The organism is Pseudomonas aphyarum (assembly GCF_028657055.1).
In the GTDB taxonomy this organism is placed as follows: Bacteria; Pseudomonadota; Gammaproteobacteria; order Pseudomonadales; family Pseudomonadaceae; genus Aquipseudomonas; species Aquipseudomonas aphyarum.
On the sequence record NZ_JAMDGS010000001.1, the window covers coordinates 226,817 to 342,159 of the forward strand.

Below are 115,343 nucleotides of genomic sequence, written 5' to 3' on the forward strand. Positions count from 1 at the left end.
CGCTGTCCGCCCTTGATATCGCGGTGAAAAGAGCCTTTCTCTGGTCGCAGCTGGACGGTCTGAGCCATGCCGAGATCGCCGATCGACTGGGCATCTCGATCGCCACGGTCAAGCGCCACATCATCAAGGCCGGCGCGTGCTGCATGCTGGTGGCGCAGGCCCACTCATGAGCACCGTGCCTGCCCCCTCGCTTCAGGAACCCTCCCTGTCCCTGCAGTTGTGCGAAGAAGCAATGGAATGGTGGCTGGACCTGCACGACGCCAACGCCGATGCCTCTGCACATACGGCGCTTACTGTGTGGCGCAATCAGGACCCGCTGCATGAAGTGGCCTGGCAAAGAGCCGTGGTATTGGGCGGACAGCTCGAAGCCCTGCGCCGTCAAGGTCAACCACGCCTCGCCCGGCAAGCCTTGCTGCTGCCGGCCAGCAACGGGCTGAGCCGGCGCGGAGCAATCAAGGGGCTGGCCCTGTTGCTGGCCAGCGGCGCCAGTGCCTGGGCAGCCCGCGACAGTGGGCTGGTATCGCGTGTCGGCGCCGACTTCGCCACGGGGGTCAATGAACGACAGCAGCAGGTATTGAGCCGCGATCTGTCGTTGCAACTCAACACCCGCAGTGCGCTCGACGCCCGCCTGACTGACCAGCAATGGCAGCTCGACTTGCTTGAGGGCGAAGCCCTGATCGACAGCACATTCAAGACCACGGCGCTGACCCTGCAAACCGCCCAGCTGCAAGCCCGGGCTTCCAATGCACGCTTCACGGTGCGCCGGCTCGACAATGACTCGACGCTGCTGGCGGTCTATCGCGGAACACTTCAAGTTACGCCGCGAACCAGCGGCACCGTCACGGTTCTGCAGTCCGGAAACCTCGCGCGGTTCAGTGCTCGCGCCCTTCTGGATCAAGGCGTCTTGAACGCCTCCGCGGCCGCCTGGACCGAAGGCATGATCGTCGCCGACGGGCAGCCGCTCGGCATTTTTCTCGATGAACTGGCCCGCTATCGCCGTGGGCATCTGGGTTGTGACCCGGCCCTGGCCAATTTGCGCGTTTGGGGCACTTATCCGCTGGCCGACAGTGACCGGGTCATCGACGCCGTCGCCCAGACGCTCAAGCTCGATGTGCAGCGTTTCACCCGGCTATGGGTCAATCTGCGTCCGCCCCCGAACACGGTCTGACATTTTTTTGCGCCGCGATGAGCCGTTTTGATTTCTGGCGAGACTCATAAGCCATCAATCAATCTTCGGGAAGTCGTCCATGCATCGCCGCCGTCTCTCTTCACACCTCGCGCCCTCACCGCTGAGTTCACTGGCTTGTGCCTGTGCCCTGTCCGCCGCTTGCGCATGGCCGTCCTGGGCGGTTGCCGAGAACAACCTGCGTCACTACGAGATCGCTCCGGCTTCGCTGGGCACTGCCCTCAACCAGTTCGGGCAACAGGCCCATTTGCTGTTGTCGTTTCCCGAGGCTCTGGTCGTTGGTCAGCGCAGCCTGGGCCTGAACGGCGATTACACGGTTGAAGGCGGCTTGCAGACGTTGCTCGAAGGCAGTCAGTTGATGGCCGTGCGTCAGCCTGACGGGCGCTACACACTGCAACCGGCACCCGCGTCGTCCAGCCTGGAATTGCAGAGCATTTCCATCTCCGGCAAGGCGCCGGGCTCGACCACGGAAGGCACCGGGCTCTACACCACGTACTCGTCCAGCAGCTCGACACGCCTGAACCTCACACCCAAGGAAACTCCGCAGTCGCTGACCGTCATGACGCGCCAGCGCCTGGACGACCAGCGCCTGACCAACCTCAGCGACACCCTCGACGCCACGCCAGGCATCATCGTGTTGCGTGACGGCCTGGGCGCAGAATCCGATGGTTATTTCTCTCGCGGCTTCGAGATCCAGAACTTCGAAATCGACGGCGTGCCGACCGTCAAGCGCATGGACAATTACACCCAGAGCATGGCGATGTACGACCGCGTGGAAGTGGTGCGCGGCGCCACCGGCCTGATCAGCGGACTGGGGAGTCCCTCGGCGACCATCAACCTGATCCGCAAGCGGCCGACCGCCGAAGCCCAGGCCAGCGTCACCGCCGAGGCCGGCAACTGGGATCGCTACGGCACCGGTTTTGATGTCTCAGGCCCGTTGACCGAAACCGGCAACATTCGCGGCCGGCTGGTGGCTGATTTCAAGACCGAGCAATCCTGGGTCGACCGCTACAAACAGGACTCGCAACTGATTTACGGCATCACCGAGTTCGACCTGAGCGAAGACACCCTGCTGACCATGGGCTTCAGCTATCAACGTACCGACGTCGATTCGCCGATGCGCTCCGGTCTGCCGACCCGCTTCACCGACGGCTCGCGTACCAACCTCAAGCGCTCGCTGAACTCGGCGCAGACCTGGTCCTACAACGATCACGAGCAGACCAGTTTCTTCACCTCGATCGAACAGCAGTTCGCCAACGGCTGGAGCGGCAAGGTCGAACTCACCCACTCCGAGAACAAGTTCGACGAGGTCTTCAACTACGTCAACGGTGGCCTCAACCCGGACGGCAGTGGCACCACGCAGTTGCCAGTGCGTTTCTCCGGCACGCCGCGTCAGAACAACATCGACGCCTACCTCACCGGGCCTTTCGACCTGCTGGGCCGCGAGCATGAATTGATCGCCGGTGTGACGCTGTCCAGCTACTACGAAAACGTACCGAATTACGGTGGCTGGAAGTATGACTACTCCGGCTCCCCGGCCGGCGCCATCGACAACCTGCTGAACTGGAACGGCGACTCGCTCAAACCGGAGTTCAATGCCACCGGCAAGTCCACCACTGAAGAAACCCAGTACGCCGCCTACCTCGCATCGCGCCTGCACGTCACCGATGATTTGAGCGTGCTGCTCGGCAGCCGGGTGGTCGACTGGCATCGCGACATCGAAGACAAGCCCTACGGCGCGGCGCACACCAAGACCAAGGAATCGGAAACCGGCGTCTACATCCCGTATGCGGGCGTGGTCTATGACCTCGACGACACCTGGTCGCTGTACGCCAGCTACACCAAGATCTTTAACCCGCAGTCATCGTGGGTGCGCGACATCAACAACAAACCCCTGGACCCGATGGAAGGCACCGGTTACGAAGTCGGCGTGAAAGGCAGCCACTTCGACGGCAAGCTCAATTCCAGCTTCGCCCTGTTCAAGATCGAGCAGGACAACCTGGCGATCTGGATCGACACCCCGGGCGGCAACACCTACAAGTCCGAACAAGGCACCACCACCAAGGGCGCCGAATTCACCCTCGATGGCGAACTCGCCGACGGCTGGCAAGCGTCCGCCGGCTATGCCTACGCGGTCAGCACCGATGCCGATGACCAGCGCATCGTCACCACGCTGCCCCGTCACAGCCTGAAAACCTTCACCAGCTATCGCCTGCCCGGTATTCTGGACAAGGTCACGATTGGCGGTGGTGTGAACTGGCAGAGCAAGACCGGTGCCGACCTGCACACCTTCCAGCAGGGCAGCTACGCCATCACCAACCTGCTGGCCCGTTACGACATCAGCAAAAACCTCAGTGCATCGGTCAACCTGAACAACGTGTTCGACCGCGAGTACCTGAGCTACGCCGGCGACCACGGCATGTACGGCGCACCGCGCAACATCATGACCGGGTTCAAATACACCTTCTGAGGCCGGATCCACGTGGCAAGGGCCGGGTTCATCGACCCGGCTCTGCAAGCACCCGCCCGGTTGCCGCTAAAAATCTCGAACTCGCGCCAAAGCGCTGCATCCAACGTTTAAGCCAACGGAGGTCAGCGCCATGAACAACGACAGCAAAGCCCCACCCACCGATACGTCCGGCAAACCGGTCAATGTGGTGAAACGCGATCTTGAGGACCCGGACGACGACACCCGCGGCGTGGATGAGGTCATCACGCCCTCGTCGACCCGCACCAAGGAGCAGGACGCTGAAGAGTTGCAACGCAAGGTCGACGAAATCGAACGCAAGGTTGCAGACGGAAACTGATCGGTTCGTCGAGGCAGGTCTTTGCCAGGTTTTCGGGCTACAGCGGTCGCGCCGGCTTTCATGGTGATCGCTGAAAAGCCCGAAAAACCTGACCGGCGATGCCGTCCGGGAAATAAGTAGCTGTTTTCCCTGAAATTTATTGGCTTCAGGGGTTCACAGAACGCAAGAGCGCTGGTAAAGTGCCGCCCACTGTTGCAGAGGTCCTCCCGGGACTGAAACCAATAGCTACAGGGGCGTCGCCAAGCGGTAAGGCAGCAGGTTTTGATCCTGCCATGCGTTGGTTCGAATCCAGCCGCCCCTGCCATTTTCTTCCTCGTTTCATCCTCCTCCGCTTCACTTCTGCCTCAACGGCAAATCATTTCTTTGTATTCAATGTAATCGCCGAACGCACCAGCGCTTTCAGAGCCTTGGCATCGATCTTGTCGTCTTCGTGAACATCAATCGCCCGCCGGGTGTTGCCTTCAAGGCTGGCATTGAACAGTCCTGACGGATCCTCCAGCGCCGCGCCTTTGGCAAAAGTCATTTTCACCACGGCTTTGTAGGTTTCCCCGGTGCAGATGATGCCGTTGTGTGACCAGACCGGAACGCCCCGCCACTTCCACTCCTCGACGACCTCCGGATCCGCCTCATGAATGATCGCGCGGATCTCGGCCAGCGTCTGGCCGCGCCAGTCGTTCAGTTCCTTGATTCTTGCGTCGATCAACGCAGAGGGATTCTCGGTCGCCGCGCCGCTGCTGTCCTTCTTCATATCCTTTTCTCCCGAAAACCTTTTCCGCTATCCAGCGTAGCGCCGACTGCGCCAAACGCCGGGCAAAAAAAGCCCCGCAAGGTGCGGGGCAAAGGAATTGGTTGGTTGCGGCCAACCAAAGGAGCATCGTCAAAAGCGTTAACCGTCAGGCGTTACAGGCACTCCTGGGCAGCCCGTTCAAAACTCGACGGCATGAAACTCGAAGCCAGCAAGTGGCGCTCATATAAAAAGACCTTGCCACCGTCCTGTGCCTTGTAGGCTTCCAGGACGTTGTCCGCCGCCACCTTGCTCGGCACCACGATCCGGTAGCTGCGCTGGGTCTGCGACACGGTCGGGTTCAGCGCGCTGCCCTGCAGTTTCGGCACCACGCATTCGGCGTACTGGGCGGGCGTCTTGTGCGTCTGCAGGGTCAGCGTCGGGTTGTTCGGCGCAGAGGCGCAAGCGGTCAGCAGTAAAGTGGCAGAAACCATGGCAGGGATAAAAAAGGCACGCATGGATAAAATCCTGAAAATAAAAGGTTCGGTTCTTCGGCAACGTTCAGTGTCACGGGCACTGCCGTTGCCGTTTTTGATTAGGGTGTTCAGCCTGCACTCACCAGGGCTTTGAGCGAGTCGTCGAACTGCTTCAAGGCACTCAGTTGCAGGTCGCGCTGCTGTTCGATCCCGGCGGCGATTTCGGGCGCTGCCTTGTTGTGTACCCACACCGACGGCAGTTGCTTCTCCACCGCGCCTTCGGCCTTGCCGATGTATTGCAGGTTGGCGTCGTAGAAGCGTGCGGCGAACCGCGCTTCGACCTGACTGTTGCGTTGGGTCAGCAGCCGGTTGTGGGTGTCGAGCATCACCACCACGTCCGGATGGGCCTGCACCAGTGCATCGAGGCTGTCGTAGACGGTCACCGAGAGAAACTGCTGTTGCAGCGAACTCATCAGCCAGTCGATGGCCAGCTCCGGATCGGAGCTGTCGACGAAGGCGTCACGGATCCGCGCATCGAGCGCATCCTTGGCACCGTTCACCGCCACATCGTGGTAACGCTCGAGGTATTGCAGGTTGTCCAGGGTGTTTTCGCTGTACAGCACACCGACGGTTTGCGAGTGCTGCAGAGCGGCGCTGCTACTGACGACGGGCAGAAAATGGCACGACCTGGCGTCGTCTGCGTAAACCGGGGCTACGGTGGCGGCCACCCCGCCCATCAGCAGGGCGACTACAGCCAGTCGGGTCAAAGTCTTCATCGCGCAATTCCTTCAGCGGCGTGTTCGATGGAGGCGATTTTCCGCCCATCGGCGCCAAAGCAGAACTTGCGTTTCTTGATGGTCACTATTACTTGAACCAATAGTTGCGCGGCGTGCAGACTGCTGCACACTCAATCACAACGAAAACAGATGAGGATTACCGGTGCGAACCTTTGATCTGATCCGCGATGCCGTCCTGCCCGAATTCCGCGACCGGGTGGCCGAATACCTGGTCGAATACGAAACCGTGCTGGGCCAGTCAGCGGACAATTCGGAGTCGGTGCGGGCCGCGGCCAATCAGTTGCGCGGTTATCTGCGCGGCCTCAATACCACGCGAGTGCTGGGCATGGCGGACTGGGAAGAACTCGACCGGCGCGTGCTGAACACCTGGCTAGCGCCCGCTCGATGACACGCTAGACTCTTCAGGCTGCGCCCGCAGCGCCAGACCTGGAGGTGTCCCATGAGCAATAACACCGAACCTACGACATTCACCGGCTGGGCCGCCACTTCGGCCGGCGCGCCGCTGGAGCGCTTCAGTTACGTCCCCGGCCCGCTGGGCGATGAGGAAGTCGAAGTCGCCGTGGAATATTGCGGCGTCTGTCACTCCGACCAGTCGCTGATCGACAACGACTGGGGCATCAGCCAATACCCGTTCATTCCCGGTCACGAAGTGGTCGGCCGCATCGTGCGCACAGGCCCACAGGTACGCGGTCTGGAAGTCGGCCAGCGCGTGGGGATCGGCTGGTACAAGGGCAGCTGCATGCATTGCTCGTCCTGCATCGGTGGCTCCCATCACCTTTGTGCCACCGCCAAACCGACGATCATCGGCAGCCATGGCGGATTCGCCGATCGACTGCGCACTCACTGGGCGTGGGCGCTGAAACTCCCGGACAATCTCGACCCGGCTCTCGCCGGCCCGCTGTTCTGTGCCGGCTCCACGGTCTTCAATCCGCTGGTGGAATTCGACATCAAGCCGACCGACCGGGTCGGCGTGGTGGGCATCGGCGGCCTCGGACACCTAGCGCTGCGGTTTCTCAATGCCTGGGGTTGCGATGTCACGGCGTTCACCTCTTCGTTGAGCAAACAGGAAGAAGCCAAACGCCTCGGCGCCCACAAGGTCGTCGCCTCCACCGACAGCGAAGCGCTGAAAGCGATTGCCGGCACCCTGGACTTTCTACTGATCACCGCCAACGCCAACCTCGACTGGACGGCCATGCTCGCCACCCTGCGCGGCAAGGGCCGGCTGCACTTCGTCGGCATAGTGCCCGACGCGATTCCGGTGCACGTGTTCAACCTCATCCCTCAACAGAAATCCCTGTCAGCCTCGCCGGTCGGCTCGCCCGCCACGGCGGCGACCATGCTGGAGTTCTGCGCGCGGCATCAGATCCTGCCGCAGGTGGAGGAATTTCCGATGAGCAAGGTCAATGATGCTGTCGATCATCTGCGCAGCGGCAAGGCGCGGTACCGGATTGTGTTGAACGCCAGCAAATGAACCCGAAGGCGCGTGAGTCAAAAACTCACGCGCCTTTTTTTGTCTCACTGAAGACATATCAATATTTTTATACCTGCACGCCAAAAACAGAATTTCTTTTATAGATTCGCAACCCCTAGCCTCTCGCCATCTTCCACTTGCGAGAGGCTCCCATGCCATTTGTCATTTACATCTTCACCCTCAGCGCCTTCGCCCTCGGGCTCGCTGAATTCGTCCCGATCGGCCTGACCGAGGTCATGGCGCAAAGTCTCGGCGTCAATGTCGAGGCCACCGGCGCGACCATCACTGCCTATGCCTTGGGCGCTACCGTTGCCGCGCCGATCTTCAGCGCGCTGACCGCCAGTTGGTCACGCAAGAATGTGATGCTGGCGACGGCGCTGGTGTTCAGCGCCGGCAGTCTGGCGGCGGCGTTTTCCAGCACTCTGACGCTGATGCTCATCGCCCGTTTTATCGCCGGTATGGGCCACGGCTTGTTCCTCGCTGTGGCGTCGAGCACCGCTGCTCGATTGGCAGGTCCCGGCCGGGCGGGCAGCGCCGTTGCCGTGGTGTTCGGTGGATTTACGCTGGCGATGGCCGTCGGCGTGCCGATCAGCACCTATCTGGGCGGCGTGATGTCGTGGCGTCTGGTGTTGGCCGCCATTGCGGTGTTCGGTGCGATCGGCTTCTTCGGCTTGCTGTTCGGCATGCGTGATCCATTGCCGACCTCCGCCGACAGCGGTTCGGCCCTCGACAGTCTCAAGGCATTGTTGAATCGCAAGCTGCTGGCCGGCGCGCTGGTCACGGTGCTCGGTTACGCCGGCTCGTTTGTGGCCTACACCTACATCGCCCCGGTGCTGACCGATGTCACCGGCACCACCGCCGCCACCGTCGGCGTGTTCATGTTGCTGTACGGCGTGATGGCTGCCATCGGCAACGTGCTCGGCGGCAAACTCACCGACGCCTGGGGCGTCGACCGCGCCAGTGCCACGCTGATTGCCGGCATCGCGCTGGTCACCGCGGGCATGTGGGCGTTCTCCGGTTCGTCCATGTTGATGGGTGTGCTGGTGGCGTTGCTCGGAATGTTCAGCTTCGCGGCCGTGCCGGCCTTGCAGGCGAGACTGATCGGGATTGCCGAACAGCATGCGCCTCACGCCCACGGCGTCGCCGCCGGCCTGAACATTGCCGGGTTCAACTCCGGGATTGCCCTCGGTTCGGTGGCCGGTGGCGTGACCATCAGCCAGATTGGCCTGAGCTACGTCGGCCTCACCGGCGCCGTGGTTTCGGCACTGGGTCTGCTGCTGATTCTCGGGCAGATGTCCGCGAGCTCCGCGCCGCGTTATCGCCCGGCCGATAACGCCTGACGAGCCTTGCTTCGGGAAACGCTGCAACGGCGTTTTCCCGAGGCGAGCACGCCTGCCGCTCGCCATGGTAAAAACCAGATTCAGCCCCCCGGACGTCGCCAACCCATGAGCCACCTCACTCACCTGCGAACCTTCCTCGAAGCCTACCGCGCCAGGTCGTTTTCCAAAGCCGCCGAGCATCTGGGCATCACCCAGCCGGCGGCTTCAATGCATGTCCAGGCTGTGGAGGCGCTGGTGGGCAAACCGCTGTTCCATCGACTGCCGCGAGGCGTTGAACCGACTGAAGCCGCCGATGAGCTGGCCCGCTCGGTCGCGCCTTACCTGGATGGTCTGGAAAACAAGATCGCTTCGCTGCGCCCCGGCCTGCTCAAAGGCGGCACGATTCATCTGGTCGGTCCTTCGGACTTCATTCACTCGCAAGTCGCCGCCCGCCTCGCACCGTTGATGGAAGAAGGATTCCTGCTGCGTTTTCACACCGGCACGAAAAAGCGCATCTACGAGATGCTCGAATCAAAACAGATCGATTTCGCGATCACTGCTTCCCTGCCCGACGAACAGACCCATGGTTTCGCCCATCTGCTGACCGAACGCATGCTGCTGGTCTACGCGCCGAGCCTGCTGGATCGCTTGGGCCAGCACCCGACTCAGGAGCAACTGACCCAAGTCCCGCTGATAGCCTTCGACGAAGACCTCGCCCTGGTACGCCCGCTGTGGTCGTCGATGTTCCAGATCGCCCCGCAACTGCAAGCGGCGCTGACCATTCCGGATCTGCGGATCATCAAAGACCTCGCCATCGGAGGCCACGGCTGGACGGTTCTGCCGGATTATCAGTGCGCCGATGCGATTGCCGATGGCCGCCTGATTTCCCCGACCGTGCCCGGTGAAGCGCCGGTCAACGTGCTGTATCTGGTATGGCCCAAGAGCGCGTTGCAGAGTCCGAGCCGGGTGTATGTGCGGGATTTTCTGTTGAATGCATTCGCCCCGATGTGACAAACCAGCAAATAACCAGAAGGAATTAATAAATAAACAATCAGTATTTATCGTTATAAAAATCTCGGCGTACTCTCACCTCATCCCGTCATTGAACACAGTGAAGTGCGCCATGAAACCGACTGACAACCTGATCGACTTCGCCGTCTACCGCAAACGCCGCCACGCCCAGCAACAGGCCCGGCTGATGTGGGAAATGTATGCGCGCAATGCCGGTTATCAGGCTTACCAGTGGGTGCAGGCCGCTCGTTCCAGCGAGACGCGTCAAGCGTGAACGCGCGTGAACCCTCGCGCTTTCTGGCGAGCGCCGATGAACCTGTGCTGGACCTGAACAACCTCGACTCCCTGGAAGAAGATCCGATCTGTGAACGCGTCGCGCAGAACCTGCAACGTCTGCGCGGCAAGCGGCATCTGTCGCTCGATGCCCTCGCCCGCCAGTGCGGCGTGAGCCGGGCGATGCTGGCGCAGATCGAATCCGGGCGCAGCGTGCCGTCGATCAAGGTGCTGTGCAAAATCGCCAAGGGTTTGAAGGTGTCGGTGGCCGCGTTTCTCGAACATCGCGCGTTTGAAGGCGTGGCCGTGTTGTCGGCGAGCCAGAGCAAGCGGCTGGTCAGCGCCAGTGGTGCCTTTGTCAGCCGTGCGTTGTTTCCCTTTGATGTAGCGCGCCAGTCGGAATTCTATGAGTTGCGCCTGAGCCCGCTGGGCGAGGATCAATCCGAGGGCCACGGCCCGGGCGTGCAGGAAAACCTGGTGGTAGCCCAGGGCGTGCTGGAGATCAGCGTCAACGACGAGCGCTATCTGCTGTCGACGGGCGATTCGATCCTGTTCTACGCCGACCAGCCCCATCGCTATCGCAACCCTGCCGACAGTGAAGCGGTGGCGTACCTGGTGGTGACCTACCCCGAACGCCTGGACTGACGAACAGACAACAAAAAGCCCGACCGGGAATTTCCCGGTCGGGCTTTTTCATGCCTGAAAGACTTAGCAGGTGCAGCACATCATCGGCATACCGTTGCAGCTCATCATCATCGGCATGCTGCAGTCGTTCATCATTTTCATCATCAGGGCGCAGCAGTTTTTCATCATGTCCATGTTCATGCCCGGCATCGGCATGATTTTGCACATCATGCAGTCGGCCATCATGGTGCATTCCATCACGCACTTCATCGATGGCATCGGCATGCCCATCATCGGCATTGGCATCATCATGTTCATCATCGGCATGGCCATGGCCGCCGGGGACATGCACATCATGCTCATGTTGCCGCAATGCATCATCATCGGCATGCCGCAGTCCATCATCATCTGCATCATTTCAGCGCTGTTCTTGAACATGGCCATGTCCATGCCAGCGGCCGGCATCATCTTGCACATCATGCCGTCGTCCATCATGTCGCAGCTCATGGTCGCCATCATCATCGGCATGCCCGTCATCGGCATCATCGGCATGTTGGCGTTCATCGGCATTTGCATCTGCATGGCGTTCATCATGGTGTAGCTCCCTGAGGATTAAGAACTGGATGAGAAGTTGATGGAGCGGATTCTAAGGATTGGGAAATACGCAACAAGCTGTCCATCGAGCAGCAAAAACTGCTGTTCAAACGCTTCAAGTGCAGCGTTCCGTGCGACTTGAACCGTTGCAGCAGCAGAGTAGACGCCATGACAGATCCGGCAAATGCGGGAGCAGGTTTTTGAATGTCATGGATATGCGATCCAACACCAAGCAAATAACTTAAAGAAATAATCGTTCTAACCAGCGGGCATTATTTTCAATGTATTTGCTTATTCCATTAGTTCAGCGACGATCCACTTTTTAATCTTTTATTGCTATTAACCGTCCCCTTTATAATTCGGGACCGTTCTTAACAATAAGGAAGTTCCATGCCGCAACGTTTACTACTGGCTGCTCTGTTCCTGGCGGTCGCCGGGTGTGCCAGCCCTCCTCCGGTTTCCGTGCATACCAAGGATCCCGCCAGTTCAACCCTGCAGGGCGATGCCACACGACCGGCGCAGGCGCAGTGGGTGCGGACCGAGTTGTATTTCTCGGTGGGGCCGCTGGAAGGCAAGGAAGGTGTGGTGAGCCCGGCGCGCTGGCGCGAGTTTCTCGATCAGGAAGTGACGACGCGGTTCCCGGACGGGTTCAGCGTGTTCGATGCGTATGGGCAGTGGAAGGACCACGACGCGAAAGTGCCCGAGCGGCTGGCGACCAAGGTGATTGTGATCCTGCACGAAAGCGGGCCGAAACGTGAGAGTGACATCGAGGCGATTCGCTTGGCTTATAAGCGGATTACGGGGGATTTGTCGGTGCTTCGTTTGTCTCAGCCGGCCGCAGTGTCCTTTTGATCGCCTGCCCTCACCCTAGCCCTCTCCCGGAGGGAGAGGGAACTGACCGCGGGATGCTTCAGAACTACGCCGACCTGAACCTGCCCTTCTGAATCCATAATCGACTCAGTGTTTCAGATCGATGGATAGCGTCAGACACCTCGGTCGGCCCCCTCTCCCTTTGGGAGAGGGCTGGGGTGAGGGCCCGGCGTCAGTCGCCCCACCACCGCCAAAAGCACAGCCCCCACCAGCAACACCCCAATCCCCAGAAAAGCGCCGAAACCAACCACCGTCACGCTGGAATCAAGCATGTAAACGCACAACCCAAAAAACAGCAGCGGCAACAGCGGATAAAGCGGCACCTTCACCGGCCGTGCCACCTCGGGGAAACGCCTGCGCAGGATAATCAACGCCACGCTGCTCAAGCTCAAAAACAACCAATACACCGGCGTCAGATACTCAACCATAGTGTTGAAGCCACTCTGGGTAAAACTGCCAAACAACACCAACACCAACGCCACCGCCCCCTCCGCCAACAACGCCTTGCGCGGCACGCCATCGCGCTCATCCCACTCACCGAAGCGACGCAATTGCGGCACATCGCGGGCGGCGGCGTAGGTGGTGCGGGCGCCGACCAGCAAGGTCGAGTTGATGGTGGCGATGGCCGCGATACCAACCATCAGCAGGATCAGCAATACGCCCGGGGCACCGAAGGCTCGGTTCAACAATTCCACCGCCGGCGCGTTGCTCGCGGCCAGGCCTTCGAATCCCAACCCTTGGACGAACGCCCAGTTCAACGCCAGATAGATCGTCATCAGCACCGTCAGTGCGCCGAGCATGGCGATGAAGATCCCGCGTCGACCATCGCGCACTTCGGCGGACAATGTCGCCGCATCGCTCCAGCCGCCGAAGGCCAGAAACACAAAGATCATCGCCGCAGAAAACCCTGCCGCGCCAGTGTGTTCGGGCACGACCGGATCGCTGGGCAGCGTCGGTTCGATCCCTTGCCACGCCAACCAGACCCCGGCGCTGGCAATGCTCAGGAACCCGAGAGCAAGCAACCCCACCAGCACCGTCTGAGTAATGAAACCAATGTGCTTGCCCGTCAGATTCAGCAGCACCAAAGCGGCAATGATCGCACCGGCAAACACTCCCGATCCGTAATGCCCCAACGGCACGACCGCATTGAAGTAGTCGGCAAACATGAACGCCGACAACGCGATCCACCCGGTGTGCATCACCGAGAATCGCGACCAGGCAAACAGGAAACCCATGCGCTCGCCATAAGCGGTGCGCAGGAAATGATAGTCACCGCCCGGATGCGGAAACGCGGTGGCCATCTCGGCAAAGCACAAGGCCCCGGCCATCGACGCCAGTCCGCCGAGCACCCAGACCCAATAGAAATGTTCCGGCCCGACGTTCAAGGCAACGGTCGGCGCGGTTTTGAGAATGTCGGTGGTGATGACCATGCCCAGCGTGATCAGCAACGCCTGAAACACCGGCAGGTGCCGCTTGGGGCCATTGGTTTGAGTCATGAAGGTTTCCGCTGATGATCCGCCGTCCATGGCGGAAAAGACTCAGAAGCCGTAAGTGGCGGTGGCGTAGTAATAAGCGCCGTTGGTGCCGATCGGCGAGAGCACGTCGTACGGCAGGTTACCGCCGTAGTTGATGGCCGAGCCGGAGCGTTCCGGGTAGTTGTCGGTCAGGTTGTTGCCTCCCAGGGCGATGCTGAATTTCGGGGTGAATTTGTAGGCCACCTCGGCGTCCAGCTGCCACACCGCGCCATAGGTTTGCTCAGGCTGCGAGTCGCCGAAATCGAACACCCGGGTGGTTTCGCCCTGACGGGTCAGACGCCCGAGCAAGCCCCAGTGTTCGCTGGTCCAGTTGGCGGAAAACACGAAGCGATCCTTGGGCGCGGCGTCGGTCAGGGTGTTGCGTTCCTCGACGCCGACCAGCGCGTCATTGCCGATCCCTAAGGCAGTCAGCTGCGACGGCGTGCCCTTGGTGCTGGTGACCTTGGTGTGGTTGTAGGTGTACGCGGTGGTCAGGCCCAGTTGCCCGTCGTAGAACGGCTGATGGTAGTTGAGCACCAGTTCGGCGCCGTCGGTGCTGGTGTCGGCGGCGTTGGTGAAGAAGTTGACGTCATGCACGCCCGCCACGCCGAAGTTGTCGTTGATGTAGCTTTCCAGCGCGTCGCTGCCGATTCGCTGCGACAGGGTGATGCGGTCTTTGACGTCGATGCGGAACACGTCGAGCGACGCATCGAAGCGTTCGTTCAACTGGAACGTCAGGCCGAGGCTGAAGTTCTTCGAGGTTTCCGGATCGAGTTTTTCCGCGCCCAGGGCACGGGCAATCGGGTCGTTGACCGACAGCACGCGGATGTCGGTGAGCGTGCCGCCGTCGCCGAAGTTGCTGGTGGTGTTCTGGAAGCCACTCTGGGCCAGCGATGGCGCGCGGAAGTTGTTCGACACCGCACCGCGCAACGCCCATTGATCGGTCAGCTTGTAGCGACCGCTGAGCTTGCCGGTGAGTTTGCTGCCGGCGTCGTCGTAATGTTCCCAGCGCGTGGCGGCGTCGACGAAGAAACGGTCGGTGAGATCACCGGACAATTCGGCGTAGGTGCCGAACACATTGCGATCCAGATCCGACTCTTCACTCGGGCGCAGACCGTTGGCGCCGTCGGCCCCGGAACCGATGTAGGAAGCCTCGTCTCCGGCAAAGGTCAGGTAGTTTTCGTAGCGATATTCACCGCCCACCGCCAGCACGAACGAGCGGCCGCCGAGGCGCAATTCGCGGCTGAAATCCAGGTTGGTGGTGGTCTGGCGCAACTCATAATCGCCGGTGTCGAAGCGGGTCGGCGAGTCTGCGCCGAGGCTGACGTTGAGGGTGCGACGGGTCGCCGATTCGAAGCGGTTGCGACCGTGGGTGACGCTGCTGTCGAAATCCCAGTCGTCGTCGATCAGGCCTTTGTAGCCGGCGGTGGCGGAGATGTCGGTGTTGTCGCCCAGCGATTGCGGCAGGTAGCCGTTGGGGTAAAACTGCGGCTGCTCGGACGGGTAGCGATAGAACTCGGCGCCGGTGGTGTGGCGTTCGTTGTAGGTGCCGAAGCTGTAGGCCTTGCCGCCGGCCAACGGCAATTCGCCGTTGAACCAGGCGTTGACGTCCCGCGCCACCCCGTCGCCCATAACGTAATTGCGCTGGCCCGGGGTGTCGGCGAAACCGTCGTAGCCGGCGCGGTTGGTCGGGTTGCGATCCTTGTACTCGGTACCGCCGCGAATGAACCCGCCCTCCTCGCCCAGCCGCGTGCCGATCTTGGCGGTGGTCACGCTGTTCTGGCCGTCGGTGGTGGTTTTGCCGATGGCGTCCTGGTGGGTGTGGTAGGCACCGTAGCTGGTGGAGACTTCGCCGCCTTCGGGGGCGTCGTCGAGGATGATGTTGATGACCCCGGCAATCGCGTCGGAGCCGTACTGCGCACCGGCGCCGTCACGCAGCACTTCGATGCGTTTGATCGCGCTGATCGGGATCGAGTTGAAGTCCACCGGCGCCGTACCTCGACCGATTTTCGACGAGTCATTGACCACTGCCGACGTGTGGCGACGCTTACCGTTGACCAGCACCAGCACCTGATCCGGGCTCATGCCGCGCAATTGTGCGGCGCGCACGTGGTCGGCGCCGCCGGAGTTGGACTGGCGCGGAAAACTGAACGACGGCAACAGCGTCTGCAACGCCTGGCCCAGCTCGCCGCCACTGGCGCCGGCGGTCTTCAGGTCCTCGGCGGTCAGCACATCCACCGGCACCGGCGAATCCAGCACCGTGCGTGCGGTGCCCCGGGTGCCGGTGACCAGCACGGTACCCAGCCGTGTGTCATCGTCGACGCGCGCGGAAGTCTCTTCGGCTTGCGCAGGAAGTTGCCAGATTGCACTGACAACAGCGATGGCGAGTAATGAACGCGAACGGTGAATCATGCGACAGCTCCTTGAATCGCAGTTAATAACCGGCCACTGCCGAATCATGAAGTGTCGGCAATCGGTGCACGGCAATTTCTGCTGTAGTTTTGATATTCAGAAAGGCAGCCAAGTGTGTTGAACAACTATCGGCTGTTAGAGCGCAAGAACCCCAAAGTTAGTAGAACCCCCTGATTACCGATGCTAGACGAGCGGTCGTCTGCCGCAAAAGAACCAATAACGCTTAGGTTATGCTCGACGAACGGAGTGTTGCCTGAGCAACACTTGTGTTGACCAAACAACATGAACAGCCAACTAACCAACAACTAATCACGCACAAAAACGCACTCCACGTTGTTGTAGAGAGCGCTATTAATCTGAGTTTTTTTCGGCGCGAAGTTAGATGCCGTCAGTCGAAGTCCTTTTCCCGCCAGGCATCTTCGGCAATGTCCAGCGCATCGCCGCTGAAACGCTGCTCAATGAACGGATCGGCGTGCAAGTGAAAGCCGTTGCGCTCCCAGAAGCCCGGTTGTTCCTGATCGGTGAACTCGAGCCCGCGCAGCCATTTCGCGCTCTTCCAGAAGTACCGCCCCGCCACCACCAGACGCAGTGGCCAGCCATGTTGCGCGGTCAGCGGCTGACCGTCGTAATGGGTGGCCAGCAGACTGTCCGGGTGCAGCAGGTCATCGAGATGCAGGTTGGTCTGGTAAGCGTGATCGGCGTGGGCCATGACGAAGGTCGACGTTGGCCGGATGTCCAGGGCCTGCAACAGGTCTTGCAGGTGCACGCCGCTCCAGCGGGTGTCGAACTTCGACCAGCGTGTCACGCAATGAATGTCGCATTGCAACTGGCGTTGCGGCAGCGCTTGCAGATCGGCGTAGGTCAGCTCGACCGGGTTGGCCAAGGTGCCGAACAGGCGCAGCGACCACGTCGCCAGGTCATAGGCCGGCACCTCCCCTTCGTGCAGGATCGGGAAGCGCTCCGTCAGCACCTGCCCCGGCGGCAGCCGTTCGCCCAGCCCCACATCCGCTTTCGGCGAACGGCTCTTGCGCAGGCGCGCAGCCTTGTCGTGCATGTCGGTTCCTCAGTTCGCCACGGGAATCCACGGTGCCCGCGCGACATTGGCGGTGTCACCGAAGGCCGGCAGTTTCTGCCCGAGGTCCCGCACGTTTTTTACGTCCAGATCCAGCAGTTGCTGACGGGTGATCAGGGTCGGCGGCACCAGCACTTTGGGCCCCGGATTTTCCCCGGCAATCAGCATCGCCAGACTGCGCACGCTGATCGCCCCGGCCACTTGCGGATTGACCGCAGCGGTGGCGGCCCAGGCGCTGTCCGGCTCTTTCATGATCTGGATGTCGGCGGTAGAAATATCGGCGCTGTAGATCTTCACCTTGCGGCTCAGACCGGCCTCGTCCACGGCGATCTTCGCGCCTTTGGCGAACTCGTCGAACGGCGCGAAGATCACGCTGATCCCCGGATTGGCCCGCAGCACGGCGCTGGCCTGATCGGCCACCGAGTTGGCAATCGGCGGATTGAGCGTGCCGAAACGCGCCTTTTCGATGATCCCCGGATTGCTCGCCTTGACCTGGCTCCAGATCTCGTCACGACGCTCCATCGGCGTGAAGCCGCTGATGTAGACATACCCGGCGTCGAAGCGGGTGCCGTTGTCCTTGACCGCTTGATCGAGTGCCAGCCGCGCCAGTGCGTGGTGATCCTGCTCGACCTGGGTCACCTGCGGCGTGTTCAGATCGACGTCGAACGCCACGACCTTGATGCCCTTGGCCAGCGCCCGATCAATCGGGCCCTTTAGGGTTTCCGCGAGACCCAATTGCACGATGATCCCGTCGACGCCGAGGTCGGCGGCCTGATCGATCATCTCGCCCTGGCTCGCCGCCTGTTGCCGCGCGTCGAACACCCGCAGGTTGGCGCCCAGCGCTTCGGTCTGTTTCTCCACGCCGCGCAGATAGGCTTCAGGGAAATCCCCAGAGAACAGATAGCCGACCAGCGCGATCTGTACCTGCCCTTTATCGAACGGCGCCGGCGCGCCGGGCAAAGCCTTGGCCTGAGCATTGAAGGCCAGCGCCGAGAGCAACGCCCCGGCGAGGCAATGACGTGCGAACTGCTTGATTGAACCGTGCATGGATCTTTCCTTGAAGCATCAATGAAACGGCTCAACGCGCCCGATGCGCGAGGCCGAAGGTGAACATCAGGGCCAGCACCAACACCAGTCCCTTGACGAAATCCTGCGCGTAATACGGCGCGTTGAGCATGGTCAGGCCGTTGAGCAACGAAGCCACCAGCAGCGCGCCGACCAGCGTGCCAAACGCGTTGGGCTTCTTCGCCCCGAGCACCGCAAAACCGATCAATGCAGCGCCCAGCGCATCGAGCACCAGACCGTTACCGGAGCTGACATCGCCGCGCCCCAACCGCGCCGCCAGCAGCAAACCGCCGAGCGATGCGAGCAGCGCCGAGAGCACGTAAGCCAGCAACTTGAAGCGCTGCACCGGCGCACCGGCCAGACGCGCCGCCTGCTCGTTGCCGCCAATCGCATAGAACAACCGGCCGATGCGCGTGCGTTCGAGAAACAGCCACACCGCCACCGCGACCACCGCCGTGATCAACACCGGAACCGGCACGATGTCCCACAGTCGTCCTCGGCCCAGCGCCAGAAACAACGCACTGAACGAACCCTCGGCTTCATCGCCGTTGGGTAAAGTCATCCCCACCGCAATCGAGCGTCCGCCCGTGGGAATCAGTTGCACGCCGATCACCAGGAACATGCTGCCGAGCGTCGCGAGAATGTCCGGCACGCGCATCTTCACGATCAGCCAGCCATTGAGCAGCCCGACCAGCGCGCCGCCCGCCAGACTGATCAGCACCGCCGGCGCTGCGCCCCAACCGAGCACCACCATCACGTAACTGGCGATCATCAGGCTCATGGCCGCCACCGCGCCAATCGACAGATCCAGCCCGCCGACGGCCATGGTCAGCGTCACGCCCAAGGCCAGCAGCGCGACAATCGACACCGACTGCAAGATGCTGAACAGATTGCCGACCCGCAGGAACGCCGGTTCCGCGACACTGAAAAACACCACGATCAACGCCAGCACCCACAGCAGGCCGTAGCGGATCAGCGCTTGCACGAAGCGCTCGGACGGCGCCGGGGCGGATGACAACAGGGAACTCGAATCAGGCACTCGCTCTACTCCTTGGCGCGGCGTGAACATTAGAATTTTGCGGATCGCTGCCGGCCAGCGCCGCGACCAGGGTGGCGCGATCCAGCCCGGCACGCGGGTACTCGGCCACCACCGCGTGATCGCGCACCAGCAGAATCCGGTCGGCGATCTCCAGCGCCTCATCGACGTCCGAGCAGATCACCAGCGTGGCGCGGCCAGCAGCGCTGTCGCGCAGCAGTTGGCCAATCTCGCGCCGGGCACGCACATCGACGCCCTGAAACGGCTCGTCAAGGATCAGCACCCGGCCCTCGCCAAGCAGCCAGCGACCGAGCACGACTTTCTGCTGATTGCCGCCGGACAACGCACTCATCGGCACATCGATGCCGGCGGTCTTGATTCCCAGCGCTGCGACTTGCGCCTCGACCGCTGCTGCTTCGGCACGATTGCGGATGAAACCGCTCCGGGTGAAGCGTTCGAGGAACGGCAAGGTAAGGGTTCGACGCAATGAAAAATCCGGCACCAACGATTGGCTGGCCCGGTCTTCGGCAGCGAAGAACACACCGCTTTGAATTGCCTGGCGTGGCGAGCCCGGCTGCCAGTCGATGCCGTCCAGTTGCAGAGAGCCGGACACCGGTTTGCGCAGCCCGAACAGCACTTCGGCGATTTCGCTTTTGCCGGTGCCGAGCAATCCGGTCAGCACCACCACTTCGTTTTCGTGCAGGTTCAGATCAAAGGCCTGGGTGCGCGGCAGGACTTTCACGCCGCGCAGTTTCAGCACTTCGCGCCCCGCCGCTCGCGGCGTGTAGACGTGAGCTTCCAGCGCCTGACCAAGCATCGCTTCCAACGCCTCGGGCAATTGCCGGGCACTGAACTCACCGGCCAGTTGCCCGTCACGCAGCACCACGGCGCGGTCAGCCACCCGTTGCAGATCGGACAGCCGATGGGAGATATACAGAATCGCCACGCCACGACTGCGCAAGGTGTCGATCAGCCCGAACAGGCGCTGCGCTTCGGCATCCGACAGCGCCGCCGTGGGCTCGTCGAGAATCAGCAGTCGCGGTTGCAGGGCGAAGGCGCGGGCCAGCACCACCAGTTGTCGTTCGGCCTGGCCGAGGTGTTCGATCGGTTGCTCCAGCGGCAGCACCAGACCGAGGCCGGCGGCAATGCTCGCAGCGCGCTCCAGCAGGCGTTTGCGATTGAGCCAGAAGTCGGCGTCGGGGCGGCACAGTTCATCGAGCAGCAGGTTTTCCGCCACGCTCAATCCGGGCGCGATACCTTCGTTGATCTGCTGATGAACCGCGACGATGCCGAAACGACGCGCCGACAGCGGCGAACTGAAATGCCGGGGCTGACCATCGATCCAGATCTCGCCACCGTCGTGGGTCTGGCTGCCGGCGAGGATCTTCACCAGTGTCGATTTGCCCGCACCGTTGGCGCCGAGCAGCGCCACCACTTCAGCGGGAAAAATATCCAGGCTGACCCGGTCCAGTGCCCGGTTCGAGCCAAAGGTCTTGCTCAGTTCACGTACACGAATCAGTGGTTCGGAGACCACGGCGACAGGCGCACCCATAAAATTCCTTAACGTCGATGAGCCAGCGAACGCACCAGTCGATCGCCCAGGCTTTGCACACCCTGGACGAGGATGACCAACACCACGACGGTGGCGACCATCACTTCATTGTTGAACCGTTGATAACCGTAGCGGATCGCCAGATCGCCCAGGCCGCCGCCACCGATGACCCCGGCCATGGAAGAAAAACCGATCAGCATCACCAGCGTCAGGGTGATGCCCGCCAGCAAGGCCGGCAGCGCTTCGGGCAACAGCACTTTGAAAATCACGTGGCGGATGTCACCGCCCATGGCCAGGATCGCTTCGATCCGGCCCTTTTCGACTTCGTCGAGGGCGTTCTCGACGATCCGCGCAAAAAACGGAAAGGCGCCGATGGTGATCGGCACCACGGCGGCGGTGCTGCCCAGGGTTGTGCCGACCACCAGCCGGGTCAGCGGGATCAGGGCAATCAGCATTACCACGAATGGCAGCGAACGCCCCAGATTGATGATCGCGCCCAAGGCCTGATTGAGCCTCGGCAGCGGGTACAGCCCCTGACGGCGACTGATGAACAGCAACACCCCCAGCGGCAAACCGATCAGCAAGGTGAACAGTCCGGCGAGCAACACCATGTACAGGGTTTCGCCGGTAGCGTTGAGCACCAGTTGCAGGATTTCATTCCAGTCGATCACGCGGTTCATGAGTGGGCCGCCCGTACGCCGTATTGCCGCAGAAAACTCAAACCGGGCGCGTCGTGCCCCAGCGGCAAGCCGCAACTGGGTCGCAGTGAAGCGCCGAGGGAGGACTGCGGATCGGCCAGCAATCGGGCCACCGGCCCCGCCTCCACCAGTTTTCCGTTGGCCATGGACGCGGCGTGATCGCAGATCGACTTGACCACGTCCAGTTCGTGGGTGATCAGCACGATGGTCAAACCGAGCTGCCGGTTGATGTCGCGCAACAGCTCCAGAATCGACGCGGTGGTTTCCGGGTCCAGGGCGCTGGTGGCTTCGTCCGACAGCAGATACGCCGGCCGTGCCGCCAAGGCCCGGGCGATCCCGACCCGCTGCTTCTGCCCACCGGACAGTTGCGATGGAAAGGCTTCGGCCTTGTCGCCCAGACCCACCAGATCCAGCAGTTCCCGAACCCGTTCGTGGCGCTGTGGTTTGGCGACTTTGGCGATTTCCAGCGGCACCGCAACGTTGTCGAACACGTTGCGCGAATGCAGCAGGTTGAAGCCCTGAAAGATCATGCCGATGCGCTGACGCTGGCGACGCAGTTCGCTATCGGACAGCACCGTGAGGTCTTCGCCGTCCAGCAGAATCCGCCCGGCATCCGGGCGTTCGAGCAGATTGAGGCAACGCAGCAGCGTCGATTTACCCGCACCGCTGCGCCCGAGAATCCCGTAGATCGCGCCATCGGGAATGCTCAACGACACCTGATCCAGCGCCGGGGTCGACGCTGACGGATAGGTCTTGCTCAACTGCTCGACGACGATCATGGCTTGACGTCCGCCACCGGAATCACCGAGCCCTTGAAGTTCTCGGCGATGTATTTGGCGACTTGCGGCGAGGTCAGGTCCTTGGCCAATTGCTGAATGCGCGGATCGTTTTCCAGTTTCGGCGTGGTCACCAGAATGTTGGCGTAAGGGTTGTGTTCGGCCTTCTCTAGCCCCAGCGCATCCTTGGCCGGCACCAGCCCGGCTTCCAGCGCGTAGTTGCCGTTGATCACTGCCAGATCCACGTCGTCCAGCGCGCGGGGCAGTTGCGGCGATTCGATTTCGAGGATCTTCAGGTGTTTCGGGTTTTCGGCGATGTCCTTCGGTGTCGCCTGATCGGCCGCCGGATCATTGAAGCCGGGCTTGAGCTTGATCAGGCCGTTGTCCTGCAACAGGTACAGCGCGCGGCTCAGGTTGGTGACGTTGTTCGGCACGGCGACCGTGCCTTTGTCCGGCACCTGGGCGAAGGTTTTGTGGCGATGGGAATAGATGCCCAGCGGTTCGATGTGCACCGTGGCGGCCACCGCGAGTTTTTCGCCGAGGGCCTTTTCCTGGGATTGCAGGTACGGCAGATGCTGGAAGTAGTTGGCGTCCACATCGCCGTGCACCAGCAGCTCGTTGGAGTTCACGCCCTGCGGGATTTCGATCACCTTGAGGTTGAGCTGCGGATCGAGTTTCTGGATGTACGCCAGAATTTGCGCGTGGGGCACCGGGTCGGCGGCAACGCGCAATGGCTCCAGCGCTTGAGCGCCAAACGAAGTCACCAGCGCGCCGAGGACGGCCAGGGTCAGGCCTGCTTTTTTCAACACTGCTTTTTTCAACATGGGAAAAATCCTTTTGCGAGTGATGGATCAGGCGTTGGCGGTCTTGCGAAGCGGTGTCCGGGTATTCGACGCATCGGCGTAGAAGCGCTGCGCGACATCGGGATGGGAGCGCAGTCGGCCCTTGAGGTAATTCCAGCCGACATCACGGAACAACGGGTTGAGCGGATCACTGGCCGGGCCGCGAGCCTCACGCAGCAACGCCGTCGGCAAGGGATAAAGCGGCACCACCGCATCCAGCTGCGCGCCGAGGAAAAACGCGATGGACAAGCGCTCGCTTCCCACCGGTGGAGAGACCACCCGATGCACCGTGGCACGCAGGTAACCGTTGGTGGCCAGCTCCAGCAGCTCGCCGATATTCACCACCAGGGTGTTGTCCCGAGGTAGCGCATCGATCCAGCGCCCCTCTTCGATTTCCACTTGCAGGCCGGCCTGCCGGTCTTGCAGCAGGAAGCTGAGAAAACCCGAATCCTTGTGCGCGCCGACGCCCTGATTGCTCGCCGTCGAGGCTTGCCCCGGATAGCGCATCAGCTTGATGTGTTCGTTGGGTTTGTCGCCGTACAACCGGTCGAAAGCGTCTTCCGGCAGCGACAGTGACTGGGCGAATGCGCGCAGCAGGCGCAGCGACATTTGGGTCATCGCCTGCTGCCAGTCGAGCAGCAGCGGCTTGAGTTGCGGCAACGCTTTGGGCCATTGATTCGGCCCTTGCAGCCGCGCCCACAACGGACTGTCGGCGTTCAACGGCAAGACGTCGCGCTCGGCGCCAAGATCGAACTGTTCACGTTGATCGGGCTGGCCTCGAGTGATCTCGGAAGCGGCGCGGTTATAACCGCGAAAGTGCGGCGAATTGATCATGCCGACGGCGGTTTTCTCGCTGTCGGGCAAGGCGAAGAACTGGCGGGCATAGTCCTGCACTTGCTTGAGCAGGCTGGCGTCGATGCCATGGCCGGTCAGGTAGAAAAACCCGACATCGCGGGCGGCATGGCGCAAGTCATCGAGAAAGGCCTGGCGTTGCGACGGCGTACCGTCGAGCAGGGACAGGTCGAGGATGGGCAATGCGGTGATGTCTGAGGTGTGCGGCATGATTCACTCCCGTGTGAATCAAACCTGAAGAGTCCGTGATCGATTCAGCGTGTGCCGTCATGGCAATCGGGAGGTCTATCGGTTTGATGCTTTTGATTCGTCTATGAAACAAAACTAAACGATATTAAAAACACCGAACAAATATCTTTTTTGCATTAGCTTAGTTCCAACATTTTCCGGAAGAGAGGGAGCCATGGGCTCCCTCTCTTGCCTTCAGGCGTCCTGTAATGCCCTCGGGCGCTGGCTGCGTTGCTCGGCGATCGCATCCGGCGCCTGCCGCAACTGGAAGTCGAACTTCAATTCGGCACGACGTCCCGCTGCATCCTCCAGAAACTCGACCTCGCCGACCAACCCTTCACGCGTCGCATACGCAAAGTCATCCCACAGATACTTGTCCCCCGACAGATTGATCTGAGTCGTCAGGTGCCGATGCCCCGGTGCGCAAATGAAGAAGTGAATATGAGCCGGGCGCTGGCCGTGGCGGCCGAGCAGGTCGAGGCATTCCTGGGTCGGGCCTTGCGGATCGCAGCCGTAACCGGACGGCACGATGCTGCGGGCGCGGTAGCGGCCTTCGGCGTCGGTGATGATCCGCCGGCGCAGGTTGTATTCGGACTGGCTCTGGTCGAAGAACGAATAGGTGCCCTTGGTGTTGGCGTGCCACAGGTCGACCGTGGCGCCGGCGAGCGGCTGGCCCTGCGGATCGAACACCTGGCCTTCGAGGAACATCACGGTGGCGACGCCCTCCTCGCTGCCGTCGTCCATCCGGCATTCACCTTCGTACAGCGGCGCGCCGGCCACGTATAACGGGCCTTCGATGGTGCGCGGCGTGCCGCCGGTCAAGCCGATCTGCGCATCCTTGGCGTCCTGCAGCAGGTCGAGGAAATGTTCGAGGCCGAGGCCGGCCACCAGCAGCCCGGCTTCCGAGCGGCCGCCCAAGCGGTTGAGGTAATCGACGGCTTTCCAGAATTCGTCTTCGCTGATCTCAAGGTCTTCGATGATCCGGGCGGTGTCCTGCAACACCCGCAGAACGATGTTTTTCAGGCGCGAACTGCCGCCATCGTTGGCAAAACCGGCGGCTTCTTCGAAGAACTTTTGCAGTTCGGCAGTGTGGGCAATCTTCACGGTCATGGTGTTCACCTCATCTTGTTGTTGTGGGGTCGAGCCCGGCTCAGCGGTCGTCGGTGTGGATCGACGAGGGATGGCGGCAGAGGCCGTCGATCTCGATTTCCATGTAGGGAAACAGCGGTAACAGCATCAGGGTGTCGTGCAGCGCTTCGACGCTGGGCACGTCGAACACGCTGTAATTGGCGTAGTGCCCGGCGATGCGCCAGAGGTGGCGCCACTGGCCTTCGCGTTGCAGGCGCTGGGCGAGTTCCTTTTCGTCGGCCTTGAGCTTTGTGGCAACGGCCGGGTCCATGTCGGCGGGCAATATCACGGTCATTTTTACGTGGAACAGCATGGCGTTCTCCTTGGGGAATCAGTGCCGGCGAAAACGCGCCAGACGCTCTTCATCCAGCGTCAGGCCCAGGCCCGGGGTGCGTGGAATGTGCAGGTGAAAATCGCGGTACTGCGGGCGCTCGGTGACGATGTCTTCGGTCAGCAACAGCGGGCCGAACAGCTCGGTGTCCCAGGTCAATTGCCTGAGCGTGAGAAACGCATGGGCCGAGGCCAGGGTGCCGACGGAACCTTCGAGCATGGTGCCGCCGTACAAAGCGATGCCGGCGGCTTCGGCGATTTGTGCGGTGCGCAACACGGCGCGCGGGCCGCCGTTCTTGGCGATCTTCAGGGCGAAGACGCTGGCGGCGCCGTCGGCGGCGAGGCTGAACGCGTCCTCGACGCTTTCAATGGATTCGTCAGCCATGATCGGCGCCAGGCTGCGCAGATTGAGGCGAATCTGTCCGGAGCGGTTGACCCGCGAGATCGGCTGCTCGATCAGGTCGATGCCGTTGTCGCCGAGCACCTGACAGCCGTGAATCGCCTGGGATTCGTCCCAGTACTGGTTGACGTCGACCCGCACACTGGCGCGCTCGCCCAGGGCTTTCTTGATCGCCACCACGTGTTTCAGATCCTGCTGCAGCGGGTTGGCGCCGATCTTCAATTTGAAGATCCGGTGCCGCCGCGCTTCCAGCATTTGCTCGGCCTCGGCGATGTCGCGGGCGGTGTCACCGCTGGCCAGGGTCCAGGCCACTTCGAGGCTGTCGCGGACCCGACCGCCGAGCAGTTCGCTCACCGGCAGGCCGAGGCGTTTGCCCTGGGCGTCGAGCAATGCGCTCTCGATGCCGGACTTGGCGAAGGTGTTGCCCTTGGCGATCTTGTCGAGCTTGTGCATCGCGGCGTTGATGTTGTCCGCGTCCATGCCGATCAGCGCCGGCGCCAGGTGCGCGTCGATGTTGGCCTTGATGCTTTCCGGGCTTTCGTAGCCGTAGGCCAGGCCGCCGATGGTGGTGGCTTCGCCGATGCCTTCGATACCGTCGCTGCAACGCAGGCGCAGGATCACCAGCGTCTGGTTCTGCATCGTGTGCATCGCCAGTTTGTGCGGGCGGATGGTCGGCAGGTCGACGATGATCGCCGACAGGTTTTCAATCAGGATCCGGTTCATTTCAGTGTCCATTCAAACGTGATCAACCGAGGTCACCGCCACCGACCGGCAGGGTCACGCCGGTGATGTAGGAGGCGTCGTCCGAGGCGAGAAACAGGATCGCGCCGACCTGTTCGTCAAGGGTTCCGTAGCGTTTCATCAGGCTGCTATCGAGGGTTTGCGCGACGATTTCCTGATACCAGGCCTGCTCCTGCGCGGACTGTTCGGCGGTGTTGCGCGGGATGCGCCGGGGCGGCGCTTCGGTGCCGCCGGGCGCGGTGGCGTTGACCCGGATCCCGCGCTCGGCATTTTCGAAGGCCAGGCAGGCGGTCAGCGCGTTGATGCCGCCCTTGGCCGCGCCGTAGGGAACGCGGTTCAGGCTGCGGGTCGCAATCGACGACACATTGACGATCGCGCCGCGCCCCTGCTTGAGCATGTACGGCAAGGCGGCGTGGCAGCACCACAGCGTCGGGAACAGCGAACGGCGCACTTCGGCCTCGATCTGCTCGACGTCGTAGTGCTCGAACGGCTTGGCCCAGATAGTGCCGCCGACATTGTTGACCAGCACATCCAGACGCCCGAACGCATCGACGGCGGCGTTCATCACCCGGGCGCAATCGGCGTATTGCTCAAGGTCAGCGGTCAGCGACAGCACGCCCTCGCCTTGCAGTTCGTGAACCAGTTCGGAGCGGTCGACGGCAATGACCTGCGCGCCCTCCTCCAGCAAGCGCTCGCACACCCGGCGACCGATGCCCTGCGCCGCACCGGTGACCAGCGCGACCTTGTTGGCGAATCTGTTGTTCATGACAACCTCGCAATTCAGAAAGAAGACTCAGGCCGCCGCGAACTTCTCGTAGTAGAAGTTCGCCGGCGTGATGCCCTGCTCGCGGATGTACTGGCTGACCGCCTCGACCATCGGCGGTGGGCCGCACAGGTACACGTCGACATCGCCTTCGTTGAGGTGGCGCGGTTCGATGTGCTGGGTGACGTAGCCCTTGAGCGGGTGCTGGCTCTGCGGATTGGCCACGCAGGCACCGAAGCTGAAATTCGGAATGCGCGCGGCGAAGGCTTCGAGGCGGTCGAGTTCCACCAGATCGAAATCGTTGGTCACGCCGTAGATCAGGTGCACCGGATGTTCGCTGCCCTGCTCGGCGATTTTCTCCAGCATCGCGGTGAATGGCGCCAGCCCGGTGCCGCCGGCTAACAAAAGCAGCGGCCGCTTGATCTCGCGCAGGTAAAAACTGCCCAGCGGCCCGGCGAGATTCAGGCTGTCGCCGGCCTTGGCCAACCCGGTGAGGAAGCTGCTCATCAGGCCGCCGGGGACATTGCGGATCAGGAAATTGACCTCGCCGTTCTTCTGCAACGAGCTGAAGGAATAAGCGCGGGATTGCTCGCTGCCCGGTACTTGCAGGTTGACGTATTGCCCCGGCAGGAACGCCAGTTTGCTCAGGGATTCACCCTTGAGCGACAGCGCGATGGTGCTTTCGGAGAGCTGACGAACATCGCTGATCGACGCCTGATAACTCGCCTGTTCGGTCTTGCACACTTGCGAGTCGACCGGCACCCGCACCACGCAATCGCTTTCGGCGCGCATCTGGCAGGTCAGGACGTAACCCTGGGCCAGTTCGTCGTCACTCAAGGCGTCTTCGATGAAGTTGTCGCCCATGTCGTAACGCCCGGCCTCGGCGAAACATTTGCAGGTGCCGCAGGCGCCGTCGCGGCAGTCCAGCGGAATGTTGATGCCTTGGCGATACGCCGCGTCGGCAACGGTTTCGTGGCCGGAGGCCTCGATGAAACGGGTCACCCCGTCTTCGAAATTCAGTGCGATCTGGAAACTCATGGTGCACCTCGCTCACAGCGTCGAGCCCGGCTCGCCGCCGTCTCGATCAGATGTGGTAGATGTCGATGACCTGACGGACGTAATCGTTCTTCAGCACGACTTTCTTGGCCTTGATCAACGGCTGGTCGCCGCGCAGGTCGAGGGTGTAGAAGCTGGTGCCGAAATAACTGTCGGTGACCTGATAGCGAAAGCTCAGGGTGTGCCAGTTGAAACGCACCCGGCATTGCCCTTCGCCCTGCTCGACAATCTCGATGTTGCTGAGGTTGTGCGAGGTGCGGGTGTCGGGAATGGTTGCGCTGGAGCGCTCGGTCTTGATCCGGAACACCCGGTCTTCGAGGCCGCCACGGTTGCCGTACCAGATCAGCGAGATTTCGCTTTGCGGGTCCTCGGTCAGGGTGTCGTGGTCGTCCCAGGCCGGCATCCAGAAACTGGCGTCGGCGGCGTAGAGTTCCAGCCACTGATCCCACTGGCCGTCGTCGAGGAAGCGCGCTTCGCGGTAGAGGAAATCGCGCACGGTGTCGTAGAGGTTGCTCATCACACAGCCTCCACGGGGATCAGGCTTTTATCGCTGGCGGCGGCCTTGAGCATGGTTTCCTGCCAGTACTTGTGTTGCAGCACGAACAGGCCTTCGTCTTCGGTACGCATGCCGGACAACAAAGGTTTGAGGTCGATTTCCTCGGCCGCCGCGTCCGCGCCTTCGACCCAATGGGTCGCGCCACGGGACATATCGTTCCAGCCTCGCCCGGCGCCGTAACCGGTCTGGCACGAGCGGAATTCTTCGAGATCATCCGGCGTTGCCATGCCGCTGACGTTGAAGAAGTCTTCGTACTGGCGAATGCGTTTGGCTCGTGCCTCCGCGCTTTCGCCTTTGGGGGCGATGCAATAGATGGTGATCTCGGTCTTGTCGACGGAGATCGGCCGGGCGACGCGGATCTGCGAGCTGAACTGATCCATCAGGTACACGTTGGGGTAAAGGCACAGGTTGCGCGAGTTCTCGATCATCCAGTCGGCGCGGGCCTGGCCGAAGTCCCGGGCCAGTTCATCACGGCGCTCGTAGGCCGGACGATCCTCGGGATTGGCCCAGCGGGTCCAGAGCAGTAGATGGCCGTGGTCGAACGAGTAGAAACCGCCGCCCTTCTTCGCCCAGCTGCCGGCGCTCATGGTCTTGATTTCTTCGCCGGCATCGCGCTGCTGACGCTGGTTCTGGGTGGCGGCGTAGTTCCAGTGCACGGAGCTGACGTGATAGCCGTCGGCGCCGTTTTCAGCGGTGAGTTTCCAGTTGCCTTCATAGATGTAGGAGCTGGAACCGCGCAGCACTTCCAGGCCTTCGGGTGACTGATCGACGATCATGTCGATGATCTTGGCCGACTCGCCCAGGTGCTCGGCAAGCGACTTCACATCGGCGTTCAGGCTGCCGAACAGAAAGCCGCGATAGGACTCGAAACGCGCGACTTTGGTCAGGTCGTGGGAGCCTTCGCAGTTGAAGCCTTCGGGGTAGCCGGCTTCGCTCGGGTCCTTGACTTTGAGCAGTTTGCCGCTGTTGTTGAACGTCCAGCCGTGGAACGGGCAGGTATAGCTGGAACGGTTGCCGGACTTGTGCCGGCAAAGCATGGCGCCGCGATGGCTGCACGCATTGAGAAAGGCATTGAGTTCACCGGCCTTGTTGCGGGCGATGAACACGGGTTGGCGACCCATGGTGGTGGTCAGAAAATCGTTGGCGTTGGGGATCTGGCTTTCGTGGGCGAGGTAGATCCAGTTGCCTTCAAAGATGTGCGCCATCTCAAGTTCGAACAGCCGCGGATCGGTGAACATCTCCCGCTTGCAGCGGTAGGCCCCCTTTTCGGGGTCCTCTTCAAGCATGGCATTGAGGTAGTCGATTCCCAGGGACATGGCCGGGGCCTCCATTGTTATTGTTCAGGCCAGGTCAGATTAGGGAGGCAACGCGGGCGGCAATATCCGAATCCTGCAGAGCGCTATCCGTTTTGTGCAGGACGGCGCGACAGGTGCTTCAGATTGTTTCGGGGGCGGGAATTCAGTGGCGGCGCTTGAAGGTCACGGACGGCAATTCGCCGAACTGCTGGCGGTAGCTTTCGGAGAAACGCCCGAGGTGCAGGAAACCGTAGTCGAGCGCCAGTTCGGTGAGGTTGCGCACCGGGCAGCTCGGGTCGTTGAGGCAGGCATAAATGCGTTCCAGCTTGCGCTGGCGGATGTATTGCATCGGGGTCACGCCGAGCTGGCGTTCGAACAGCGCGTACAGGGAACGCGGGCTCATGTTCGCCTGGGCCGCCAGGTGTTCGGCGGGCAGATCCAGCTTCAGGTTGCGCTCTATATAGTCGAGGATCCGCTCGAAACTGACGCTCGGCGAACTCAGGCATTCACGGCTGACGTTGGTGTTCATCAGCGAGATCAGTTTGCTGCCGACGATCTGCGCGTAATGCTCCTGCACCCGCAGCAACGGATCGCTGGCTTCGGCTTCCTGGCAGATCATGCCCAGCAGGTGGGTAAACCCTTCCAGCTCGTCGAGCCGGTAATGATTGCGCAGAAAACGTATGCCCCCGGCAGGATGCAGCCAGCGCTGCTCGTCGCACACCGACTCCAGCACGCTGACCGGTACTTTGAGGATGAATTTCTCGCAATCGTCGGAATAGGTCAGGTCGACCGGATCGTCCGGGTTGATCAACAGCAATTCGCCGGGCACCAGATGATGCTCGCGCTTGTGCCCGCGCCACAGGCAGTTGCCTTGCAGCAGCACTTGCAGGTGATACACGGTTTCCAGCGCCAGCGAAGTCACGCGAACGCTGCCGCCATAGCTGATGCGGCACAGATCCAGATCAGCGAGTTTGCGATGGTTGAGACTGGCTTGCGGGTGGGTGGTTTTGGACAGGCCGATGAAATGCTGGCCGACGTGCTGGTTCACATAGTCGGAGACGGCATACGGGTCAGCGTGGCGAAACACGCTGCTGCGGTCGCTCAGCAGGCGGCTGTCCATGGGCAAGGCACTCGATCTTGTCGTTATGGTGATGGTCACGGTTTACGCCATCACCGGTCACAGTACGCCGGCGTGCCGGATCGGGCAATTGGACGAAGGTTTGGCTGTCCGCTGATCGAACGCTTTCAGCGAATCGGGATTGACGGCCCCAACGAAAAAACCACCTGCGAACAGGTGGTTTTGATCAGAACGGCAAACGCGATCAGTCAGCGATCGGCATGCTGCTCCAGCATCGCATAGGCCTCGCCGGTGAAACGGTAGCTTTTGTCGGGCTGAAACACGATGACGCCCTCCTCGCACAAACGCTTGAGCACTTCCCTGACACTGATGAACTGGATGCCGCTGACAAATGCCTGCAGATACCCATGCACCCCGCGCCCGCCAACGGCGCGCCCTTCCCGAGCGGCAACCAGCAAGGCATCGATCACCTTGATCCGGATGAGGCTGGTGCGCAGCCCGTAATAATGCAGCAGCTCACGGATATGCTCATTGGTGCTGCGCTCGAAATCGAAGGCCCGCTGGCCTTTCGGGATCGGCAATGGCGTACCAGAGGAAGTCGATGCCGGGCTGGTTAACATTCGAATACTCCTTTTTCTGTGCTCAACCGCTGTGCGTAGCTATATAGAAGAAGGCGCACTCGACTGTCCTGCCATCAAGTGCGCCCCCCGATCAGAAGTCGATGGTCGCCGACAACTGCAACGTGCGTGGATAGCCCGGGGAGAACGCGCCGTAGGACGCCACACCCGACCAATACTCCCGATCAAACACGTTCTGCACCGTGGCGCGGAATGTCGTCGGCCGACCTTCGATCTTGGTGGCGTAGCGAGCGCCGGCGTCGACGCGGGTCCAGGAAGGCAGCTCCTGAGTGTTGGCCTGATTGACGTATTGGCTGTCGGTGTAGATCGCGCCGCCGGTCAGGGTGAAACCTTCGACCCACGGTGTATCCCACTCGGCCCAGAGGTTAGCCTGGACATCCGGCACGCCGACCGGTTTGTTGCCACGGTTGGCGGCGGTGGCCGAATCCGTCAGTTCGCCATCGAGCACGGTCACGCCGCCCATCAGACGAGTACCCGGCGCGACTTCACCGAACATGCTCAACTCGACACCACGGTTGCGCTGTTCGGCTTGCACCGAGAACACGTTGCCGGCGCCGATTTCGCCGCTCGGCTTCTCGATCTGGAACAGCGCCAGAGTCGTCATGAACGTGCCGTGTTCGTACTTCACGCCGATTTCGTGCTGCTTGGACTTGTAGGGTGCGAAGGTTTCGCCGGAGTTGGCCGCCGTGCCCGGAGCGATGTCACCCTTGCTCAGGCCTTCGACGTAGTTGTAGTACAGCGAAACGTCGTCCCACGGTTTGACCACCACGCCCGCCAGCGGTGTGGTCGCGTTGTCGTCGTAACGGGAGCTGACCGCACCCGAGGCACTGTAGTTACGCGATTCGATGTCCTGACGGCGCACGCCGAGGGTCAACTGAATCCGGTCATCGAGGAAGCCCAGTGTGTCAGTCAACGCGATGCCGGACAGCTCCGATTCGGAAATGCGCAGCACTTTCGGCGAGTTGATGTACTGCTTGGGCACGTCCACCGGGTGGTAGATGTTCGAGCGGATTTCAGTGCCGTTGTTGATGCCCCGGGACAACTCGTCCTGGTAACGGGTCGCCATGACCGTGGTCGTGTGGGTGACCGGACCGGTGGCGAACAGCGCTCGCATCCCCACGTCCGCCGTCGAGCGGTCGACGTTGAATTTGTAGTAACCGGGGATGTTGCTGGTGTCGCCGGCGTCATTGAGGATTCGCGGCACCTGGTCGGACATGCGCTTGACGTCCGAGCGACCGCCGCCGGCGTGAGCGAACACCGTCAGGTTATCGTTGAGGTCATACTCGCCGCCGAGCAAGGCCGACTGTTCCTTGGTGTCCGACCAGCCCCAGTCCTGCGGCAGGTTGGTACGGCCGTTCGGCGCCGATGGAACCTCGACGCCCGGCGCGATGGTGAACGGGCGCGAGGCCGCATCGAAGCTCTCTTTCTGGCTGATGAAATCCAGGTTCAGACGCAAGCGTTCGCCCTGGTAGTCGAGGGCGATGGCACCGATGTTGAGGTCCCTTTGCTGATCATCCACCGCGGTGTCGCCGCCCTGAAGGCTGCCGTTGAAACGCACGCCAAACTGGTTTTCGTCACCGAAACGCCGACTGATGTCCAGATGCCCGCCCACTTGCGAGTCCGAAGCGTAACTGCCGGTGAAGCGGGTCAGGTCTTCGGCCAGCGGGCGCTTGGGCACGATGTTGATCACGCCGCCGACGCCGCTGTTGGGCGAAATCCCGTACATCAGCGCGCCCGGCCCTTTGAGCACTTCGACGCGCTCGGCGTACTCGGTGAACACCCGATAGTTGGGCGCGACACCGTACACACCGTCATAGGCCAGCTCGCCGAGGTTGCCCTCGCCTATTGCAAATCCACGGATGAAAAACGAATCGACGATCCCGCCGGTCTGCCCGGTGGAGCGCACCGATGGGTCGCGTTCCAGTGCATCGGCCACAGTGACGGTTTGCAAATCGGCGAGAGTCTTGGCGGTGTAGCTGGTCACGCTGAATGGAGTGTCCATCACGTCCTTGTTGCCCATCATCCCGAGCCGCGCACCACGGGCGACCTGGCCTCCGGCGAGGACTTCCGGCAATGCGGTCGCGCCGTTGTAACGGGCGTTGACGTTGGTGGTGTCCAGCGTCAGCCCTTCGGTGGCGACGGCGTCCTGTTGCTCGGGTTGCTTGGGGTCTGCTGCCCAGGCAGTGGCGCTTCCTGCGGCCAGAATGGAACTCAGCATCGCGGTGCGAATGGCCAGTGTGAGTGCGCGTTCACTGCAGGGTCGGCTTGCAACAGACATGACGATTGGGTCCTTCTCGAGTGGCTGAAAATGGTAATGACTCCTATTTGCCAGTCGACAATCGAAAAAGTATCAGCGTGGCCGGATATTTTTTTGGGCGGATCGCCGGGAAGGGAAAACGCCGGAGGATGGGTTGGTCAAACCCACCCTCCTGCGCCGGTCAGTCATACAGGCATTGCAACGGGATGGAGACCACCGGCAGCGCGGGGTCGAACGCGTGCCGGGTGGTCTTGTACGGGAACAGCTCGCCGCGCTCGATGGTGGTGAAAATCTGCGCCACTTCGAACGCTTGCCCGGTTTGCCAGTGCCGCACACAAACCCGTGGGTCGGCGTAGTCGAGCTGGATGCACGGCACGCGTTTCAACCCGAGTGCCCGCGCCGCGTTGAACCGGTGATTGCCGTCCATCACGATGCCTCGGGAACGCTCGACGATGATCGGTTCGAGCCAGTGTCCGGCCTGGATGATCGCCTCGCGCAGGCGCTGCACGTTGAGCGGATCGACCTGCTCGGATTGCCGCACGTCGCACAGCGCACGCAGGGCAATCTGGTAACCATGTCCCATGATTCACCCCCGGTTTCAGCAGGCATCCGCGTTGGCGACCAGCGCGTACTGACTGGCCATGTCGCGCAGACGCTGGGCCTGTTCGATGAGCGGCAGATCGACCATTTCGCCGTCGACTTGCACCGCGTGACTGCCCCCCGCCACCGCGTTCAGGACCCGGTCCGCCCACGCCAGTTGGCGGGCGTTGGGCAGGAAGGCTTTCTGCACCGTGGCGATTTGCGAAGGATGGATACACAGCTTGGCGCCGAACCCCAGCGACCGGGCATAACGCGAGTCGCGCTCGACCACCGCCATGTCGCTGATGGCCGGGGTCACCCCATCGATCGGCGCCGGCAGACCGGCCACCCGCGAAGCCAGCACGATGCGATTGCGGGCGAACAGAAACGCCTCGGGAATCTGGCTGCAATCGATGTCCAGGGAGAAATCCAGCGAGCCGAATGCCAGCCGCGCCAACCCGGGAATCGCCGCAATCGCCTCGACCTGATGCAAGCCTTTGGCGGTTTCGATGATGGCGACGATTTGCAGCTCGGGGTTCCATTCCAGCAGGCGCTCGACCACGCGCGACAGGCTCTCCGGGCATTCGGCCTTGGGCAGGAAAATCCCCGCGCAGCGCTCGGGGTAGCGCATGTCGCCCAGCCACGTCATGTCCTGGCGAAACAGCGAACTGCCGACGCTGTTCAGCCGGATGTAACGCTGGCAGGCGGTTTCGGGTGTGCTCTGCTGCCAGGCCCAGATCGATGCCCGGGCCACGGCTTTGCTGTTCGGATGAACGGCGTCTTCGAGGTCGAGAATGATCGCGTCCGGCCCGGCTTCGACCGCTTTGCAAAAGCGCTCCGGCCGGTTGCCGGGAACGAACAGGTAGCTGATGGGAAGCGTGGCGTTGGTGCTGTGACGAACAGTCATCGGGACTCTCCTGAGCGTGCTTCAGTCGTGGGTTTTCAAAAAAATTCGAACACCTGTTACAGGGGAAAAAACGGGTTGATTCCTGGCGTATTGAATCAACCGTCAACACCTTGAATAACAAGGCGTTAAGGGATTTTTTAATCAATACGCGAGCGCTTACTTGAGCAGACGAACAAACGGCTTCGCACTCCCCTGTTGCGTGTGTTCATTCAAAAATATTTGAAAACCTTACTTGATAATCGTTCCTGTTCGCAATATTGTTCGAGCCGCTGACAGGGTCGAGACTCAAATCAAGACCTGCGATTTGTTCAAGGAAAGTTCGGCGCAATGATGTCATTTACATGTCAGGTAATGGCACTTAAAAATGGAAAAGGCCATCTTTTATTGGCCTTCTCCTTGCCTGCCTGAACCTTAAGGAGTGGGGTTCTCATGAAACAGATTTGTAAAAATTTTATGAAAGAACATGCCCCTTGTTTAATTCCAGAGCGGATCTGTCATCCGCCTCCACCTCTTTAAACACTCGTATCTGACGAGCAGCAAGAACACGTAACACACATATGGCGATTATTTACGCCAGAGGTTTTCTATGCCTGAATTAATTGCGCCGCCCGTTAAAGAAACAACTGAAGTTCATTACCCAAAAGTGCTGAAACCGTTACTTGACCCTATTATCGAAAACTTTCTTCAATATTCACCGGGAAAACTTGTTGAGCTTGTTAAACAACACGGATCTCCGCTGAATCTGGTGTGGCCACATGCCTTTGAGGCCAACGCCCAGGCGCTGCAATCGGTGCTGAAAAAGCATGACGTTGACTACGCGATTTTCTACGGCGCCAAAGCCAACAAGTCCCAGTGCCTGCTTGCGGCGGCTGCGTCTTCGGGCATCGGCACTGACGTGTCGAGCCTGTTTGAACTGCAAGCTGCGCTGCGCGCCGGGACCACAGCGCAACATTTGTGCGCAACCGGGCCGGCCAAAACCACCGCATTTCATCAAGCGCTGGTGCAAGGCGGTTCGCTGATTTGTGTGGATTCACGGGAAGAGTTCAGCCAGCTAAAAGCGTTGTTCGACACTACGCCGACAACGGCCAAAGCCCGAGTCCTGCTGCGTTACAGGCCGACAAGTTGCCCGGCGAGCCGTTTCGGCATGGGCGCCGATGACATGTTTCAGTGCCTGCAATGGCTGACGGAGTCTCGTGAGTCGTTGCACTTCGAGGGGTTCCATTTCCACCTCGGCGGCTACGGCTACGAAACCCGGGTGCAGGCCTTCCGCGAAGTGACCGGTTTTTTCGATGCAGCCAGGGAAATGGGTCTCGACCCGGTCATGATCGACATTGGGGGTGGCCTGCCGATGCGCTATGTCGACCCGCAGGAGTACGACAGTTTTTTGCAGAACGACAACAACCCTGGTCATTATCAGAATCGTCGAGTACCCAACTCTTTTTATCCTTATGGCAGCAGTCTGACGGCATGTCAGTGGCTGGATTTATTTCTGGAGTCGGAGCATTCCCCGGGAAAAACCATTGCCGGTTACTTGAAGAGCCAGCATATAAAACTGGCACTGGAGCCCGGTCGAAGTCTGGTGGATCAAGCAGCCATTACCGTCTTTCGCGTGACCCGCACCAAACAACTGGCCGACAACAAATTTGTGATATTTGCCGAAGGCAGCAGTTTCAGCGCGTGCGAAACCTGGTTCTCGTCTGAATACCTTGTCGATCCAGTCCTGATCACTTCGAAAGATTCAAGACAAGTTCCGATGCAAGCCTATATCGCCGGCCATAGTTGCCTGGACGATGACGTCATCACTCATCGACTGATCAACTTCGAAACAACACCGCAAACCGGCGACTTATTGATCTACGCCAACACCGCCGGCTATCAGATGGACTTGCTGGAAAACGAATTTCATCGCCACCCGTTGCCACGGCGACTGACGGCGACTTGTTGTACGGAAGGTAACTACGCATTCACACCTGACTATTAAGGGAAGACGTCCAGATGATACTGAATAAAGTTTCGGATCTTATTGGCAATACACCAATGTTGGGCATCGATGTTCCGGATACCAACGCCCGACTCTTGCTCAAGATAGAGAAGAACAATCCCGGCGGCAGCATTAAAGACCGTATGGCGCGAAACATGGTATTGGCGGCGCTCAAGTCCGGAAAGTTGAAACCCGGTGGCGTGGTCGTGGAATCGTCCTCCGGCAATACCGGCATCGGCCTGGCGATGGCAGCCGTGGAGTTCGACCTGCATTTTATTGCCGTGGTCGATCACCATGCGGCGCAAGACAAGATTGCGGTGATGAAGGCACTGGGCGCCGAGATCCGCTTTGTCGCCGGCACTTACCGGGAAGACGAAGTGGCCGTGGTCGAGCGACAACGACTGGCCGCCGAACTGGCCTCGCAGATCCCCGGCGCGGTGTTCATGAACCAGTCCGACAACGCCGCCAACGCCGGCGGCTACAGCGACTTCGTTCGTGAAACCATCGCCCAGGCCGGTGGCCACATCGGCGCTTATGTCGGCTGCGTCGGCACCGGCGGTTCGATGACCGGCATCGCCCGCGGTCTGAAACTGCACAACCCGGACATCGTCACCGTCGCCGTCGAACCGGCCGGTTCCATTGTCTTCGGCCATCCCGGCTATCCGTACTACCAGTCGGGAACCGGCACCCCGGCCGGCGACACCGTCGGCCTGGTCCTCGACTACAGCTGCATCGACCTGGGCTTGCAAGTCACCGATTCCCAAGCCTTCGAAACCGCCCGCTACATCGCACGCAACCTGGCGCTGCTGGTCGGCGGCTCGACCGGCGGTGCGATCTTCAAGGCGCTGGAGCTGATCCACAAAGGCACGCTGGCCGGCAACGTTGTGGTGCCGATTGCCGACGGCGGCGAGAAGTACCTGCACACCGTGTTCGACGACAAATGGCTGGAAGAACGGGATCTGCTGGACCCGGGCGTTGCCCCGCAACTGGATCGCTGGCTGGGCAAGACCCGCTGGCTGGAATCCGACGCCACTCCCCTGCAATTGAGCGTCGCCTGACGCGTCTCCCACACAGGAAAGTCTCTGTATGAAACCGCTGAAAGTCGCCATCTGCGGCGCAGGCCGGACCGGGCATCTGAATGCCATCCTGTTTAAACAGCTGCCCAATGTTCAGGTTTCGATGCTCACCAACAACCAAGAGGTGGTCGATCGGCACCTTGCCAACCTGCCGATGCAGGCGCTGATGCCGGACGGCTCGACGCTGAGCGCACGACCGGATCAGGTCAGCACTGATGCGAGCGTCGTGGTTGCTGAAGCCGACATCGTGATCATCACAGTGCCGGCCCATGCCCGACCGCAAACCCTGCAAGCCATCGCGCCGCATTTGAGTTCGAGCAAACCGGTGTACGTCGGCGCGATTCCGGGTTTCTGCGGCTTCGACTGGCTGGCGGAGGCTTCGCTGGGCGAACGCTCGAACGTGGTGATCTGGGGCATGAAGGATGTGCCGCACACCGCGTTCGATCTGAAGCCGGGCGTGTCGGTCAAAATGGGCGGCGGCAAGAGCCAGTTGTATGTCGCGTTGCACGACCGGGAATCAGCGCAATCACGGCAACACCTGGAACAAATCCTCACCACGCTGTACGGCCCCTGCGTGACGATGCTCGACCACTACCTGGAAATCACTCTGACACCGGGCAACCCGATCATGCACAGCTCGGTGATCTACGGCTTGATCGGCCCTTATGGTCAGTGGCACCGCAAGATCTTCCCGCAGCGCATGTGCTGGTGGACCGAATGCCCCGAGCTGGGTGCTTATTTCCTTGAGCGCATGGATCAGGAAAGCCAGGAACTGTGCAGCGTGATCAGCCAGCGCATGGGCATCGACCTGTCGTCAGTCAAATCCCTCAAGCAGGAAATCGTCGAAGCCTACGGCGAGCAGATCCGCGATCAGAGCAGCATGCTGTCGATCCTGCGCACCAACCAGGCCTACAACGACATCCTCGCCCCGATGATTCCGGCCGACGACAACCGCGCCGGCTACGTGATCGAGCGCGAAAGCCGCGCATTCAACGAAGACGTTGCCTACGGCCTGGTGCTGCTGGTGGAAATGGCGCGGCGCTTCGAACTGAAAGTCCCCTACATCGAAGAAGTCCTGCAATGGAGCGTTTCCTATATGCAGGGCCTGCGTGACTCGGCGCTCGACTACTTCCCCCGCCATTGGCCGCGCACGGCGTGAGCGGGTTCAACTTTTCATTAATTTCTCGACGAGCAGATAGCTGATATGGATGACTTCAAGACACTCATCGCCTACTCCCGCAAGAACGCCCTGCGACGGATGATCCGTTGCCTGTTTGCCGAAAACATTCTGGATCGCTCGGGGCTGCGCTTCTCCGCCGCCGGCAACGAGGCCACGTACGCGCTGAAGGACGGCCGTTCCCAGGTGTTCTTTTCCAACATCGCCAAGGGCCCGGCGGACACCGTGGTCAATGACGGCGACGTGATTCTGATGACCGATGAAGGCGTACGTCAGGTGATCTACACCCATCAGGATTTGTTGGATGTGCTGCGCGACAGCTTCGATTTCGAACCGACCGATGAAGGCATCGCCGGGCTCAAGTCGGACATGGAAAACAGCCTGATGAACGACGCCCATGCCCGTCAGCATCGCCAGCAATGGAACGCTCGACTGGCCGCCGCCGCCCGGGAACAGGGCCTCGACAGCCTGACCGATTACCTGCGCCAGCACGCCAGCACCAAGGACGCCGCGATCCTCCTCGACCAGTGGGGCTCGCTGGAAGGTCACCCGTATTATCCGACCTGGAAAGCCCGACCGGGCCTGAGCGACGAAGAAGTCGAGCAACTGTCGCCGGAGTTCAACGCCCAGGTGCCACTGCGCATTGCCGCGCTGCGGGCCGACATGGCGAAAAGCGAAAGCATGCCCCACGTCACCGATTACCGCAGCTGGTTTGCCGGCAACTTCCCGACGCAATGGGAGCAATGGAAAGCGTCGCTGAACGACAAGGGTCTCGACGAATCCCAGTGGTTGCCGCTGCCGATTCACGCGTGGCATTTGCAGGCCTACGTCCTGAAAAACTTCGCGGCGGAAATCGCTGAAGGCATCCTCATTACCGACGGCCCGGACATCCAGACCCTGCCGACCATGTCGTACCGCACGATGATGCCGGTGCTCAAGGAGAGCGCGCCGCTGATCAAGTTACCGATTGCCGTGTGGATGACCAGCGAACTGCGCAGCCTGCAAGCCAAGTCGATTCATATGGGGCCGCGCATCAGCACCGTCATCAGCAAAATCCTCGAGGTCGAAAACGGTTTCGGGCAGCGCCTGGAAATCTTCCCGGAAGAGATCGGTGTCCGCTACAAGAACGCGATCACTCAGGACGACCACCCTGGCCGGCACCTATCTGTGGTGTTCCGCGCTAGCGAGCAAGCGTTCGAGCGCACCGACGAGTGCCTGCCGATCACCGTGGCGTCTCTGTTCACCCGCTTGCCGGGCAGTGGCCGACCGCTGTTCACCGAGTTGATCGAGCGCGACGGCGTTCGGGCGAATGCCACGCAGGTCGAAGACTGGTTCCGTCAGTACGCCAAAGTGGTCACCCACCCGGTGGTGGCGATCTACCTGATGTACGGCATCGGGCTGGAAGCGCACCAGCAGAACACGATGGTGCTGTTTTCCCCGGATGGCAAAGCACGTAGTCTGCTGATCCGCGATTTCGGCGACGGCAGGACCTACGCTCCATTGCTGGAAGGACGCGGCTACACCCTGCAACCGCACGTGCAGCCGGGCATTCTGCCAACGGTGTTCGAGGGCGATATCGAGCCGGTGCGCATGTTTGTGCTCGACGCAGCGTTCCTCACGCACCTGCATGAAATGGCCCTGTGGCTGACCAAGGAGTACGCGCTGGACAACAACCGGATGTGGGACATTCTGCGTGAAGAAACCGAGCAGGCGTTCGCGGCGGTGCGCGAGCGTGTCGCGCCGGATCTGTGGGAAGTCGAACGCAAGGCCTTCCTCAATGATCCGTGGCCGACCCGTTCGTTGCTGCGCATGCACATGATGCAGTACTCCAACTACCGGATTCAGCACACGCTGACCAACCCGCTCAATGTCGTTCAATAACCGAGGCTGACTCATGACCCAAGCAGGTGCCATCGCGGGTTCGCGCGTAAGAGTCCTGATTTATCTTCTGTTCGCGATCCAGCTCATTTCGATGGGCGCGATGGAAATGAGCGGGCCGTTCTGGCCTGTCCACCTGCGTGGGCTGACCTCGTCAGACTCGCTATTCAGTTTCGCCAGCATCGCCGTGTACGTCGGGCCGATGCTGGGCATTATTCTGACCAGTGCATTCTGGGGCCGTATCGGTGACCGCTACGGCCACAAGTTGATGATGATCCGCGCCCTCGCCGGCCTGTCATTGACCCAGCTTGGGCTGGCCCTGTGCAGTGACATCTGGGTGATCCTGATCCTGCGCTTCCTGCAAGGCGCCTTCGCCGGTTACATCGCGCCGGCCCAGGCGTATGGCGTGAGTATCGAGGCCCCTTCACGCCGGGCGCGACTGTTCGCGATCCTGCAGATTTCCACCAACGTCGGCTCGTTGCTTGGCGCGGTGGTTGGCGGGTTGATCCTCGATTACGCGACGTTCTTCTGGATCAACATGATCGCTGCGGTGCTGTGCGCCATCTGCACCGTGGTCGCGGCCGTCACGTTGCCGGATGTGCCGCCGGTGAAGAAAGCACCGGTCGCGGATAACACCGCTCCGACCAGCCACACCACCAGCGTCTGGCAAGGCACGCCTCTTCTTTCGCTGTTGGGCGTCATGGGCATTTTGCTGCTGGCGCGGATGCTGCCGCAGACATCGTTCTCGCTGTACGTCAGCTCGGTGTTCGAAGTCAGCAACTCGGTGGTCGGGCTGTGCTATGGCTTGCTGGCGCTGGGCTTCATTCTGTCGGCAACCGCGTGGTCGCGTTACTTCGAGCACCGTAGCCAGCAGGACACCTTGCAACGCATCACTTATGTCGTGATCGGCTGCATCGCGCTGACGGCACTCGCCGGCGTCACGCGTAACCCGGTCGTGTTCGTCGGCGCCTACTTCATCTGGGGTGTATTGCTGGGCGCCACGACGCCGGTATTGATGGCGCTGATCTCCAAAACCGCCGACAGCTCGCGCCAGGGCTATGTGCTGGGCATTGCCCAAAGCACCGCACAGTTCGCGTCCATTGCCGGGATCTCGGCCGGTGGTCTTCTCAGCCAGGTCTATGGTTTGCAGTACACCTACCTGTTTGTCTGCCTCGCCTACATCCTCGCGCTGATTCCCATCGTTGCGTTGCGCTACCGGCCGATGGTCATGCAACCGAGCCAGATCCCGCCGGGTGACTGATCAAGGAGTCTGCTTTGAACATTGAACAACTGCGCGCCGACACTCCGGGTGTCGAGCAATTGATTCACTTCAACAACGCCGGTGCGGCGCTGATGCCCGACCCGGTCATCGAAGTGATGACCCGTCACCTGCAACTTGAAGCCCGGATCGGCGGTTATGAAGCCGCCGGCCAACAGGCCCGGGAAGTGGAGGACGTCTACGACGCCATCGGCCAACTGATCAACGCGCGACCCGAAGAGATCGCGGTGATCGAAAACGCGACCCGCGCCTGGGACATGGCCTTCTACTCATTGCCGCTGCGGCCCGGTGATGTGGTGCTGACGTCGACCACCGAATACGCCGGCAACTACATTCCTTACCTGCAACTCAAGCAGCAGCGCGGCATCGAGATCAGGGTCATCCCCAACGATGAACAGGGCCAGGTGTCATTGCCGGCGCTGCGGGACATGCTCGGCGATGATCGGATTGCGCTGGTGTCGCTGCCGGTAATCGCCACCAACGGCGGCCCGGTGCAGCCCATCGAGCAGATCGGCGCCCTCGCCCGCGCGGCCGGCGTTCTGTTTCTGCTGGATGCCTGTCAGGGCGTCGGGCAGATGCCGATCGATGTGCAGAAAATCGGCTGCCACATGCTGGCGGCCACCAGCCGCAAATACCTTCGCGGCCCTCGGGGCAAGGGGTTTCTCTACGTCGAAAAGACTTTGTGCGAAAACCTTGAGCCAGCGTTTCTCGACCTGCATGCGGCTTCATTGCTGACACCCGACACCTTCAAAATTCGCGGAGATGCCCGGCGTTTCGAGAACTGGGAATGCAACGTCGCGGCTAAACTGGGCATGGGCGCGGCGGCCCGTTATGCGCTGGCGCAAGGCATCGAACCGATGTGGCAGCGCATTCAACGATTGTCGGCACATCTGCGCTATCGCCTGGCCGATGTGCCGGGTGTTACGTCGCAGGATCGGGGCGCGGTCAAGTCAGGCATCGTCACCTTCACCTGTCAGGACGCCAGTGCAGCGCAAGTCCAGGCATGGCTGGCGAAGCAGGAAAAACGCATCAACGTCACCACCTCGACTTTCCGCTCGACGATGCTCGACATGCAGCAACGGGACCTGCTGGAGGTCAGCCGCGCATCGCTGCACGCCTACAACACCGAAGCCGAAATCGATGCCATGGTAAACACGTTGTTGAGAATGCCCCGCGCCTGAAAACGGATGCTGATTCGCGCTTGCGTCGCGGGCTCTTTGTACACTAGCATTGGGAATACTTCTCAATTGCAAAACACTGCAGCCATGAGCGAAACCCTTCCCGCGAACAACGACAACCATCTGCGCGTGATCGAAGCGCTGTACAGCGGCCATCACGGTTGGCTGTACGCCACGCTGAAGAAAAAACTGGGTAACGCCATGGATGCGGCGGATCTGGCGCAGGATACCTTCACCCGGATCCTCGCCTCCCAGGTCACGACCATCGAGCAGCCCCGGGCGTACCTGAGTTGCGTGGCGAAGGGCATCCTCATCAACTGGTATCAGCGCAAGGCACTGGAACGCGCCTACCTCGATGCCCTCGCGCATTTGCCGGCGCCGGAAGTGCCCTCCCCGGAGCTGCGTTTCGTGGTGCTGGAAACCCTGCACGAAATCGACGCGATGCTCGACACCCTGCCGCCGCTGGTCAAACGCGCATTCCTGCTGTCGCAGATCGGCGGTTTGAAATACGCCGACATTGCCGAGCAGCTGGACGTCTCGCTGATCACCGTCAAGCGCTACATGAAACAGGCTTTCGTGCAGTGCCTGATGCTGGTGGAATGAATGCTCACGCGCCGCAGTGAACCGCCGCTCGATCCGAAAATCCTCGAAGAAGCCGCCGAGTGGCTGATGCGTCTGAGTGAAAACGACCTCAGCGAAACCGAGCGCGCGGAATGGGAATACTGGAAAGTCAGCAGCCCCGAACGCAACCGGGCATGGGCCCGCGCGCAGTTGCTGCAAAGCAAGTTCGGCGGCCTGCCGCCGTCGCTGGCGATGTCGGCGCTGGATCGTCCGAGCAACCCGGAACGCCGCGCAGCATTGGGCAAACTGGCCTTGTTGCTGGCAGCGGTACCCGCCGGTTGGGGCAGCTGGAAACTCGCGCAATCGCAGCAATGGTCCGCCGATTACCACACCGCCGTCGGCCAGCGCCGCGAACTGACCCTGGCCGACGGCTCGCAAATTACCCTGAACACCGACACGGCCATCGACATCCTGTTCGACACCCGGCAGCGGCTGATCCATTTACGCGAAGGCGAAATCCTGGTGCAGACCGCGCCGGACAACGTCGCGCAACCTCGACCTTTTCTGGTCAGCACCCGTCAGGGCCGGATGCAGGCGCTGGGTACGCGTTTCACCGTTCGTGAATGGCAGCCGCGCACCCAACTCGCCGTGCTCGAAGGCGCTGTGCAGGTCGAGCTGGCCGACAGCCCCCAGAGCGCGCCGATCATCGTCAACGCCGGGCAACGTACCGACTTTTCATCTCAAGCCTTTGGCGCAATGAACCCGACCGACCGCAACGTCGGTGCCTGGACCCAAGGCATGTTGATGGCCGACAAAATGCGGCTGGCGGATTTCGTCGTCGAACTGGCACGCTATCGCCGAGGCTTTGTGCGCTGCGATCCAGCCATTGCCGATTTGCGCATCTCCGGGGCCTTTCCCATCAGCGATACCCAACGCTCGCTGAACATGCTGGCGCAGACCTATCCCGTGCTCGTCTCCGGGCACCTGAGCGGTTACTGGGTGACGCTCTCACCCGCCTGAGCAAAAAAAATCACCGCACGGGTGATACTTTTTTTGATCTCGGCTGGCAATGAAAGGAACAACCATTCCACCTCGTCCATAGGGTCACCCCTTCATGCTCGTTGCACGACCCTTGTTTGCGGATCGTCTGCTAAAGCCCGTTATGCGCAGTGTGTTGCTCAGCGTTGTGCTGGGCCTGGCCAGCAGCGCGCTCGCCGAGGCAGCCGGGCCGACGCAACTGGACGCGGTCACTGTGCGAGCCTACAACATCGCGCCCGGCCCGCTGGGCGTGACCCTGTCGAGCTTCGCCGTGGATGCCGGCATTGCCCTGTCGTTTCAGCCGTCGATCACCGAAGGCCTCGTCAGCCCGGGATTGTCCGGCAGTTACTCGGTACAGGAAGCGGTGTCCCGACTGCTCGAAGGCAGCGGCCTGGAAATGGTCGCCCGCAGCGACGGAACGTGGACGCTGGTGGTGCGCCGGGTCACGTTGTCGGACACCACGGTCGAAGGTATCGACAAGCGCGCCGACAGCTTGCCGCCGGTGCTGGCGGGCGGTCAGGTCGCGCGTGGCGGACGCCTCGGCATTCTGGGTAACCGCGATGCGATGGACGCGCCGTTCAGCGTCAGCAGCTACACCTCGACGCTGATCAAGGACCAGCAGGCTGTCACGGTCGGCGACTTGCTGGAACGCGACTCTTCGGTGCGCTCCACCGGGCAGACAGGCGGGATTGTCGACTCGTTCTTCATTCGCGGCTTTCCCGTCGGTGAAGGCAATCTCGGCGAACTGGCCTTCGACGGCGTGTACGGCGTGGCCTCCAATTACCGGGTGTTCACCGAATACGCCGAACGGATCGAACTGGTCAAAGGCCCCGGCGCCCTGCTCTATGGCATGTCGCCCAACAGCGGCGTCGGCGGCGTGATCAACGTGGTGCCCAAGCGTTCGCTGGACGAAGACCTGACCCGCTTCACCACCAGTTACGCCTTGAATACCCAGCTCGGCGGGCACCTCGATGTCAGCCGGCGTTTCGGCGAAGAACGCCGCTTCGGCGTACGGGTCAATGGCAGCGTCCAGCAAGGCGATACCGCCATCGACAAGCAATCCCGAGAGGTCGGCATCGGCGCGATTGCCCTCGACTATCAGGGCGAACGCCTGCGCACCACCCTGGACCTGATCAATCAGAAAGAGAGCTTCGACGCCGCATCCCGCCCCTTCCTGATCGCCTCTGGCGTGGAGATTCCATCCGCAGCCAACGGCCGCACCAGCGTCAGCCAGGAATGGGGCTGGTCGGAAACCCGCGACAAATCGGCGTTGCTCGGCGGCGAATACGACCTCAACGACAACCTGACCGTGTTCGCCCACGCGGGTGGAGGAAAGTCGGATGTCGCGCGGATGTCCGACCAGACCCCGACCATCATCAACGAAGCGGGCGACACCTCGTCGATCCCCGGTTATTACAAGTTCGAAGTCCAGCGCTACACCGTCGATGCAGGGGCACGCCTGCGTTTCGACACCGGCCCGATCAGCCACAGCACCGCGCTGCAAGTCACCCGCTACCGCGATCATTTGTCCCGGGGAATCATTTCCGGCCCGGCGATCCTCTCGAACATCTACCACCCGGTCGACCGCCCGAAACCCGCGATCGCCAAACCGGATACACCCAAGGTTTCCGAAAGCGAGCTGTCGGGCGTGGCCCTTGCCGACACCCTGTCGGTGCTCGACGAACGCCTGCAAGTCACACTCGGTGTGCGCCAGCAGAACATCAAGTCGGATAACTACAACGCGGCCGGCTTCGTCACCACGCACTACGACAAAAGCAAATCCACGCCGTTGTTCGGGGTCGTCGCCAAGCCTTGGGATCATGTGTCGTTCTACTACAACTACGTCGAAGGCCTGAGCAAGGGTGACATCGCGCCCTCCGCCGCCGCCAACGCCGGCGAGATCTTTTCCCCCTATGTGTCCCGCCAGCAGGAAGTCGGGGTCAAGCTCGACTACGGAAGTTTCATGTCCACCATCGCCCTGTTTCAGCTGGAAAAGCCCAGCGGTGAACTGGCATCCGGGGTGTTCTCGGTCAACGGCGAACAGCGCAACCGTGGCGTCGAACTGAACATGGCGGGCGAGATTGCACCGGGCACGCGCCTGATCGGTGGCGTGACGCTGCTCGACGGCGAACTGACCCGCACCGGTGTCGCCGCCAATCGTGGCAACAAACCGGTCGGTGTTCCCGAGGTGCAAGCCAACCTCTGGGCCGAATGGGACGTCCCGCAGGTCGAAGGCCTGACGTTGACCAGCGGCGCGATCTACACCGGCAGCCAGTACGTCAATCAGGCCAACACTCAACAACTGGACGCCTGGACCCGCTTCGACGTCGGCGCCCGCTACGCCACGCGCATCGCCGAACGACCGACCACTTTCCGGGCCACCGTGCAGAACGTGTTCGACCGTGAATATTGGTCGGGCGTCGCTTCCTACGGCGCGTTCTCCCAGGGCGCGCCTCGTACCTTGTTGCTCTCGGCCACTGTCGATTTCTGAAACGTCCGGCCCGGTGCGGCGCCTGGCGTCGTGGTCCGATCCGGCTTTTGCAAAGGCATACACCATGGTTAATGTTTTTCGCCGCCGCCAGACCTTCGCCGCCCTGCTGTTCGCCGGGCTGCTGGGCTTGTCGTTGTCTTCCTTGATGCCAAGCTCCGCGCAGGCTGCCGAGCCGGATCCGGCCCTGGGCACCGTAACTGATTTGCAGGGCCGCACGGTCAAGGTGCACCTGCCGGTGCGTCGGGTGATCCTGGGTGAAGGTCGCCAGTTGTATCTGGTGGCCGCGCTGGATACGCATAATCCTATCGAACGCATCGTCGGCTGGCGCAAGGACCTGATCCAGTCCGACCCGGACACCTACAACGCCTACCTGCGCAAATTCCCCGACATCGCCAAGATCCCGACCTTCGGCGGTTTCGAGAGCGGCACCTTCGACATCGAGCAGGCGATCTCGCAGAAGCCTGACGTGATCATCCTCAACATCGAAGCGCAGCACGCGACCGAGGATGCCCGCTACATCGAGAAACTCGACGCCTTGGGGATCCCGGTGGTGTACGTCGACTTTCGCAACAACCCCATGCAGAACACCGAGCCGACCATGCGCCTGTTCGGCAAGTTGTTCGGCAAGGAAGAGCGCGCCGAAGCCTTTATCGATTTTCGTAACCAGCAGATCCATCGCGTCACCGACGTGATCGAGAAGCGCCACCCTGCCCGCCCCAGTGTGTTCATTGAGCGCATCGGCGGCTACACCGATGATTGCTGCCTGAGTTTCGGTAACGAGAACTTCGGTCTGTTCGTCGACATGGCCGGCGGCAACAACATCGCCCGACGGATCATTCCGAGTACGTTCGGACAGCTGAACCCTGAGCAAGTGATCGTCGCCAATCCCGACCACGTCGTGGTCACCAGCGCCGACTGGGAAGCCTTTGCACCGGGCGGCCATTGGGTCGGCGTCGGCCCGGGCGCGGACTTGACTGAGGCCCGGCGCAAACTGGCCTGGTACACCCAACGCCCGGCCTACGCCGGCATCAAGGCGCAGGACACTCAGGCGTTTCATGCGATCTGGCACCAGTTCTACAACAGCCCTTACCAGTTCGTGGCCATTCAGCAGTTGGCCAAATGGTTTCACCCGGAACTGTTCGCCGATCTGGATCCCGACGCCGCATTTCGCGAGATGCACGAGCGCTTCCTGCCAGTGCCGTATGAGCCGGGCTATTTCGTCAGCCTGCAAAAAACCGAGGCCAAACCATGAGTTCACTGGGCGAAGCACCGATTGTGCAGAGCGTCACCTATCGCCGATTGGTGCTGCGTAAACGGCTGATTCTGCTCGGGCTGGCCGTGCTGCTGATCTTCAGCGTGCTGCTCGATCTGGCGCTGGGCCCGGCTCGTTACAGCCTCAGCGAAGTGCTCGGTGCATTGTTCTCGCCGGACACCGCATCGGCACAAGTGCGGGTGGTGATGTGGGATATACGCCTGCCGGTGGCGTTGATGGCGGTCGCTGTCGGCGCGGCGCTTTCGCTGGCCGGGGCGCAGATGCAGACCATCCTCAACAATCCGCTCGCCAGCCCCTTCACCCTCGGCATTTCTGCGGCGGCCGGTTTCGGCGCAGCGCTGGGGCTGGCCTTCGGCGTGGCGCTGTTTCCGCTGGCGGCGCAATACATGGTTCCGCTCAACGCGTTCATCATGGCGATGCTTTCGGCGCTGCTGATTCACTTCATGAGCATGCGCCGTGGCGTCACCGCCGAAACCATCGTGCTGCTCGGCATTGCGCTGGTGTTTACCTTCAATGCGCTGCTGGCGCTGGTGCAGTTCTTCGCCACCGAACAAGCCGTGGCGGCCGTGGTGTTCTGGACCATGGGCAGCCTGACCAAAGCCACCTGGCCGAAACTCGGGGTGATCTGCGTGGTGATCCTCATCACCCTGCCGATCTTCGCCAGACGCGCGTGGGCAATGACGGCCCTGCGCCTGGGCGATGACAAGGCCGCCAGCTTCGGCATCAACGTGCGCAGCCTGCGTTTTCAGACGCTGATCATGGTCAGCCTGCTCGCTTCGTTTCCGGTGGCGTTCGTCGGCACGATCGGCTTTATCGGACTGGTCGGGCCGCACATCGCGCGGATGCTGATCGGCGAGGATCAGCGGTTTTTCCTGCCGGCCTCGTTGCTGACCGGTGCGCTGATCCTGTCCGCCAGTTCGGTGGTCAGCAAGACGCTGATCCCGGGGGCGATATTCCCCATCGGCGTGGTTACGTCACTGATCGGCGTTCCGTTCTTCATTTCTCTGATTCTCAACGGTAAGAAAAACTCATGGTGAAGATCCGGCTCGACAACCTCGGCGCCCGCTACGGGCAGCGCGAGATCATTTCCGGTGTCAGCACCGCAACATTTACCGGCGGCCAGGTCGTGGCGGTTGTCGGCCCCAATGCGGCGGGTAAATCGACGTTGTTCAAACGCATGGCCGGGCTGATCGACGGCCCGGGCGAAGTGATTCTGGAAGGCTCGACAAAAGGCACGCAGGGCATCAGCTACATGCCGCAAGGCCTGAACGCCAGTGCCCGGTTGACGGTGTACGAATCAGTGCTTCTGGCGCGCAAGCAGCTGACGCCCAACTGGTCGGTTCACGACGATGAACTGAAACTGGTGGACGAGATTCTCGATGCACTCGGGATCACCGAACTGTCATTCCGCAACCTCGGGGAATTGAGCGGCGGTCAGCAGCAACTGGTGTCAATCGCCCAGACGCTGGTGCGCGAGCCGGAAATCCTGCTGATGGACGAACCCACCAGCGCACTCGACATGCACCGGCAGGTTCAGGTGTTGAACTTCATGAAGGCCTTGGCACGCCGTCGCGAAGTAATCGTGTTCATCGCCATCCACGACTTGAATCAGGCACTGCGTTTTGCCGATCAGGTGCTGGTCATCGCAGGCGGCACGGCCCATGGCAGCGGGCCCAGCCATGAAGTCATCACCGAGCCGATGCTGCGCACGGTCTACAAGGTCGAGGCGCGGATCGAGCAATGCAGTCGCGGGCAGCACCATATTCTGATCGATGACATTGTCTGAGGGCTGGCCCTCAGAGCAAACTCCACGACACCCCGACATACATCGCCATGCCCTCACCCGGCGTGGAGCGTGCGGCGTCCAGTCCTTTATCGTCATAGCCTGGCGTAACGGTAGCGGCGTAGTGTTTGTCGGTCAGGTTGCGCATGTCCAGCCAGGTCTGCCAGTCGCCCTTCGGCGCGTTGTAGCCCAACGTGGCGCCGAAGGTGGCGTAAGGATCGGCGTAGTAGCTGTTGGCATAATCCACTGCGGTTTTCGAGACCAGTTGCGTGTTGACCGCTGCGAAGAAGCCCTGCGGAAAGTCGTAGCGCAGTTCGCCCTGGTAATAATGCATCGGCAGGCCCGGCAGGCGGTTGTCGCCGAAGCGATCGTCGTCGCGGTAGTGGAAGTCGCTGAAGGTGTAGGCCTGACGCAGGCTCAACTTGCCGCCATCGTTCGCTGACCACAGGTTGCTGTTCAGACTGGCTTCAATACCTTGGTGCACGGTCGGGCTGGCGTTGAGTTCGTAAGGCGTGGTCGCGTTGGCGTCCGGCAATACCGAGAGCAATTCGTGGCGCACCTGCGCGTAGTACCAGGCCAGGCTCCATTCGCCGAGTGCGCTGTCGCCACGGCCGCCGAGTTCCAGTGTGGTCGCGGTCTGGTTCTGCAGTTTGACCGGATCACGCTGAGTGCCGGTGGCAGCGCCGCTGCCGGTCGGGAATCGTACGTTGGAGCTGTAGATCAGCGACCACGGATGCGGCGCTTCGACCGAGCGGCTGAGGTTGCCGAACAATTGCAGGTCCGGCGTCACCTGATAGCGCAGGCCCAGGCGTGGTGCGTAATCCCAGTCGCCAAGGCTGGTCTTGCCGCCACCTTCCGGGTAGGTCACCGCACTTTCGCGGCGGGTGTAGATCGCGGCGAGGCCGGTGGTCAGCCACAGGTCATCGGCGATTTCCAGGTCGTTGCCCACGTGCAGGACAGAATCCGAACCCTGATAAGTGAAGTTGCGCATGTGGGTGCCCGGCGCGTAGCGGGCAGTATTGCCGGTGGGAATCCGCACCAGTTCGCTGGCACCGTCATTGGGCAGGTGTTTGGTCACTCGCAGGCCCACGGTGCTGTTGCTCTCCATTCCCCAGAGCGTGTCGCGGCGCTTGTAGTCGAACGTGCCGCTGACATCGGTGTATGCGACCTTCAGGCGGTTAGGGCCTTCGCGCAGGTCCATCGGGTAATCGTGATAAACCAGACCGGCCTGAATACTCGAATCGTCATCGATGTAGTACGTGGTCTTGTTGCCGATGAAGGTGCTGCCGGGCTGATCGCGGCTGTCGTTGCGCGTCACGTAGGCCGGGTTGGCCGCGCGCGGATCGTGTTCGATGGAGTGCTTGGTCACCCGCCCGGCGAGGTCGTTGTCGGTCTCGCGGTGACGGATGTAGAAGCGGGTTTCAAGATTCGGATTGAAGCGATAACCGAAGTTGGCAATCACGCCCTGGCTCTTGCTGGCGGTGTGATCCTGATAACCGTCGGAATGCGCGTCGGTCATCGACAGGTAGTAATCGAAATCGCCCAGCACCTGACCGGAGCTGACTTGTCGCTGGGCATAACCGTGGCTGCCCATCACGTAACGCACGTTCAGTAGCGGCGCGTTGTAGCCGGTGTGGCTGACGTAATCGACGGCGCCGCCAAACGCCAGCGCACCGCGATCAAAACCGTTGGCACCGCGCAGCACTTCCACATGATCGAGCCACAGCGGCTCCAGCAATTCGTAAGGCGTGCCGCCGGGGCCGGTCAGCGGCAGACCGTCGAGCATCGTGTACAGCCCGGACGCGTGGGCGCCGGGGGCACGGTTAATGCCCGAGCCACGGATCGAGATTTTCGTCCCTTCGTTGCCCGCCGACTGGGCATAGACCCCGGGCTGATACGCCAACACGTCCTGATTGCTCGCAACCCGGCCCTGCAACGGGCGGCGCATATCGACCACGCTGGTGCCGCCGGGCACCTGCGCAAGCCGCGCCTCGGCCTCTTCAACCGACGCATCCTCCCCGCTCCGGTCCTCGGCGCCGATCAGCACCTGCCCCAATTCCAGGCGCTGGCTTTCAGCCAGGGCCGGACAGGCCAGGGTCAGCCCCAGCAAGGCAGTGGGCAGGGTTTTGAACGCGGGCATCGAGAGCACTCCAGACATACGGGAACGGGCAGTGAGAACTGCGACGTATGAAGGAACGAATGGAGCACATGGGGATTTGGTTTTTTGCCCGCCAGGACTCAGTAATACCGCCGCGGATCGGAATCGATCAGGCTGGCCAGTTTGGTCAGGGCGAAACGCAGTTCTTCATGACTGGTCGGCGACATCAGCACCAGCCGCACGCACCGGGTGATCCCCGAGCGCTCGGCCTGGAACTGAGTGCCGCTGAGCACCAATACGCCGTTGGCCCGGGCGAGCATGGTGAATTCGTCGGCGGTCCAGGGTTCGGGCAGTGTCAGCCAGACGTGGTACGAGTACGGCTGGGTCTTGAGTTCGAAACCAGCGAAGATTTCCTGGGCGATTGCCTGACGGCCGGCGGCCTCGTTGCGCTGGATGCGGATCAGTTTCTTGTCCAGGCCTTCGGTGATCACATTGCTGGCCAGTTGCGCGGTCAGCGGCGACGGCATCCACACGCTGCTGCGCACCATCGAGGTCAGGCGCGACAGCAATTTCGGCGGGCTGTAGAGATAGCCGACGCGCAAGGCCGGCATGACCGATTTGGACAGGCTGGTGAGGTACACCGAACGGTCCGGTGCAAACGCCGACAGCGGTTTGATCGACGGATCGGTGGCCAGAAAACCGTAGATGTCATCGTCGAGGATGATGAAGTCGAATTCCTCGGCCAGCGCCGCAATCTGCGCCCGGCGCTTGTGCGACATGATCGACGCCGTCGGGTTCTGACAGGTCGCCACGCACACCAGCATCGCCGGTTTCTCCCGCAGGCACAGCTCGCGCAACGCTTCGGGGATGATCCCTTCGTCGTCCATGGCCACGCCACGCAGACGACGCTCGAGGCCATGGGCCAGGGAAATGATGCCTGGGTAACAGAGCTCTTCGCAGAGCACCAGGTCGCCGGCATTGGTCAGGGCGCTCATCGCGACCATCAGGCCATGCTGGGCGCCGGCGGTGATCACCACTTGCTGCCATTGCGCGTCGGGCAATGAATGACGCAACCACTGCGCGCCCGCCTCGCGATGGGCCGGGTGGCCGCCATCAGGCGCGTAATCCAGGGCGCGGGCGAAATCCGTGCTTTTGGCCATGCCCACCAGCGCGCCGCGCAACCAGTACTCCAGCGTCTCGCTGTAGGGCTTGATGATCGACAGATCAAGCAGTTCCGACTGCCCCAGATTCAGCGGCGCGGCACTGTTGCTCGCCGGCAGTTCCAGCTGGCTCTGGCTCAGCACATACGTCCCGCGCCCCACCTCGCCCTGCACCAGACGCCGCCGATGGGCTTCGCTGTACGCCCGGCTGATCGTGCCCGGCGTGACATTCAAGGTGGTGGCCAGCTCCCGCAGGGTCGGCAGGCGATCGCCTTCGTTCAACACGCCGTTACTGATATCGCGCGCCAACGCATCGGCAATCGACAAATACATCGGCTGGCTGAACTCGCTTAGCTGGGGAACCCACATGAATGATCACTGCCCATCGTAGAAATGATGAATATCCGAGCATATCACACGGAGGTTAGGCAACTAATAAATCAACCCAATCGATCAATTGAGTCGATTGGCTCCACGATTGAATCGATACGCGCCGTGGCGATAAAATAATTGCAAAATAATTTATCGGCTTATTAATCAAATACTTAATCTGCTAATAGCGGAAAAACAGGGACTGATAGCAAAAAAACATCTCGTAACAACCTGACGGACTATTGAATCAACTCAATTCATTCAAATACACTCATCTCGAATCGAATCAATCGACTCAATCCTCCTGACCACTGCGCGACTCCGCCGCGCCAAGCCGAGACATCATGGACACAATCAGAAAGGACCTATCCCTCTCAGCCGTCATTGCGGGCTTCATTGCCGTGATCATTTCCTATGCCGGCCCACTCATCATCGTGTTCCAGGCCGCCAAGGAAGCGCACCTGCCCAACGACGTGGTGTCATCGTGGATCTGGGCCATTTCCATTGGCAGCGGGATCACCGGTCTGCTGTTGAGCTGGCGTTTGCGGATCCCGGTGATCACGGCGTGGTCGACCCCAGGCGCGGCGTTGCTGGTGTCGATGCTGCCGACCGTCACCCTGCCCCAGGCCATCGGCGCTTATATAGTGGCCTCGCTGATCATCGCCATCGTGGGGCTGTCCGGCGCCTTCGACAAATTGATGAGCCGCCTGCCCAAAGCGATCGCCGCCGCCATGCTCGCGGGCATTCTGTTTCGCTTCGGCGCCGAGCTGTTCACCTCGATCAAGCTGCAGCCGGAGCTGGTGCTGTCAATGATCGCCGCGTACCTGATCTTCAAACGCGTCTCGCCGCGCTACGCCATTCTGTCGGTGCTGATTGTCGGCTGCGCCGTCGCCGCCTCGTTCGGCACCCTCAACAGCGGCTCGATCACCATCGCCGTGGCCCAACCGGTGTTCATCGCCCCTGAATGGAGCTGGCACGCGATCATCAACATCGGCCTGCCACTGGCGCTGGTGACCCTGACCGGCCAATACGTGCCAGGCATGGCGGTGTTGCGCACCTCGGGCTACAACACCCCGGCCCGCTCGATCATTTCGGTCACTGCAATCGGTTCGGTCCTGATGGCGCCGTTCGCCTCCCACGGTTTCAACCTGGCGGCCATCACCGCCGCAATCTGCACCGGCCGCGAAGCCCACGAAGACCGTGACAAGCGCTACATCGCCGGGATCGCCTGCGGGGTGTTCTACATCCTCATGGGCACCTTCGGCGCGACTCTGGCATCGGTGTTTTCCGCCCTGCCCAAAGAACTGATTGCCTCCCTCGCCGGCCTCGCCCTGTTCGGTGCAATCAGCGCCGGCCTGACCGGCGCCATGGCTGACGAGAAACAACGCGAAGCCGCCCTGATCACCTTCCTGGTGACGGCTTCCGGCATGAGCTTCCTCGGCCTGGCCGCCGCGTTCTGGGGCTTGATCTTCGGCCTTGTCGCCCACTTCGTGCTGACCTGGACCCGGGAAAGCAAAGCTGCCGCCATTGCCGAGGGCAGCCGTCCATGATCGCTCGTTACGATTTCATTGTGGTGGGCGGCGGCATCGCCGGTGTCTCGGCCGCTTATGAGCTGGCCGCATATGGCAGCGTCTGCCTGCTCGAACAGGAACAGCAACTGGCCTATCACACCACCGGCCGTTCGGCGGCGATCTCGATGGAAAGCTACGGCAACCAGCAGATCCGCTCGCTGACCTGCGCGTCCCGACGTTTCTTCGAGAACCCGCCGGAAGGTCTGGCCGAGCACCCGCTGTGGGCGCCTCGGGGTGCCTTGATCGTGGCGCAGGCCGCGCGGGTGGACAAACTGGCCACGCGTTTCAATGCGGTATTGGCGCAAGTGCCAAGCGCAAAGCTCCTCGATGCCAAGCAGGTGCTGGAATTGGTGCCCTACCTCGCCGAAGGCGCCTGGAGCGCCGGAATCTATGAGCCCAGCGCCTTCGATCTGGATGTGCACGGGATCCATGGCGCCTACCTCGGCGGCCTGCGCGCCCGGGGCGGCGTGATCAAACGCGAGACCGAAGTGCTGCGCGGCGAACGACGCGCCGGGCACTGGACCTTGCACACCGCTGACGGCCAGCAACTGGAAGCCGCCATCGTGGTCAACGCGGCCGGTGCCTGGGCCGATGAACTGGCCAAGCGCTGCGGCGTGCCCAAGGTCGGCGTGCGGCCGTTGCGGCGTACCGTGCTGGCAGTCGATCCGCAGTGCGACGTGCACCACACGCCGTATCTGGGCACGGTCGACGAAGACATTTTCATCAAGCCCGAAGCCGGACGGCTGATCGTTTCGCCCTGCGACGAAAGCCCTTCGCTGCCCTGCGATGCATTGCCGGAAGAACTGGATTTGGCGATCACCATGGATCGCCTGCAGAACACCACACGCCTGCGCCCACGCTCGATCATCAATAAATGGGCCGGCCTGCGCACGTTTGTTGCCGACCGCTCGCCGGTGCTCGGCCAGGATCCCGAAGAAGAAAGCTTCATCTGGCTGGCCGCCCTCGGTGGCTACGGCATTCAGGCCGCACCGGCCATTGCCCGGCTGTGCGCCCACGCTGCGCTGGGTGTCGCCATGCCGGCGGATCTGGCGGCGCTGCAACTCAATTACCAGCACTTTTCCCCGGCTCGCTGCCGCGACGAGGCATTTGCCCGCCTGGCCGTGAAACAGGTTGCCGATTTGCACTAACCCACCACCCACCCAACAAGGATCGTCACCATGCAAACCAACGCTCAACTCCAGTCCGCCGCCAAGCCATTCCTGGGCGAAGAAAATGTGATTTTCACCGACAAGGCCCCTCTGCCACTGGGCACCTATTCCCAGGGGATCAAGGTCAGCCACGGGCAGACCATCTACCTGTCGGCCCAGACGCCCGTGTCGGCGCTGAACAACGAAGTGTTGGCCAAGGACTTCGAAGGCCAGTTGCGCCAGACCCTCGACAATCTGGCGCAAATGGCCGAGGCCGCCGGTGGCAGCCTGGCGAACGTGGTCAAGGTGACGGCGTTCATCACTGATCTGAGCGAGTTCCCGACCCTGAACCGGGTCATGGAGGAGTACTTCACCCCGCCGTATCCGGCCCGCACCACCGCCGGCGCCAGCGCCCTGGCGCGCAATACCCTGGTCGCCATCGACGCCATCATGGCGGTCTGAAACACCGTCTGTCAGCAGTGCCCGCCGGTCCGTTTTTTCGGGCCGGCGTCGGCAGGGAATGCACCCGCACAGCGTACTTCCAGGGGATGGCCGTGAAGAATTCGTACAGAGAGTATGTGTTGCAGTGCCTGGTGTGCGACCGCAGCTACCAGCCGCACGAGGTCAGTTATTTCTGCCCTCATTGCAAAGTCGATGGTGCCCTTGACGCGCTTTACGATTACCCGACGCTCAGACGCGAATGGCCCAAAGAAAGCCTGGCCCATCATCAGGCCCGTGGCATGTGGCGCTATGACCGACTGATGCCGTTGAGCTCGACGCAGTTCATTCCGCCGCTACTGGTGGGCAATACGCCGCTGTACGCGCCGATCGATCTGCTCGGCAAAGGCTCGCGGATCAAGGTCTTGATCAAGGATGAATCGCGCCAGCCCACCGGTTCGCTGAAGGATCGCGCCAGTGCATTGGCCGTTGCTCACGCCATGCAGTCCGGTGCGCGCACCGTGGCGGTGGCCAGCACCGGCAACGCGGCCTCGGCACTGGCCGGAATGAGTGCCAGCCTGGGCCTGCACAACGTGATCTACCTGCCCCGAAGCGCACCCCGTGAAAAGCGCGCGCAGATGCAGGGCTACGGCGCCGAAATCGTGCTGGTCGACGGCCAATACGACGAAGCCTTCGAGCAATGCCTCAACGCCTGTGAACGCTACGGCTGGTACAACCGCACCACCGGGATCAATTCGTACATGAGCGAAGGCAAGAAAACCGTCGCCTTCGAGATCTGCGAGCAACTGCACTGGCAGGTGCCGGACCTGGTGTTCGTGCCCGTCGGCAATGGCTGCATTCTGGGCTCGGTCTACAAGGGTTTCTTCGATCTGCTGCAACTTGGCTGGATCGAGCGCATCCCGCGCCTGATCGGTGTGCAGGCCGAGCAGAGCAACTTCATGTACCGGGCGTGGCGCAGCGATCAGCCGATGCAGCAGACCGAACGCATCGCCCCCACCAGTCTGGCCAGCAGCATCAACGTGGCGCTGCCCCGCGACCGGCTCAAGGCCATGCGCGCGGTGACCGCCAGCGAGGGCGAATTCATGTGTGTCAGTGACGCGAGCATCGTCGCCGCCGCATCGAAGCTTGCCGCCAGCACCGGCGTGTTTCCCGAAGCCGGCGCCGCCAGTGCCTTCGCCGGCCTGCTGAAGTACGCCGAACAACACCCCGACACCGCGCAAACCGCCGTGATCCTGATCACCGGCAGCGGCTTGAAAGACACCTCCATTTTTCTCTCCGACACGGCCGCGAGCCCGTCACGTGTGTTCCCCCATCACGTGCCGGTCACGCTGACCGAAACGCTTGCACAAGGAATCACCGCATGAGCCTGCAAAATTTCGACCCCGCCATTGCCCGCCTGATCGACCGCGAACGCAACCGTCAGGAAACCCACCTGGAACTGATCGCCTCGGAAAACTACGTCAGCGAAGAAGTGCTCCAGGCCCAGGGCTCGCTGCTCACCAACAAGTACGCCGAAGGCTATCCGGGCCGGCGCTATTACGGCGGCTGCAAGGTCGTCGACGAGATCGAAAACCTGGCCATCGAGCGCGCCCGCAAGCTGTTCGGTTGCGAGTACGTCAATGTCCAGCCGCACTCCGGTTCACAGGCCAATCAGGCGGTGTTCCTGGCGGTGCTTGAGCCCGGCGACAGGATTCTGGGCATGTCCCTGGCCCACGGCGGGCACCTGACCCACGGTGCCTCGGTGAATTTCTCCGGTAAGTTTTTCCAGGCGTTCACCTATGGGCTGGAGAAGGACAGCGAAACCCTCGACTACGAAGCAATGGAAGCCCTGGCCCGCGAACACCGGCCGAAGATGATCATCGCCGGCGCGTCAGCGTATTCGCGCGTCATCGACTTCCCGCGCTTTCGCAAGATCTGCGATGAAATCGGCGCCTACCTGATGGTCGACATGGCCCACTACGCCGGGCTGATCGCGGCGGGCGTGTACCCGTCGCCGGTGGGTATCGCCGACTTTATAACCTCGACCACCCACAAGACCCTGCGCGGCCCGCGTGGCGGCCTGATTCTGGCCAAGGCCGAATACGCCGCCGTGCTCGACAAGACGATCTTCCCGGTTTATCAGGGCGGACCGCTGATGCACGTGATCGCCGCCAAGGCCGTGGCGTTCAACGAGGCGCTGGGCGACGAGTTCAAGCATTACCAGCAACGGGTGATCAACAATGCCCGGACCATGGCCGATGTGCTGACCCGACGCGGATTGCGCGTGGTGTCCGGCGGCACCGACTGCCATATGTTCCTGCTCGATCTGCGCGCGATGAACATCACCGGCAAGGACGCCGAGGCCCTGCTGGAAAGCGCTCACATCACGTTGAACAAGAACGCGATCCCCGATGATCCGCAGAAACCGGCGATCACCAGCGGCATCCGCATCGGCACGCCGGCACTGACCACTCGCGGTTTCGGTGAAGCCGAATGCGCCGAAGTGGCCAACCTGATCGCCGACCTGCTGGAGCAACCGGACAACACCGCGCGGGTGGAAAACATCCGCCGTCGGGTAATGCACCTGTGCGAATGCTTTCCGGTGTACCTGCTGACGTGAGGAAAAGCCCGGCCGCTCAGTTCTTGCACTTGGCCAACACCACCTGACAGGTGTCGGGCGTGCCACCGGAGCGGCCGGCATAACGGATGCAGTTGTTCAGGGATTTCTGCCGGGCGATGTTCAAGGATGAACCCCAGGCCAGCCCGCCCTCGCCCACCGTGGGCAACGCCTTGGCATAACAACTGTCGCCGACGCCGGAGGCCGGATATCGGTTCTTGGCCGCCCGACTGGAGCAGCCAGCGGTCAGCACCAGACTGACGGCAATCAGGCTTGGCAGGATCCATGACGAGCATTGGCACAACCGCTTTGTGCTCATCGCGTTTCCTCTGCCGCAAGGCCTTTCATGTGATGGAGGTGCATGTCCCTTTGAGTCTAGTCGTGACGAACCGAAAGCGGCTCAACGTTCCGTCGCCTGCCGATACTGACGTGGGGTGAACCCGGTCGATGCCTTGAACTGGCGAGTGAAAGCGCTGTGATCGGTGTAGCCGCATTGCAGCGCCACCTCGGTGATCGGCAGCTCGGTGTGCAACAGGCGATGGGCATGTTCCAGCCGCACTTTCTGAATCATCTGCCTCGGCGTCAGGTGGAACACCCGTTTGCAGTAGCGCTCCAGTTGCGCGACCGAAATACCGGCGATCCGGGTCAGTTCGCCCAAGGTGACACGCCGATTGAAATGCGCGCGGATGTGTTCGTCGACCGCCGCCAGGCGCTGGAACGCTGGGTGGGTTTCGCTGGCCGATTGCAGGTCCACCGAAATCCCCGCGAGGCCGATGATCTCGCCGTCACGGTTGTACAGCGGACGCTTGTGCGTCAGGCACCAGCCCGGTTCGCGACTGCCGTACAGGTGCAGTTCCAGCTGATCCTCCAGCACGAAGCCTTCTTCCAGCACTCGCCGATCCTGCTCGGTATAACCCGGCCCCAGTTGCGCCGGAAACACCTGCGCACTGGTTTTGCCGAGTAGCGGTTTCAGGTCTTTCAGCCCACAGCGCTGCACCAGCGTGCGATTAGCCAGGACGTACCGCGCCTGCACATCCTTGATGAAGATCGCCGCGTTCGGAATCGCGTCCAGCATCGGCAACAGCGGTGCCACGCCGCCCAGCAGTGCGTCGAGGGTATGCGGCCGATGGCGCTCATCGCCCTGACAGAGGATCGCAAACGCGTTCTGCATGTGAAGGTCTTCCCCGGTGAGTGGATCGGCCTGAAAACGTGCCCGCCCTGAGGCGTGCGCGTGCAGATTGCAGCAACGTTTGCGGCGTGTCGAGCGCCGCTGCTTTTCTTCGCAACTGTGCCGATTTCGTCATCCGGAGCTGCGCAAAACATCAATCGCCCGCCGCCTGATGAGTTCACTGTTTAGCCGTTCCAGTGACTCACACCTGCCTATCCAATAACTCACAAGAAGGCGATGCCATGTCAGGCCAAGGCAAGTTCAAAAAACAACTTTCATTGATCGACCTCACCTTTATCGGGCTGGGGGCGATCTTCGGTTCCGGCTGGTTGTTCGCGGCCAGTCACGTGTCGGCGATTGCCGGGCCGGCGGGGATTTTTTCCTGGTTGCTGGGCGGGTTTGCCGTGTTGCTGCTGGGCATCGTCTACTGCGAACTGGGCGCGGCATTGCCCCGTGCTGGCGGTGTGGTGCGCTACCCGGTTTACAGCCACGGGCCGCTGCTCGGTTACCTGATGGGTTTCATCACGCTGATCGCGTTTTCCAGCCTCGTGGCGATCGAGGTGGTTGCTTCGCGCCAATACGCGGCGGCCTGGTTTCCGAGCCTGACCAAGGCCGGCAGCGGTGATCCGACCCTGCTCGGCTGGCTGGTGCAGTTCGGCCTGCTGTGCGTGTTCTTCCTGCTCAACTACCGCAGCGTGAAGACCTTCGCCAAGGCCAACAACCTAGTTAGCGTGTTCAAGTTCATCGTGCCGCTGCTGGTGATCGGCGTACTGTTCACCTTCTTCAAACCGGAAAACTTTCAGGTCCAAGGCTTCGCGCCTTTCGGACTCTCGGGCATCGAGATGGCTGTCTCTGCCGGCGGCGTGATCTTCGCCTACCTCGGCCTGACCCCGATCATCTCGGTGGCCAGCGAAGTGAAAAATCCCCAGCGCACGATTCCGATTGCGCTGATCCTGTCAGTGCTGCTCTCCACCGCGATCTACGTGTTACTGCAAATCGCCTTCCTCGGCGGCATCCCGACCGAATTGCTCGCCAATGGCTGGGCCGGGGTTTCCAAGGAATTCGCCCTGCCGTACCGCGACATCGCCCTGGCACTGGGCGTGGGCTGGCTGGCCTATCTGGTCGTCGCCGACGCGGTGATCTCCCCCAGCGGCTGCGGCAACATCTACATGAACGCCACGCCTCGGGTGATCTACGGCTGGGCGCAGACCGGCACCTTTTTCAAGGTCTTCACCCACATCGACGCGAAGTCCGGCATCCCGCGTCCGGCGCTGTGGCTGACCTTCGCCCTGTCGGTGTTCTGGACCCTGCCGTTCCCGTCCTGGGAAGCGCTGATCAACGTGGTGTCCGCCGCGCTGGTGCTGAGCTATGCCGTCGCCCCGGTGACCGTCGCCGCCCTGCGTCGCAATGCACCCGACATGCCGCGCCCGTTCCGGGTCAAGTGCATGGGCGTGCTGGGGCCGGTGTCGTTCATCATCGCTGCGCTGATCGTTTACTGGTCGGGCTGGAACACCGTGTCCTGGCTGCTCGGCCTGCAAATCCTGATGTTCGTCGTCTACCTGCTCTGCGGCCGCTTCGTGCCGACCGCCCACCTCAGCCTGTCCCGGCAAGTGCGCTCGTCGGCGTGGCTGATCGCGTTCTACGCGGTGACCATCGTCCTGTCGAAACTCGGCACCTTCGGCGGTCTGGGCATCCTCACCCATCCGTTCGACACCCTGGTCGTCGCAGCCTGTGCGATGGGCATTTATTACTGGGGCGCGGCCACCGGCGTACCGGCGCATCTGCTGCGTCTGGAATCGGAAGAGGATGAAAGCGAAGTCGCTTCGCCGTCCCCTGCCTCCGCCGCCAATCCACGCACTGCCGGCGCTTACTGAAATCACTCAACGGGACCTGTCCATGAAACGAGTACACGTCATTGATTCCCATACCGGCGGCGAGCCCACGCGTCTGGTGATGAAAGGTTTTCCCGACCTGCCGGGCCGCACCATGGCCGAGAAACGCGACGCCCTGCGCAACCAGCATGACCAATGGCGCCGCGCCTGTCTGCTGGAACCGCGCGGCAACGATGTGCTGGTGGGCGCGCTGTATTGCGAGCCGGTGTCGCCGGACGCCACCTGCGGGGTGATCTTCTTCAACAACGCCGGTTACCTCGGCATGTGCGGCCACGGCACCATCGGCCTCGTTGCATCGCTGCAACATCTGGGGTTGATCGCACCGGGCGTGCACAAGATCGACACCCCGGTCGGCCCGGTCAGCGCCACGCTGCATGAAGACGGCGCCGTGACCCTGGGCAACGTGCCCGCCTATCGCTCGCGCAAGCAGGTGGCAGTGGAGGTGCCGGGATACGGCCGCTTCCTCGGTGACGTGGCCTATGGCGGCAACTGGTTTTTCCTGGTCTCCGAACACGGCCAGATGCTGACGATGGACAACGTCGAAACCCTGACCGACCTCACCTGGAAAATGCTCAAGGCCCTCGAAGAACAAGGCATCCATGGCGAGGACGGCGCGGTCATCGACCACATCGAACTGTTCGCCGATGACGCCAAGGCCGACAGCCGCAACTTCGTCATGTGTCCCGGCAAAGCCTACGACCGCTCCCCTTGCGGCACCGGCACCAGCGCCAAACTGGCGTGCCTGGCCGCTGACGAAAAACTCGCGCCGGGCGAGCGCTGGGTGCAGGCAAGCATCACCGGCAGCCAGTTCGAAGGCCGCTTCGAATGGGAAGGCGAGCGCATCCGCCCCTACATCACCGGTCGCGCCCACATGACCGCCGACAGCACGTTGCTGATCGACGAAACCGATCCGTTCGCGTGGGGCATCTGAGCCGCTGCGCTGTTTTTTCAAACCCCTCTGAAAGACCGTTCCAAGGAGAACAATAATGAGCGACAACATCTTCACCGGCTGCATGCCCGCCCTGATGACCCCGTGCACCGCCGCGCGCAAACCGGACTTCGATGCGCTGGTGGCCAAGGGTCGCGAGCTGATCGACATCGGCATGAGCGCGGTCGTGTATTGCGGCTCCATGGGTGACTGGCCTTTGCTCACCGAAGCCGAGCGTCAGGAAGGCGTGGCGCGGCTGGTGGCCGCCGGCATTCCGACCATCGTCGGCACCGGCGCGGTCAACACCCGTGAAGCGGTGTCCCACGCGGCTCATGCGGCGAAAGTCGGCGCACAGGGCTTGATGGTGATTCCTCGGGTGCTGTCCCGTGGCGCTTCGGCGGCAGCGCAAAAAGCCCACTTCGCGGCGATTCTGCAAGCCGCGCCAAACCTGCCGGCGGTGATCTACAACAGCCCTTACTACGGCTTCGCCACCCGCGCCGACCTGTTCTTCGAACTGCGCCGTGAATACCCGAACCTGATCGGCTTCAAGGAATTCGGCGGTGGCGCCGACCTGCGCTACGCCGCTGAAAACATCACCTCCAAGGATGATGCCGTGACCTTGATGGTCGGTGTCGACACCCAGGTCGTGCACGGTTTCGTCAACTGCAACGCCACCGGCGCCATCACCGGCATCGGCAACGCCCTGCCCCGCGAAGTGCTGCAACTGGTGGCCCTGAGCAAGCAGGCGGCCAAAGGTGACGCCAAGGCCCGGCGTCAGGCCCGCGAGCTGGAATCGGCGCTGGCGGTGCTGTCGTCCTTCGACGAAGGCACGGACCTGGTGCTGTATTACAAACACCTGATGGTGCTCAACGGCGACAAGGAATACAGCCTGCATTTCAACGAAACCGATGCCTTGAGCGACTCGCAACGCCGTTACGCGGAAGCCCAGTACACGCTGTTCCGTCACTGGTACGAAAACTGGTCGGCGGAACAGAACTTCGCCTGACCTGCCGCTGCGCTCAAGCCCGCCGCCACCCACGGCGGCGGGCCTTATTCGTGACCTGCTTTATTGATAAGGAATGCGCCATGACTCTGACGGGCCAACTGCTGATCGGTCAGCAAACCCTTACCGGCGACCGCGACGTCATCCACGGGATCAACCCCGCCACCAACTCGCCTTTGGAACCGGGTTACGCCGGCGGCTCTGCCGAGCATGTCGAGCAGGCCTGCGCACTGGCCTGGGCCGCACTCGACCGTTATCGCGAGACATCGCTCGAGGCACGGGCCGAATTCATTGAAACCATCGCGGGCGAAATCGAAGCCCTCGGTGATGAACTGATCGATCGCGCCATGGCCGAAACCGGCCTGCCGCGTCCGCGCCTGCTGGGAGAACGGGGCCGCACCTGCCAGCAACTGCGCTTGTTTGCCCGCACCGTGCGGGCCGGTGAATGGCTGGATGTGCGAGTCGACAGCGCGCAACCGCAGCGCCAGCCGATGCCGCGTTCGGATCTGCGTCAGCGGCAGATTCCACTGGGCCCGGTGGCGGTGTTTGGCGCAAGCAACTTTCCACTGGCGTTCTCGGTGGCCGGTGGCGATACCGCTTCAGCGCTGGCCGCCGGCTGCCCGGTGATCGTCAAGGCCCACGGCGCCCATCCCGGCACTAGCGAACTGATTGGTCGCGCCGTTGCGCGGGCGGTCAAGGCCTGTGGTTTGCCGGAAGGTGTGTTCTCGTTGCTCTATGGCTCGGGCCGCGAAGTGGGGATTGCGCTGGTCAGCGATCCACGGATCAAGGCGGTCGGCTTCACCGGTTCGCGCAGTGGCGGGCTCGCGCTGATCAAAGCGGCACAAGCCCGGCCAGAGCCGATTCCGGTGTACGCGGAAATGAGTTCGATCAACCCGGTGTTGCTGTTTCCGGCAGCGTTGCAGAATCGCGCCGAGGCGTTGGCCCAAGGTTTTGTGGCTTCGCTGACACTGGGTGCCGGTCAGTTCTGCACCAACCCCGGTCTGGTCATCGCCCACAAGAGTCCAGCGCTGGACGCCTTCATTGGCGCCACCACCGAACTGATCCAGCGCAGCCCCGCGCAGACCATGCTGACGCCGGGGATCTTCAATGCCTACGAATCCAGCGTGAATGCACTCGCGGAAAATGCCCGGGCGCGTATTGCCGCGGTCGGCCAGCGAGCAACGGATACGAATCAGGGCCAGGCCCATGTGTTCGTCACCGACGCCGCCGACTTCCTCGCCGATCATTCGTTGCAGGCCGAAGCCTTTGGCGCCGCGTCCTTGATCGTGCAATGCGCCAGCGACGCTGAAATCCGTCAGGTGCTCGAACAGCTGGAAGGCCAACTGACCGCCACGCTGCATCTCGATGACGAGGATCTGGAACAGGCCCGCGCATTGCTGCCAACCCTGGAGCGCAAGGCCGGACGCCTGCTGGTCAACGGCTGGCCGACCGGCGTTGAAGTCTGCGATGCGATGGTGCATGGCGGGCCGTTCCCGGCCACTTCCGATTCGCGCACCACCTCGGTGGGCACCGCGGCGATCCTGCGTTTCCTGCGCCCGGTCTGCTATCAGGACTTCCCCGACAGCCTGCTGCCGACCGCGCTCAAACACGCCAATCCACTGTCGCTGCGTCGCTTGCTCGATGGCCAAAGGGAAACCGCGAAAAATGCCGAATAACCCGCACGACATCGCCGTGGTCGGCGCCGGCATCATCGGCGTCGCCAGTGCCCTGCGCCTGGCCCGTCAAGGTTTGCGGGTGGTGGTGATCGACCCGCAGGAACCCGGCCACGGCGCCTCGTTCGGCAACGCCGGGCACCTGGCGACCGAGCAAGTGTTTCCGATTGCCGACCGCTCGATCCTCAAACGCCTGCCGGCCATGCTCATGGACCCGATGGGCCCGCTGCGCCTGGACTGGAAATACCTGCCCCGGGCCCTGCCCTGGTTTGCGCGGCTGTTGCTGAACCTGCGCTCGGCGCCCTTTCAACGCACCGTTGCCGGGTTGCGGGCGCTGAATGAAAGCTCGCTCGATGCCTGGCAGCGCTTGCTTCATGACATCCAGCGCCCCGACCTGCTGAAGATGGAAGGTTCGCTGCTGGTGTTCGAACGCCCCGACTCGCGCCCGGCCCTCGAAGCATTGCAGCGACGCATGCAACAGCAACAGGTGCCGGTCGATTGGTGGCAGGCCGGGGCGGTACGCGAGACCGCGCCGCAACTCAGCGAACAGATTCAGGGCGGACTGTTTTTCCCGAACACCGGGCATTTCATCGATCCCTACCGCGTCGTGCGTGAGTTGGTCGAGGCGGCGAAAGCCAGCGGCGTGCAGTTTGTGAAGCAGGCGGTTCAGGGCGGGCAACTGCATGAGCATGGCGTCAATCTGGCGACAGAGACCGGCGCCCTGTCCGCTCGCCAGGTACTGATCGCCTGCGGCGCCCACTCGGCCAAACTCACCGCCGCACTCACCGGCAAAAAAGTCCCGCTGGACACCGAGCGCGGCTATCACCTGATGCTGCCTCACGAACACAACCGACTGCCCTTCCCCGTTACCTCGCTGGAACGCAAATTCATCATGACCCCGATGTCCGAAGGTCTGCGCCTGGCCGGCACCGTCGAATTCGCCGGCCTCGAAGCACCACCGACCATGGCTCGCGCGTGGCAGTTGCATCGGTTGAGCAAGGGGTTGTTTCGTGAGGAGTTGAGTGTCGAAGCAGCCACACCGTGGATGGGGTTCCGGCCGTCGCTGCCGGATTCGTTGCCGGTGATCGATCGGGTGTGTGACGGGAGAGTGTTGCTTGCTTTTGGGCACCAGCATCTGGGGCTGACGCAGGCGGCGGTGACGGCGGAGATGGTTGGGGGGATGGTTTTGCCGACTGTGGGTCAGATTCGCGCTCGACCAACCATTGAACCCTATCGACTGGATCGCTTTTGAGCGTCTTTCTGCTGGTTTCCGACATCTGGCGGCCGGGGTATGACAGCGGACGGATCGTTTTCCTGACATAGATCCGTCCTGCCGCCGCTCCCCTTTTACATTTGATCTCTATCTGTACAAAACAATGAGGTTATTAAGAACCATCGAGAAAATTCGAACCCCATCATCAAACCTTGAAAACGATAGATAGAATTTCGTTCAGAATTTTCAATCGGTTTTTCAACCACTTCGGTAACCATTTCTCCAGGATGCTCTCAAGACTGTCCTTGCCTGTTTTTGCAGCTGATGCCGCTGCCGTATCGTGCTCATCTGCATCCATGGCTGCGTACCGCACCTCTCCCGGAACATCGCCGTCCACCACCTCGATATTGTCAATAACAAACATCAGTTCCCCAACCAGTGCATCTTCGATCTCGGGCTCCAGTTGGGCAAATGCGTTCGCAATCGCAACTTTTGCAGATGAAGACCTCAGGCGATCAATGACTTTGCGCGAGGTTTCTCTTAGACCTCCGTCATCGCGCAGGTGTTTTCGTTCGATCACAGTGATTCCGTGATCAACCAAAGCTTCAACATGCTTGATAAAAACTATGTAGACATCGGCTGACGTATCCACGAATTTCGTCCTCGTTGTTTTTCAACCTGCAGCCATTTGGACATCCTGCCGGGTTACGGAAGCTTAGACATCAGTTGATGCACAACGAGAAATAGCGCCAGACGGTAGGTCTGAATGGTGGCTACCCAAACACCCCCCGCACAAAATCAATAAAACTCCTCAACTTCGGCGTCAGCCGCCGGTCCGGCGCATACAACAGATTCATCGGCGAAACCGGCACCTTGTACTGCGGCAGCAGACTCACCAGCGTCCCGCTTCTCAGCGAATCCTTGACCAGCTCCAGCGGCAACATCACCACCCCCAGACCCGCCACTGCCCCGGACAGCAACGGATCACCCTGATTAATCGTCAATCGGCTTTTAATCGGTACGTCGATACAGCCTTCCGGGCCTTCGAATCGCAGGTGTGAGCGGCCGTCCGAATAGGCGAACGCCAGGCATTCATGTTCCTGAAGATCCCAAGGCGTGGTGATGGGTGGGCGGCGTGCGAGGTAGGACGGCGCTGCGCACAGCACCATTTGATAGGGCATCAGCGGCAGTGCCTTCAGGCCGCAGTCGGCGAGTTCGCCGATGCGGAATACCGCGTCGTAACCGCCGTCCACCAGGTCGACCAGTTCGTTCGACAGTGTCAGGTCCACCGACACTTGCGGATAACGAACCATGTACTCCAGCAGCTTTGGCGACAGCGAACTGACGCCGAACGTGACGGGCGCGTTGATCCGCAGCCGGCCACTGGGCACGCCCCGGGTCACGGCGGCCATTTCTTCGGCGGCGTCCATGTCGGCCAGAATCAGCTTGGCCCGCTGATAGAACGTGCGGCCGAAATCCGTGAGGCTTTGCTTGCGGGTGGTGCGGTTGAGCAGCGAAACGCCCAGATGCTGCTCGAGCATTTTCACTTGCTTGCCGACCATTTGCGGGGACAGGTTGAGTTCGTCCGCCACCGCGCTGAAGGAGCCCAGCTCCACCGCTTTGACGAAGGTAGCCATGAGTGTGAGGCGATCCATTGGAAACTCGTTGTTTCTAGTGTTGCGCCATCCTAGGCCTTTATCCGGAGCAGGCCAAAGCCTAAATTGGCGTCCATGGCACCGGATCACGCCGGTGCAATTTCATCGATAAGCGAGGAAGTACAGATGGCACGCATTGTCAGGATCCATGAATACGGTGACGCGAGCGTCCTGAAACTGGAAAACGTCGACGTCCCGACACCCGCTGCGGACGAAGTGCAGATCGAGGTCAAAGCCTTTGGCCTGAATCGCGCCGAAGTGATGTTCCGCAACCACGCCTATCTGCAGGAAGCGGAGTTTCCCAGCCGGCTCGGCTACGAAGCCGCCGGTGTGGTGGTCGCGATCGGCGCCAACGTCAGCGAATTCAAGATCGGCGATACCGTCAGCCTGATTCCGCCGCTGGACATCGCGCGCTGGGGCACTTACGGCGAGCTGGCCAACGTGCCAGCCCACCTCACCGTCAAGCACCCGCAGAACCTGTCGTTTGAACAAGCGGCGGCGTCCTGGATGCAATACGTCACCGCGTGGGGTGCGCTGGTCGAACAGGCCAAATTGCAAAAGGACGATTTCGTGATCGTCACCGCCGCCTCCAGCAGCGTCGGCCTGGCAGCTTTCCAGATCGCCAAAATGGTCGGCGCCACCTCGATTGCCGTCACTCGAACCCGCGCCAAGAAACAGGCCTTGCTCGACGCCGGCGCTGCGCACGTGATCGTCAGCGACGAAGAAGACATGGTTGCAGCCGTCATGGCGCTGACCGACGGCAAAGGCGCGCGAGTGGTGTTCGATCCGGTGGGCGGCCCGTCGTTCGAACCGCTGACCCAAAGCATGGCGCGCGGCGGCATCCTGCTGGAGTACGGTGCCCTGAGCCCGGAACCGACGCCGTTCCCGCTGTTCACCGTGCTCGGCAAATGCCTGACCCTCAAGGGTTACCTCTACACGGAAATCGTCTCCGACCCGGCCATCCTGGCACGCGCCAAGGCTTTCATCGGCGACGGGCTGGCGTCCGGCGCGCTGAAACCGATCATTGCCAAGACATTCGCCCTGGATGACATTCAGGAAGCGCATCGTTTTCTTGAGGCCAATCAGCAGGTCGGGAAGATTGTCGTCACGGTTTGAGGTGACGAATCCCCTGCTCTTCTGTTTGTGGTAGAAACGACGAAAGCCTGCTTTTTTCAAAGCAGGCTTTCGTCTGTCCAGCATCCGGTTATTTCTGATGCGCCGTCAGTGCGGCATAGCCGTTCATCAAGTTGCGGTAGTTCGGGATGCGCTGGGACAGCAGGTTGCCCAGGCCTTCAATGTCGTTGCGCCAGTCGCGGTGCAGCTCGCAGGCCACCGAGAACCAGTTCATCATTTGTGCGCCAGCCTGGGTCATGCGATTCCACGCGGCTTGCTGCACGGTGGTGTTGAAGGTGCCGGAAGCGTCGGTCACTACGAATACGTCAAACCCTTCCGCCAGCGCCGACAGGGTCGGGAACGCTACGCACACATCGGTCACGACACCGGCAATGATGATCTGCTTGCGACCGGTGGCCTTGATCGCCTTGACGAAGTCTTCGTTGTCCCAGGCGTTGATCTGGCCTGGACGAGCGATGTAAGGCGCGTCCGGGAACATTTCCTTGAGTTCCGGCACCAGCGGGCCGTTCGGGCCTTGTTCGAAGCTGGTGGTGAGGATGGTCGGCAACTCGAAGAACTTGGCCAGATCGGCCAGCGCCAATACGTTGTTCTTGAACTCGTTTGGCGAGAAGTCCTGAACCAGAGAAATCAGACCGGTCTGGTGGTCGACCAGCAGAACCACGGCGTCGTCTTTGTTCAGGCGGTTGTAGGTTGGAGTGCTCATGTGTGAATCCCTTTTTAGTTGTGGAAGTGCGTTTGCGTTCAAGATGGGCACAGATTACTGACTCGCCTGAAAGCGATAAATCCTCTGAAAAGCGTTTCACCGTCAACCCAAAACGGACAATCAGCTCAAACTGCCAGGCAGTTCACACAGCCACCCCGACCTTCGCGCCTATCCTTGTCATAATGTTCGCCCGCTCAGAACGACCTCCAGGGAAATGTTGATGCCCGGACGCAATACGCAAGCGCCCACGCCAGATGAAGCACCGCGCGCGCCCCGCAAAGGCGTGAAGGCCGGCTCAACCTTTCGGCTGACCGTCAGTTTCATGCTGATGGTGGTCGTGGCCTTTCTGGCGGTCGAGAGCTGGCGGACGTGGCGTGACTATCGTTCGGTCTTCGCCTCCGCGCGTGATTCGGTGACCAACCTTGCCCGCGCCACGGCGCAGCATGCCGAGGACACCATCCGCCAGGTCGATGTGCTGACCGCCGGGCTGGCCGAGCGGGTCGAAGGCGATGGGCTGCAAAACCTGGATGTGGCGCGGATTCACAAGCTGCTCATCCAGCAGTCGAAAATCATGCCGCAGCTGCACGGTCTGTTCATTTACGGCCCGGACGGCCATTGGATCGTGACCGACAAGGAGGTCACGCCCGAGACCGCCAACAACGCCGACCGCGATTATTTCCAGTACCACCGCACCCATGAAGACCGGCGCGTGCGCATCGGTCAGGTGGTGGAGAGCCGTTCCACCCATGACCTGATCATTCCGATCTCGCGGCGCTTGAACAACCCCGACGGCTCGTTCGCCGGTGTGCTGCTGGGGACGGTCAAGGTCAGCTATTTCGTCGACTATTACGGTGACTTCCGCATCGATGACAAGGGCGCGCTGGTGCTGGCGATGCGCGACGGCACGATCCTTGTGCGCCGACCGTTCATTGCCTCGGTGGTCGGCAAAAGCCTGGCGAACAGCGAGATTTTCAAGACCTATCTGCCCAGCTCCAACCAGGGCATCGCCCAGATCAGGGCGGTGGTCGACGACACCGAACGTCTTTACGGCTATCGCGCCCTGACCACTTACCCGCTGGTGGTCGAGGCCGGTTTGTCCCGTGACTCCATCATTGCGCCGTGGCGTCAGGACCTGCTGAAAAACGGCTTTGTGCTGGTGTTCCTGATTCTGGTGCTGGCCTGTTTCGGGCTCATCGTGCTGAGCCAGTTGCGTCAGCGGATCGCGATGGAGCGAGAGATCCGCTCGGCGCACAAAACGATGCGCGACATGGCGCTGACTGACAGCCTCACCGGCCTTGGCAACCGTCGGCGCCTGGACGCGGCGCTGGCAGACGAGATTCGCCTCGCCCGGCGTCAGGGCACTTCGCTGTCGTTGATCATGCTCGATGTCGACTACTTCAAGCGTTACAACGACCAGTACGGCCATGCCGCCGGCGACGACTGTCTGATCGCGGTCGGCGACGGTATCCGCAAAGCGATCAAGCGGCCTTCGGATCTGGCCGTGCGCTATGGCGGCGAGGAGTTCACCGTGCTGCTGCCCAACACCGACAGCGCCGGGGCGATTCAGGTGGCTGAAGACATTCTGCAGACCATTCGTTCGCTGGAGCTTGAACATGCCGGGCATCCGCTGGGGTATGTCACTGCGAGTGCCGGGATTACAACGCGCTATCCGGTTGACGATGCGGTGACCCCGGCCAGTTTGCTCAAGTCGGCCGATACTTGTCTGTATCAGGCCAAGCAGCAAGGGCGGAATCGCTGGTGTTCGGCGCAGGCATCCCGGCAAATACAGCCGATTGCGGCGATGCCGCGTACGGATCGCTGAGCGAGCCCGCCCTTCACGATTTATTTACCGGCTCAACCTTGGAATCGGCCCACACTCCCTCATATCAAGGAACATCTGCGACCCATTCGAGAGGAAGGACATGCCATGACCACTCAAACCGAAACTGCCATTCTCGCCGGCGGCTGCTTCTGGGGCATGCAGGATCTGCTGCGCCGCTACCCCGGTGTGCTGCAGACGCGGGTCGGTTATTCCGGCGGCGATGTGCCGAACGCCACTTACCGCAATCATGGCAATCACGCCGAGGCCATCGAAATCGTCTTCGACCCTGCCGTGATCAGCTATCGGCAGATCCTCGAGTTTTTCTTTCAGATCCACGATCCGAGCACGCCTAACCGCCAAGGCAACGACCTCGGTCCGAGCTATCGTTCGGCGATCTATTACCTGAACGAGCAGCAACGCGATATCGCCGAAGACACTGCGGCTGATGTCGACGCATCAGGCCTGTGGCCAGGCCGGGTGGTTACCGAAATCGAACCGGCGGGGCCGTTCTGGGAAGCGGAACCGGAGCATCAGGATTACCTTGAGCGTATTCCGAACGGCTACACCTGCCACTTCATTCGCCCGAACTGGAAGCTGCCGAAACGCGGTTGAGGTCAAGCGGAGGCAGGTGCAACGCCGTCACGTTACGCCTGCCTTCTTTCTCTGGTGCGGTCTTGCGATCGAATAGCGCCCATGCCCTCCACTCTCATCAGCCTCGTCACCTGGCTTGCCCTTGTAGCGCCCGCCCAAGCTGACACCTGCCCTGCCGGCGAAAAACAAGTGTGCCTCGACAGCTGCATTTGCCTGCCGGATCCGGGACGCCTGTCTGAAGACCTCTTCCGGATCGCGGCACCCGCTCTGGCGCTGGCGTTGACCCAAGCCCACGCCGAAGCCGCCAGCTCCGACATCAAACCGATTCCCCCGCATATCCGGGAGCAACTGCTGCGCTGGTATGACCCCGGCGTCCTCGATGCTGTGCACTACAAAGTCACCAACGACGGCCAATACAACGCCGCCACGGCCATCCTGCAAAACCCGGATGTCGGTGCGGTGACGCTGATCGACATCATCCTGTTCCGCGATGCAGAGACTGCAGAACAGAACGTGGCTCTCTGGGCGCACGAACTGAAGCATGTGCAACAGTTTCAGGAATGGGGAGTCGACGGTTTTGCGCAGCGGTATACGCAGGATTTCAATGCGGTCGAGGCGCCGGCGTATGCGATACAGGGCGAGGTCAGGCGATGGCTTCGAGCAGGCGCTGAGTGATCGAGTATTCTCTGGTCAAAGCGCCTTGCGCATGAACACCCGGGCAAACCCATCTTCCGTGGCGCGATGGGTTTCGAGATAGCCGAGCTTTTTGTAGATCTCGATGTTTTCGGTCATCCGTTCGTGGGTGTACAACCGCACCGCCGCCAGCCCCTTGCCACGCGCGTGCTCTTCGCAGAACGCCATCAGCACTTTTCCCAGGCCCTTGCCCTTGTGCCGAACTGAAACGGCGACGTTGACCAGAAGCAGCTCGGTGTCTTCAGGGCTCATCACCAGCACACCGACAACCTCATCATTGTCGGCCAGGACAAACGTCTCGTTGTCCTGCAACACCTGCCGGTAATCCTCCAGCATCGGCGCAGGTTTCTTGCCGATTCTGGCGATGTAGGGCGTGTAGGCCTCAGTGACGAGTGCGGTGATGCACTCGGCATCCCGAGGTTCAGCGCGGCGGATGGTCTGCACGATGGGGCTCCGATCGAATGTCAGGCATGTCGGCTATAGTCCCACAGTTGAAGCCTGCGACACACCTAAGCCTTGCCCGCCGAGACCGCCGCCCTCGCCTGCCCATGCTGCCGCGTGGTCACCAGCCCGATAAAGGAAATCGCCAGCGCCAGGCCAATGGTCGACGTCACTTCCAGACGATGCTCGGGCGTCACCATCATCACCGCCAGCGCGGCGCAGATGAACGCGATCACCAGCCACGTCAGCCATGGAAACAGCCACATGCGAAACGTCAGCTCGACGTTCTGCCGACGCAGCATCCGGCGCATGCGCAATTGCGAAACCGCGATCACCAGATACACCAGCAACGCAATCGCGCCGGAGCTGGCGAGCAGAAACTGGAATAGCCCGGCCGGCATGAAATAGCTGAACAGCGTCACCCCGGCACCGATCACGGTGCTGGCAATCACCGCCGCCCTCGGCACGCCCGCAGCGGAGGTCACCTTCAGCGGTTGCGGAGCGTCGCCACGTCGGCCCAGCGAAAACAGCATCCGCGAAGAAATGTAGATCGAGGAATTCATGCAACTGGCCACCGCGATCAGCACGACCACATCGACGAGGAATTTGGCGTTGGGAACGTTCATCAGCTCCAGCGCGCGCTGGTAAGAGCCGACGGACGCCAGCAGCGGATCGTTCCAGGGCACCACCGAAATCACCACGAAAATCGACAGCAGATAAAACACGCCGATGCGCCAGATCACCGAACGCGTGGCCTTGGCAATGTTTTGTGCCGGGTTGCTCGATTCGGCGGCCGCGATGGTCACCGCTTCGGTCCCGATAAAACTGAACATGATGGTGATGAACGCCCCGACCACCGCCGACAAACCATTGGGCGCAAACCCGCCGTGCTCTTCCATTAACCGGCTCAAACCGCTGGCCTCACGTTCCGGAATCCAGCCCATCAACACCGAAAAACCCAGCCCGATGAACCCGATGATCGCTACCACCTTGGCCATCGCAAACCAGAACTCGAACTCGCCGTACTTGGACACGCTGAACAGGTTGGTCACCACCAGCAAAATGATCGACAACAACGCGAACAACCACGCATCGACCTGAGGAAACCACTGGTTCAAGACATGCCCGGCGGCCAGCGCTTCAATCGGAATCACCAGCACCCAGAACCACCAATACAACCAACCGATGGTGAACCCGGCCCAGCGCCCGATGGCCTGATCGGCATAGGTGGAAAACGATCCCGTGTCCGGATGGGCCACGGCCATTTCACCGAGCATGCGCATGACCAGCACGACCAGCAGACCGGAGAAGAGATAAGCGAGCAAGACGGCCGGGCCGGCGGCGGCAATGGCGTGGCCGGAGCCGACAAACAGCCCCGCACCGATGATGCCGGCAATGGAAAGCATGGTGACATGACGCGGCTTGAAGCCCTGCGCCAACTGACCGTTCGAGTCCTTCGAGTTCAGGCTATTCATTGTTTTTGTTGTTCTCTGGTGATCGACGTTTGGGCGTACTGACGACGTGTCAGGCGATCATCATTTCTTCCTGTTGCCCTGCTCCAGAGCGGCGCACCTCAAGCGCTGCAGCGTTACAAATCGGTCGGACGACGACGCAGGGCAATGAAATGATGCGTCACCTTACGTGCCTGGAGTTGATCGCAAATAGCCTGGGAGCGGCATGGGGGCGTCTGATTTCGACATGGCGGGCGGCGATCGGACTTCTGTCGGAGAGCCGATTCCTGCACAATCGCCGGCTTTTTTCCCGACAGGAAGTCCCCATGCAACGGATCGTCATTCTGGGCAACGCCGGCAGCGGCAAATCCACCCTCGCCCGCGCCCTCGGCGAACGCCTGGGCCTGCCGGTGATCCACCTCGACAAGCTGTTCTGGGAACCCGGCTGGGTCGAGCCCGACGCCGAGCAGTTTCGCACCCGCGTACGCCAGGCCATCGCGGCGGACACCTGGGTCTGTGAAGGCAACTACGCTCGCCGAACCTTCGACCTGCGCCTGCCTCGCGCCGACCTGATCATCTGGCTCGATACTCCACGCCTGACCTGCCTCGTCCGCGTGATCAAACGCAGCGTGATGAACCGGCCTCGCCCGGATCTTGCTGCGGGTTGTCGAGAAAAGATCGATCGGGCGTTTTTGACCTTTCTGAAATTTGTGTGGAATTTCGACCGGGGCTATCGGCCGGGAATCGACGGAGTGCGCCAGGCCATTGGGCCGGAGATTCCTGTGGTGCATTTGCGAGGGGCGCGGGAAGATTGCAGATTTTGTCGAACGGCTGCCGGTAACGGGTAACGCCTTGTTGGTTTCCAAAATATAAAAGGGGGACTGATTTATTTAGGAAAAATAAATCAGTCCCCCATTTTCTAGCCGGTGTCAGCCCTTGGTCAGATCAACCAACGGTGTCTGCCGCACCTCGGTCTCCCGCCCGCCCTGAATGTCGCTCACCTGCTTCAAGGCCTTATCCACCGCCGCCTTATCCGCCAACAAGCTGTAGCTGATGCGGAACTGTTTGTGTTCCTTCGGCCCGATGGTGGGTACCAGGTTCAGTGGGCGCTGATAACGACGGTTGTAGGAAAAACTCGTCCCCGGCTCCAGCCCGGTGACATAACCCTGACCTTGGGTATCGGTGTTCTTCCACAGGGAAAACACCGGCAATGTCTGCGTATTGAAGCCAACCGAAACGCCCAGGCTGCCGGCCTTGTTATGCAACACGGTCAACGTATCGCCCTTGGCATCGGCATACGGCACCACGTTGTAAACCGTTTCGTCGTAGTCCTTGGTCGGCGCGCGATAGGTTTGCCATTCAGCCAAATCGCCCTTGGCTTTGTCGTTGAACGGCGACACCTGTTTCACCGGCGCGGCGAAACGAGCGCCCTGCTCCAGGAACGGGGTGCTGAAGTTGCTGTGGTACAGCGCCTGGTATTCCTTCGGATAGTCGCCGTTGTTAGTCAGAGTGTCGTTGAGGGCGAACACGACGCTGCCGGGTTCGGTGACCAGTTCGGTGGCGACGGAGAAGTCGACTTTCTTGAACGCCTGCTCTTTCAGTTCACCGCGCAGGGTGATGGCGTACGGTGGCGTTTCATCGATGTGCAGGGTGACTTTGTTCGCCGGAATGTTAGCGGCCCGGCCGTGCAGGGTCAGCAGTTCGCCGTTGTCGACGCCGGGGTGACCGACCCATTCATATCCGCAGCGGGTCACCAGCTCGTTGAAACCCTCCAGCCAGCCCAGACCACCGCGGCCATTGAGTTCGATGAAGGACGGATTGACCACCTCCTTGACCGGCGAATCCCAGCCCATACGCACATCGCCGACCGAGGCCTGCAAGACGTTCATTCCCCGCGTCGGCACCACCGAGAGTTTCATCGTGCCGTTATCGATGTCGACAATGCTGACGCCCTCCTGCCGACCACCATGCAAGGTGCGCAGGCTGACGCTGAAGGGTTTGTCGGTTTTCACGCCGAGTTGCTGGCTGGTGATCTGCCAGTTCTGAGCGGCTTTATCGGTGTCGAGCAGAACGTAATCCCAGGCCATGGCGTGAGAGGCAGCGGACAGTGCGCTGAGGGCAACAACGAGTTTGAGCGGGGTCATGGGAGCAGCCTTTCTTGGAGTTGTGCCGTTTTTATAAACCTGCTGAAACGTTTCATCAAGCATAAAAAGTGACGCGCGCTGGTAGGTGCCGAGAAAGAATGGGTACGGAGAGGAAAATTGAAATCGATGTGATCGCGTGATCTCGCAGACGGGAGTCCGCTTTTATTCAGGAGTGGCATGGACGACTGATTTCGACATGGCGAGGGCGGCGTGTTTAAGCGTTTTTCGAATGGTGTTTAGAAACGCCCGGCATTACTTCCCCACGGCTACAGCGTCTTGCGTCATTGCCTACGACTACGCCAGAATCCGCCGGCTTGTGCGTCTGGGGTGCGGGTTTTATCGTTTCCGGGTCACTGAAAAACAGTGATCGGGTTTGGTAGCCCGGATTACCTGTCGCATCGCAACACCAGATTGCAGGGACTCTTTCGCCCTCTGTTTTATGGTGGCCATGCGTAGGGCGTCTTCGGACGCGCCGGGTATCCAGGTGACCGGTCTACCAACCTCCGTATGGCCACCACCCTCGTTTGGTAGCGAGGCTGATGGCTCCACTTTTTCACCCTGGAGTTACATCTATGTTCAAGCCAACACCGAACCCACCGGAAACCGATCCGGTATCCCCCTACAAATTTCCCGATTCCCGAACCCTTAACGAAGCGGCAGAACGCGCGCTCGACCACTACCTCACTCCGCAACAACGCATCATGGGCAGCCATCACAAACACGACCCCATGTACCTGGCCAACCCGGCCTACAACACCGAATCCCTCCTGGCCAACGCCAGCGAATCACTGGGCTCGGCGAGCGAAATGCTCAACAACTTTGCGGCGACTCTGGAGCCTGCCCATCGCAAGACTGCGATCGGGATTGCGCAGTTGGTGATGTTGAGTGAGTTGGCGGTGAATCAGGCGTTGGATCATGTTGAGGTGAAGACCTAAACGCTTGCCCTCTGCGATCGGATAGTACGCCGCGATAGAGGGAATGTGCGTTGGCCGTAGCTGCCATGATGAATGGCAGCTATCAGTTGAAGCAGTCATCGATTTGGCACCGATTAGCGCTGAATAGCCTTTCTGTTTTGATATGCCTTTAATTTTCTTGAAAGCCAGGGTAAGGCCATTTTTTCTAGCTCTTTTGTAAGTTCACTATGTGCGAGACCATAAATCAACGACACTACATTTGTCGTTCTACTTACCCAATCCTTGAATTGTTCTTTTGACATTACCGCTTCACCATAACCCGGCTTAGTGATGATTTGCCAAAAAGTTTTATTTAGCACATCAACAGACGATCCAAAATTTGCCCCTTTTATCTTGTGCATCAATATCAGCGCTTCATGAAAATACTCACGCGAGTATTTTTTTGATGCAAGAGTCACTTCCTCGCCAACAGCTTCATAATTAGCGTCATAAAGCTCTCCGATAAATTTTTCAATATCCAAAAGAACAGCATTTCTTCGCTCAACTAACATCTCAAAAGTCTTCAATCTCAACTGACTGCGATATGTCAAATAGGCCGCTATTATGGCTGTTAATACTGTGATATATGGCGCGATTTGTGTAAACAATCGAAACTCCTTTTCACCAACCCCCACATTGAGGAAAAATATAATGATCAAAAAAATATAACTGATGCCGCCTGAGCGCACATTACATAAAAAATCTAAAAATGGGGTGAATTTATTGTCAAAAAAATAAATCCGCGCCTATTTTCCCTCATTTTGAAGCTCTGCCCTCGATGTAAAAAACTTAGTACGCGAAACTATTGGAATAATAGCCATCAACAATCAGACCAACTTTGCCGGCCCCGCCACACTCCAACTGGTAAGTGTAGACCCAATACTTTTCCACAAAGCTTTTAACGTAGGACACTCATCTGGGTATAGCGGCACAAGCTGCTCAATTTGAAGCCGCATTTCAGCTCTGTTCTGCAATGGCTTCAATAAGTCGCATGTACAGCTAGCTTGCAGACAATTTTTAGAGCAATCTTGAGAAAGTCCGGGTAATGCAGCGCTCCAATACGCACTAGCATCCGGGCAGGCGCGTAAATAGCCTAACTTCAAGCCTTTTTTGTAATCGAAGAAAAGCTTTGCCTCTTGATGTCCGTTCTGCTCGGCGATTTTCAAAGCAGCAACCATAGCATCGGTATAACGGGAGTTTGATTTTTCCGAGATAAAAGATAATGGCACAAGGTTTTCTATTTCGTGAAAATCTAGGTCTAAGTGGTGCGCGAGGACTTTTGTCAGATCATTAGACTCACGAACCCTTACGCTTGTCGGCCCACAGTCATCAGTCGGATATTTTTTATCCGAATCCGTGATACATAGACAAAATAAATTATTGTCTCTTTGTGCTCTTTCAAACACTGCATAAGTCCGATTACCTCCGCCGTGGATAGGCCGGTATCTGCGATTGAGTGTTTTCACCGCCAAAGCCTTACTTACATACCACTTCGATATTATTTCGTAAATATAGTGATCATTTATCTCTTCGAAGATTATCTCCAGCGGTGCTCTCAAATTCATGTCCGCACAAAAAATTAGCGGGATGGAAATTACCTTCTGGTTTGCAACAGTGTTAAGCGTTGGAACTCCATCGCCTGGAACGATATTTACATAGACTTCAACTTTTTCAAGTATCGACTCTTGCTGGGGGACTCTAAAAAATACGCTCTTATATGCGGCTCGCGCAGAATCCCCTAGCTTTACAAATTTGCTAAGGGCGATCAATGCTTGAGCGTCGCCGAACACTAAATGGTCCCCGGAACGCACCGCGGATGCAATATCTTCAAGTGCACTTATCTCAACGGGACTCAAATTTCCGTTAGTTACACAACTATTAATAGACTCGCCAATATAAATAATCATTTAGGCCTCGTAATCAAAGAAGCCATACGGCCAGTTGTGAAGAGACCCGTTTTCACGATACCCACTAAACTCAACGATTGTTTGCGATGCGTTTGGCTCTTTTGAGAACAGCACGATAGTAGAATCGTCTTTCGTTAAAACCCCCATTGCTGTCATCAGTCCGATCTTATTGACAATTACCTCACTATGCGTTTCGATAATTAAATGCAAAATCACATCAGCTTCTTTGGCCGCGTTCACCACTGAAACTAACATTTCTGCAAGTTTCGATTGCATGCGCGGATGCAAATGAAGCTCAGGCTGTTCAATGACACAGGTGTAAGAAAGCCCCGGTATACCATTTCGACTGGGCTTATGCAACATGGTCCAAAGCTGTATTATAATTGGAATTACTTGTGAGTAACCGAAACCCATATCAGCGAGATTGTAAGAGTCTTTGCTTTTATCGAACGTAACACCTAAGTTTACATGACCTCCATTGAACTGCACTACCGTTCTAAATCCAAACTCCTTCATAGACCATTCATCAAGCGCGCTTTTCTCTCGCTCACTTAGATTACGCAAAAACATTGCTAAGTTTTCGCCTTTTGAATCGAGCTCTTTAACACCAATATCTTGCGAACGATAGTATCGCTGCGCTGATGCGCGAATAGGCTCAATATAAGAAACCCGCCTAAATGTCTGATCTAAAATTTCATCTAGATTGTAGAGTATGATTCCCGTTCTAGCTAATATCAGAAGATTTTGAAAGCGAACAAAGACTTCATCATCCAGCCCTGAATTTACAGTTTTGCTTTTCCAAGTGTTCGTGCTGAACATTTTTTTGAAGTTAACCAGCATATCTGTCTGCTTGCCAATTGCAGCCTTATAAACTGCATTGGTAAGAGATTCTAGGCTTGTCCGTTTATTGGAATAGACTCTCAGTGTATCTACCAGATCATCCAAAATCCCGTCGGGCCAGAATCCACTCCACCACGATCTGTATATATCTTCTTTTGGCGAGTCGCTTTTGGCGCGAATGAGCGGAAGCAATCTGACTGCTGAGCTGTACGTGTAACTATCGCAATATCGGCTGAGGTTTTCGCCATTAATAACTATTGAGCTAATTTTATTTGATTCGTTGATATCGATTTTAACTGAGTTTCCTTCGATATCTAGATCAATTCCAGCAGTTCTCGTAAGACCATCCTTTCCCAAAGACGCTAGTCGCAGATTTACTGTAATGTTAGAAGTGCTACGATCACGGGAACTCCCCTGAGCTCTGATCGGTCGGTGGTAAATTAGCTCAGGAACAGTCAACCCAAATGAAAAAACGATTTCTTTTTCACCTTGCTTCCTAATGAGCGCTTGATCGAAATCTCCGAAATCGACATATTTCCCGAACCAAAGAATTGAGCTTCGAGTCGTGGTTTCAGCACTTTGTTTTAGAAGAGGGAATGTCCGAAGAAAAGTACTCTTACCGGAACTGTTTTCGCCCAAGAGAATAGTTATTGGAGAAAGCTTTACCGTGCCTGTATCCTTTAAACTTCTAAGATTTTTTACTCTGAATTCGGTCAACATCCTGTACGTCCCTTGTGATATTTAGCCGTGAGCGTGAAGTAATTTGCACTTGATCTTAGTTACGGTTCGATCTGCGGACGGCTGGAAACCTCCAATAATAATTACCGTTTTATCCCACTTTTGGCTAGTGGCCAAATGACCTCATCGCAAAAAAATTTGAGACCACGTGGAAAATTCGGCCACAACGCTTCTAGCATATGTCCATGTAGTTGACCCACCGTGCGTCTATTTAACGGAATGTACTTGAGGCCCCCTTTACGGATCGACCGGTTCTCGCCAATGCGGCCGATCATTAGTCATAGCTAATGACCTAAAGCTGTCACTCGCAAGCACCGTCACTCCCCCTCAAACCGCCCCACCGAAAACAACGAAAGATCCAGCTCACTCTCCCCCCGCAAACACCACTGCGCAAACGCCTCCCCCAGCGCCGCCGAGTGTTTGAACCCGTGTCCGGAGCACGCCGACACCACCAACGTATGCTGCAACCGTGGATGCTCATCAATGATGAAATGCCGATCCGGCGTGACGGTGTAGGCGCAAACCGCTGACTTCACTACCCGATCCGTCAGCCCGGCAATGCGCCCCTGCACCTGCTGCTCGTACATCTCGCGTTCTTCCTCGGCCGAGACTGTGCGATCCAGAGTCTCGGGCGTGGATGTGCTGCGATACTGCGCCGTAGCCACCTTCAAACTGCCCTCCCCCGGCAATGCGGGAAAGCCGTAGAAATCGTCGTCCGGTCCGTGTGTGAAGATGAACGTGGGTGAGTGGCCGACCAGTTCTGCGTCGGGCTCGGTTTCGAACCAGAACAGTTTTTGCCGATAGACGCTGAGCAGTCTGTCGAACGGTGCGCCCAGCAAGCCGCCCGCCCAGTTGCCGGCGGTGACCACGAGTTTGTTCGCCCGTACGGTGCGCTGGTCGGTGGTGACGGTGACGCCCTGTTCGTCCGAGCTGATGTGGGTCACGGTCTCGCCCTTGTACAGCGTGGCGCCGTGTTGTTCGGCCAATCTCAGTTGCACGTCGATGCAGCGCTCGGGCCTTACGAAACCACCTTCGGGCTCGAAGTAGCCAATGGCGTCGTCGCGCACCAGGGCAAACTGCGGGAAGCGCTGGCGGATCTGGGCGGCGTCGAGGACTTCGTGTTCGATGCCGTAGGTCTGCGCCAGGGCGATGGTGCGCAGGGTGAAGTCGGTTTCGTCGGCGGGATCGAAGTCGGGGCTTGAGGTCAGCACCAGCAGGCCGGTCTGTTCGAACAGGGCCTCGCCCGACAGCGCTTCCAGCTCGCGCCAGATGCGGTGGGAGTTGCGCACGATGGGCACGTATTGCGCGCCCTCGCCCACGGACAGTCGGGTGATGCGGGTGTCGCCATGGCTGGAGCCGAATGTGTGCGGCGGATGGTGGCGGTCGATGCCGACTACGTTGACCCCGGCTTTCGCCAGTTGATACACCGTGGCCGCGCCCATGGCGCCGAGGCCGATGACCAGTGCTTCGCATCGTTCCATGATTGATTTCCGCTCAGGCAAAAGAGCCACAGTGAAGCGGATCAGGCGATGGAAAACAATCCGCTGAAAGCCGCGCTCAGGCAAAAACGTGAAAAACCAAAAGCCGTGCGATTACCGGCCAGACTCGTTTGTTCCGTCTTGCATCGCGGCATACCCTCTGACGCCAATAAAAACCATAAGAGAGAGTCCCGCCTTGATCCGTTTCTGCAAAACCTCGCTGTGCCTCGCCGTTCTGTCTTCGTTCGTTGCCACTGCCAGCCATGCCGCCGATGCGCCCTGGGTCGATGGCGCCGTGAGCGCGGTCAATCAGGATGTCATCGATCTGCGCCACACGATTCATCAGCATCCAGAGCTGGGCAATCTTGAGTTCAAGACCGCCGCGCTGGTGGCCGAGCGGCTGAAAGCGTCGAACATTGAAGTGCGCACCGGGGTCGGCAAGACGGGTGTTGTGGGGGTGCTGAAAGGCGGATTGCCGGGGCCGGTCGTGGCGTTGCGCGCCGACATGGACGCACTGCCGGTCAAGGAGATGACGAACCTGCCGTTCGCCAGTCAGGCCACCAGCACGCGGCTCGGCAAGAGCGTGCCGGTGATGCACGCCTGCGGGCACGACACCCACACCGCGATGTTGCTGGGCGCCGCGAAGGTGCTGGCCGAGCATCGCGATCAGGTGCGCGGGACGGTGGTGTTTCTGTTTCAGCCGGCTGAAGAAGGTGCGGCTGATGTCGATGAATTCCAGACCGACACCCTGATCGGCGCGCAAGCGATGATTCGCGATGGCGCGCTCGATTCACCCAAGGTCGAGGCGGTGTTCGGGGTGCATGTGATGGCGGGTTATCCGACCGGGCATCTGTTCTACAAATCCGGAACCGTGCTCAACAGCAGCGACTCGTTCCGCATCACGGTCAAGGGCCAGCAGACTCACGGCTCGGCGCCCTGGAGCGGTGTCGATCCGATTGTTGCCAGTCAAGGCATCATCAGCGGTTTGCAGACGCTGGTCAGTCGGCGCGTCGACCTGACCCAGGGCATGGGCGTGATCAGCGTCGGCACGATCAACGGCGGCTCGGCGGCCAACATCATTCCCGAGACCGTGGAAATGACCGGGACCATTCGCACCAACAACGCCGACATCCGCGACACGATCCTGAAAAAGATGCCGCCGCTGGTGAACAGCATCGCCAGCGCCTACGAAACCCAGGCCAATCTGCTGCTGGTGAACAATGCGCCGGTAACCACCAACGATCCGGTCCTGACCGAAGCCATGATCCCGGCCCTCGAACTGGCAGCGCCGGGCAAGGTCGAGCGCCTGCCCGCCTCGCTGTCGCCGAGCGAAGACTTCTCCTACTACGCGCGCAAGGTGCCGGGCTTGTTCGTGTTCCTCGGCGCCACGCCGGAAGGCCAGGACATGAGCAAGGCGCCGAACAACCACAGCCCCTACTTCACCGCCGATGACGCGACACTGGCCACCGGGGTGAAGGCGCATGTGCAGTTTGTGCTCAATTATCCGGGGCGGGGTCAGCGGGGCTGATTGGCTTATGTGAAAAGGGGGCGGATGTATTTTCGTAAATACATCCGCCCCCTTTGCGGGTACTAACTGTAGTCAAACGAAATTTGGTAGTCGTTGGTACTCAGAGCGATCTGATGTTGAAAGTACGGCTGAATGGTCGCAACCCACTGTTCGACGACGTTGAAGCCGCCATTATTGATGTTGCTCTCCACTGGAATGCCTAAGGCATTCAATACTGATTCATCATCCCCCAGATCTCTTGATGACTCCTCGCCCTGGAATTCCAGGGTTGCTGTGTCGTACCACTCCAGTCTCAGTTCCAGTCCCATCTCTTTCTCACAAATATCTTTTTTGACGAAAAAAGGGACGGTGGCCCCGTCCCTTTTGCTCTCCGCAGTATCAGTACTTCGCACAGGTGCCCATGAAATACTCCAGACCGCTCGGGAAGCTGACATCCAGCAGGGCTCCCAGTGCCGCTACCTGATCCTCGCGCAGTAACAACTCACCTGGTTCCAGTTCGCTCAGGGGCTTGGACTCAATGAGCTGTGCAACTTTTTCATTCATTTCGCTACCGTCGATATCCAACTCGAACTGCAGCGTGTCGTCTTGGACGTCATCCGGGTAAAAGCCGGTTATTGAAAGGAAGAGCATGGGTTGGTCCTTCATGCAAAAAGGGGCGGATACTTTTTGTGAATCGATCCGCCCCCTTTACTTTTTCTGTCTATACATTGCACGTCAGTTGGAAATAGAAATTTCGATCCTCAATCGACCTACCGACAAGCTCTTCGATTGCTTGCATTTGTGGCTGGCTCAAATCATAGCCTTCCCACCCCTGCGGTTCTTCTTTCCAACCCATGATGGCTTTGATTTGCTCATCACATCCCTGTGGCAATTCGATAACGAAAGCCTGGAAGTCTGTCTCGATGTCAAAAGCTTCTACTAAAAATCTCAAGGCTCAATGCTCCTTTTCTTACCTTTTTTAGATTTTTTATTCTTTTTTGTAGATGTCGGTTCGCCTGTGTTCGGATCGAACTCTCCGAGGTGTTTACCTCTCGCATCATATTTTTCGACCGTACCGTGCATAGAGTCCCACTCAAGAATCAAGCCCTTTGCAGTTTTCCATCTTTTGCGCTTCGCCCCACCACCTTGTACAGACGTTTTACGGCCTACGATTCTTGCATCAGGAAAGGCTGGGAGCACGTCGGGAGCCGGATGATACTCGTGGTCCCCCGCGTGGGTGCTGACAACAATGTAAACCGGCTTAACCCCCGCCCCCACCGGAAACACCAGAATGAAATCCCGATACTCCGGCGGATAAACCGGATTCACCAGAATCCCGTCCGCCGCTTTCGTCGGCGGATACACCCAAATATGCGGCGCCTGCGGAGCAGCCTCCAGCGCCGGAATACCGAGGATGTCGGAACCGTCCACAGCCGGCGTCCAGATCAGTTCAACACCTTCACCAAGGTCTGCAATAAACCGGCTACCGCGTGCAGCAAACTGCACGACATCAACCATCTCCCAATCGCGGTTCTTGCCGGTGTAAAAGCCGTAACCCTTGAGGCTGCCATCGGCCTGCTGTTCAACGCGCAGGCGCACGCGGGTTCGGGCCTGTTTGAGGGCGAGCAACTGGTCTTCGGTGTAGAGAGCGCTGTCGCCCAGGTTCGAGGGCATGAACATCGCCACCAAACCGAGCAACGGGCTGATGACGGCAGCAGAGGCCATCGCGGGCAATGCCTTGAACGCCTCACCGGCAAGGGCAAAAGTGCCCAGCCCCGCAGGAATGGCAGTGCCGCTGATTTTCTTGAGTTCAACCCCACCGCTGTCATCGGCCTCACGGCCACCGAGCAAAATCAGCTCGCCGTAATCCTTCAGGCTGTCAGTCGGCACCATCCCCGAAGGATTCGAGTAATCGATGATCGCGTCCGGCAACTTGCAGGACTTGGCAAACACACAGCCCGCGCGCACCGGCTCAGGCTTGTTCGCCGCCACCTCACGGCTGCGCTCGAAGGCGTCCTGCCTCGCCAGCATGGCGTCGTACTTGTCTTGTCGTTCTTGCTGATCGGCCAGTTCGGTGGCCGTCATGTAGCGGTAGGTGACGTGATGCCCGTCGCCTGCCGGTGGGTTGGGAACCCGGGGAATGTCCTTTTGACCAGCCACTGATTGTCCTTTCGTTCATGCATCGGCAGCCCCTCGCAAAGGGCTGCACGACGTTAACGAAGCAGGAAAATCGTGGCTGTAGGACGTATCTCTAAAGACGTGGGGATTGTTCGACGTGAATGGATTGCATCTCGGCAACCACCGCCTCGATCACACACAAAGCCGTCGGCGACAAGCTCCTGCCCTGCAAGCTCACCACCCCGATTTCAGAATGAAATCCCGGCCTGTCGACAACATGAAGCTCAATCAAACGCCCCACCCGAATATCTTCAGCCACCGCGCCATGAATGACGCCGAGGATGGTGTCGGTTGAACCAGCGACGGTCTTGAGCAACGCCACATCATCGCACTCCAGCACGATGGGCAGCGCCTGGCGGGTGGAGATTCCAAGTGTTCGGGCAGTCTCAAGCTTCACCACTTCCGGCAGGCGCGTCGTGGCGATGCCGTAGCCTTCCAGTTCACCCATCTGCACTTTGCGCCCTGCCAGCGGATGCTCCGGTCGTACGAAAAATCCTGCCGAGACCTGGCCAAGCGAGCGGATCAGCAGATCGGATTCCGCCGTGAAGTTGCGAATGTCGGCAACGAAGAATTCGATCGCTTCCGCGCGCAGCCGCGCTTCGAGAATCTGCCAGTTGTTCACCTCCACCCGCAGGGTAACCGCCGGATGATCCAGACGCAGTCGCGGCACCACTTGATGCATCAACATGGCCGCCGGGAACGGGCCGACGCCAAAGGCGAGGCTGCCCAGTTGGCGATCGCTGTAGAGCGCCATGTCCCGCTCCAGCGAACGGGCATCGAACAGCAGCCGCCGCGCCCGCTCGATCAGAAACTCCCCCGCCGGCGTCGGGCGGACGTCGCCGGTGTCGCGATCGAACAGGCGCTGCCCGGTTTCGCTCTCCAGCGCCTGAATGCTGCGGCTCAGGGCCGGCTGGCTGAGGTGAACGCGCTCGGCCGCGCGACCGAAATGGCGTTCATCGGCCAGCGCGAGAAGATGTGAAAGTCGTTTGAGGTCCATTCGCCCGATGCTAGCGACGCATTATCTGGATGTAAACAATGCATTGGATACATCGCCGCCCTGCCCCTAGGCTGGAGCGCATTCGACCTCGGAGAACAACAAGAATGAAACCGACCCTCTACACGATCCTCGCCCTGACGCTGGTGTCCCTCGGCGGCTGCGACAACAAGCCCGACGTCGCAGCCGGTGACGCCACGCCCGCCACGGCAGCGGTGATCCAGGCGTCGATCAAGGGCCTGGACCTCAGCGACAACCGCGACATGGAAGATGCCCAGCGCGGTTTCATCGCCCGGCCCACCGGCAAGATCCTCGGCGCTGACGGCAATGTCCTGATCGATTTCGATGCCTACCGCTTCGTCGAAGGCCAGGCGCCGGCCACCGTCAACCCGAGCCTGTGGCGGCACGCGATGCTCAATGCGCAGATCGGTCTGTTCAAGGTTCGCGAGGGGATTTACCAGTTGCGCGGTTTCGACATCGCCAACATGACGCTGATCGACGGGCAGACCGGCTGGATCGTGGTCGACCCGCTGACCTCCCGTGAATCTGCCGCAGCGGCGTTGGCATTTGCGCGCGAGCATCTGGGCAACAAGCCCGTCACTGCGATCATTTTCACCCACGACCATGCCGACCATTTCGGCGGTGTGCTGGGTATCACCTCAAGCAGCGAAGTGGCCCAGCGCAATATTCCCATCGTTGCGCCCGCCGGGTTCATGGAGGAAGCCACCAGCGAAAACATCCTGGCGGGGCCGGCGATGGCGCGGCGTTCGATGTATCAGTTCGGCAAGAACCTGACGCCGGGTGCCACCGGCATCATCGACACCGGACTGGGCAAGAACGTCGCCTACGGCAGCATGGGCATCCTGCCGCCGACGCAAATCATCGACCAGCCGGTCCAGCCGCTGGTGCTCGACGGCGTCAGCTTCGTGTTCCACAACATGCCCGGCGCGGAAGCCCCGGCCGAGCTGACTTTTTCGATCCCCGCGCTCAAGGCATTCGGCGGTGCGGAGCTGCTGGCGCAGACCATGCACAACCTGCTGCCTATCCGTGGCGCCAAGGTGCGCGATGCGCTGCGCTGGTCCGACTACACGCAAATCGCCCTCGACGAGCTGGGCGACACCGAGGTCTATTTCGGTCAGCACAACTGGCCGATCTGGGGCAACGAGCGGATCCGCGAATTCATCACCAAGCACCGTGACGTCTACAAATACCTGCACGACCAGACCGTACGTCTGATGAACGCCGGCTACACCCCCAACGAGATCGCCGACAAGATCCAGTTGCCGGATTCGCTGGCCTCGTACTTCGGCACTCGCGGCTATTACGGCGACCTGCGCCACAACGTCAAGGCGATCTACCAGATGTACCTGGGCGCCTACGATGGCAACCCCGCGCACTTGAATCCGCTGGTGCCCAAGGAATCGGCAAAGCGCTACGTCGAATTGATGGGAGGCAATGCCAAGGTGGTCGAAGCCGCGCGCGTGGCCTATGACAAGGGTGAATACCGCTGGGTCGCCGAGCTGCTGGATCAGGCCGTGCTGACCAAACCCGACGACACGGCCGCCAAGGAACTGCTGGCCCGCGCGTATGAACAGATGGGCTATCAGGCGGAATCGGCGACCTGGCGCAACAGCTACCTGACGGCGGCGATGGAGCTGCGCAACGGCCCGCCAACCAAGGGCGTCAAACGCTCTGATCTGATCGAACTGATGAAGCAGACGCCCACCGAACGCTTCCTCGAAGCCATGGCCGCGAGCCTCGACGGCCCGGCGGCGGATGGCAAGAACTGGACGTTCAATCTGGTGCTGACCGATACCAATGAATCGTTCGTGCTGTGGATCGAGAACGCTGTGCTGCACTATCGAAAAGGCCCGACGGCGGCGAACGCCAACGCAACGCTGACCGTCACCAAGGACCTGTTCGTTCAACTGCTGGGCGGCACCGCCGGGCTGAAGGAAACGCTCACTTCCGATGATCTGAAGGTGGATGGCAGCAAGGTCGATCTTGTGAGGTTTCTGGGGCTGCTGGAGAAGGCGCCGGGGAATTTTGCAATCGTCGCCCAGTCCCGCGACTGATTCACAACGCACCGTGCGAGTGTAATGATTCGGCAAGTCGGTGCAGTGTGTCAGCACCGACTTTCTGCCTTGAGCAAATACGGCTAGGCGCATTCAGGCCGCCATCGTCGATTCTAAGGCCGACCGAATTTCCAGGACTTCCACACCGTGCCCGACACTCCGACTCAAATTGCCTACGCGAGACGCTTCACGGCGGTACTCGCCTACATCGACGCCAACCTTGAAGGCGACCTGTCGGTGAAGGCGTTAAGTCAGGTTGCGAACTTTTCCGAGTTCCACTTTCACAGGCAATTTACGGTGTTCGTCGGCGTGCCCGTTTCTCGTTATGTGCAGTTGATGCGCCTGCGTCGTGCGGCACACCGCTTGATCGCCCTGCCTGACCTCTCGGTGATGGACGCCGGGCTGGATACGGGCTTCGATAGTCCCGAGGCGTTTTCAAGGGCATTCAAGCGAGCCCTCGGCCTCTCGCCCGGGGCTTTTCGCAAGGCACCGGACTGGAAGGTCTGGCATTCGGTCTTTGCCATTCCTCATTTCTCAAGGAGCATTGCCATGCAGGTACGAACTGTCGACTTCCCCGAAGTTCGCGTCGCCGCGCTCGAACACCGCGGCGCCCCGGGGCTTCTCAATCAAAGCGTGCAAACGTTCATCCAGTGGCGCCAGCAAAGTGGCCAGTCACCGGTGGCATCGAGTCGCACGTTCGGGATTCCCTACAGCAATCCCGACACGACACCAGCGCAAGACTTTCATTTCGCGATTTGCGGCGAGATTCACGACGCCGTAGTGCCCAATGCATTCAATGTCGGCGAACTGATCATTCCCGCCGGTCGCTGCGCCGTCGTCCGTCATGTGGGCTCCACCGATCACATCGGCGAAACCATCTACCCGATCTACCGCGACTGGTTACCGGCCAGCGGCGAAGAACTGCGTGATCACCCTCTGTTTTTCGAATACTTGAGCATCAGCCCCGAGACCCCGAAAGATCAGTGGCAGACGGATATCTACGTGCCGCTGCGCTAGCCTGCTCATGCCTGACCTGCTCGTGCAGCAGGTCGGGCAAATGCGCACGACTGAATGGGCCGGGACGCAATTTCCGTGCGTGCCCGGGCACGAGTACGAGCGGATGCTGCAAGGGGATGTGAAGTATCGGTTTGTGATCGATAACGCGACGCTGGCCGGCTGAGCCGTCACTCCGGCAACCCTGCCAAGCGTAAACCTTCGGCAAACCGGGCAATGTCTTCAGGCCGTTGAATGGGCAGCCACGCGCTCAGGCTGGACACCCGCAAGGTCGGGTCCAGCCGGCGCACCCGTTCCATGGCCTGCCCGGCTTTGTCGGCTCGCCCGCCCAGCGCATTGCTTGCGGCGATCAAGGCCGCCGCAGCCAGCAGACTGGGCAGATTCCCCTGCGCTTTCTCGGCCCAGGACGCCGAGAGTTCGAAGCGACCGGCGAAGAAGTGCGCCAGCGCCATCCCGACCTGCATGCGGAACATTTCCGGATCCAGCGGGCTCAGGCGCACGGCGTGCTCGAGGTTGGCGATGGCGGCGTCGGTTTCGCCACGCAAGGCGCGCAGGATGCCACCCAGATACCACGCCGGAGCCAGATTGGGATTGAGCAATCGAGCCCTGTCGAGCAAGGCAATGCCACAGTCGACATCCCCGGTCAGATGGGCCAGAGCATGACCGCTGCGGGTCAGCGCCACGGCGTCGTCGCGCCCCAGTTCCACACCCATTCGCGCCAGCCGCGCACCTTCGGCGATTTCCCGAGGCCGGTCGGTCATCCAGCCGTTGAGCTTGCGCCAGAAGTGGCACCACGCGGCCATGCCATACGCCGAGGCGAATTCCGGATCCAGTTCAATCGCCCGGTAGAACAGCGCCAGTGACTGCTCGATCGCCTCACGGGTGCCGATGTGCAGTTTGGCCGTACCACGCAGGTAGTAATCGTAGGCATCGAGGCTGTCAGTGGGCTTGCGTTTGGCCCGCTCGATTTCCGCGCGTTCGAGCTGCGGTGCGATGGCGCCCACAACGCTTTCGGCCACTTGGTCCTGGAGTTCGAAAATATCGTCCAGCAGGCCTTCGAAGCGTTCGGCCCACAGGTGCGTTCCGCTGCAGGTATCAATCAACTGGCCGGTGATGCGGATCTTGTTGCCGCACTTGCGCACGCTGCCTTCCAGCACATAACGCACACCCAGTTCCTGACCGACGCCTCGCGCATCCACCGCCCTGCCCTTGTAGGTGAAGCTGGAGTTGCGGGCGATGACGAACAGCCAGCGCAGGCGCGACAGCGCGGTGATGATGTCTTCGACGATGCCGTCGGCGAAGTAGTCCTGCTCGGGGTCGCCGCTTAGGTTCTGGAATGGCAGGACGGTGATCGAAGGTTTTTCCGGCAGGACAAGTGTCGCGACCGCCTCGGGTTTCGCGGGCACTTCAGGCGCATTGACGGGGCTGTCGCACGGGATGACTTCACCGACAAAGCGGTAGCCCTTGCGCGGCACCGTGCGCACCAGACGCTGTTGCTCACCGGTGTCGCCGATGGCCTTGCGCACGGCGTTGATGTGGCTGGTGATGGTCGATTCGGAAACGATCCGGCCACTCCACACGGTGCTCAACAGTTCGTCCTTGCTCACCACCCGTTCGCGGTTGCTGACCAGCAGCAACAGCAGATCGAAGACCTGCGGCCCGACAGTCACGACTTGCCCGCGCCAGGTCAGTTCCCGGCACTGCTGGTCGAGCACGTAGTCTTCAAACACGAATTGCACGGTGGCTGTTCTCTGGTCTGGCGCCCCCGACTCCGTGTCCGAGCGGGCGATGGTTTTGCGCTCAATCATACGGCAGACCTTGGGCCGCCGCACCGGCCTGCACAGTGGTCTACGCATCTGCCGACGGATTGGCCTGTCTGGACAAAAAACCAAGGCAAATCCAAGGTCACCACAAGGATTCATCCGAGCGCCGCAGTCATGCTCAACCCACATCGACAGCAATGGTTGCCGTCGGCCAGTGGAGAGATGCCATGAAGATCGTCGTTATCGGAGGCACCGGCCTCATCGGATCGAAACTTGTGAACAATCTGCGCGAACGCGGCCACGATGCCCGCGCCGCCTCGCCCAACACCGGCGTCAACAGCATCACCCGCGAAGGCCTGGCCGAAGCGATGGACGGCGCCCAAGTGGTGGTCGATGTGTCCAACGCCCCATCGTGGGAAGACCAGACCGTACTCGACTTTTTCGAAACCTCCACCCGCAACCTGCTCGCCGCCGAAGCCGCCGCCGGGGTTCGCCATCACGTGGCGCTGTCGATCGTCGCCAGTGAGCGCTCGCCTGCCAACGGCTACTTCCGCGCCAAGGTCGCGCAGGAGAACCTGATCAAGGCCTCGAGCATTCCTTACACCCTGCTGCGGGCCACGCAGTTCTTCGAATTTGTCGGCGGGATTGCCCAGTCCGCCACCGTCGGCGAGGAAGTACGTCTGTCGCCGGCGCTGATCCAGCCCATGGCTTCTGACGACGTCGCCGCTGCACTCACCGACGTGGCACTGGCAGCGCCAATCAACGGCACGCAGGAAATTGCCGGCCCCGAAGCCATGCCGCTCGACGAGTTGGTCCGGCGCTTTTTCCGCGCCACCCACGACACCCGCAAAGTGATCCCGGACGTGCACGCCCGTTACTTCGGCGACGTACTCGACGACCAGTCGCTCACCCCCGGCAGCAGCAATCCTCGCCTGGGCCCGACGCGCTTTGAAGACTGGCTGGCGAAATCGATCCAGCACTGAAACACCCCACTCATTTGAAGGAGTATCGCCATGTTCAGCCGAATCCTGCTGGCCGCCACGTTTGCGGCCCTGTCGATTTCATCCGCCTCGGCCGCCGAGCCGCAGGGGGGCAAGGTCACCGTGGTGTTCGACCGCGCCCTGCCCAACGTTCCGGGCAAATCCATGAGGGGCGTGCTGGTGGAATACGCGCCCGGTGGATCTTCGCCGGCGCACTTCCATCCGAAGTCCGCGTTCATCTACGCCACGGTGCTTGAGGGCGCAGTGCGCAGCAAGGTCGGCGACGGGCCGGAGAAGGTCTACAAGGCCGGGGAAAACTTCGTCGAGCAACCGGGTGACTTCCACGCGGTGAGCGCCAATGCCAGCACCACCGAACCGTCCCGTCTGCTGGCGGTGTTCGTGCTCGACAGCAGCGAGACCGACCTGGTCAAACCCGTCAAGCCGTAACCGATCCATTCGCCAATCCACCTCCGGCGGCCCGTCTGCCGGAGGTGTCGGCCTTGCGCAGGACCACGAACATGAACGCGCCCCAGCCCACCACCGCCAGCACGGTGCAATCCGAAACGACGCCCGCGACACCGCACCAAGGCAAGCGCAAGGCGGCAGGACTGCTGTTGTGCGCCGCCGCTCTGGCGATCGTGGCGGGCGGTTTTGTCGTGCTGTATGGCGGCAAAAGTATCTCGACCGACAACGCCTATGTGCGTGGCGATGTCACGTCCCTGGCAGCCAAGGTCGCCGGTTACGTCACCAGCGTCGAGGTGCGTGACAATCAGTCGGTGCAGAGCGGCGACGTGCTGTTTCGCATCGACGATCAGGACTATCGCGCCCGCCTCGCCCAGGCCGAAGCCAACTTCAAATCGGCACAGGCGCGCCTCAGCGATGTCGATGCCCAGACGCAACTGCAACATGCGCAGATTCGTCAGGCCGAGGCCGAACGCCGCTCCGCCGCCGCGCAGATGAACCTCGCCGGCAAGACCCACGACCGCAACCGCAAACTGATCGCCAGCAATGCCGTGAGCATGGCACTGGTCGATGAGACGGCGGCGGCCCAGACGCGCGCCTCTGCGGCGGTGGACGCTGCTTCGGCGTCGGTCGAGGCACAGCGCCAACGCCTCGCCGTGCTGCTGGCCCAGCGTGGCGCTGCCCTCGCGGCCATGGCTCAGGCCGAGGCGGCGCAGGATCTGGCCCGGATCGACCTCGACAGCACCGTGGTGCGTGCGCCCGTGACCGGCGTGGTCGGCAACCGTCAGGTACGGGTCGGCCGTTACGTCACGCCGGGGGTGGCGTTGCTCGACATCGTTCCGGTGCAGGACGTGTGGGTTGTGGCCAACTTCAAGGAAACCCAGCTGGAGCATCTCCAGACCGGTCAGGCGGTGCGCATTACCGTCGACGGCTACCCCGACGACGCGCTGGAGGGCGTGGTCGACAGCTTTGCCCCGGGCAGCGGCTCGGCCTTCAGCCTGTTGCCGACCGACAACGCCACGGGCAATTTCGTCCGCGTGGTGCAGCGGGTGCCAGTGAAAATCCGCCTCGCCAACAATCCTTTGCCGGGGCGCATCGTGCCGGGGCTTTCAGCGCGGGTCGATGTGGAGCGTGGAGACGGCTCATGAACCGGTCTGCCGCAGCCCGGCCCGGCGTGCTGCTGATGATCGGCATTCTGCTGGCGAGCCTCACCGAAGCGATTGCGGGCACCGCGCTGGTGTTGGGCCGCAACGACATCATCGGTGACACCGCCGCCACACCCGACGAGTTTGCCTGGCTGGACATCGGCTACACAGGGTTCAAGTTGATCGGTTTCCTTACGGCGTCGTGGCTGCTGGCGCGCTTCGCCCCGCGCAACGTGATCGTCGCTACGACCCTGGCCATGGGGCTCGCCTGTGCGATCGCTGCCTGCAGCACGCAGCTCGACTTGCTGATAGCGCTGCGCATCCTTCAGGGTTTTGCCGGCGGCACGCTGCTGGTGGCCGGCCAGGTGCTGATATTTCGCAGCTACCGACGCCACCTGCAACCTGCGCTGCAAGCGCTGTTCGCCATCGGCGCGGTCGTCGCCTCCGCCACGTTGACGCCCGCCCTGCAAGGCTGGCTGGTCGACAGCCAGTCCTGGACGTGGATTTTCCTCAGCGTCGTGCCGCTGGCATTGGTGGCCAGCGGACTTTTACTCGTCACCGTCACCCCGACACCCGCCCGAGCCAGCCAGCGTCCATTCGACGGTCTGGGGCTGTTGCTGAGCGCCACCGCTCTGCTGTGCTTCACCTACGTGCTCAGCCAGGGCGAGCGCTGGGACTGGTTCGAGGCGCCGCGCATCGTCTGGCTGACGCTGGTCGGCAGCGCAGCCCTGCTCGGGTTTCTGGGCCAGCAACTGTTGATCAGCGGCAGAGGCGTGCTCGACTTCAGTCTGTTCAGGTCGAGCGATTTCTCGTTCGCCTTTATCGTCAGCTTCGTCGCGGGGGCAGCGCTGTTCGGCAGTGCCTACCTGATTCCGGCGTTCGCCGTGTCCGTTCTCGGCTTCACCCTGACCGAGGCCGGCCTGCTGCTGTTGCCCAGCGGCGCGTTGTTTGTCGGTGCGTTGCTGATCGCGGCCTGGCTGATGCAGGCCCGTGGCGTGGCGCCGTTTGCCACGGTGCCGTTCGGCATTCTGATGATCATGATTGCCATGTGGCTGTTGTCCGGCTCGACTAGAGAAAGCGGCAGCGCAGACATGATGAGCGCCATCCTGCTGCGCGGGCTGGGGCTGGGCTTTCTGTTTCTGTCGATCACCCTGATCGCGTTCACTCACCTCAACAGCCGCAACCTGGCGGCCGGCATCGGTCTGTTCAATACCGGCCGGCAGCTGGGTGGCCTGATCGGCGTGGCCGGGCTGCAAACGCTGATCGAGCACGGGCATGCGGCCAACGCCGTGATACTGGGCAGCAGCGTCACGTCGGGCAGCCCGGCGCTCATCGAACGGCTGGCGTCCACTGGCGCATGGCTCACGGGCAAAGGTATGGAGCCCGCGGCGGCGGCCCGTGCCGCGACCAGTCTGCTGGGGCGGACGGTGTCGGAGCAGTCGCTGGTGATTGCCTTCGACAGTGCGTTCATGGCGGTGACGTTGCTGTTTGCGGTGGCAGCACCGTTGCTGGTGGCGATCAAGATCGGCTTTGCGAAACACGCCGGATCAAAACATTGATCTTTCGCCCCATACCCAGTGAAAAACCGGGTACACGTCTGGGTTGCGTTGCTCGGTTCGAAAACAGGATCAGGCAAGCAATCCACAGAAATGCACAACAGGCTGTGCGAGCAATCCGGGAAGAATGGTCCTTCGACACATTCATCAAGGACTACTCCCATGCTCGTACACGCCTACGGTGCCCACGCCGGCGACCAACCCCTTGAGCCCATGCAGATCAATCGCCGCGCGCCGACGGCTCATGATGTGCAGATCGACATCGCCTTCTGCGGCATCTGCCACTCCGACCTGCACCAGGTGCGCGCCGAATGGGCCGGGACGCAATTCCCGTGCGTGCCCGGGCACGAGATTGTCGGCCGCGTTTCGGCGGTTGGCACCCATGTGTCCGACTACAAGGTCGGTGATCTGGTGGGTGTCGGCTGCATTGTCGACAGCTGCAAACACTGCGACGACTGCGAAACCGGCCTGGAAAACTACTGCGACAGCATGATCGGCACCTACAACTTCCCGACCCCGGACGCTCCGGGCTGGACCCTTGGCGGTTATTCGCAAAACATCGTGGTGCATGAGCGTTACGTGTTGCGTATCCGCCATCCTGAAGCTCAACTGGCCGCCGTCGCGCCGCTGCTGTGTGCGGGCATCACCACCTACTCGCCACTGCGTCAGTGGAATGCCGGGCCGGGCAAAAAGGTCGGTGTGGTCGGTATCGGTGGCCTGGGCCACATGGGTATCAAACTGGCCCATGCGATGGGCGCCCATGTCGTGGCGTTCACCACCTCCGAGTCCAAGCGCGAAGCCGCCAAGGCACTGGGCGCCGATGAGGTCGTGGTGTCGCGTAACGCCGAGGAAATGGCCGCGCACACCAAGAGTTTCGACTTGATCCTCAACACCGTCGCCGCGCCTCACGATCTCGACGCGTTTCTGGTGCTGCTCAAACGCGACGGCGCCCTGACGCTGGTCGGCGCACCCGCCTCGCCGCATCCGTCACCGAACGTGTTCAACCTGATCATGAAGCGCCGGACCATCGCCGGTTCGATGATCGGCGGTATTCCGGAGACTCAGGAGATGCTGGATTTCTGTGCCGAGCACGGCATCGTTTCAGACATCGAGCTGATTCGCGCCGATCAGATCAATGCGTCCTACGAGCGAATGCTGCAGGGCGATGTGAAGTATCGGTTCGTGATCGATAACGCGACGCTGGCGGGCTGAATACATCACAACGAAAGGAACCTGCAGACTTTGACCGTCGTGAAGATAACCCCCTGGTTCCAGCGGGGGGGTATCTTCTGATACGTTTTAATGTCAAAGGTCTGTTTCATTCATGAAGCACCCTTTCTTTATATTCCAGCAAAATCTTTTCGATAATCAACGAACGAATGTGTAGTGCTGAAATTTTATGTTTTGCGGCAAACTCTTTTGCTAGCGTCCCTACACTGGTGGTCCGTATTTTTTTGTCCTCGCAATATTCAATTTTAACTTCATCTTCCCACGTCAACGTAGCCAGATAGTTATCGCGCAACGTCCCGTATGCCTGAGTCAAGAACACAGACCCCATGTCGACTTTTTCAATGGTTTTGCTCTTCACCCGAAAGGTTTTATGATCGATCTTGCCTCTGGATCGCCAGCTTCTTTCTTCTGCTACAAATGTTGCGGTCACATCAGAGTCTTCTGAGGATGTGATGAAGCACGGGTCATACATCAACTCGTCACTGATCATGATGACCTGTTCAAGAGGCCGTCCACCGCCCCCCTCGCTCTTCTTGGCCTCGATCATCACCCCGACCTGAGCGTCATCGCCATCTTCATCGGCAACTACAGGATCGCGCCATTTATAAACAGGTACTCCGGAACCGCTGCCCATAGAGGAATATCGATAGGTGGATTTGAAGGGAAGCTTATCTTCCCTGTCAGTCTCGTAACCGCTCTGCAGGTTGCCGGTATTGACAACGTTGACATCCGACATGACGACAAGGCCCCTTTCACTGTAACGCAGGCCGGCTTGTTGGGCGGCAAGTCTTGAAATACCAAAGCCTGCAATCGGCTGGTCGCACGTCCAGGAGACAATTCCGACGTTAAGTTTTTCCATGACGTCTCCTACATTATCCATATAACACTTTGCCTCCGCTCCATGGACAACGAGGAACGTAGGGCGTTCTTCGGCATGGGCCGCCCACAAAAGCGCTCTGCAGAAATTGATGTCTTTCAGCAGCGCAGGACAACCAATTGTCGGAACAGCCATGACTTTGCGACGAACGTCATTGCATCCGGGGTTCAGCAACATTTCAAACTTGAACTTGACGTTTGCCCTTCCTCGTCGTTGGCGCAGCTCTTCACACTGCGCTGGCAAATAAATATCAGAGCAACCCACGGGCTGATATTTCATGGCGCCTTTGCCACCGTTATCGTGATATCGATAAACGTATGAGCAATAGGCCACTGCATTACAGTTTTTGAAATCTGAAAGTTCCGCCGGTATTTGCGGGTACCCCAAGCCGAGTGCCACACTGAATGTGTCGTCAAACATCGCTAACGGGCACTCTTGCCTGATCATTTGTTCGCCGATGTGTTCGTCATCCTCATCATAGATACCGGATGCCGCCTGGATATCCTCTTCCATCATGCTGGATTGATCCATTTCCATCTCGACACGCTCCCTGGTCGTCCCTAGATATGAAACTCGAAGATCCTGTTGCCCTTGCTTTCGCGCGTTCGCGCTTGCTCTTTCCACCCCAGCGTCTCGACCAGGCGTATCGACGGTAGGTTCGTTCGTGCAATGTTCGCCCGTAACCTTATCGAGTGCGGTTGCTTGCTCAGATGCACAAGCAGTTTTCCAATGGCATCGGTGGCAACGCCATAGCCCCAGAACGGCCGGGCGACCCAATAGGCGATGCATGTGAAGGGCAGTTCGTTACGTAACGTGATCGCTCCAATAAATCCAGCCTCCGAGTGTCTGATCGCGTAGGCCTCCTGACCATTTCCGGCACTGACCGACCTGATGTGCGTCTGGACCTGTTCCAGACTGATACGCGGCGGCATTCGGCCAAGCCTCCAGACATCCGGGTGAAGTGCATAGTGGAAATATCGCTCGGCATGGACTGTCGCCAAAGGCTCAATAGATATCGAAGGGCGAATCGGCGCGCAAACGCCAGCGCTTTGAGAAAGCCTGCCTGCTAACGGATTGTCGAACGGAAACGGAGTTTGCGCTCGAGTGACGATATCGTTGTCGGCAGCACGCTCCCAGATGTCCGTTTTCATACCTTCGAACAACGGTGTCATGCGCCGGTTCTTGCCCGGCCCCGCCGAGATCAATAAATCATGTGCAGCGGGATACTCTGCAAAAAGCGGCCCGACTACAAAGCAAAGACGTATGAATGAGCGAAGATCCGGCGCCTCTCGCAAAGTGTATTTCTCAGCCATCTCCAGCGCCGTTGCCAGCCGAGCGTCCATCTCCGCCGATGACAATCCCATCACGGTATGCGGGGCTGTTTCCTTCAGGTCAAGTATCACCTTCCTGCCAAGTTGTTCGCGCGCGTTGTAGTTGAACGCCTCCATCTGCTCATGCCTGATCATCAGCATACAATCGACCGTCCCTTGGTTTATTGGCCTGCCGCCTACGCCAAACTCACGTTTGCACACCTTCAACTCCACAGGATAGTGGCATTCAGCCATTTTGCAGACTACCTTATGCATGCCGCATCAACCGCTTACCGGCCAATCACCCGACGCGCGGGAATGGCCGCTCAGACACAAGCGCTGTCAGCCATTGGGTAGCTTCAGCTTTAAAAGGAATGGATTTCAATCTGGCGCAACCTCTCGTTGTGCCGACAAGGACGGAGTTCAAGGCATGCTGGACGCCAACGCTACCCACATTACCCTCACGCTCGAAGGCGCCTCCGCCGACCTGCAAGTCCTCAGCTTCACCGGTCGCGAAGCCCTCAACGAGCCGTTCCGTTTCGACATCGAACTGGTCAGCGCCCGCCCCGACCTCAAACTTGAAGAACTTCTGCACAAGCCCGGCTGCCTGACCTTCGGCGCCACCGGCGAGGGCAAGATTCATGGTCTTGTGTACCGCATCGAGCAAGGCGATTCCGGCAAGACCCTGACCCGTTACAGCATCAGTCTGGTGCCGCAACTGGCCTACCTGCGGCACAACCATGACCAGCAGATTTTCCAGCAACTGACGGTGCCGAAGATCATCGCTCAGGTACTGGAAGATCGCGGCATTCTGGCCAACGCCTACAGCTTCCAGCTCGGCGCCGAATACCCGGAACGCGACTACTGCGTGCAGTACGACGAATCCGACCTGCATTTCATCCAGCGCCTGTGCGAAGAGGAAGGCATTCACTTCCACTTCCAGCACAGCAGCAGCGGCCACAAGCTGGTGTTCGGCGACGACCAGACCGTGTTCCGCAAACTGAAACCGGTCAACTACCAGCAAGACTCCGGCATGACCGCCGACAAGCCGGTGATCAAGCGCTTCAACCTGCGCCTGGAAACCCGCACCAGCCGTGTCAGCCGCCGCGACTACGATTTCGAGAAACCGAAGATTCTGCCCGAAGGCGCGGCCAAATCCGCGTTCATGCCGGATCTGGAAGACTACGATTACCCCGGCCGCTTCACCACGCGCGAACGCGGCAAGCTGCTCTCGACCCGAGCGCTGGAACGCCATCGCAGCGACTACAAACTTGCCGAAGGCAAAGGTGACGAACCGACCCTGACGACCGGCCATTTCATGACCCTGGCCGAACACCCGCGCGCCGAATGGAATGATATGTGGCTGCTGCTGGAAATCTTCCACGAAGGCAAGCAGCCGCAAGTGCTGGGCGAGAACGTCACCAGCGACGTCACCGACAACAAGAGCGATTTCCACCAGGGCTACCGCAACAGCTTCGTGGCCACCCCGTGGGACGCCCACTACCGCCCTGCCCTCGAACACCCGAAACCGAAAGTCCTCGGCAGCCAGACCGCCATCGTCACCGGCCCCGGCGGCGAAGAAATCCACTGCGACCAGTACGGTCGCGTGAAGGTGCAATTCCACTGGGACCGCGAAGGCCAGGCAGACGACAAGACCACCTGCTGGCTGCGCGTCGCCAGCGGCTGGGCCGGCGCGGCCTACGGCGGCATCGCCATTCCACGGATCGGCATGGAAGTGCTGGTGACCTTCCTCGAAGGTGATCCCGACCAGCCATTGGTGACCGGTTGCCTGTACCACAAGGAAAACGTCGTCCCCTACGATCTGCCGGCGAACAAGACCCGTAGCACCTTCAAGACCCTGAGTTCACCGGGCGGCAAGGGCTACAACGAGTTCCGCATCGAAGACAAGAAAGGCGTCGAGCAGATCTACATCCACGCCCAGCGCGACTGGGACGAGAACATCGAACACGACCAGAAAATCCGCGTCGGCAATGAACGGCATGACACCGTTGAAGCCAATGTTTTAAGTGAATTCAAGGTCGAGGAACACCGCATCACTCATCTGGACCGCAAGAGCGAAATGCGCGCCAACGATCACCTGACTGTGGGCGTCACCCAGCATGTGAAGGTCGGCACCGGTCAGTTCGTGGAAGCAGGCACGGAGATTCACTACCACGCCGGTGACAAGGTGGTAATCGAAGGTGGCATGGAACTGACGGCCAAGGCTGGCGGCAGCTTCGTCAAGGTCGATGCCGGTGGCGTGACCATCAGCGGTGCCGAAGTGAAGGCCAATACCGGCGGTACGCCAGGCGCCGGCACCGGGATCGCGATTCTGCCGCCGGTCATTCCGTGGATAGCTGACAGCGATAAAAACGGACAACGGCTGAAAGCTGCTACTACTGCCAATGCGACCCGTATTTCCGCGCCGTCCCTATCGGCTATCGAACGCAAAAAGGCCCTTATACAACGCCAGGATCGCCAAGTCAGACCTCTCAAACAAGCGGCCGAAGATGGAAAGCCATTCTGTGAGATCTGTTCGAAATGAGTGCCCCGCATGAATCAGACCTGAGCCTGGTCACATGGCTTATTCGGGAGTTGTGGAGCGCAGGGAAAGGTCCGCAAGCACCGCAGGTATATGCATTGCTGGACGGAGCTCGCGATGACCGAATTGAACCCATGATCCGTTTGAGCAAGGCCGATTTCACCTGCCTGTATGCAGGACGCCTCACTCCAGCGCTGTCTGCCGTTGCACCCTATCTGGTACATCTTGATCCTGATCAAGCGTTCACCGGTTCATTGCTGGATTTGGGGTGGGGAGCAAGCTGTGGGTATTTTGTCATTGCACCCTCCGATGTTTCCCTCCGCCAGTTACGCCGTCATTTTCGCACTTTACTCAAAGTAGTGGACTTCGAAGGCAATGAGCTCGCCTTTCGCTTCTACGACCCGCGAGTGCTGCGCACCTATTTACCGACCTGCATGCCGGAAGAACTCAAAGCCTTCTTCGGTCCTTCCCTGCTTTTCATCGCAGAAACAACAACGGAGGGCACACTGGTTGCGTACTCTATCGACTCCGGTGCACAGAGGTGCACACTGCAGATAAGGCCTGGCAGCCTTAAGTAAACGGCAGGAAGAAACACGGGAAATTCAATAGCGATTGTGCAGAGCTTAAATCTCGCAACCACTGCAATCAGCACGATGCCCCTGCAGCAAACCCGCGAGCGGCTCAGAACGCCAGGTTCAGCAAAACCATTGAAACCGCCGAGCAGTCCTGCTCATTGATCTTTCCCCCCACACCAAGTAAAAAACCCTCTTCTTTTTCCATTCTTGCAAGGAGCAGCGGATGCTCGACCTCACCACGCAACGCCTGGACCTGCGCACGATGGTCGAATCCGACTGGCCGCTGTTCCTCAGGCTGCATTGCGAACCGCAAACCATGCAGTACGTGTTCGGTGAAATCGCCGAGGACCAGGTGCGCAAAGGCTTCGAGCATCGGCTTCCAGTCTGGGGGCCGCAGTCGGATCACTGGTTGTGTCTGGTGGTGACCGACAGGGCCAGCGGGCAGGAATTGGGCGTGACCGGATTCCGCATTCTGTCGCCGGGGCATGCCGAGGTGGGTTGCCTGCTGTTGCCGGAGTATCAGGGCAAAGGCTTTGGCACCGAGTCGCGGCAGGCGATCATCGATTATGCCGCCGCCATCGGGCTGGACTCGTTGGAGTCGACCGTGACCGACGGTAATATCGCGTCCTGCAAAGTGTTGGAGAAATGCGGTTTTGTATTCGAGCGCCGCGTGCCGCAGGCCTATCAGATTGGAGATCGATGGTTTGACGACCTGATCTACCGCTATCAAATCAGCTGACCCCGTTTTATCAGCGACCGCCAAGGAGGCCCTCGTCGTGAATCCTTATCAATGCCTGCCACCCCGCGCTTTCTGGCGCACCGCCGTGGCTGACAAGCCTGCGCTGACCATCGATCAACTGTGGACGCCGCATTTCGAGATCGGCAACAAGGACGCCATCGTCACCGCCGGTTCGTGTTTCGCCCAGCACATCGGCCGGGCGCTGGTGGAGCGCGGCATGAACTGGCTGGATGCGGAACCGGCCCCGACCGATTTGCCCGAAGCCGACTGGAAGGCCCACAACTACGGGGTGTTCTCGTTCCGCACCGGCAACCTGTACACCCCGGCGATGCTGTGCCAATGGCTGGAATGGGCGCTGGGCGTGAGCCTGCCGCCCGACGAAACCTGGGCCCATGACGGGCGTTTCTTCGACCCGTTCCGCCCCGCCGTGGAGCCCGACGGTTTTGCCAGCGAGGACGCGCTGTTCGCATCGCGCGAAGCCACCCTCGACGCCATTCGCACCGCCCTGCGCCGGGCCAAAGTGTTCGTGTTCACCCTTGGCTTGACCGAAGCCTGGCAAAACCGTCAGACCGGTCTGGTGTACCCCGTGTGCCCCGGCACCGTGCGGGGCACCTTCGATCCGCAGCTGCACCGCTTCTGCAATTTTGGCTTCATGGACACCTATGGCGACATGGTCCGGGCGCTGGAATTGATGCGTTCGATCAACCCGCAACTGCGTCTGCTGCTGACCGTGTCACCGGTGCCCCTGACCGCGACGGCCACGGGCGAGCATGTGCTAAGCGCCACCACCTATTCCAAATCGGTCCTGCGCGCCGTTGCCGGACAGCTGTGTGAAGACCTGCACGACGTCGACTATTTCCCCTCTTACGAAATCATCACCGGGACACCGTTCAAGGGCGCGTTCTACCAACCCAACCAGCGCGAGGTCACACCCGAAGGCGTGGCGTTCGTCATGCAGCAGTTTTTCGCCGGACTCGATGCGGTTCAACCGGTGCACACGCCGGCCAGCGTTCCCTCCACCTGTGTGCCCAGCGAGGAGCTTGTCTGTGAAGACGCCGTGCTCGATTACTACGCCTAGGTTTCTGCTGCTGGGCGATTCCCATGCCGGGGTCATCGGCAAGGCGGCGCAGGTGCGCGAGTTGCCGTTCAGTGGCGGTCCGCTGGGCACCGGCCGGGATTTCGCGGTGGACTTTTTCAGCCTGACCCGCCATGACGTGGTGTTTCGCGAGGCAGAGATGGAGCGCCTGTATCGCCAGGCCCTTGAGCCGTTCGAAGTGCCGCAACTGGCGAAGGTCGGGGTGCCGCTGGTGAGTACCATTGGCCTGAGCCTGCACTACCTCGCCACCGCGCCGAACTGGACGTGCTACCAGACACCGGACGGTGAATTCGACGAAGGTTTTCTCGGCGGGCCGCTGTTCGAATCCATCGTCGACACCCTGTCCCGTCCTGCTCTTGCGTTCTATGAACAGGCCCGGGCGATGAACCTCAAGGTGTTCGCGGTGCTGCCGCCGCAGCGGGTGCCGGAATTGTCCGATTCGCGGGTGTTCATGGCTGCGCAGGCGCTGCTGATCGAACGCCTGCAAGGGCTCGGCATCGAGCTGATTGATGTGCGCGCGGCGGCGAATGATGAGCAGGGTTTTCAGCGTTCGGTGTACTGCGAAGTGGATGACCCGTTGCACGGGAATCTGGCGTTTGGCGATCTGATCGTCGAGCAACTGCTCAAACAAGGTCTGTGAATGACCGGTGGGAACGGCACCGCCGCGCCCACCGTTTTTTTTACAGCTCAAGCCTTGGGCTGCGTCCCCAGAATCGTCACCCGCTCGCCATACCGCGAGTGCGGAAAATAATCCCAAACCGCATGGTGCTGGGTGCAGCGGTTGTCCCAGAACACCAGGGTATTCGGCGCCCAGCGCACGCGGCAGCTGAGGGACGGCTCCCGCGCTACCAGATCGAACAACATGTTCAACAGCACCTGGCTTTCCCCGCCGGACAACTGGACGATGTGCGACGTGAACCCGGAATTGACGAACAGCGATTGGCGCCCGGTTTCCGGGTGGCGGACCACCACCGGGTGTTCGGTTTTCGGCAGATTGGCCGGCGCCTCATAGCCCTTCCATGGGATCGCGCCGTCGTGGATCGCCGTCAGTTCGCCAAGAAACTGCTGCATCGTCGGCGACAGCATTTCCAGCGCCAGGTGCATGTTGGCGAACAGCGTATCGCCGCCGGTGCCGATGGCCGGGGTTTCCTTGACGTACAGCATCGAGCCCATGGACGGCGCCAGATCAGCGGTGCCGTCGGTGTGCCAGGTTTCGCCGGCCACGTAGCGCGATTGCGCATTGGCGCGGATCACTACCAGTTCCGGGTCATCGCCGTCGATGTCTTCCACCGGCAGCGCCCGCAGCTCACCGAACAGCCGGCCAAACGCCTTGTGCTCGTCCACCGTCAGATGCTGATCCCGAAACACCACCACGTGGTTCTCCAGAAAGGCCCGGCGGATTTCCGCGAGCTGCTCGTCGCTCAACGGTTGTGAAAGATCGACGCCGCCGATCTCGGCGCCGATGATCGGCGTGATCCGCTCGACCGTGATGTGCTGATACGGCGCGCGCCGTTCTGCGGCGATGCGCTCGATTGCCTTGAGTGCCAACTGATCCATGTTCCCTCACCTTTTTTATTGGAACGACGCTGATGACTGCTCGCGTAGCGAACGCGGGCGCATGTCGATCCAGTGTTCGTTGATGTAATCCAGACAGATTTGGCGTTCGCCACGCATCCCCGCTTCGCTCCAGCCGCTGGCCATCGGCTTGCCCGCCGGCCACAGCGAATACTGACCCTGAGCGTTGATCACCACATCGAATTGCAGTTGTGCGTCATTCATGTCGTTCTCCTGTTGAACGGGATTGCAGCGTGGCCAGGCTTCGCTCGAGCCCGGCGGCGAGATGGTTGAATACGGCATTTCGTTGTTCATCGGTCTGCGCGCAAGCCCCGACGTAAACCCGCACGGATGCCCCGCAAATCTGCGCGCAGGTGTCTGCGTCGTCATCCGCGAAGGCCCGGGCCGACACTTCGGCGTTGGCACTGGCATGAGCCTGGGCAAACGCGGTGGCAGCGGCCTCGGTATTCAGTTGCGCGTAATACTCGGCGAACGCCTCAGCATCGCCGAAGTGCTCGGCAATCATGGCGGTGTTGGCCGGTGCGAGGCCGTAAGTCATTGCACTGGAGTGGGCCTTGGCGTACGCCGCGTCATAGGCGTAGGCCTTGCGATACAGCGCCAGCAGCACCGGCTTGAGTGCGGCCCGCCATTCGCCCTGACGTCCGATCACACCGAGCGCCGCTCGCTGATGCAGGCTTTGCAACGCGAGCAACGCCTGCTGATGCTCCGGCACGGCTTCGCACAGCATCGGCATGACCACGTCGGTCTGCCAGAGATGAAACAGCTGAAACGGCACCTGCCCGTGAAATCGGCTCAAGCGCAGACGCAAAGCCTCGTCCGGTTCGGCTTCGCACAACACCTTGGTCAAGGTCAGCCACCATCGCGGCATCGAGATTGGTTCACTCATGGCGAAGGCTCATCCGTACCGATGACTTCGGCCAGCAACCGCGCCCAGCGGCCCGCCACGATGCCGTAGTGATCGGTGTCCAGGGTTTGCCAGCTGCGCAACTGTGGAAGCAAGGCCTGCCAGTTGCGTTGCAGGTCGTCCGGGTTCCAGGCGTTGCCCAGCCCATAAGGGTTGGCGTGCCCGGCGATGAACAGCCGTACCGCTGTGGTCGCCAGCGCCGGCGGCTGGAAGTCGAGCATGCTGGTCATGTTGTTGCGGCAGCACACCGTCAACCGTTGCAGATACGCCTGACGCTCTTCGGCCATGCCCTGCCCTTCGACCGTCGGCCAGCGCTGGGCAAACTCACGCTGGAACACCTGCTCGATGGTCTGCTCGTCGATGCCGGCCAGTTCCGCACCGGCATCCGGCGCGGGCGGGTCGATCAGGTACAACAACGGTTGCCTGAACCCGTCAACCTGGGCCTGATGACACAGCGCCTGCGCCACCCATGCGCCGAAGGACCAGCCTGCCAGCCGCCAAGCGCAGCCGTGCGGAAAGTGGGTTTTGATCGCCTCCAGATAACAGCGTGCACGTTCCTCCACGCTGATGTTCGGCAACTGCGGCAGACGCAGCGCCGGGTCGGCGATCACGCACACGCCCAGTTCCGCCGGCAGCGCCGACACCAGTTCCCGATAGGCCTGAACATCGCCGCCCACCGGGTGAATCAGGTACAGCCAGTCGCGGCCCGCACCGGCATGCCATTGATCGATCCGCACCGCGTCGTGCCAGCCCTGCTGTGTTACGCCGCACGCCTCTTCAACCGTAGCGGTCGAGACCAGCCCCACCACCTCGCTCAGGCTGACCTTGTGGCTGAATTGCGACAGCTGGAACACCTCACCGGTGGCCGCTTGCAGTTCGTCGATCAGGTCGAGCAGCGTCAGCGAATCCGCGCCCAAGTCGTACAGCGAATCGTCATCTTCCAGCTCGGCCACACCAAGCCACTTGCACAGGCACTCACGCAAGCGCACCGAAAGATCCACGCCCTTCGGCGCCTCGACCACTGCGGCCACGGCACCATGGCGAACCGGATAAAACCGCCGCGCCGTGTCGATGCCGGTGGTGGAAATCAGCAGCTGCGGCAACTGCGTCGCCATCGCCAGATCGAACACTCGGCAGCCCTCTTCCGCCGACAGACCAACCGTCAGATGCTCCAGATGCGCGGCGTCTCCACCGTTGCTGGTGGTGGCCATGCCGATGTCGCGCCAGATGTCCCAGTTGATCCCCAGGCGCAAGCAAGTGTCGGCGGGGTTCGGGCGATAGTGGGTGAAACCGTCGAGCACCCCGCTGGCCGCCGCGTAATCCAGATGGCCCGCGCCGCCGAACAGTGCCGACATCGACGAGCAGTACAGGACAAAACCCGGCGTCAGGTGCTCGATCAAGGCCTCGACCGCCAGCATGCCGCGAGTTTTGGCGGCCATGGCCTCGGCCATTTGCCGGGCATCGCGGTGGCGAATCAGGCTGCCCGCACCGACACCCGCCGCATGAATCACGCCGCTCAGGCGACCGTAGCGAACGGCTAGTTGATCGAGGATCTGCGGCCAGCGCGGCAGGTCGGCGATGTCTGCTTTGATGCAGTCGATCCGCGACGCGTACGCCGCCAGTGGCTCAGGCAATTGCCCTTGGCGCGAGATCAGCACTACACGGCGCGCGGGTGCCTGTAGCAGGTGTTCGCACAAGGTTCGGCCGATGCCGCCGCTGCCGCCCAGCACGAGGAACGTTCCATCTTCCGGTAAAAGAGACGTCGTTGTTGGGCCGGTCAATGGCTGAGACAGCAAGCGTGGCTGCCACAGGTAACCGTCGCGCACCGCCATTCGCCGAGGCAATGAAACCGGATCGGCAAGCAGCGCTGCCAACTCGCCGGCCTGTGTTTCGAGGCGCGACGACGGCAAATCCAGCCAATGGCAACGCACCGGGTATTCCTGCGGCACCACTTCGGTGATGCCGGCCAGCGCTGCCAGCTCGGGACGCTGAACCGCGCCGTCCACCGGGCACGCCTGCCATGACATCAACCACAGCCGCAGACGGGTCGTGCGCGGGGTTTGCCCCCAGGCCTGCATCAGCGCACTGACCGTGTCCAGACAGGCCCACTGCGCCAGATCCAGCGATTGCTCGTTGACCGCGCCCGACACCGCCAGCGGCAAGGCATGCAGCCAGTCGAGTTCGCCGAGCTCAGGTTCTGCGACCTCAGCGAGCAACCGGTTCAGGGCTTGGGTGTCCAGCGGATCAAGCTCGAAACGGTCCGGGCTCAAGCGTTTGAAGCCATTGCCGGCGCGTACCTGAATCACGCGTCGATAGACAGTGTTCAGGGTCGCCAGCAAGGTCGATTCCGGTGCCTCATGGCTGCACAGGATCAGCACCTCACGGGATCCGACCGTCGCTGTCGCACTCAAGCGCCGGGTGCGCACCCACTGTCGTTGGTGGAACCAGTCCGCCAGCGGTTGTCGCTCAAGGGCTGGCGCATCAGGTTGGGTGGCCACGGGCGTCTGGAAGCGATACGGCTGAAGATCGAACGACGACGGCGGCAAATCCCAGGGCGGCGGTGCCGAGCGCTGCGGCCACTGGATATTCACGCCCTCGTACCAGGCGTCCAGCAGCTCCTGCAGCTCCTGCAGCTCCTGCAGCGATTGATCAACGATTTTAAGTTGCGCGCCCGAAGTGGTGATTTCCTTGATCGAGGTCGGCTGCGATGGAATGTCGTCACCCGGCCGGCACACCATCGCGAAGCGCCAGCGCAATTGCCGGCGACCTGATTGCAAGTGCCGCAGCAACGCGGTGTGTTGCTCCGGATTGGTTTGCAGATATTCACGAATCGCCGCGATATCGCGCAGCAACTCCGCCCGGCTATGCGCCGAAATCAGCAGCAGCGGCAGCAATTCCTCGACCTTTTCCTGCGAGATTGGCGCGGCACCAACGATGACATGCGCATTGGTCCCACCAATCCCGAAACTGCTGACACCGGCCAGTCGCCGCCGCCCTTCCGGCCATGGCCGGGACGTGGTCGGCACGTAGAACGGCGAACGTTCCAGATCGATCTGCGGGTTGATCCGGCCAAAACCGAGGTTCGGCGGCAGCACACCATGGAACACCGCGAGACTGGCGCGAATCAGCCCGACCACCCCCGCCGCCGCGCCCAGATGACCGATCTGGCTTTTCACCGAAGCCAATGCGCACTGACCGGCCGGCGCATCGCCGAAAGCCTTGGTCAACGCCGCGACTTCGATCGGATCGCCCAGCAAGGTGCCGGTGCCGTGGGCCTCGATGTAGCCGATGTCGGCACCGGTCAACCCGGCCCGGCTCAAGGCATCGCGGATGACCGCGCTTTGCCCGGCCACCGACGGCGCGGTGTAACTCATCTTGGCCCGGCCATCGTTGTTCAACGCCGAGCCTTCGAGCAGCGCATAGATCCGGTCGCCATCGGCCCGCGCCTTGGCCAGCGGTTTGAGCACCACCACGCCGTAACCACTGGCGCCGAGGGTGCCACTGGCGTCGTCGCTGAACGGACGACACAAACCATCGGCGGAGAAGATGTGCTGCGAGCGGTGCCGGTAGCCCTCGGTCAGGGTCGGGTCGATCAACACCCCGGCCGCGAGCATCACGTCACTGTCGCCCTGGCGCAGCATCGAACTGGCCAGGTGCACGGCGATCAGCGAACTGCCGCAAGCGGCCTGCACGCTGAGGGCCGGGCCATTGAGGTCCAGGTGATACGCGGCCTTGGTCGCCAGAAAATCCTTGTCGTGGTGCAGCGCCAGCTGGAAGCCATCCGGCAGATCGTCGTCGGCGGTCTCGCGCAGCATCTGCTGGAAATACGTGGTTTCGCCGCAACTGGCGATCAGGCCGATGCGCGGGCCGTCCGCCGACGGAACGATGGCCGCGTGTTGCAGGGCCTGCACGCACGCCATCAGCAGATGCCGCTGATGCGGGTCCATCAGGCGCGCTTCCTGACGGCTGATGCCGAAGTACTCGGGATCGAAATCGAGCAGGCCCGCCAGTTGGCTGCGAGCACCGACCAGTCCTTCTTCGGCAGCAAAGTGCTCGATGCCCAACCCGTTGCCTTGCACCATCGACCAGAACTCGGACAGATTCTGCGCCCCGGCCACATTGACCGACATGCCGATGATCGCCATCGGTTGATGACCCGCATCGGTCTGCCGGACACGCTCCACTGCTGCCACCGGCGCGGTGGACAGATGCGCCGCAAGACGCCGCACCGTGACGTGCTCGAACAGATCGGCCATCGTCACCTTGTGCGGCAGCTCTTCGGCGTAACGGCCATGCAAACGCATCAGGCCGAGACTGGTGGCGCCGGCCTCGAAGAAGGTCTGCTCCGGCTCGATGTCCCGGCCGATCACTGCCTGGAACAACTCGCTCAGTTGCCGTTCCAGCGCACTCAATTGAACAACCGGTTGTGGCGTGCTACGCCGCTCCAAAGCCTCGCCCAGAGTCGGCAAGGCCTTGCGGTCGATCTTGCCGCTGGGGGTGCGTGGCCAGCGGTCGATCCGCCGGTATTCATCGATTCGCACATGGGCCGGCAGTCGCCGCGCGACCTGACGATCCAGCGCTTTCGACGTTGCAGGTTGGCCATCGAGCTGCAGCCAGGCGATCAGCCGTGGCGGGTCGGCCTGAACCGCCACCACCGCGTTGACCACTTCCGGCACCTGCATCAGCGCCACTTCGATCTGCCCCAGTTCCAGACGATGGCCGCTGAGTTTGATCTGCTGATCGTCACGTCCCAGATAATGCAGGCAGCCCTGGGCATCGGCCCACGCCAGATCGCCGGTGCGGTAGTACAAACAGCCGTCAGCCAGCTCGGCAAACCGCTCGGCATTCAGTGCAGGATCGGCCAGATAACAGCGGGCAACCATCGGCCCGGCGACCAGCAGATAGCCGCGACTGCCGTTTGGCACCGGGCGGTCGTGCTCATCCACCAGCAGCAACCGCGCATTGCCGACGGCATGGCCGATCGGCGCGCGCAATGGCCAGTCCCGCGCCACGGGCGGCAGGCGCAAGGCACTGACCACATGGGTTTCGGTCGGGCCGTAGTGGTTGAACAGCGAGGCCTGCGGCATGCCGCCGAACCAGTTGCGCAGCGCGTCGGTGCAGATCAATTGCTCGCCGGCCGTGATCACTTCACGCAACGCCGACGGGTAAATGCCACGGGTCACGGCGGTTTGCGCCAGATGCTGCAAGGCCACGTACGGCAGGAACAGGCGCTCGATCCGCGCCTCGACCATGTAATCCAGCAACGCCTCGGCATCCTGCCGCCAGCGCGGCGTGATCAGGTGATAACAACCGCCGCCGCACAGGGTGCTGAAAATCTCCTGGAACGA

104 protein-coding genes, 1 tRNA gene and 1 pseudogene (2 of these 106 running past the window's edge) are annotated in these 115,343 nt (G+C 60.8%); 54 read left to right on the forward strand and 52 right to left on the reverse strand.

Annotated elements, in window-relative coordinates; all coding sequences use genetic code 11:
- From M5G18_RS01080 to M5G18_RS01100, 5 genes are all read left to right on the forward strand, one after another.
- On the forward strand, positions 1 to 170 hold the 3' end of the coding sequence (locus M5G18_RS01080) for a sigma-70 family RNA polymerase sigma factor (RefSeq protein ID WP_273896855.1). 337 nt of this gene lie to the left of the window's left edge; only the last 170 of its 507 coding nucleotides appear in the window; the start codon falls outside the window, past its left edge; the stop codon is at positions 168 to 170.
- The gene (locus M5G18_RS01085; RefSeq protein WP_273896856.1) at positions 167 to 1,168 is read left to right on the forward strand and encodes a FecR domain-containing protein; all 1,002 of its coding nucleotides are present in this window, start codon (positions 167 to 169) and stop codon (positions 1,166 to 1,168) included. The genes M5G18_RS01080 and M5G18_RS01085 overlap by 4 nt, the downstream gene beginning before the upstream one ends.
- Positions 1,169 to 1,247: 79 nt before the next feature.
- Positions 1,248 to 3,656 (forward strand): TonB-dependent siderophore receptor, encoded by a 2,409-nt coding sequence (locus M5G18_RS01090; protein ID WP_273896857.1) that lies wholly within the window; start codon positions 1,248 to 1,250, stop codon positions 3,654 to 3,656.
- Between the two features lie 130 nt (positions 3,657 to 3,786).
- A complete protein-coding gene (locus M5G18_RS01095) occupies positions 3,787 to 3,993 on the forward strand; it encodes a hypothetical protein (RefSeq protein ID WP_007955480.1) in 207 nt (68 codons plus the stop codon).
- A gap of 229 nt (positions 3,994 to 4,222) precedes the next feature.
- Positions 4,223 to 4,297, forward strand: a tRNA-Gln gene (locus M5G18_RS01100).
- A 51-nt stretch (positions 4,298 to 4,348) separates the two neighbouring features.
- Here M5G18_RS01100 and M5G18_RS01105 read toward each other — a convergent pair.
- The 3 genes from M5G18_RS01105 to M5G18_RS01115 form a co-directional block, all read right to left on the reverse strand.
- Positions 4,349 to 4,741 carry a DUF1801 domain-containing protein gene (locus M5G18_RS01105; RefSeq protein ID WP_273896858.1) on the reverse strand — a complete coding sequence of 131 codons (393 nt, stop codon included), beginning with the start codon at positions 4,739 to 4,741 and terminating at the stop codon, positions 4,349 to 4,351.
- Positions 4,742 to 4,893: 152 nt separating this feature from the next.
- Positions 4,894 to 5,235: a YajG family lipoprotein gene (locus M5G18_RS01110; RefSeq protein ID WP_273896859.1), complete on the reverse strand. Its 342-nt coding sequence runs from the start codon at positions 5,233 to 5,235 to the stop codon at positions 4,894 to 4,896.
- An 86-nt stretch (positions 5,236 to 5,321) separates the two neighbouring features.
- Positions 5,322 to 5,969, reverse strand: coding sequence for an ATPase (locus tag M5G18_RS01115; protein ID WP_273896860.1), 648 nt, complete (start codon positions 5,967 to 5,969; stop codon positions 5,322 to 5,324).
- A gap of 163 nt (positions 5,970 to 6,132) precedes the next feature.
- Here M5G18_RS01115 and M5G18_RS01120 point away from each other — a divergent pair, with 163 nt between their 5' ends.
- From M5G18_RS01120 to M5G18_RS01145, 6 genes are all read left to right on the forward strand, one after another.
- Positions 6,133 to 6,378 carry a hypothetical protein gene (locus M5G18_RS01120; protein WP_085604716.1) on the forward strand — a complete coding sequence of 82 codons (246 nt, stop codon included), beginning with the start codon at positions 6,133 to 6,135 and terminating at the stop codon, positions 6,376 to 6,378.
- A 51-nt stretch (positions 6,379 to 6,429) separates the two neighbouring features.
- Positions 6,430 to 7,461: an NADPH-dependent aldehyde reductase Ahr gene (gene ahr / locus M5G18_RS01125; protein WP_273896861.1), complete on the forward strand. Its 1,032-nt coding sequence runs from the start codon at positions 6,430 to 6,432 to the stop codon at positions 7,459 to 7,461.
- 152 nt (positions 7,462 to 7,613) lie between these two features.
- Positions 7,614 to 8,801 carry an MFS transporter gene (locus M5G18_RS01130; protein WP_273896862.1) on the forward strand — a complete coding sequence of 396 codons (1,188 nt, stop codon included), beginning with the start codon at positions 7,614 to 7,616 and terminating at the stop codon, positions 8,799 to 8,801.
- 105 nt (positions 8,802 to 8,906) lie between these two features.
- Positions 8,907 to 9,791, forward strand: coding sequence for a LysR family transcriptional regulator (locus M5G18_RS01135; RefSeq protein WP_273896863.1), 885 nt, complete (start codon positions 8,907 to 8,909; stop codon positions 9,789 to 9,791).
- A 112-nt stretch (positions 9,792 to 9,903) separates the two neighbouring features.
- Complete coding sequence (locus M5G18_RS01140) at positions 9,904 to 10,065, forward strand: hypothetical protein (protein ID WP_007955494.1); 162 nt, start codon at positions 9,904 to 9,906, stop codon at positions 10,063 to 10,065.
- A 53-nt stretch (positions 10,066 to 10,118) separates the two neighbouring features.
- Entirely contained in the window at positions 10,119 to 10,709 is a 591-nt protein-coding gene (locus M5G18_RS01145) for a helix-turn-helix domain-containing protein (protein ID WP_162130482.1), read from the forward strand.
- Between the two features lie 63 nt (positions 10,710 to 10,772).
- On the opposite strand, the gene M5G18_RS01150 is transcribed toward M5G18_RS01145, so the two are convergent.
- Positions 10,773 to 11,282 (reverse strand): hypothetical protein, encoded by a 510-nt coding sequence (locus tag M5G18_RS01150; protein ID WP_007955499.1) that lies wholly within the window; start codon positions 11,280 to 11,282, stop codon positions 10,773 to 10,775.
- A 390-nt stretch (positions 11,283 to 11,672) separates the two neighbouring features.
- On the opposite strand from M5G18_RS01150, the gene M5G18_RS01155 reads away from it, so the two are divergent.
- Positions 11,673 to 12,134 carry a DUF3574 domain-containing protein gene (locus M5G18_RS01155; RefSeq protein WP_273896864.1) on the forward strand — a complete coding sequence of 154 codons (462 nt, stop codon included), beginning with the start codon at positions 11,673 to 11,675 and terminating at the stop codon, positions 12,132 to 12,134.
- Between the two features lie 131 nt (positions 12,135 to 12,265).
- Here the strand turns inward: M5G18_RS01155 and M5G18_RS01160 are convergent, their stop codons facing one another.
- The 22 genes from M5G18_RS01160 to M5G18_RS01265 form a co-directional block, all read right to left on the reverse strand.
- Entirely contained in the window at positions 12,266 to 13,648 is a 1,383-nt protein-coding gene (locus M5G18_RS01160) for an APC family permease (RefSeq protein WP_273896865.1), read from the reverse strand.
- Positions 13,649 to 13,690: 42 nt separating this feature from the next.
- On the reverse strand, positions 13,691 to 16,078 hold the full coding sequence (locus tag M5G18_RS01165; RefSeq protein WP_273896866.1) for a TonB-dependent receptor plug domain-containing protein: 2,388 nt from the start codon (positions 16,076 to 16,078) through the stop codon (positions 13,691 to 13,693).
- A 388-nt stretch (positions 16,079 to 16,466) separates the two neighbouring features.
- Entirely contained in the window at positions 16,467 to 17,132 is a 666-nt protein-coding gene (locus tag M5G18_RS01170; protein ID WP_273896867.1) for a sulfite oxidase-like oxidoreductase, read from the reverse strand.
- Between the two features lie 9 nt (positions 17,133 to 17,141).
- Complete coding sequence (locus tag M5G18_RS01175) at positions 17,142 to 18,197, reverse strand: substrate-binding domain-containing protein (protein WP_273896868.1); 1,056 nt, start codon at positions 18,195 to 18,197, stop codon at positions 17,142 to 17,144.
- 31 nt (positions 18,198 to 18,228) lie between these two features.
- The gene (locus M5G18_RS01180) at positions 18,229 to 19,254 is read right to left on the reverse strand and encodes an ABC transporter permease (RefSeq protein ID WP_273896869.1); all 1,026 of its coding nucleotides are present in this window, start codon (positions 19,252 to 19,254) and stop codon (positions 18,229 to 18,231) included.
- The gene (locus tag M5G18_RS01185) at positions 19,247 to 20,803 is read right to left on the reverse strand and encodes a sugar ABC transporter ATP-binding protein (protein ID WP_273896870.1); all 1,557 of its coding nucleotides are present in this window, start codon (positions 20,801 to 20,803) and stop codon (positions 19,247 to 19,249) included. Before M5G18_RS01185 ends, M5G18_RS01180 begins: the two co-directional genes overlap by 8 nt.
- 8 nt (positions 20,804 to 20,811) lie before the next feature.
- Entirely contained in the window at positions 20,812 to 21,483 is a 672-nt protein-coding gene (locus tag M5G18_RS01190) for a methionine ABC transporter permease (protein WP_007955507.1), read from the reverse strand.
- Positions 21,480 to 22,280, reverse strand: coding sequence for a methionine ABC transporter ATP-binding protein (locus M5G18_RS01195; RefSeq protein ID WP_273896871.1), 801 nt, complete (start codon positions 22,278 to 22,280; stop codon positions 21,480 to 21,482). The genes M5G18_RS01190 and M5G18_RS01195 overlap by 4 nt, the downstream gene beginning before the upstream one ends.
- On the reverse strand, positions 22,277 to 23,086 hold the full coding sequence (locus tag M5G18_RS01200; RefSeq protein ID WP_258713595.1) for a MetQ/NlpA family ABC transporter substrate-binding protein: 810 nt from the start codon (positions 23,084 to 23,086) through the stop codon (positions 22,277 to 22,279). The genes M5G18_RS01195 and M5G18_RS01200 overlap by 4 nt, the downstream gene beginning before the upstream one ends.
- Positions 23,087 to 23,128: 42 nt before the next feature.
- Positions 23,129 to 24,181, reverse strand: coding sequence for an isopenicillin N synthase family dioxygenase (locus M5G18_RS01205; RefSeq protein ID WP_273896872.1), 1,053 nt, complete (start codon positions 24,179 to 24,181; stop codon positions 23,129 to 23,131).
- Between the two features lie 213 nt (positions 24,182 to 24,394).
- Positions 24,395 to 25,309, reverse strand: a complete 915-nt coding sequence (gene catA, locus M5G18_RS01210; protein WP_273896873.1) for a catechol 1,2-dioxygenase — start codon at positions 25,307 to 25,309, stop codon at positions 24,395 to 24,397.
- A 40-nt stretch (positions 25,310 to 25,349) separates the two neighbouring features.
- Complete coding sequence (catC, locus tag M5G18_RS01215; protein WP_273896874.1) at positions 25,350 to 25,640, reverse strand: muconolactone Delta-isomerase; 291 nt, start codon at positions 25,638 to 25,640, stop codon at positions 25,350 to 25,352.
- An 18-nt stretch (positions 25,641 to 25,658) separates the two neighbouring features.
- Entirely contained in the window at positions 25,659 to 26,780 is a 1,122-nt protein-coding gene (locus M5G18_RS01220; protein ID WP_273896875.1) for a muconate cycloisomerase family protein, read from the reverse strand.
- A gap of 22 nt (positions 26,781 to 26,802) precedes the next feature.
- Entirely contained in the window at positions 26,803 to 27,564 is a 762-nt protein-coding gene (locus tag M5G18_RS01225) for a 1,6-dihydroxycyclohexa-2,4-diene-1-carboxylate dehydrogenase (protein ID WP_273896876.1), read from the reverse strand.
- Positions 27,565 to 27,591: 27 nt separating this feature from the next.
- The gene (gene benC / locus M5G18_RS01230) at positions 27,592 to 28,599 is read right to left on the reverse strand and encodes a benzoate 1,2-dioxygenase electron transfer component BenC (protein WP_273896877.1); all 1,008 of its coding nucleotides are present in this window, start codon (positions 28,597 to 28,599) and stop codon (positions 27,592 to 27,594) included.
- A gap of 46 nt (positions 28,600 to 28,645) precedes the next feature.
- Positions 28,646 to 29,134, reverse strand: a complete 489-nt coding sequence (benB, locus tag M5G18_RS01235; RefSeq protein WP_273896878.1) for a benzoate 1,2-dioxygenase small subunit — start codon at positions 29,132 to 29,134, stop codon at positions 28,646 to 28,648.
- Complete coding sequence (benA, locus tag M5G18_RS01240) at positions 29,134 to 30,489, reverse strand: benzoate 1,2-dioxygenase large subunit (RefSeq protein WP_273896879.1); 1,356 nt, start codon at positions 30,487 to 30,489, stop codon at positions 29,134 to 29,136. The genes benB and benA overlap by 1 nt, the downstream gene beginning before the upstream one ends.
- Positions 30,490 to 30,631: 142 nt before the next feature.
- Complete coding sequence (locus M5G18_RS01245; protein WP_273896880.1) at positions 30,632 to 31,588, reverse strand: AraC family transcriptional regulator; 957 nt, start codon at positions 31,586 to 31,588, stop codon at positions 30,632 to 30,634.
- A gap of 206 nt (positions 31,589 to 31,794) precedes the next feature.
- Positions 31,795 to 32,166: a fe2+ zn2+ uptake regulation protein gene (locus M5G18_RS01250; RefSeq protein ID WP_127797827.1), complete on the reverse strand. Its 372-nt coding sequence runs from the start codon at positions 32,164 to 32,166 to the stop codon at positions 31,795 to 31,797.
- A gap of 91 nt (positions 32,167 to 32,257) precedes the next feature.
- On the reverse strand, positions 32,258 to 34,462 hold the full coding sequence (locus tag M5G18_RS01255) for a TonB-dependent receptor (RefSeq protein ID WP_273896881.1): 2,205 nt from the start codon (positions 34,460 to 34,462) through the stop codon (positions 32,258 to 32,260).
- A gap of 160 nt (positions 34,463 to 34,622) precedes the next feature.
- Complete coding sequence (locus tag M5G18_RS01260) at positions 34,623 to 35,024, reverse strand: ParB N-terminal domain-containing protein (protein WP_127797825.1); 402 nt, start codon at positions 35,022 to 35,024, stop codon at positions 34,623 to 34,625.
- A gap of 15 nt (positions 35,025 to 35,039) precedes the next feature.
- Complete coding sequence (locus tag M5G18_RS01265) at positions 35,040 to 35,927, reverse strand: HpcH/HpaI aldolase/citrate lyase family protein (RefSeq protein ID WP_273896882.1); 888 nt, start codon at positions 35,925 to 35,927, stop codon at positions 35,040 to 35,042.
- A gap of 586 nt (positions 35,928 to 36,513) precedes the next feature.
- On the opposite strand from M5G18_RS01265, the gene M5G18_RS01270 reads away from it, so the two are divergent.
- From M5G18_RS01270 to M5G18_RS01325, 12 genes are all read left to right on the forward strand, one after another.
- Entirely contained in the window at positions 36,514 to 37,908 is a 1,395-nt protein-coding gene (locus tag M5G18_RS01270; protein ID WP_273896883.1) for a Y4yA family PLP-dependent enzyme, read from the forward strand.
- A gap of 14 nt (positions 37,909 to 37,922) precedes the next feature.
- Positions 37,923 to 38,966 carry a PLP-dependent cysteine synthase family protein gene (locus M5G18_RS01275; RefSeq protein WP_273896884.1) on the forward strand — a complete coding sequence of 348 codons (1,044 nt, stop codon included), beginning with the start codon at positions 37,923 to 37,925 and terminating at the stop codon, positions 38,964 to 38,966.
- A gap of 28 nt (positions 38,967 to 38,994) precedes the next feature.
- Positions 38,995 to 40,143 (forward strand): NAD/NADP-dependent octopine/nopaline dehydrogenase family protein, encoded by a 1,149-nt coding sequence (locus M5G18_RS01280; RefSeq protein ID WP_273896885.1) that lies wholly within the window; start codon positions 38,995 to 38,997, stop codon positions 40,141 to 40,143.
- 45 nt (positions 40,144 to 40,188) lie between these two features.
- Positions 40,189 to 42,042, forward strand: coding sequence for an IucA/IucC family protein (locus tag M5G18_RS01285; protein WP_273896886.1), 1,854 nt, complete (start codon positions 40,189 to 40,191; stop codon positions 42,040 to 42,042).
- Between the two features lie 13 nt (positions 42,043 to 42,055).
- Complete coding sequence (locus M5G18_RS01290; protein WP_273896887.1) at positions 42,056 to 43,300, forward strand: MFS transporter; 1,245 nt, start codon at positions 42,056 to 42,058, stop codon at positions 43,298 to 43,300.
- 14 nt (positions 43,301 to 43,314) lie between these two features.
- Positions 43,315 to 44,499 carry an aminotransferase class V-fold PLP-dependent enzyme gene (locus M5G18_RS01295; RefSeq protein WP_273896888.1) on the forward strand — a complete coding sequence of 395 codons (1,185 nt, stop codon included), beginning with the start codon at positions 43,315 to 43,317 and terminating at the stop codon, positions 44,497 to 44,499.
- A gap of 84 nt (positions 44,500 to 44,583) precedes the next feature.
- On the forward strand, positions 44,584 to 45,099 hold the full coding sequence (locus M5G18_RS01300) for a sigma-70 family RNA polymerase sigma factor (RefSeq protein WP_039771138.1): 516 nt from the start codon (positions 44,584 to 44,586) through the stop codon (positions 45,097 to 45,099).
- The gene (locus M5G18_RS01305) at positions 45,100 to 46,077 is read left to right on the forward strand and encodes a FecR domain-containing protein (RefSeq protein ID WP_273896889.1); all 978 of its coding nucleotides are present in this window, start codon (positions 45,100 to 45,102) and stop codon (positions 46,075 to 46,077) included.
- 94 nt (positions 46,078 to 46,171) lie between these two features.
- A complete protein-coding gene (locus tag M5G18_RS01310) occupies positions 46,172 to 48,586 on the forward strand; it encodes a TonB-dependent receptor (protein ID WP_273896891.1) in 2,415 nt (804 codons plus the stop codon).
- A 64-nt stretch (positions 48,587 to 48,650) separates the two neighbouring features.
- Complete coding sequence (locus M5G18_RS01315; RefSeq protein ID WP_273896892.1) at positions 48,651 to 49,838, forward strand: ABC transporter substrate-binding protein; 1,188 nt, start codon at positions 48,651 to 48,653, stop codon at positions 49,836 to 49,838.
- A complete protein-coding gene (locus tag M5G18_RS01320; protein ID WP_273896893.1) occupies positions 49,835 to 50,896 on the forward strand; it encodes a FecCD family ABC transporter permease in 1,062 nt (353 codons plus the stop codon). Before M5G18_RS01315 ends, M5G18_RS01320 begins: the two co-directional genes overlap by 4 nt.
- Positions 50,890 to 51,645 carry an ABC transporter ATP-binding protein gene (locus M5G18_RS01325; protein WP_273896895.1) on the forward strand — a complete coding sequence of 252 codons (756 nt, stop codon included), beginning with the start codon at positions 50,890 to 50,892 and terminating at the stop codon, positions 51,643 to 51,645. Before M5G18_RS01320 ends, M5G18_RS01325 begins: the two co-directional genes overlap by 7 nt.
- A gap of 10 nt (positions 51,646 to 51,655) precedes the next feature.
- Here M5G18_RS01325 and M5G18_RS01330 read toward each other — a convergent pair whose 3' ends face one another.
- Together M5G18_RS01330 and M5G18_RS01335 are read right to left on the reverse strand one after the other, a co-directional pair.
- A complete protein-coding gene (locus M5G18_RS01330; protein ID WP_273896897.1) occupies positions 51,656 to 53,782 on the reverse strand; it encodes a TonB-dependent receptor family protein in 2,127 nt (708 codons plus the stop codon).
- 98 nt (positions 53,783 to 53,880) lie between these two features.
- Positions 53,881 to 55,269 carry an aminotransferase-like domain-containing protein gene (locus tag M5G18_RS01335; protein WP_273896899.1) on the reverse strand — a complete coding sequence of 463 codons (1,389 nt, stop codon included), beginning with the start codon at positions 55,267 to 55,269 and terminating at the stop codon, positions 53,881 to 53,883.
- A gap of 347 nt (positions 55,270 to 55,616) precedes the next feature.
- On the opposite strand from M5G18_RS01335, the gene M5G18_RS01340 reads away from it, so the two are divergent.
- The 5 genes from M5G18_RS01340 (at position 55,617) to glyA (ending at position 61,049) form a co-directional block, all read left to right on the forward strand.
- Positions 55,617 to 56,822: a benzoate/H(+) symporter BenE family transporter gene (locus M5G18_RS01340; RefSeq protein ID WP_011333741.1), complete on the forward strand. Its 1,206-nt coding sequence runs from the start codon at positions 55,617 to 55,619 to the stop codon at positions 56,820 to 56,822.
- Positions 56,819 to 57,991, forward strand: a complete 1,173-nt coding sequence (locus M5G18_RS01345) for an NAD(P)/FAD-dependent oxidoreductase (RefSeq protein WP_273896904.1) — start codon at positions 56,819 to 56,821, stop codon at positions 57,989 to 57,991. Before M5G18_RS01340 ends, M5G18_RS01345 begins: the two co-directional genes overlap by 4 nt.
- A gap of 30 nt (positions 57,992 to 58,021) precedes the next feature.
- Positions 58,022 to 58,453: a Rid family detoxifying hydrolase gene (locus M5G18_RS01350; RefSeq protein ID WP_273896905.1), complete on the forward strand. Its 432-nt coding sequence runs from the start codon at positions 58,022 to 58,024 to the stop codon at positions 58,451 to 58,453.
- Positions 58,454 to 58,545: 92 nt separating this feature from the next.
- On the forward strand, positions 58,546 to 59,814 hold the full coding sequence (locus M5G18_RS01355; RefSeq protein ID WP_273896906.1) for a threonine synthase: 1,269 nt from the start codon (positions 58,546 to 58,548) through the stop codon (positions 59,812 to 59,814).
- Complete coding sequence (glyA, locus tag M5G18_RS01360) at positions 59,811 to 61,049, forward strand: serine hydroxymethyltransferase (RefSeq protein ID WP_273896907.1); 1,239 nt, start codon at positions 59,811 to 59,813, stop codon at positions 61,047 to 61,049. Before M5G18_RS01355 ends, glyA begins: the two co-directional genes overlap by 4 nt.
- 16 nt (positions 61,050 to 61,065) lie before the next feature.
- Here the strand turns inward: glyA and M5G18_RS01365 are convergent, their stop codons facing one another.
- The gene (locus M5G18_RS01365) at positions 61,066 to 61,365 is read right to left on the reverse strand and encodes a hypothetical protein (RefSeq protein WP_273896908.1); all 300 of its coding nucleotides are present in this window, start codon (positions 61,363 to 61,365) and stop codon (positions 61,066 to 61,068) included.
- Between the two features lie 81 nt (positions 61,366 to 61,446).
- Positions 61,447 to 62,217, reverse strand: a complete 771-nt coding sequence (locus tag M5G18_RS01370) for an AraC family transcriptional regulator (RefSeq protein ID WP_262160765.1) — start codon at positions 62,215 to 62,217, stop codon at positions 61,447 to 61,449.
- A gap of 239 nt (positions 62,218 to 62,456) precedes the next feature.
- On the opposite strand from M5G18_RS01370, the gene M5G18_RS01375 reads away from it, so the two are divergent.
- From M5G18_RS01375 to M5G18_RS01395, 5 genes are all read left to right on the forward strand, one after another.
- A complete protein-coding gene (locus M5G18_RS01375; protein ID WP_273896909.1) occupies positions 62,457 to 64,088 on the forward strand; it encodes an APC family permease in 1,632 nt (543 codons plus the stop codon).
- A 22-nt stretch (positions 64,089 to 64,110) separates the two neighbouring features.
- Positions 64,111 to 65,037 carry a 4-hydroxyproline epimerase gene (locus M5G18_RS01380; RefSeq protein ID WP_273896910.1) on the forward strand — a complete coding sequence of 309 codons (927 nt, stop codon included), beginning with the start codon at positions 64,111 to 64,113 and terminating at the stop codon, positions 65,035 to 65,037.
- Positions 65,038 to 65,092: 55 nt separating this feature from the next.
- Positions 65,093 to 66,040 carry a dihydrodipicolinate synthase family protein gene (locus M5G18_RS01385; RefSeq protein ID WP_273896911.1) on the forward strand — a complete coding sequence of 316 codons (948 nt, stop codon included), beginning with the start codon at positions 65,093 to 65,095 and terminating at the stop codon, positions 66,038 to 66,040.
- An 80-nt stretch (positions 66,041 to 66,120) separates the two neighbouring features.
- Positions 66,121 to 67,713 carry an aldehyde dehydrogenase (NADP(+)) gene (locus M5G18_RS01390; protein ID WP_273896912.1) on the forward strand — a complete coding sequence of 531 codons (1,593 nt, stop codon included), beginning with the start codon at positions 66,121 to 66,123 and terminating at the stop codon, positions 67,711 to 67,713.
- Complete coding sequence (locus tag M5G18_RS01395) at positions 67,703 to 68,962, forward strand: NAD(P)/FAD-dependent oxidoreductase (protein WP_273896913.1); 1,260 nt, start codon at positions 67,703 to 67,705, stop codon at positions 68,960 to 68,962. The genes M5G18_RS01390 and M5G18_RS01395 overlap by 11 nt, the downstream gene beginning before the upstream one ends.
- Positions 68,963 to 69,128: 166 nt before the next feature.
- On the opposite strand, the gene M5G18_RS01400 is transcribed toward M5G18_RS01395, so the two are convergent.
- Both M5G18_RS01400 and M5G18_RS01405 read right to left on the reverse strand, forming a co-directional pair.
- Complete coding sequence (locus M5G18_RS01400; RefSeq protein ID WP_273896914.1) at positions 69,129 to 69,575, reverse strand: hypothetical protein; 447 nt, start codon at positions 69,573 to 69,575, stop codon at positions 69,129 to 69,131.
- 121 nt (positions 69,576 to 69,696) lie between these two features.
- The gene (locus M5G18_RS01405) at positions 69,697 to 70,578 is read right to left on the reverse strand and encodes a LysR family transcriptional regulator (protein WP_273896915.1); all 882 of its coding nucleotides are present in this window, start codon (positions 70,576 to 70,578) and stop codon (positions 69,697 to 69,699) included.
- A 126-nt stretch (positions 70,579 to 70,704) separates the two neighbouring features.
- Here M5G18_RS01405 and M5G18_RS01410 point away from each other — a divergent pair, with 126 nt between their 5' ends.
- Positions 70,705 to 71,694 carry a zinc-dependent alcohol dehydrogenase family protein gene (locus tag M5G18_RS01410; protein WP_273896916.1) on the forward strand — a complete coding sequence of 330 codons (990 nt, stop codon included), beginning with the start codon at positions 70,705 to 70,707 and terminating at the stop codon, positions 71,692 to 71,694.
- Positions 71,695 to 71,782: 88 nt separating this feature from the next.
- Here M5G18_RS01410 and ycaC read toward each other — a convergent pair whose 3' ends face one another.
- Positions 71,783 to 72,415 (reverse strand): isochorismate family cysteine hydrolase YcaC, encoded by a 633-nt coding sequence (gene ycaC / locus M5G18_RS01415; protein ID WP_007958138.1) that lies wholly within the window; start codon positions 72,413 to 72,415, stop codon positions 71,783 to 71,785.
- Between the two features lie 220 nt (positions 72,416 to 72,635).
- On the opposite strand from ycaC, the gene M5G18_RS01420 reads away from it, so the two are divergent.
- The 3 genes from M5G18_RS01420 (at position 72,636) to M5G18_RS01430 (ending at position 75,503) form a co-directional block, all read left to right on the forward strand.
- A complete protein-coding gene (locus tag M5G18_RS01420; protein ID WP_273896917.1) occupies positions 72,636 to 74,237 on the forward strand; it encodes a sensor domain-containing diguanylate cyclase in 1,602 nt (533 codons plus the stop codon).
- Between the two features lie 105 nt (positions 74,238 to 74,342).
- Complete coding sequence (gene msrA / locus M5G18_RS01425; RefSeq protein ID WP_221399463.1) at positions 74,343 to 74,849, forward strand: peptide-methionine (S)-S-oxide reductase MsrA; 507 nt, start codon at positions 74,343 to 74,345, stop codon at positions 74,847 to 74,849.
- 81 nt (positions 74,850 to 74,930) lie between these two features.
- Complete coding sequence (locus tag M5G18_RS01430) at positions 74,931 to 75,503, forward strand: eCIS core domain-containing protein (RefSeq protein ID WP_420793302.1); 573 nt, start codon at positions 74,931 to 74,933, stop codon at positions 75,501 to 75,503.
- 15 nt (positions 75,504 to 75,518) lie between these two features.
- Here the strand turns inward: M5G18_RS01430 and M5G18_RS01435 are convergent, their stop codons facing one another.
- On the reverse strand, positions 75,519 to 75,965 hold the full coding sequence (locus tag M5G18_RS01435) for a GNAT family N-acetyltransferase (RefSeq protein ID WP_273896918.1): 447 nt from the start codon (positions 75,963 to 75,965) through the stop codon (positions 75,519 to 75,521).
- A 65-nt stretch (positions 75,966 to 76,030) separates the two neighbouring features.
- Entirely contained in the window at positions 76,031 to 77,437 is a 1,407-nt protein-coding gene (gabP, locus tag M5G18_RS01440; protein ID WP_273896919.1) for a GABA permease, read from the reverse strand.
- Positions 77,438 to 77,739: 302 nt separating this feature from the next.
- Here gabP and M5G18_RS01445 point away from each other — a divergent pair.
- A pseudogene (locus M5G18_RS01445) lies at positions 77,740 to 78,286 on the forward strand (AAA family ATPase).
- 56 nt (positions 78,287 to 78,342) lie between these two features.
- On the opposite strand, the gene M5G18_RS01450 reads toward M5G18_RS01445, so the two are convergent.
- Positions 78,343 to 79,557: an aldose 1-epimerase family protein gene (locus tag M5G18_RS01450; protein ID WP_011333719.1), complete on the reverse strand. Its 1,215-nt coding sequence runs from the start codon at positions 79,555 to 79,557 to the stop codon at positions 78,343 to 78,345.
- Positions 79,558 to 80,129: 572 nt separating this feature from the next.
- Here M5G18_RS01450 and M5G18_RS01455 point away from each other — a divergent pair.
- Positions 80,130 to 80,492 (forward strand): DUF6124 family protein, encoded by a 363-nt coding sequence (locus M5G18_RS01455; protein WP_011333718.1) that lies wholly within the window; start codon positions 80,130 to 80,132, stop codon positions 80,490 to 80,492.
- Between the two features lie 113 nt (positions 80,493 to 80,605).
- On the opposite strand, the gene M5G18_RS01460 is transcribed toward M5G18_RS01455, so the two are convergent.
- The 4 genes from M5G18_RS01460 to solA form a co-directional block, all read right to left on the reverse strand.
- Positions 80,606 to 81,118: a hypothetical protein gene (locus M5G18_RS01460; protein ID WP_273896920.1), complete on the reverse strand. Its 513-nt coding sequence runs from the start codon at positions 81,116 to 81,118 to the stop codon at positions 80,606 to 80,608.
- Between the two features lie 219 nt (positions 81,119 to 81,337).
- Positions 81,338 to 82,417 (reverse strand): hypothetical protein, encoded by a 1,080-nt coding sequence (locus M5G18_RS01465; RefSeq protein ID WP_273896921.1) that lies wholly within the window; start codon positions 82,415 to 82,417, stop codon positions 81,338 to 81,340.
- Complete coding sequence (locus M5G18_RS01470; protein WP_273896922.1) at positions 82,418 to 83,977, reverse strand: AAA family ATPase; 1,560 nt, start codon at positions 83,975 to 83,977, stop codon at positions 82,418 to 82,420.
- Between the two features lie 335 nt (positions 83,978 to 84,312).
- Complete coding sequence (gene solA / locus M5G18_RS01475) at positions 84,313 to 85,476, reverse strand: N-methyl-L-tryptophan oxidase (protein WP_273896923.1); 1,164 nt, start codon at positions 85,474 to 85,476, stop codon at positions 84,313 to 84,315.
- A 193-nt stretch (positions 85,477 to 85,669) separates the two neighbouring features.
- Here solA and M5G18_RS01480 point away from each other — a divergent pair, with 193 nt between their 5' ends.
- Complete coding sequence (locus tag M5G18_RS01480; protein ID WP_273896924.1) at positions 85,670 to 87,001, forward strand: amidohydrolase; 1,332 nt, start codon at positions 85,670 to 85,672, stop codon at positions 86,999 to 87,001.
- 62 nt (positions 87,002 to 87,063) lie between these two features.
- On the opposite strand, the gene M5G18_RS01485 is transcribed toward M5G18_RS01480, so the two are convergent.
- The 5 genes from M5G18_RS01485 to M5G18_RS01505 form a co-directional block, all read right to left on the reverse strand.
- Positions 87,064 to 87,309 (reverse strand): colicin E3-like toxin immunity protein, encoded by a 246-nt coding sequence (locus M5G18_RS01485; RefSeq protein WP_273896925.1) that lies wholly within the window; start codon positions 87,307 to 87,309, stop codon positions 87,064 to 87,066.
- 70 nt (positions 87,310 to 87,379) lie between these two features.
- Positions 87,380 to 87,631: a pyocin S6 family toxin immunity protein gene (locus M5G18_RS01490; protein WP_273896926.1), complete on the reverse strand. Its 252-nt coding sequence runs from the start codon at positions 87,629 to 87,631 to the stop codon at positions 87,380 to 87,382.
- A gap of 70 nt (positions 87,632 to 87,701) precedes the next feature.
- Positions 87,702 to 87,932 carry a DUF7683 domain-containing protein gene (locus M5G18_RS01495; protein WP_085688188.1) on the reverse strand — a complete coding sequence of 77 codons (231 nt, stop codon included), beginning with the start codon at positions 87,930 to 87,932 and terminating at the stop codon, positions 87,702 to 87,704.
- Positions 87,929 to 89,140 carry a colicin E3/pyocin S6 family cytotoxin gene (locus tag M5G18_RS01500; RefSeq protein ID WP_273896927.1) on the reverse strand — a complete coding sequence of 404 codons (1,212 nt, stop codon included), beginning with the start codon at positions 89,138 to 89,140 and terminating at the stop codon, positions 87,929 to 87,931. The genes M5G18_RS01495 and M5G18_RS01500 overlap by 4 nt, the downstream gene beginning before the upstream one ends.
- 91 nt (positions 89,141 to 89,231) lie before the next feature.
- The gene (locus M5G18_RS01505) at positions 89,232 to 90,155 is read right to left on the reverse strand and encodes a LysR family transcriptional regulator (protein ID WP_273896928.1); all 924 of its coding nucleotides are present in this window, start codon (positions 90,153 to 90,155) and stop codon (positions 89,232 to 89,234) included.
- A gap of 104 nt (positions 90,156 to 90,259) precedes the next feature.
- On the opposite strand from M5G18_RS01505, the gene M5G18_RS01510 reads away from it, so the two are divergent.
- The 3 genes from M5G18_RS01510 (at position 90,260) to M5G18_RS01520 (ending at position 93,407) form a co-directional block, all read left to right on the forward strand.
- Positions 90,260 to 92,227, forward strand: a complete 1,968-nt coding sequence (locus M5G18_RS01510) for an alkyl/aryl-sulfatase (protein WP_273896929.1) — start codon at positions 90,260 to 90,262, stop codon at positions 92,225 to 92,227.
- 147 nt (positions 92,228 to 92,374) lie between these two features.
- Positions 92,375 to 93,244, forward strand: coding sequence for an AraC family transcriptional regulator (locus M5G18_RS01515; RefSeq protein WP_273896930.1), 870 nt, complete (start codon positions 92,375 to 92,377; stop codon positions 93,242 to 93,244).
- A 40-nt stretch (positions 93,245 to 93,284) separates the two neighbouring features.
- Entirely contained in the window at positions 93,285 to 93,407 is a 123-nt protein-coding gene (locus M5G18_RS01520) for a hypothetical protein (RefSeq protein ID WP_273896931.1), read from the forward strand.
- 4 nt (positions 93,408 to 93,411) lie between these two features.
- Here M5G18_RS01520 and M5G18_RS01525 read toward each other — a convergent pair whose 3' ends face one another.
- Positions 93,412 to 94,980 carry a winged helix-turn-helix domain-containing tetratricopeptide repeat protein gene (locus tag M5G18_RS01525; protein ID WP_273896951.1) on the reverse strand — a complete coding sequence of 523 codons (1,569 nt, stop codon included), beginning with the start codon at positions 94,978 to 94,980 and terminating at the stop codon, positions 93,412 to 93,414.
- A 251-nt stretch (positions 94,981 to 95,231) separates the two neighbouring features.
- Here M5G18_RS01525 and M5G18_RS01530 point away from each other — a divergent pair, with 251 nt between their 5' ends.
- From M5G18_RS01530 to M5G18_RS01550, 5 genes are all read left to right on the forward strand, one after another.
- Positions 95,232 to 95,987 carry an SDR family oxidoreductase gene (locus M5G18_RS01530; protein ID WP_273896932.1) on the forward strand — a complete coding sequence of 252 codons (756 nt, stop codon included), beginning with the start codon at positions 95,232 to 95,234 and terminating at the stop codon, positions 95,985 to 95,987.
- A 30-nt stretch (positions 95,988 to 96,017) separates the two neighbouring features.
- Positions 96,018 to 96,431 (forward strand): cupin domain-containing protein, encoded by a 414-nt coding sequence (locus M5G18_RS01535; protein ID WP_085747530.1) that lies wholly within the window; start codon positions 96,018 to 96,020, stop codon positions 96,429 to 96,431.
- Positions 96,432 to 96,502: 71 nt separating this feature from the next.
- Positions 96,503 to 97,594 (forward strand): HlyD family secretion protein, encoded by a 1,092-nt coding sequence (locus M5G18_RS01540; protein WP_273896933.1) that lies wholly within the window; start codon positions 96,503 to 96,505, stop codon positions 97,592 to 97,594.
- Entirely contained in the window at positions 97,591 to 99,150 is a 1,560-nt protein-coding gene (locus M5G18_RS01545; RefSeq protein WP_273896934.1) for an MFS transporter, read from the forward strand. Before M5G18_RS01540 ends, M5G18_RS01545 begins: the two co-directional genes overlap by 4 nt.
- 159 nt (positions 99,151 to 99,309) lie before the next feature.
- Positions 99,310 to 100,359, forward strand: a complete 1,050-nt coding sequence (locus M5G18_RS01550; protein WP_273896935.1) for an NAD(P)-dependent alcohol dehydrogenase — start codon at positions 99,310 to 99,312, stop codon at positions 100,357 to 100,359.
- A 106-nt stretch (positions 100,360 to 100,465) separates the two neighbouring features.
- On the opposite strand, the gene M5G18_RS01555 is transcribed toward M5G18_RS01550, so the two are convergent.
- Positions 100,466 to 101,791, reverse strand: a complete 1,326-nt coding sequence (locus M5G18_RS01555; RefSeq protein WP_273896936.1) for a hypothetical protein — start codon at positions 101,789 to 101,791, stop codon at positions 100,466 to 100,468.
- 23 nt (positions 101,792 to 101,814) lie between these two features.
- The gene (locus M5G18_RS01560) at positions 101,815 to 102,819 is read right to left on the reverse strand and encodes a GNAT family N-acetyltransferase (protein ID WP_273896937.1); all 1,005 of its coding nucleotides are present in this window, start codon (positions 102,817 to 102,819) and stop codon (positions 101,815 to 101,817) included.
- Between the two features lie 175 nt (positions 102,820 to 102,994).
- On the opposite strand from M5G18_RS01560, the gene M5G18_RS01565 reads away from it, so the two are divergent.
- From M5G18_RS01565 to M5G18_RS01585, 5 genes are all read left to right on the forward strand, one after another.
- Entirely contained in the window at positions 102,995 to 105,109 is a 2,115-nt protein-coding gene (locus tag M5G18_RS01565) for a type VI secretion system Vgr family protein (protein WP_273926070.1), read from the forward strand.
- Entirely contained in the window at positions 105,106 to 105,684 is a 579-nt protein-coding gene (locus tag M5G18_RS01570; protein ID WP_273900074.1) for a DUF4123 domain-containing protein, read from the forward strand. Before M5G18_RS01565 ends, M5G18_RS01570 begins: the two co-directional genes overlap by 4 nt.
- A gap of 220 nt (positions 105,685 to 105,904) precedes the next feature.
- Positions 105,905 to 106,420, forward strand: coding sequence for a GNAT family N-acetyltransferase (locus M5G18_RS01575; protein ID WP_273900073.1), 516 nt, complete (start codon positions 105,905 to 105,907; stop codon positions 106,418 to 106,420).
- A 37-nt stretch (positions 106,421 to 106,457) separates the two neighbouring features.
- Positions 106,458 to 107,498: a GSCFA domain-containing protein gene (locus M5G18_RS01580; RefSeq protein ID WP_273900072.1), complete on the forward strand. Its 1,041-nt coding sequence runs from the start codon at positions 106,458 to 106,460 to the stop codon at positions 107,496 to 107,498.
- Complete coding sequence (locus M5G18_RS01585; protein WP_273900071.1) at positions 107,467 to 108,156, forward strand: hypothetical protein; 690 nt, start codon at positions 107,467 to 107,469, stop codon at positions 108,154 to 108,156. Before M5G18_RS01580 ends, M5G18_RS01585 begins: the two co-directional genes overlap by 32 nt.
- Before the next feature lie 47 nt (positions 108,157 to 108,203).
- Here M5G18_RS01585 and M5G18_RS01590 read toward each other — a convergent pair whose 3' ends face one another.
- The 4 genes in view from M5G18_RS01590 to M5G18_RS01605 are tightly spaced (at most 15 nt apart) and all read right to left on the reverse strand, a layout consistent with a single transcriptional unit that may run on beyond the window.
- A complete protein-coding gene (locus tag M5G18_RS01590) occupies positions 108,204 to 109,073 on the reverse strand; it encodes a TauD/TfdA dioxygenase family protein (protein WP_273900070.1) in 870 nt (289 codons plus the stop codon).
- 15 nt (positions 109,074 to 109,088) lie between these two features.
- On the reverse strand, positions 109,089 to 109,295 hold the full coding sequence (locus tag M5G18_RS01595; RefSeq protein WP_007958563.1) for an MbtH family protein: 207 nt from the start codon (positions 109,293 to 109,295) through the stop codon (positions 109,089 to 109,091).
- Entirely contained in the window at positions 109,288 to 109,977 is a 690-nt protein-coding gene (locus tag M5G18_RS01600) for a hypothetical protein (RefSeq protein ID WP_273900069.1), read from the reverse strand. The genes M5G18_RS01595 and M5G18_RS01600 overlap by 8 nt, the downstream gene beginning before the upstream one ends.
- On the reverse strand, positions 109,974 to 115,343 hold the 3' portion of the coding sequence (locus M5G18_RS01605; RefSeq protein ID WP_273900068.1) for a hybrid non-ribosomal peptide synthetase/type I polyketide synthase. Its footprint extends 3,744 nt past the window's final position; only the last 5,370 of its 9,114 coding nucleotides appear in the window; its start codon lies beyond the right edge, outside the window; it ends in the stop codon at positions 109,974 to 109,976. The genes M5G18_RS01600 and M5G18_RS01605 overlap by 4 nt, the downstream gene beginning before the upstream one ends.

Coding starts and splice junctions, on each gene's coding strand:
- M5G18_RS01085 (WP_273896856.1), top strand. CDS start 167: ATGAGCACCGTGCCTGCCCCCTCGCTTCAGGAACCCTCCCTGTCCCTG.
- M5G18_RS01090 (WP_273896857.1), top strand. CDS start 1,248: ATGCATCGCCGCCGTCTCTCTTCACACCTCGCGCCCTCACCGCTGAGT.
- M5G18_RS01095 (WP_007955480.1), top strand. CDS start 3,787: ATGAACAACGACAGCAAAGCCCCACCCACCGATACGTCCGGCAAACCG.
- M5G18_RS01105 (WP_273896858.1), bottom strand. CDS start 4,741: ATGAAGAAGGACAGCAGCGGCGCGGCGACCGAGAATCCCTCTGCGTTG.
- M5G18_RS01110 (WP_273896859.1), bottom strand. CDS start 5,235: ATGCGTGCCTTTTTTATCCCTGCCATGGTTTCTGCCACTTTACTGCTG.
- M5G18_RS01115 (WP_273896860.1), bottom strand. CDS start 5,969: ATGAAGACTTTGACCCGACTGGCTGTAGTCGCCCTGCTGATGGGCGGG.
- ahr (WP_273896861.1), top strand. CDS start 6,430: ATGAGCAATAACACCGAACCTACGACATTCACCGGCTGGGCCGCCACT.
- M5G18_RS01130 (WP_273896862.1), top strand. CDS start 7,614: ATGCCATTTGTCATTTACATCTTCACCCTCAGCGCCTTCGCCCTCGGG.
- M5G18_RS01135 (WP_273896863.1), top strand. CDS start 8,907: ATGAGCCACCTCACTCACCTGCGAACCTTCCTCGAAGCCTACCGCGCC.
- M5G18_RS01140 (WP_007955494.1), top strand. CDS start 9,904: ATGAAACCGACTGACAACCTGATCGACTTCGCCGTCTACCGCAAACGC.
- M5G18_RS01150 (WP_007955499.1), bottom strand. CDS start 11,282: ATGATGAACGCCATGCAGATGCAAATGCCGATGAACGCCAACATGCCG.
- M5G18_RS01155 (WP_273896864.1), top strand. CDS start 11,673: ATGCCGCAACGTTTACTACTGGCTGCTCTGTTCCTGGCGGTCGCCGGG.
- M5G18_RS01160 (WP_273896865.1), bottom strand. CDS start 13,648: ATGACTCAAACCAATGGCCCCAAGCGGCACCTGCCGGTGTTTCAGGCG.
- M5G18_RS01165 (WP_273896866.1), bottom strand. CDS start 16,078: ATGATTCACCGTTCGCGTTCATTACTCGCCATCGCTGTTGTCAGTGCA.
- M5G18_RS01170 (WP_273896867.1), bottom strand. CDS start 17,132: ATGCACGACAAGGCTGCGCGCCTGCGCAAGAGCCGTTCGCCGAAAGCG.
- M5G18_RS01175 (WP_273896868.1), bottom strand. CDS start 18,197: ATGCACGGTTCAATCAAGCAGTTCGCACGTCATTGCCTCGCCGGGGCG.
- M5G18_RS01185 (WP_273896870.1), bottom strand. CDS start 20,803: ATGGGTGCGCCTGTCGCCGTGGTCTCCGAACCACTGATTCGTGTACGT.
- M5G18_RS01190 (WP_007955507.1), bottom strand. CDS start 21,483: ATGAACCGCGTGATCGACTGGAATGAAATCCTGCAACTGGTGCTCAAC.
- M5G18_RS01195 (WP_273896871.1), bottom strand. CDS start 22,280: ATGATCGTCGTCGAGCAGTTGAGCAAGACCTATCCGTCAGCGTCGACC.
- M5G18_RS01205 (WP_273896872.1), bottom strand. CDS start 24,181: ATGCCGCACACCTCAGACATCACCGCATTGCCCATCCTCGACCTGTCC.
- catA (WP_273896873.1), bottom strand. CDS start 25,309: ATGACCGTGAAGATTGCCCACACTGCCGAACTGCAAAAGTTCTTCGAA.
- catC (WP_273896874.1), bottom strand. CDS start 25,640: ATGCTGTTCCACGTAAAAATGACCGTGATATTGCCCGCCGACATGGAC.
- M5G18_RS01220 (WP_273896875.1), bottom strand. CDS start 26,780: ATGAACCGGATCCTGATTGAAAACCTGTCGGCGATCATCGTCGACCTG.
- M5G18_RS01225 (WP_273896876.1), bottom strand. CDS start 27,564: ATGAACAACAGATTCGCCAACAAGGTCGCGCTGGTCACCGGTGCGGCG.
- benC (WP_273896877.1), bottom strand. CDS start 28,599: ATGAGTTTCCAGATCGCACTGAATTTCGAAGACGGGGTGACCCGTTTC.
- benB (WP_273896878.1), bottom strand. CDS start 29,134: ATGAGCAACCTCTACGACACCGTGCGCGATTTCCTCTACCGCGAAGCG.
- benA (WP_273896879.1), bottom strand. CDS start 30,489: ATGTCCCTGGGAATCGACTACCTCAATGCCATGCTTGAAGAGGACCCC.
- M5G18_RS01245 (WP_273896880.1), bottom strand. CDS start 31,588: ATGGACAGCCGCCTGCTGAGCGACCGCAGCAGCGTGTTTCGCCACGCT.
- M5G18_RS01250 (WP_127797827.1), bottom strand. CDS start 32,166: ATGTTAACCAGCCCGGCATCGACTTCCTCTGGTACGCCATTGCCGATC.
- M5G18_RS01255 (WP_273896881.1), bottom strand. CDS start 34,462: ATGTCTGTTGCAAGCCGACCCTGCAGTGAACGCGCACTCACACTGGCC.
- M5G18_RS01260 (WP_127797825.1), bottom strand. CDS start 35,024: ATGGGACATGGTTACCAGATTGCCCTGCGTGCGCTGTGCGACGTGCGG.
- M5G18_RS01265 (WP_273896882.1), bottom strand. CDS start 35,927: ATGACTGTTCGTCACAGCACCAACGCCACGCTTCCCATCAGCTACCTG.
- M5G18_RS01270 (WP_273896883.1), top strand. CDS start 36,514: ATGCCTGAATTAATTGCGCCGCCCGTTAAAGAAACAACTGAAGTTCAT.
- M5G18_RS01275 (WP_273896884.1), top strand. CDS start 37,923: ATGATACTGAATAAAGTTTCGGATCTTATTGGCAATACACCAATGTTG.
- M5G18_RS01280 (WP_273896885.1), top strand. CDS start 38,995: ATGAAACCGCTGAAAGTCGCCATCTGCGGCGCAGGCCGGACCGGGCAT.
- M5G18_RS01285 (WP_273896886.1), top strand. CDS start 40,189: ATGGATGACTTCAAGACACTCATCGCCTACTCCCGCAAGAACGCCCTG.
- M5G18_RS01290 (WP_273896887.1), top strand. CDS start 42,056: ATGACCCAAGCAGGTGCCATCGCGGGTTCGCGCGTAAGAGTCCTGATT.
- M5G18_RS01300 (WP_039771138.1), top strand. CDS start 44,584: ATGAGCGAAACCCTTCCCGCGAACAACGACAACCATCTGCGCGTGATC.
- M5G18_RS01305 (WP_273896889.1), top strand. CDS start 45,100: ATGCTCACGCGCCGCAGTGAACCGCCGCTCGATCCGAAAATCCTCGAA.
- M5G18_RS01310 (WP_273896891.1), top strand. CDS start 46,172: ATGCTCGTTGCACGACCCTTGTTTGCGGATCGTCTGCTAAAGCCCGTT.
- M5G18_RS01315 (WP_273896892.1), top strand. CDS start 48,651: ATGGTTAATGTTTTTCGCCGCCGCCAGACCTTCGCCGCCCTGCTGTTC.
- M5G18_RS01320 (WP_273896893.1), top strand. CDS start 49,835: ATGAGTTCACTGGGCGAAGCACCGATTGTGCAGAGCGTCACCTATCGC.
- M5G18_RS01325 (WP_273896895.1), top strand. CDS start 50,890: ATGGTGAAGATCCGGCTCGACAACCTCGGCGCCCGCTACGGGCAGCGC.
- M5G18_RS01330 (WP_273896897.1), bottom strand. CDS start 53,782: ATGCCCGCGTTCAAAACCCTGCCCACTGCCTTGCTGGGGCTGACCCTG.
- M5G18_RS01335 (WP_273896899.1), bottom strand. CDS start 55,269: ATGTGGGTTCCCCAGCTAAGCGAGTTCAGCCAGCCGATGTATTTGTCG.
- M5G18_RS01340 (WP_011333741.1), top strand. CDS start 55,617: ATGGACACAATCAGAAAGGACCTATCCCTCTCAGCCGTCATTGCGGGC.
- M5G18_RS01345 (WP_273896904.1), top strand. CDS start 56,819: ATGATCGCTCGTTACGATTTCATTGTGGTGGGCGGCGGCATCGCCGGT.
- M5G18_RS01350 (WP_273896905.1), top strand. CDS start 58,022: ATGCAAACCAACGCTCAACTCCAGTCCGCCGCCAAGCCATTCCTGGGC.
- glyA (WP_273896907.1), top strand. CDS start 59,811: ATGAGCCTGCAAAATTTCGACCCCGCCATTGCCCGCCTGATCGACCGC.
- M5G18_RS01365 (WP_273896908.1), bottom strand. CDS start 61,365: ATGAGCACAAAGCGGTTGTGCCAATGCTCGTCATGGATCCTGCCAAGC.
- M5G18_RS01370 (WP_262160765.1), bottom strand. CDS start 62,217: ATGCAGAACGCGTTTGCGATCCTCTGTCAGGGCGATGAGCGCCATCGG.
- M5G18_RS01375 (WP_273896909.1), top strand. CDS start 62,457: ATGTCAGGCCAAGGCAAGTTCAAAAAACAACTTTCATTGATCGACCTC.
- M5G18_RS01380 (WP_273896910.1), top strand. CDS start 64,111: ATGAAACGAGTACACGTCATTGATTCCCATACCGGCGGCGAGCCCACG.
- M5G18_RS01385 (WP_273896911.1), top strand. CDS start 65,093: ATGAGCGACAACATCTTCACCGGCTGCATGCCCGCCCTGATGACCCCG.
- M5G18_RS01390 (WP_273896912.1), top strand. CDS start 66,121: ATGACTCTGACGGGCCAACTGCTGATCGGTCAGCAAACCCTTACCGGC.
- M5G18_RS01395 (WP_273896913.1), top strand. CDS start 67,703: ATGCCGAATAACCCGCACGACATCGCCGTGGTCGGCGCCGGCATCATC.
- M5G18_RS01405 (WP_273896915.1), bottom strand. CDS start 70,578: ATGGATCGCCTCACACTCATGGCTACCTTCGTCAAAGCGGTGGAGCTG.
- M5G18_RS01410 (WP_273896916.1), top strand. CDS start 70,705: ATGGCACGCATTGTCAGGATCCATGAATACGGTGACGCGAGCGTCCTG.
- ycaC (WP_007958138.1), bottom strand. CDS start 72,415: ATGAGCACTCCAACCTACAACCGCCTGAACAAAGACGACGCCGTGGTT.
- M5G18_RS01420 (WP_273896917.1), top strand. CDS start 72,636: ATGCCCGGACGCAATACGCAAGCGCCCACGCCAGATGAAGCACCGCGC.
- msrA (WP_221399463.1), top strand. CDS start 74,343: ATGACCACTCAAACCGAAACTGCCATTCTCGCCGGCGGCTGCTTCTGG.
- M5G18_RS01430 (WP_420793302.1), top strand. CDS start 74,931: ATGCCCTCCACTCTCATCAGCCTCGTCACCTGGCTTGCCCTTGTAGCG.
- gabP (WP_273896919.1), bottom strand. CDS start 77,437: ATGAATAGCCTGAACTCGAAGGACTCGAACGGTCAGTTGGCGCAGGGC.
- M5G18_RS01450 (WP_011333719.1), bottom strand. CDS start 79,557: ATGACCCCGCTCAAACTCGTTGTTGCCCTCAGCGCACTGTCCGCTGCC.
- M5G18_RS01455 (WP_011333718.1), top strand. CDS start 80,130: ATGTTCAAGCCAACACCGAACCCACCGGAAACCGATCCGGTATCCCCC.
- M5G18_RS01465 (WP_273896921.1), bottom strand. CDS start 82,417: ATGATTATTTATATTGGCGAGTCTATTAATAGTTGTGTAACTAACGGA.
- M5G18_RS01470 (WP_273896922.1), bottom strand. CDS start 83,977: ATGTTGACCGAATTCAGAGTAAAAAATCTTAGAAGTTTAAAGGATACA.
- solA (WP_273896923.1), bottom strand. CDS start 85,476: ATGGAACGATGCGAAGCACTGGTCATCGGCCTCGGCGCCATGGGCGCG.
- M5G18_RS01485 (WP_273896925.1), bottom strand. CDS start 87,309: ATGGGACTGGAACTGAGACTGGAGTGGTACGACACAGCAACCCTGGAA.
- M5G18_RS01490 (WP_273896926.1), bottom strand. CDS start 87,631: ATGCTCTTCCTTTCAATAACCGGCTTTTACCCGGATGACGTCCAAGAC.
- M5G18_RS01505 (WP_273896928.1), bottom strand. CDS start 90,155: ATGGACCTCAAACGACTTTCACATCTTCTCGCGCTGGCCGATGAACGC.
- M5G18_RS01510 (WP_273896929.1), top strand. CDS start 90,260: ATGAAACCGACCCTCTACACGATCCTCGCCCTGACGCTGGTGTCCCTC.
- M5G18_RS01520 (WP_273896931.1), top strand. CDS start 93,285: ATGCGCACGACTGAATGGGCCGGGACGCAATTTCCGTGCGTGCCCGGG.
- M5G18_RS01530 (WP_273896932.1), top strand. CDS start 95,232: ATGAAGATCGTCGTTATCGGAGGCACCGGCCTCATCGGATCGAAACTT.
- M5G18_RS01535 (WP_085747530.1), top strand. CDS start 96,018: ATGTTCAGCCGAATCCTGCTGGCCGCCACGTTTGCGGCCCTGTCGATT.
- M5G18_RS01540 (WP_273896933.1), top strand. CDS start 96,503: ATGAACGCGCCCCAGCCCACCACCGCCAGCACGGTGCAATCCGAAACG.
- M5G18_RS01545 (WP_273896934.1), top strand. CDS start 97,591: ATGAACCGGTCTGCCGCAGCCCGGCCCGGCGTGCTGCTGATGATCGGC.
- M5G18_RS01550 (WP_273896935.1), top strand. CDS start 99,310: ATGCTCGTACACGCCTACGGTGCCCACGCCGGCGACCAACCCCTTGAG.
- M5G18_RS01555 (WP_273896936.1), bottom strand. CDS start 101,791: ATGGAAATGGATCAATCCAGCATGATGGAAGAGGATATCCAGGCGGCA.
- M5G18_RS01560 (WP_273896937.1), bottom strand. CDS start 102,819: ATGGCTGAATGCCACTATCCTGTGGAGTTGAAGGTGTGCAAACGTGAG.
- M5G18_RS01565 (WP_273926070.1), top strand. CDS start 102,995: ATGCTGGACGCCAACGCTACCCACATTACCCTCACGCTCGAAGGCGCC.
- M5G18_RS01570 (WP_273900074.1), top strand. CDS start 105,106: ATGAGTGCCCCGCATGAATCAGACCTGAGCCTGGTCACATGGCTTATT.
- M5G18_RS01575 (WP_273900073.1), top strand. CDS start 105,905: ATGCTCGACCTCACCACGCAACGCCTGGACCTGCGCACGATGGTCGAA.
- M5G18_RS01590 (WP_273900070.1), bottom strand. CDS start 109,073: ATGGATCAGTTGGCACTCAAGGCAATCGAGCGCATCGCCGCAGAACGG.
- M5G18_RS01595 (WP_007958563.1), bottom strand. CDS start 109,295: ATGAATGACGCACAACTGCAATTCGATGTGGTGATCAACGCTCAGGGT.
- M5G18_RS01600 (WP_273900069.1), bottom strand. CDS start 109,977: ATGAGTGAACCAATCTCGATGCCGCGATGGTGGCTGACCTTGACCAAG.